Source organism: Xanthomonas albilineans (assembly GCF_002939705.1).
Classification (GTDB): domain Bacteria; phylum Pseudomonadota; class Gammaproteobacteria; order Xanthomonadales; family Xanthomonadaceae; genus Xanthomonas_A; species Xanthomonas_A albilineans.
On the sequence record NZ_MDCB01000009.1, the window covers coordinates 1 to 115,343 of the forward strand.

86 protein-coding genes, 2 other RNA genes and 2 pseudogenes (1 of these 90 running past the window's edge) are annotated in these 115,343 nt (G+C 63.8%); 39 read left to right on the top strand and 51 right to left on the bottom strand.

What is annotated here, in order from left to right; translation table 11 throughout:
- Nucleotides 1–414: 414 nt before the first annotated feature.
- On the top strand, nt 415–1,596 hold the full coding sequence (locus tag XalbCFBP2523_RS09395; protein ID WP_045766549.1) for a benzoate/H(+) symporter BenE family transporter: 1,182 nt from the start codon (nt 415–417) through the stop codon (nt 1,594–1,596).
- A gap of 21 nt (nt 1,597–1,617) precedes the next feature.
- Here XalbCFBP2523_RS09395 and bphP read toward each other — a convergent pair whose 3' ends face one another.
- The 4 genes and pseudogenes from bphP to XalbCFBP2523_RS09420 form a co-directional block, all read right to left on the bottom strand.
- Nucleotides 1,618–3,528, bottom strand: a complete 1,911-nt coding sequence (bphP, locus tag XalbCFBP2523_RS09400; RefSeq protein WP_012917591.1) for a bacteriophytochrome BphP — start codon at nt 3,526–3,528, stop codon at nt 1,618–1,620.
- Nucleotides 3,525–4,124, bottom strand: a complete 600-nt coding sequence (locus tag XalbCFBP2523_RS09405; protein ID WP_045758665.1) for a biliverdin-producing heme oxygenase — start codon at nt 4,122–4,124, stop codon at nt 3,525–3,527. Before XalbCFBP2523_RS09405 ends, bphP begins: the two co-directional genes overlap by 4 nt.
- A gap of 215 nt (nt 4,125–4,339) precedes the next feature.
- A pseudogene (locus tag XalbCFBP2523_RS17125) lies at nt 4,340–6,579 on the bottom strand (lytic murein transglycosylase).
- An 84-nt stretch (nt 6,580–6,663) separates the two neighbouring features.
- Nucleotides 6,664–7,056: a YchJ family metal-binding protein gene (locus XalbCFBP2523_RS09420; RefSeq protein WP_045766896.1), complete on the bottom strand. Its 393-nt coding sequence runs from the start codon at nt 7,054–7,056 to the stop codon at nt 6,664–6,666.
- A 98-nt stretch (nt 7,057–7,154) separates the two neighbouring features.
- Here XalbCFBP2523_RS09420 and XalbCFBP2523_RS09425 point away from each other — a divergent pair, with 98 nt between their 5' ends.
- Nucleotides 7,155–7,928, top strand: coding sequence for a sulfite exporter TauE/SafE family protein (locus XalbCFBP2523_RS09425; RefSeq protein ID WP_045757456.1), 774 nt, complete (start codon nt 7,155–7,157; stop codon nt 7,926–7,928).
- Nucleotides 7,929–7,932: 4 nt separating this feature from the next.
- Here XalbCFBP2523_RS09425 and XalbCFBP2523_RS09430 read toward each other — a convergent pair.
- The 7 genes from XalbCFBP2523_RS09430 to XalbCFBP2523_RS09460 form a co-directional block, all read right to left on the bottom strand.
- Nucleotides 7,933–8,008: non-coding RNA, sX9 sRNA (locus XalbCFBP2523_RS09430), on the bottom strand.
- 95 nt (nt 8,009–8,103) lie between these two features.
- Nucleotides 8,104–9,282 (bottom strand): Wadjet anti-phage system protein JetD domain-containing protein, encoded by a 1,179-nt coding sequence (locus XalbCFBP2523_RS09435; protein ID WP_045766551.1) that lies wholly within the window; start codon nt 9,280–9,282, stop codon nt 8,104–8,106.
- A 5-nt stretch (nt 9,283–9,287) separates the two neighbouring features.
- Nucleotides 9,288–12,737 carry an ATP-binding protein gene (locus XalbCFBP2523_RS09440; protein ID WP_080928168.1) on the bottom strand — a complete coding sequence of 1,150 codons (3,450 nt, stop codon included), beginning with the start codon at nt 12,735–12,737 and terminating at the stop codon, nt 9,288–9,290.
- 81 nt (nt 12,738–12,818) lie between these two features.
- Nucleotides 12,819–13,526 (bottom strand): DUF4194 domain-containing protein, encoded by a 708-nt coding sequence (locus tag XalbCFBP2523_RS09445; RefSeq protein WP_045766552.1) that lies wholly within the window; start codon nt 13,524–13,526, stop codon nt 12,819–12,821.
- A complete protein-coding gene (locus XalbCFBP2523_RS09450; RefSeq protein ID WP_045758668.1) occupies nt 13,513–14,982 on the bottom strand; it encodes a DUF3375 domain-containing protein in 1,470 nt (489 codons plus the stop codon). Before XalbCFBP2523_RS09450 ends, XalbCFBP2523_RS09445 begins: the two co-directional genes overlap by 14 nt.
- A gap of 77 nt (nt 14,983–15,059) precedes the next feature.
- Entirely contained in the window at nt 15,060–15,662 is a 603-nt protein-coding gene (gene folE / locus XalbCFBP2523_RS09455) for a GTP cyclohydrolase I FolE (RefSeq protein ID WP_012917601.1), read from the bottom strand.
- Between the two features lie 119 nt (nt 15,663–15,781).
- The gene (locus XalbCFBP2523_RS09460; RefSeq protein ID WP_012917602.1) at nt 15,782–17,158 is read right to left on the bottom strand and encodes an MFS transporter; all 1,377 of its coding nucleotides are present in this window, start codon (nt 17,156–17,158) and stop codon (nt 15,782–15,784) included.
- Between the two features lie 264 nt (nt 17,159–17,422).
- Between XalbCFBP2523_RS09460 and XalbCFBP2523_RS09465 the strand changes: the two genes are divergently transcribed.
- The 6 genes from XalbCFBP2523_RS09465 (at nt 17,423) to XalbCFBP2523_RS09490 (ending at nt 29,904) form a co-directional block, all read left to right on the top strand.
- The gene (locus XalbCFBP2523_RS09465) at nt 17,423–19,531 is read left to right on the top strand and encodes a methyl-accepting chemotaxis protein (protein WP_045758669.1); all 2,109 of its coding nucleotides are present in this window, start codon (nt 17,423–17,425) and stop codon (nt 19,529–19,531) included.
- Nucleotides 19,532–19,714: 183 nt separating this feature from the next.
- Nucleotides 19,715–20,623, top strand: a complete 909-nt coding sequence (locus tag XalbCFBP2523_RS09470) for a hypothetical protein (protein ID WP_045758670.1) — start codon at nt 19,715–19,717, stop codon at nt 20,621–20,623.
- Nucleotides 20,624–21,331: 708 nt separating this feature from the next.
- Nucleotides 21,332–22,597 carry a lipase family protein gene (locus XalbCFBP2523_RS09475; RefSeq protein WP_045766553.1) on the top strand — a complete coding sequence of 422 codons (1,266 nt, stop codon included), beginning with the start codon at nt 21,332–21,334 and terminating at the stop codon, nt 22,595–22,597.
- A gap of 832 nt (nt 22,598–23,429) precedes the next feature.
- Complete coding sequence (locus XalbCFBP2523_RS09480) at nt 23,430–24,080, top strand: YceH family protein (protein ID WP_045766554.1); 651 nt, start codon at nt 23,430–23,432, stop codon at nt 24,078–24,080.
- A gap of 200 nt (nt 24,081–24,280) precedes the next feature.
- Nucleotides 24,281–26,062, top strand: coding sequence for an autotransporter assembly complex protein TamA (locus tag XalbCFBP2523_RS09485; protein ID WP_045766898.1), 1,782 nt, complete (start codon nt 24,281–24,283; stop codon nt 26,060–26,062).
- Nucleotides 26,059–29,904, top strand: coding sequence for a translocation/assembly module TamB domain-containing protein (locus XalbCFBP2523_RS09490; protein ID WP_230599227.1), 3,846 nt, complete (start codon nt 26,059–26,061; stop codon nt 29,902–29,904). The genes XalbCFBP2523_RS09485 and XalbCFBP2523_RS09490 overlap by 4 nt, the downstream gene beginning before the upstream one ends.
- A gap of 373 nt (nt 29,905–30,277) precedes the next feature.
- Here XalbCFBP2523_RS09490 and XalbCFBP2523_RS09495 read toward each other — a convergent pair whose 3' ends face one another.
- Nucleotides 30,278–31,762 (bottom strand): NADP-dependent isocitrate dehydrogenase, encoded by a 1,485-nt coding sequence (locus XalbCFBP2523_RS09495; RefSeq protein WP_045761175.1) that lies wholly within the window; start codon nt 31,760–31,762, stop codon nt 30,278–30,280.
- Nucleotides 31,763–31,866: 104 nt separating this feature from the next.
- On the opposite strand from XalbCFBP2523_RS09495, the gene XalbCFBP2523_RS09500 reads away from it, so the two are divergent.
- Nucleotides 31,867–32,166, top strand: coding sequence for a winged helix-turn-helix domain-containing protein (locus XalbCFBP2523_RS09500; RefSeq protein WP_012917610.1), 300 nt, complete (start codon nt 31,867–31,869; stop codon nt 32,164–32,166).
- Between the two features lie 318 nt (nt 32,167–32,484).
- On the opposite strand, the gene XalbCFBP2523_RS17130 is transcribed toward XalbCFBP2523_RS09500, so the two are convergent.
- The 3 genes from XalbCFBP2523_RS17130 to XalbCFBP2523_RS09525 form a co-directional block, all read right to left on the bottom strand.
- On the bottom strand, nt 32,485–33,051 hold the full coding sequence (locus XalbCFBP2523_RS17130; RefSeq protein WP_012917611.1) for a hypothetical protein: 567 nt from the start codon (nt 33,049–33,051) through the stop codon (nt 32,485–32,487).
- A gap of 24 nt (nt 33,052–33,075) precedes the next feature.
- Nucleotides 33,076–34,116, bottom strand: a complete 1,041-nt coding sequence (locus tag XalbCFBP2523_RS17135; RefSeq protein WP_230599230.1) for a hypothetical protein — start codon at nt 34,114–34,116, stop codon at nt 33,076–33,078.
- Nucleotides 34,117–34,791: 675 nt separating this feature from the next.
- Nucleotides 34,792–35,823 (bottom strand): patatin-like phospholipase family protein, encoded by a 1,032-nt coding sequence (locus XalbCFBP2523_RS09525; RefSeq protein WP_045766555.1) that lies wholly within the window; start codon nt 35,821–35,823, stop codon nt 34,792–34,794.
- Nucleotides 35,824–36,090: 267 nt separating this feature from the next.
- Between XalbCFBP2523_RS09525 and XalbCFBP2523_RS09530 the strand changes: the two genes are divergently transcribed.
- On the top strand, nt 36,091–37,413 hold the full coding sequence (locus tag XalbCFBP2523_RS09530; protein ID WP_045766556.1) for an amidohydrolase: 1,323 nt from the start codon (nt 36,091–36,093) through the stop codon (nt 37,411–37,413).
- 48 nt (nt 37,414–37,461) lie between these two features.
- Here the strand turns inward: XalbCFBP2523_RS09530 and XalbCFBP2523_RS09535 are convergent, their stop codons facing one another.
- Nucleotides 37,462–38,469, bottom strand: coding sequence for a TIGR00266 family protein (locus XalbCFBP2523_RS09535; RefSeq protein WP_045766557.1), 1,008 nt, complete (start codon nt 38,467–38,469; stop codon nt 37,462–37,464).
- Nucleotides 38,470–38,523: 54 nt separating this feature from the next.
- Nucleotides 38,524–39,477 carry a TerC family protein gene (locus XalbCFBP2523_RS09540; protein ID WP_045766558.1) on the bottom strand — a complete coding sequence of 318 codons (954 nt, stop codon included), beginning with the start codon at nt 39,475–39,477 and terminating at the stop codon, nt 38,524–38,526.
- A gap of 257 nt (nt 39,478–39,734) precedes the next feature.
- On the opposite strand from XalbCFBP2523_RS09540, the gene XalbCFBP2523_RS09545 reads away from it, so the two are divergent.
- From XalbCFBP2523_RS09545 to XalbCFBP2523_RS09570, 5 genes are all read left to right on the top strand, one after another.
- Entirely contained in the window at nt 39,735–40,916 is a 1,182-nt protein-coding gene (locus tag XalbCFBP2523_RS09545; protein ID WP_045766901.1) for a class I SAM-dependent rRNA methyltransferase, read from the top strand.
- A gap of 567 nt (nt 40,917–41,483) precedes the next feature.
- Nucleotides 41,484–44,639, top strand: coding sequence for a TonB-dependent receptor (locus XalbCFBP2523_RS09555; RefSeq protein ID WP_045766560.1), 3,156 nt, complete (start codon nt 41,484–41,486; stop codon nt 44,637–44,639).
- Between the two features lie 37 nt (nt 44,640–44,676).
- The gene (locus tag XalbCFBP2523_RS09560; RefSeq protein WP_012917620.1) at nt 44,677–45,426 is read left to right on the top strand and encodes a SapC family protein; all 750 of its coding nucleotides are present in this window, start codon (nt 44,677–44,679) and stop codon (nt 45,424–45,426) included.
- Nucleotides 45,423–46,457 carry a cupin-like domain-containing protein gene (locus XalbCFBP2523_RS09565; RefSeq protein WP_045766561.1) on the top strand — a complete coding sequence of 345 codons (1,035 nt, stop codon included), beginning with the start codon at nt 45,423–45,425 and terminating at the stop codon, nt 46,455–46,457. The genes XalbCFBP2523_RS09560 and XalbCFBP2523_RS09565 overlap by 4 nt, the downstream gene beginning before the upstream one ends.
- Nucleotides 46,458–46,502: 45 nt before the next feature.
- Entirely contained in the window at nt 46,503–48,029 is a 1,527-nt protein-coding gene (locus XalbCFBP2523_RS09570) for a tryptophan halogenase family protein (protein ID WP_196297630.1), read from the top strand.
- A gap of 32 nt (nt 48,030–48,061) precedes the next feature.
- Here XalbCFBP2523_RS09570 and XalbCFBP2523_RS09575 read toward each other — a convergent pair whose 3' ends face one another.
- The 9 genes and pseudogenes from XalbCFBP2523_RS09575 to XalbCFBP2523_RS17140 all read right to left on the bottom strand — a co-directional run.
- Entirely contained in the window at nt 48,062–49,504 is a 1,443-nt protein-coding gene (locus tag XalbCFBP2523_RS09575; RefSeq protein WP_012917623.1) for an amino acid permease, read from the bottom strand.
- An 86-nt stretch (nt 49,505–49,590) separates the two neighbouring features.
- Entirely contained in the window at nt 49,591–50,211 is a 621-nt protein-coding gene (locus XalbCFBP2523_RS09580; protein ID WP_045766902.1) for a response regulator transcription factor, read from the bottom strand.
- Nucleotides 50,208–51,281, bottom strand: coding sequence for a sensor histidine kinase (locus XalbCFBP2523_RS09585; protein WP_045766563.1), 1,074 nt, complete (start codon nt 51,279–51,281; stop codon nt 50,208–50,210). Before XalbCFBP2523_RS09585 ends, XalbCFBP2523_RS09580 begins: the two co-directional genes overlap by 4 nt.
- 45 nt (nt 51,282–51,326) lie before the next feature.
- Nucleotides 51,327–52,055, bottom strand: a complete 729-nt coding sequence (locus tag XalbCFBP2523_RS09590) for an MgtC/SapB family protein (protein WP_045758679.1) — start codon at nt 52,053–52,055, stop codon at nt 51,327–51,329.
- 130 nt (nt 52,056–52,185) lie between these two features.
- The gene (locus XalbCFBP2523_RS09595) at nt 52,186–53,640 is read right to left on the bottom strand and encodes an efflux transporter outer membrane subunit (protein WP_045761179.1); all 1,455 of its coding nucleotides are present in this window, start codon (nt 53,638–53,640) and stop codon (nt 52,186–52,188) included.
- Nucleotides 53,637–56,741 carry an efflux RND transporter permease subunit gene (locus XalbCFBP2523_RS09600; RefSeq protein ID WP_045766903.1) on the bottom strand — a complete coding sequence of 1,035 codons (3,105 nt, stop codon included), beginning with the start codon at nt 56,739–56,741 and terminating at the stop codon, nt 53,637–53,639. The genes XalbCFBP2523_RS09595 and XalbCFBP2523_RS09600 overlap by 4 nt, the downstream gene beginning before the upstream one ends.
- The gene (locus XalbCFBP2523_RS09605; protein WP_045766564.1) at nt 56,734–57,843 is read right to left on the bottom strand and encodes an efflux RND transporter periplasmic adaptor subunit; all 1,110 of its coding nucleotides are present in this window, start codon (nt 57,841–57,843) and stop codon (nt 56,734–56,736) included. The genes XalbCFBP2523_RS09600 and XalbCFBP2523_RS09605 overlap by 8 nt, the downstream gene beginning before the upstream one ends.
- A gap of 91 nt (nt 57,844–57,934) precedes the next feature.
- Complete coding sequence (locus XalbCFBP2523_RS09610) at nt 57,935–58,270, bottom strand: hypothetical protein (RefSeq protein ID WP_012917630.1); 336 nt, start codon at nt 58,268–58,270, stop codon at nt 57,935–57,937.
- 562 nt (nt 58,271–58,832) lie between these two features.
- Nucleotides 58,833–59,058, bottom strand: a pseudogene (locus XalbCFBP2523_RS17140) (IS30 family transposase); the annotation flags it as partial.
- A 464-nt stretch (nt 59,059–59,522) separates the two neighbouring features.
- Between XalbCFBP2523_RS17140 and mutM the strand changes: the two are divergent.
- A complete protein-coding gene (gene mutM / locus XalbCFBP2523_RS09620) occupies nt 59,523–60,335 on the top strand; it encodes a bifunctional DNA-formamidopyrimidine glycosylase/DNA-(apurinic or apyrimidinic site) lyase (RefSeq protein WP_045766565.1) in 813 nt (270 codons plus the stop codon).
- Between the two features lie 202 nt (nt 60,336–60,537).
- Entirely contained in the window at nt 60,538–62,142 is a 1,605-nt protein-coding gene (locus tag XalbCFBP2523_RS09625; RefSeq protein WP_012917633.1) for an OpgD/OpgG family glucan biosynthesis protein, read from the top strand.
- A 170-nt stretch (nt 62,143–62,312) separates the two neighbouring features.
- Here XalbCFBP2523_RS09625 and XalbCFBP2523_RS09630 read toward each other — a convergent pair whose 3' ends face one another.
- Both XalbCFBP2523_RS09630 and XalbCFBP2523_RS09635 read right to left on the bottom strand, forming a co-directional pair.
- Entirely contained in the window at nt 62,313–63,062 is a 750-nt protein-coding gene (locus XalbCFBP2523_RS09630) for a Sel1 repeat protein (RefSeq protein ID WP_045766566.1), read from the bottom strand.
- 107 nt (nt 63,063–63,169) lie between these two features.
- The gene (locus XalbCFBP2523_RS09635) at nt 63,170–63,796 is read right to left on the bottom strand and encodes a thymidine kinase (RefSeq protein ID WP_045766567.1); all 627 of its coding nucleotides are present in this window, start codon (nt 63,794–63,796) and stop codon (nt 63,170–63,172) included.
- 133 nt (nt 63,797–63,929) lie between these two features.
- Between XalbCFBP2523_RS09635 and XalbCFBP2523_RS09640 the strand changes: the two genes are divergently transcribed.
- The gene (locus tag XalbCFBP2523_RS09640; protein ID WP_045766568.1) at nt 63,930–65,906 is read left to right on the top strand and encodes a UvrD-helicase domain-containing protein; all 1,977 of its coding nucleotides are present in this window, start codon (nt 63,930–63,932) and stop codon (nt 65,904–65,906) included.
- Between the two features lie 120 nt (nt 65,907–66,026).
- On the opposite strand, the gene XalbCFBP2523_RS09645 is transcribed toward XalbCFBP2523_RS09640, so the two are convergent.
- Nucleotides 66,027–66,425: an EF-hand domain-containing protein gene (locus XalbCFBP2523_RS09645; RefSeq protein WP_045766569.1), complete on the bottom strand. Its 399-nt coding sequence runs from the start codon at nt 66,423–66,425 to the stop codon at nt 66,027–66,029.
- Nucleotides 66,426–66,561: 136 nt separating this feature from the next.
- Between XalbCFBP2523_RS09645 and XalbCFBP2523_RS09650 the strand changes: the two genes are divergently transcribed.
- A complete protein-coding gene (locus XalbCFBP2523_RS09650; protein ID WP_045766570.1) occupies nt 66,562–67,404 on the top strand; it encodes an ABC transporter ATP-binding protein in 843 nt (280 codons plus the stop codon).
- Between the two features lie 70 nt (nt 67,405–67,474).
- On the opposite strand, the gene XalbCFBP2523_RS09655 is transcribed toward XalbCFBP2523_RS09650, so the two are convergent.
- The gene (locus tag XalbCFBP2523_RS09655) at nt 67,475–67,849 is read right to left on the bottom strand and encodes a winged helix-turn-helix transcriptional regulator (protein WP_407071015.1); all 375 of its coding nucleotides are present in this window, start codon (nt 67,847–67,849) and stop codon (nt 67,475–67,477) included.
- Between the two features lie 193 nt (nt 67,850–68,042).
- Here XalbCFBP2523_RS09655 and XalbCFBP2523_RS09660 point away from each other — a divergent pair, with 193 nt between their 5' ends.
- Entirely contained in the window at nt 68,043–68,951 is a 909-nt protein-coding gene (locus XalbCFBP2523_RS09660; RefSeq protein WP_045766571.1) for an SDR family oxidoreductase, read from the top strand.
- A gap of 51 nt (nt 68,952–69,002) precedes the next feature.
- Here the strand turns inward: XalbCFBP2523_RS09660 and XalbCFBP2523_RS09665 are convergent, their stop codons facing one another.
- The 5 genes from XalbCFBP2523_RS09665 to rpmH form a co-directional block, all read right to left on the bottom strand.
- A complete protein-coding gene (locus XalbCFBP2523_RS09665; protein WP_045764854.1) occupies nt 69,003–69,959 on the bottom strand; it encodes a COG2958 family protein in 957 nt (318 codons plus the stop codon).
- Nucleotides 69,960–70,103: 144 nt separating this feature from the next.
- On the bottom strand, nt 70,104–71,447 hold the full coding sequence (gene mnmE / locus XalbCFBP2523_RS09670; RefSeq protein WP_045766905.1) for a tRNA uridine-5-carboxymethylaminomethyl(34) synthesis GTPase MnmE: 1,344 nt from the start codon (nt 71,445–71,447) through the stop codon (nt 70,104–70,106).
- Between the two features lie 131 nt (nt 71,448–71,578).
- Nucleotides 71,579–73,306, bottom strand: coding sequence for a membrane protein insertase YidC (gene yidC, locus XalbCFBP2523_RS09675; RefSeq protein ID WP_045766572.1), 1,728 nt, complete (start codon nt 73,304–73,306; stop codon nt 71,579–71,581).
- Nucleotides 73,307–73,324: 18 nt separating this feature from the next.
- Nucleotides 73,325–73,762: a ribonuclease P protein component gene (gene rnpA, locus XalbCFBP2523_RS09680; protein WP_080928169.1), complete on the bottom strand. Its 438-nt coding sequence runs from the start codon at nt 73,760–73,762 to the stop codon at nt 73,325–73,327.
- 38 nt (nt 73,763–73,800) lie between these two features.
- Nucleotides 73,801–73,941 carry a 50S ribosomal protein L34 gene (gene rpmH, locus XalbCFBP2523_RS09685; protein ID WP_003469983.1) on the bottom strand — a complete coding sequence of 47 codons (141 nt, stop codon included), beginning with the start codon at nt 73,939–73,941 and terminating at the stop codon, nt 73,801–73,803.
- A 258-nt stretch (nt 73,942–74,199) separates the two neighbouring features.
- On the opposite strand from rpmH, the gene dnaA reads away from it, so the two are divergent.
- From dnaA to XalbCFBP2523_RS09740, 11 genes are all read left to right on the top strand, one after another.
- A complete protein-coding gene (gene dnaA, locus XalbCFBP2523_RS09690; protein WP_012914566.1) occupies nt 74,200–75,537 on the top strand; it encodes a chromosomal replication initiator protein DnaA in 1,338 nt (445 codons plus the stop codon).
- Nucleotides 75,538–75,800: 263 nt separating this feature from the next.
- The gene (dnaN, locus tag XalbCFBP2523_RS09695; RefSeq protein WP_045765009.1) at nt 75,801–76,901 is read left to right on the top strand and encodes a DNA polymerase III subunit beta; all 1,101 of its coding nucleotides are present in this window, start codon (nt 75,801–75,803) and stop codon (nt 76,899–76,901) included.
- A gap of 273 nt (nt 76,902–77,174) precedes the next feature.
- Nucleotides 77,175–78,275 carry a DNA replication/repair protein RecF gene (gene recF, locus XalbCFBP2523_RS09700; protein ID WP_045765010.1) on the top strand — a complete coding sequence of 367 codons (1,101 nt, stop codon included), beginning with the start codon at nt 77,175–77,177 and terminating at the stop codon, nt 78,273–78,275.
- Between the two features lie 113 nt (nt 78,276–78,388).
- On the top strand, nt 78,389–80,851 hold the full coding sequence (gene gyrB / locus XalbCFBP2523_RS09705) for a DNA topoisomerase (ATP-hydrolyzing) subunit B (RefSeq protein WP_012914569.1): 2,463 nt from the start codon (nt 78,389–78,391) through the stop codon (nt 80,849–80,851).
- Nucleotides 80,852–80,931: 80 nt separating this feature from the next.
- Nucleotides 80,932–81,780 (top strand): CPBP family intramembrane glutamic endopeptidase, encoded by an 849-nt coding sequence (locus XalbCFBP2523_RS09710; protein WP_045765011.1) that lies wholly within the window; start codon nt 80,932–80,934, stop codon nt 81,778–81,780.
- Nucleotides 81,781–81,847: 67 nt separating this feature from the next.
- On the top strand, nt 81,848–82,654 hold the full coding sequence (locus XalbCFBP2523_RS09715; RefSeq protein WP_012914571.1) for a M48 family metallopeptidase: 807 nt from the start codon (nt 81,848–81,850) through the stop codon (nt 82,652–82,654).
- A gap of 158 nt (nt 82,655–82,812) precedes the next feature.
- The gene (locus tag XalbCFBP2523_RS09720; RefSeq protein ID WP_045765012.1) at nt 82,813–84,006 is read left to right on the top strand and encodes a heme biosynthesis protein HemY; all 1,194 of its coding nucleotides are present in this window, start codon (nt 82,813–82,815) and stop codon (nt 84,004–84,006) included.
- Nucleotides 84,007–84,156: 150 nt separating this feature from the next.
- A complete protein-coding gene (locus tag XalbCFBP2523_RS09725; protein ID WP_012914573.1) occupies nt 84,157–84,831 on the top strand; it encodes an energy transducer TonB in 675 nt (224 codons plus the stop codon).
- 99 nt (nt 84,832–84,930) lie between these two features.
- Entirely contained in the window at nt 84,931–85,692 is a 762-nt protein-coding gene (gene exbB, locus XalbCFBP2523_RS09730) for a TonB-system energizer ExbB (protein ID WP_045765013.1), read from the top strand.
- Nucleotides 85,693–85,734: 42 nt separating this feature from the next.
- Nucleotides 85,735–86,160, top strand: a complete 426-nt coding sequence (locus XalbCFBP2523_RS09735; protein ID WP_012914575.1) for an ExbD/TolR family protein — start codon at nt 85,735–85,737, stop codon at nt 86,158–86,160.
- 3 nt (nt 86,161–86,163) lie between these two features.
- Nucleotides 86,164–86,577 carry an ExbD/TolR family protein gene (locus XalbCFBP2523_RS09740; RefSeq protein WP_012914576.1) on the top strand — a complete coding sequence of 138 codons (414 nt, stop codon included), beginning with the start codon at nt 86,164–86,166 and terminating at the stop codon, nt 86,575–86,577.
- A gap of 186 nt (nt 86,578–86,763) precedes the next feature.
- On the opposite strand, the gene XalbCFBP2523_RS09745 is transcribed toward XalbCFBP2523_RS09740, so the two are convergent.
- The 4 genes from XalbCFBP2523_RS09745 to cls all read right to left on the bottom strand — a co-directional run bounded on the left by XalbCFBP2523_RS09745 (nt 86,764) and on the right by cls (nt 89,986).
- On the bottom strand, nt 86,764–87,189 hold the full coding sequence (locus XalbCFBP2523_RS09745) for a response regulator (RefSeq protein ID WP_012914577.1): 426 nt from the start codon (nt 87,187–87,189) through the stop codon (nt 86,764–86,766).
- 152 nt (nt 87,190–87,341) lie between these two features.
- On the bottom strand, nt 87,342–88,109 hold the full coding sequence (locus XalbCFBP2523_RS09750) for a pyridoxine 5'-phosphate synthase (RefSeq protein WP_045765014.1): 768 nt from the start codon (nt 88,107–88,109) through the stop codon (nt 87,342–87,344).
- A gap of 13 nt (nt 88,110–88,122) precedes the next feature.
- On the bottom strand, nt 88,123–88,392 hold the full coding sequence (locus tag XalbCFBP2523_RS09755; RefSeq protein WP_045756635.1) for a hypothetical protein: 270 nt from the start codon (nt 88,390–88,392) through the stop codon (nt 88,123–88,125).
- Nucleotides 88,393–88,516: 124 nt separating this feature from the next.
- Complete coding sequence (gene cls, locus XalbCFBP2523_RS09760) at nt 88,517–89,986, bottom strand: cardiolipin synthase (protein ID WP_045771336.1); 1,470 nt, start codon at nt 89,984–89,986, stop codon at nt 88,517–88,519.
- Nucleotides 89,987–90,093: 107 nt separating this feature from the next.
- Here cls and XalbCFBP2523_RS09765 point away from each other — a divergent pair, with 107 nt between their 5' ends.
- A complete protein-coding gene (locus tag XalbCFBP2523_RS09765) occupies nt 90,094–91,179 on the top strand; it encodes a PA0069 family radical SAM protein (RefSeq protein WP_045765015.1) in 1,086 nt (361 codons plus the stop codon).
- A gap of 131 nt (nt 91,180–91,310) precedes the next feature.
- Here XalbCFBP2523_RS09765 and XalbCFBP2523_RS09770 read toward each other — a convergent pair whose 3' ends face one another.
- The 4 genes from XalbCFBP2523_RS09770 to XalbCFBP2523_RS09785 form a co-directional block, all read right to left on the bottom strand.
- Nucleotides 91,311–92,018 (bottom strand): 2OG-Fe(II) oxygenase, encoded by a 708-nt coding sequence (locus XalbCFBP2523_RS09770; RefSeq protein WP_045765016.1) that lies wholly within the window; start codon nt 92,016–92,018, stop codon nt 91,311–91,313.
- A 158-nt stretch (nt 92,019–92,176) separates the two neighbouring features.
- Nucleotides 92,177–93,379: an amino acid aminotransferase gene (locus tag XalbCFBP2523_RS09775; RefSeq protein ID WP_045760287.1), complete on the bottom strand. Its 1,203-nt coding sequence runs from the start codon at nt 93,377–93,379 to the stop codon at nt 92,177–92,179.
- Nucleotides 93,380–93,631: 252 nt separating this feature from the next.
- On the bottom strand, nt 93,632–94,792 hold the full coding sequence (gene lldD, locus XalbCFBP2523_RS09780) for an FMN-dependent L-lactate dehydrogenase LldD (protein WP_045766574.1): 1,161 nt from the start codon (nt 94,790–94,792) through the stop codon (nt 93,632–93,634).
- A 224-nt stretch (nt 94,793–95,016) separates the two neighbouring features.
- A complete protein-coding gene (locus XalbCFBP2523_RS09785; RefSeq protein ID WP_012914585.1) occupies nt 95,017–95,598 on the bottom strand; it encodes a methyltransferase family protein in 582 nt (193 codons plus the stop codon).
- A 249-nt stretch (nt 95,599–95,847) separates the two neighbouring features.
- Here XalbCFBP2523_RS09785 and fabV point away from each other — a divergent pair, with 249 nt between their 5' ends.
- Nucleotides 95,848–97,053, top strand: a complete 1,206-nt coding sequence (fabV, locus tag XalbCFBP2523_RS09790) for an enoyl-ACP reductase FabV (RefSeq protein WP_045765017.1) — start codon at nt 95,848–95,850, stop codon at nt 97,051–97,053.
- A gap of 119 nt (nt 97,054–97,172) precedes the next feature.
- Here the strand turns inward: fabV and XalbCFBP2523_RS09795 are convergent, their stop codons facing one another.
- The 5 genes from XalbCFBP2523_RS09795 to recC all read right to left on the bottom strand — a co-directional run bounded on the left by XalbCFBP2523_RS09795 (nt 97,173) and on the right by recC (nt 108,352).
- Nucleotides 97,173–98,195, bottom strand: a complete 1,023-nt coding sequence (locus tag XalbCFBP2523_RS09795) for a sugar kinase (RefSeq protein WP_045765018.1) — start codon at nt 98,193–98,195, stop codon at nt 97,173–97,175.
- A gap of 383 nt (nt 98,196–98,578) precedes the next feature.
- Nucleotides 98,579–99,247, bottom strand: coding sequence for a hypothetical protein (locus XalbCFBP2523_RS16360; RefSeq protein ID WP_146084068.1), 669 nt, complete (start codon nt 99,245–99,247; stop codon nt 98,579–98,581).
- Nucleotides 99,248–99,339: 92 nt separating this feature from the next.
- A complete protein-coding gene (gene recD / locus XalbCFBP2523_RS09805) occupies nt 99,340–101,280 on the bottom strand; it encodes an exodeoxyribonuclease V subunit alpha (protein ID WP_045765020.1) in 1,941 nt (646 codons plus the stop codon).
- Nucleotides 101,277–104,945 carry an exodeoxyribonuclease V subunit beta gene (recB, locus tag XalbCFBP2523_RS09810; protein WP_045765021.1) on the bottom strand — a complete coding sequence of 1,223 codons (3,669 nt, stop codon included), beginning with the start codon at nt 104,943–104,945 and terminating at the stop codon, nt 101,277–101,279. Before recB ends, recD begins: the two co-directional genes overlap by 4 nt.
- Nucleotides 104,942–108,352, bottom strand: coding sequence for an exodeoxyribonuclease V subunit gamma (recC, locus tag XalbCFBP2523_RS09815; protein WP_045765022.1), 3,411 nt, complete (start codon nt 108,350–108,352; stop codon nt 104,942–104,944). The genes recB and recC overlap by 4 nt, the downstream gene beginning before the upstream one ends.
- A 224-nt stretch (nt 108,353–108,576) precedes the next feature.
- Between recC and XalbCFBP2523_RS09820 the strand changes: the two genes are divergently transcribed.
- The 6 genes from XalbCFBP2523_RS09820 to XalbCFBP2523_RS09845 all read left to right on the top strand — a co-directional run bounded on the left by XalbCFBP2523_RS09820 (nt 108,577) and on the right by XalbCFBP2523_RS09845 (nt 112,760).
- The gene (locus XalbCFBP2523_RS09820; RefSeq protein ID WP_045765023.1) at nt 108,577–109,368 is read left to right on the top strand and encodes an ATP-binding cassette domain-containing protein; all 792 of its coding nucleotides are present in this window, start codon (nt 108,577–108,579) and stop codon (nt 109,366–109,368) included.
- Nucleotides 109,368–110,117 (top strand): MlaE family lipid ABC transporter permease subunit, encoded by a 750-nt coding sequence (locus XalbCFBP2523_RS09825; RefSeq protein ID WP_012914593.1) that lies wholly within the window; start codon nt 109,368–109,370, stop codon nt 110,115–110,117. The genes XalbCFBP2523_RS09820 and XalbCFBP2523_RS09825 overlap by 1 nt, the downstream gene beginning before the upstream one ends.
- A 69-nt stretch (nt 110,118–110,186) precedes the next feature.
- Entirely contained in the window at nt 110,187–110,729 is a 543-nt protein-coding gene (mlaD, locus tag XalbCFBP2523_RS09830) for an outer membrane lipid asymmetry maintenance protein MlaD (RefSeq protein WP_045765024.1), read from the top strand.
- On the top strand, nt 110,726–111,388 hold the full coding sequence (locus XalbCFBP2523_RS09835; protein WP_045765025.1) for an MlaC/ttg2D family ABC transporter substrate-binding protein: 663 nt from the start codon (nt 110,726–110,728) through the stop codon (nt 111,386–111,388). The genes mlaD and XalbCFBP2523_RS09835 overlap by 4 nt, the downstream gene beginning before the upstream one ends.
- Nucleotides 111,378–111,692 (top strand): STAS domain-containing protein, encoded by a 315-nt coding sequence (locus tag XalbCFBP2523_RS09840; RefSeq protein ID WP_045757529.1) that lies wholly within the window; start codon nt 111,378–111,380, stop codon nt 111,690–111,692. The genes XalbCFBP2523_RS09835 and XalbCFBP2523_RS09840 overlap by 11 nt, the downstream gene beginning before the upstream one ends.
- Before the next feature lie 3 nt (nt 111,693–111,695).
- Nucleotides 111,696–112,760, top strand: a complete 1,065-nt coding sequence (locus XalbCFBP2523_RS09845; protein ID WP_012914597.1) for an MlaA family lipoprotein — start codon at nt 111,696–111,698, stop codon at nt 112,758–112,760.
- Between the two features lie 248 nt (nt 112,761–113,008).
- On the opposite strand, the gene XalbCFBP2523_RS09850 is transcribed toward XalbCFBP2523_RS09845, so the two are convergent.
- The 3 genes from XalbCFBP2523_RS09850 to XalbCFBP2523_RS09860 all read right to left on the bottom strand — a co-directional run.
- On the bottom strand, nt 113,009–113,551 hold the full coding sequence (locus XalbCFBP2523_RS09850; RefSeq protein ID WP_045765026.1) for a glutathione peroxidase: 543 nt from the start codon (nt 113,549–113,551) through the stop codon (nt 113,009–113,011).
- Between the two features lie 128 nt (nt 113,552–113,679).
- A non-coding RNA gene (locus XalbCFBP2523_RS09855) (sX9 sRNA) lies at nt 113,680–113,757 on the bottom strand.
- A gap of 61 nt (nt 113,758–113,818) precedes the next feature.
- Nucleotides 113,819–115,343 carry the 3' portion of a DNA recombination protein RmuC gene (locus XalbCFBP2523_RS09860; RefSeq protein WP_045758691.1) on the bottom strand. It continues 65 nt past the right edge of the window, so the window shows 1,525 of its 1,590 coding nt (coding positions 66–1,590); the start codon falls outside the window, past its right edge — the gene reads right to left on this strand; it ends in the stop codon at nt 113,819–113,821.

Here is a 115,343-nt window from a genome sequence, read left to right on the forward strand (position 1 = left end):
TCCCTTTTTCGCCCCGACGTTTCCGTCGAAGTAAGCCGCCCATCATAGCGGACTTTTTCTTGCCGTCAACACCTCCGTTCGAGGTTGCTGACGCCGCTTCAGCCTAACCCCACGCAGGGCTTCCTCTGAAGCGAGCCGATCATCATAGCGGCTTTTTCCACACCGTCAATCCCTCTTAGTGAGGGTCCGACGTCACCCGCCTAGCTCTGCCACACCGAAGCCAGGCAGTTGCGAAGCGGGCCGCGCAGTCTAACGGGACGAGCAAAAAGGTCAACATTTTTCTGACAACCACGCACACACTGTATCCTGACGTTCAATCAATCCAATGCGCCATACCGACGACGCAAAGCGCTGCGCCTGTGGCACGCGATGCGGGCTTGGTGAAAGCGCTCATGCTCTTCCGCAAGGCCCCGCATGTCTGCTCCTGCCGTACGCGACGCTTGGCGCGACGCCTCTCTCTCCGCGCTGATCGCCGGCTTCGTCACGGTATTGGTCGGCTTTACCAGTTCAGCAGCGATCGTGTTCGAGGCCGCGCGTACTGTCGGCGCCTCGCAGGCGCAGATCGCCTCTTGGATGTTGGCGCTGGGGTTCGGCATTGCGGTGACCTGCATCGGGTTGTCGCTGCGCTACCGAATGCCGGTGGTGACCGCATGGTGTACGCCAGGCGCGGCGTTGCTCATTGGCAGCGGCGGCGGGTTGCCGTTGTCCGATGCGATTGGCGGCTTCGTGCTGGCAGCAGCACTGACGGCGGTGGCCGGATTTTCCGGATTGTTCGAACGGGCGCTGCGACGGATTCCACTGTCGCTGGCCTCGGCGATGTTGGCCGGCGTGCTGCTACGGTTCGGGCTGGATGTGTTCGTGGCCATGCAGCATCAACTCGGCATGGCGCTGACGATGTTCGCGGTATATCTGCTCGGACGCCGCGCGTTCCCACGCTATGCGGTGATCGCGACGCTGCTGGCCGGCATCGCGTTCGCCGCCGTTAATGGCGCACTGCACCTGGAGGCGGTGCAGTTGCGTCTGACGCGGCCGGCACTGGTGTGGCCGACGCTGTCCTGGCAGGCGCTGTTCGGTATCGCATTGCCGCTTTTCGTGGTGACGATGACCTCGCAGAACCTGCCGGGAGTGGCGGCGATTCGCGCATCCGGTTACGCCGTGCCGATCTCGCCGACGCTGGGCTGGATCGGCGTGATCAATGTACTGCTGGCGCCGTTCGGCGCCTTTGCGATGAATCTTGCGGCGATCACCGCGTCCATCTGTCTGGGCCGCGAGGCACAGGAGGATCCGCAGCGGCGCTACATGGCCGCCGTGGCCGCTGGGCTGTTCTATTTGCTGATCGGCGTCTTCGGCGCCACGGTCGCGGCGCTGTTCGCCGCGCTTCCCAGAGAGTTGGTCATGGCCATCGCCGGCATCGCGCTGCTGGGCACCATCGGCAATAGTCTGGCGTCGGCACTGAAGGAGGAGCGCGAACGCGAGCCAGCGCTGATCGCATTCCTGGTCACCGCATCCGGGCTGTCGTTATTCGGCATCGGCGCGGCGTTGTGGGGGCTGCTGGCCGGAGCAGGGTCAATGGCGCTGTGGCGACATAAGCGCTGAGCATGCGCCAACGCTTGCGACTCAGCGCGGGTCGCGCAGTTGCAGCAGCCAATGCGTGGGGATTCCGGAGGGATTGGGCAGCGGTTCGAAATCGAACTGGCGATGCACCGCGACGGCGCCATCCACGCGCAACGGCAAGGTGACATAGGCCGCACGTCCCTGCCGCAACAAGGTGGCGATGCGTTGCGTTTCCTCTGGCACGGCATCGCTGGCATAGAGCCGATCCAGCGCGCAGCCAATCAGTTCGGCGACCTCGCGCTGGTACAGCGAAGCGAAGGCATCGTTGACGAACACCAGACAACTGGGCTGTTGTTCGCTGCCACGTTCGACGATCGCCACCGGCTCGCGCAAGCGCGACAGCGAGGCTTCCAGCAACACGAAATCCTGCTGGAACCGCTTGCGCTCCATCAGTTCGATCAACACCCGCAAGCTGCGCGCCGATTCCAGGCTCAGTGGCGACCAGGGCTGTGCACGACCGCGCACGGTTTCCTGCCAGAGGTCGAAACTCTTGCGTGGCGACAGGCGCGAGTCGGGGATGTCCTGCAATTTGGCCAACTGGGGGTTACCGGCCCAGTTGACCGTGCGCACCTGCTCGCGGCGGGTCCATAGCAAGGCGCTGCGCGACTGCGGCATCAACGGCACGAAGATGAAACCGGCCGCGAGCGGGGCCAGATCAGCCAGCGCCGGAAAGGTCTGGCCGATCTGATCTGTGTGTAGCGCGCCGACGGCATCGTGGCGCAAGGCTTCATGGTGGGTATCCTCGATCTGTTCGCGGATGCGCGCCAGATCCTCGATCGCCGGCATCATGCCGTGGCGGGTAACGTGATCCCCGTGGAAAACCGCCACGCCATCGGCATCCACCACGTCGAGCAGGTCCGAGGCCATCTCATCGAGCATGCTGGCGGTCAGCATCTCGGCGTCGTTGAAGTTGGTAATCAGTTTTTCCCGCAAGGTCAGCAGCATCGACTCGGTGCGCGCACGCGCCACTGCGGTCAGCGCACCGATCCGACCGGCCAGCGCGCGGCTGACCGCATCGGCGACGTCGCGCATCTCGTGATTGCAGAAATACGGGCGATAGTGATGGCAAGCCACCAGCCCCCATAGCGCATCGTTGACCACGATCGAGGTGACCAAGGTGGCGGTGACGCCCATGTTGGCCAGGTATTCCAGATGCACCGGCGAGACACTGCGCAGGCTCACGTCGCTCAGGTCCAGCGGCGCGTGCAAACGCGGGTGCAAGGTAGGCTGGATCGGCGACGGCATATAGCCGACGTCGACGATCTGGCGCACGCGGTTGCGCAGATACAGCGCACGCGCCTGGGCTGGGATATCGGTGGCCGGGTAGTGCAGGCCGAGGTACGGCTCCAGCTCCGCCGCACGCGCCTCGGCAACGACATCGCCATTCCACTCTTCATCGAAGCGGTAGATCATCACCCTGTCGTAGCCGATCAGCGCACGCAGGCTCTTGGCGGCGCGCTGGCAGGCATCTTCGATGTTGGTGTCGGACTCGAGCCGCCGCAGCACCGGCAACGCCTCGCGCAAGGTGGCATCGGCCAGCGGCGCATCGCGCAGTTCCAGTTCCAGCAGCCATTGCTCTGGATACAGATGCCAGGCGCCAACCCAGCGTTGTGCCGACATCGCGGTGTCGTGCCGAAAGGCGATGTCGACATACGCGAGGTGACTGGGCTCGGTCGCGTCAGGCAGCAACCGCGTACGCGGATCCTCAACCGCGAGAATGCTGTCGTAGCGCTGCCTCAGTAGTTCCTCCAGCGGCTGGCCGAATAGATCGGCGGCAGTGGCGCTGGCCTGCACGATGCAACCATCGCTGGGTTCGATCACCAACAACACGCCATACGGCTGCACCGACCCGGGGATATGGATCGGCTCACGCGCACACGCGTCCATATCCAGAGGCGCGATGGAATCACTCATGCGGCAGTCTCCAGGGCAAGATGGGTATGGAAATGCGCGAACATGGTCCGCGCGCCGTCGATCGCGGCCTGTCGCCGTGCCGGGGTGGTCAGGGCCTGTTCGAGGCGCTGCTGAAAATGTCGCCAAGCATCCGGATCGGCGTTGCCCAGTTCGAAATAGCGCAACGCCGATGCGGATTCGGCCAGACGCGCGCGCAATTGCCGGGCAATCACTCGCCCCCCCAGCCGCGAGCCCTCGACGACATAAAGCATGCCCCAGCCGCTACCGGCAGCATGCGCGGGTGGTGCCGGCAGTAACGCCGGCGGTGGCACCTGCAATACAAGCAGATCCTGGACCAACAGTGGAATGCGCGGCTGGTAGCGCCATCGAGCATCGCCGCAATCGCGCAGCCAGGCCGCCTCGCGCTGCTCCCAACCGGCCAACACGGCATGGTGGCGACGCAACAGCTGCGCGTAATCGCACAACGACAAGGTGCCACTCATCAAAGCTCGCATCGTCGGCAAGCGTTCGACGGCCTCGTGCTGCGATGCGGTGGCCTCGCGCAGCAAACGCGATGCGGTAAACGGCAGGACGGTTCCATCGGGAGGCGGCATCATGGAGGCGGCTGGCAGCAGCAGCACGATTGGCCGCGATGAAGAGAACACACAGCGTAGCAACGCCGATGGCACGCTGCCAGACAGGCAAGGCGTGGCCGCCGACACAAGCTGAGCGGTTCATGCCATGCGCGATATGCGAACGGTTATAAGACCACTATAAGACCACCCACGGGCGGCGTAAGACACACCGCAGACACCGACCAGCACCCGCCGCCTCAGAGTGGCGCGACCGCGATTGTCTGCTGCAGCACGTGGCGGGCGCCCGGTGCCAGTTCGATCACCTCCGGTCCGGCGTTGGCCGGCTCCAGGCACACGAACTGGCGCCAGTGGGATCCCACGTCGACCATCGCGTGGGCCCCGGCTTCGCCCGGATTCCACGCCACCAGGGTGCGGCTGCCGCTGGTAGCGAGATGAATCCGACGCTGCAGGCCCGGATCGAGCAGGGTGTAGCGGCCGCCGGCATCGATGTAGATGCGGTCGCTACGGCCTGGATCGCGCGGATCCTGCAAGGTCCAATCGCCCTGCTGCCGATGCATGCTGGCGTAGCCGTCGAACTTGTCCAGGTAGTCGAGCCCGTCCAAGCCCTGCACTCGCACCTGGGTGGCGTCGGCGACCCGAAAATAATTGTGCAGGGCTTGGGTGATGCGTGCCGTGACACTGCCGATGTTGTCGGTAATGAGGTGCTGCTCCAACGTGGCGCCGATGCGCAGGTGCAGACGCAAGCGCAATGACAGCGCGTCGACGTCTAGCGGTACCAAGGTCAAGACCAGGCTACCGTCGACCTCTCGCTGCGCCTCCTGCCACTGCCACTGCACCGTGCGCACGACACCGTGCGCGGGTACGGCGTCGGTCTGACCTTGGCGACCGAAATACGGCCAGCACACCGGCGTGCCACCGCGGATCGGGGTCGGCGTCGGCTGCGCACTCGGCGACAACCACAGGACATCGGTGCCGCCCTTGGGTACGAACGAAAGAACCTGACCGCCGAACAGGCTGATCGCAGCGGTGGACTGCGCCGTGTCCACCAGCAACGAAGGATAGCCGTGGAAATCGCCTACGCTCAAACCGGGGACGTCGGACATGGGCTACATGCTCCGTGGCGCGCTGATGTGGACATAACCATGCTAGCGAACGGGCGACGGAGCGCCGTGGTCGCTTTGCCGACGGATGGCGATGACGCATGTGCGGGTGCGGGTGCGGGTGCGGAAGGCACTTTGGCAGGCGTCGCGGGTGCCTCACGGCGCAACGCGTCGAGGATGCGCTGCCCGGCGCGGCCATCGACCGGCTGCAAGCCCAACCGATGCTGCTCAGCCTGGATGGCACGGCGGGTGGCGGTGCCGATCATGCCATCGGCCTGGCCGATCGCATACCCGCGCGCCAATAGCAAGGTCTGTAGTTCGCGCCGCTCCGCGCGGCCCAGTCCGGGATCGTCGGTCGGCCAGGCGGCGACCAGCCCGGGCTTGCCGCGCAGGCGGTCGGACAACAACGCAATGGCCAGCGCATAACTTTCAGCGGCGTTGTAGGCATAGATGGCGTCGTAGTTACGGAACACCAGAAATGCGGGACCATCCACGCCGGCCGGCAGCAGCAGCGCGGCCGGGGTCTGCGTCGCCAGCGCAGGGAGGGCGCGGCCATCGGCGGCAGTCAGCCCGCGCGCGCGCCAGTCCGCCAGCGGCCGGCGTTGCGTGCGCCCGGCGAGTGCCGAATCGAAACCGTCCGGCAACTTCACCTCCAGCCCCCACGGCTGTCCGCTCTGCCAACCGGACAGCTTGAGGTAGTGCGCGGTCGAGGCCAGTGCGTCGGGAAGACTGGCGACCAGGTCGCGGCGACCATCGCCATCGCCGTCCACCGCGATACGCGCGTAGGTGCTGGGCATGAACTGGGTATGGCCGAAAGCGCCTGCCCAGGAGCCGGTCAGCCCTTCGGGCTTTAGATCGCCGGCTTGCAGCAGCTTCAACAACGCGAACAGTTCGCCGCGAAAGAACGGCTGACGGCGGCCGTTGCACGCCAAGGTCAACAGCGACACCAACAATGGACGTTTGCCCGTGCTGCAACCGTAATCGCTCTCCACGCCCCACACCGCGACCACCGTCTGCGCATCCACGCCGTATTGCTGCGCCACGTGCGCGAGCAGATCGCGGTGGGCGCTCAACATCCCACGACCATCGTCGATGCGTTGGGTATCGACCAAGCCGGCCAGATAATCCCAGATCGGCGTGGTGAACTCGGGTTGCGCATCAAGGAGCGGTAACACGCTCATGTCCGGTTGCAGGCCGGCGGTGAAGCGATCGAAAGCCGCTGCTGTCACCCCATTTTTGCCGGCGGCGGTGCGCAGGCCCGCGACGCAGGTGGCGAAGGTCGGGTCCACTGCCGATGCACTGGCGGACGCGGCGGACGGGGTTTGCGCGATGGCGCACGGCACCACGCACAGCAAGGCCCAAGCGAAACGCAGCATCGAAACTTCCTCGCCGACAACAGGCCGCACATCATAAACAACCGCATCGCACACGCCACTCACCCGGCGACGGCGACGCGACGCTCAATCCAGCGCATCAAGGTAGTACCAGCACCCGTCCTCGCGCACGAAGCGGCTGTGTTCGGTCATGCGCACCGCGCTGCCGCCGCCGATGCGATAGCGCGCCAGAAACGCGACCTCGGCACGCGCCTCGCCGGTGTTCACGACCCGCTGCACGGTAAGGCCGAGCCAAACGGTGCGCGGATCGATGTCCACCTGCGCCGGGCGCGTGGACGAATACCAACTGGCGCGCAGGTAATCGGCATCGCCGCGCACATACGCACTGTAGCGCGCGCGCATCAGCGACTCGGCATCCGGCGCGGCAGCACCCGCATGGTAGAGCCCGCAGCACTGCGCGTAATCGCGCGGGCGGCCGCAGGGACAGGGATCGGCAAGACGCGGGGCGGACCGGGACATCCGCAGATTGTGCCGGCTGCCGCGACGCGCTGCACGCGGCGAGCGCCATGGCGGCCGACCACGGCTATGCTGGCCGCCCCTTTGCACGGAGCCTTCGCGTGCTGGAATCGATTCCCACCGAACTACCGTGGCTGCTATGCATCGCTTTCAGCGCGGGACTGGTGGACGCGGCGGTGGGCGGTGGCGGCTTGATCCAGTTGCCGGGGCTGTTCGCGACCCTGCCACAGCAAGCCCCCGCCCTGCTGTTGGGGACCAACAAGTTCAGTTCGATGGCCGGCACCGGCGCGGCCACCTGGCGCTACACACGCCATGTGCGCTTGCCATGGCGACCAGTGCTGTATGCGACAGCGGCGGCGTTCGCGTTCTCTTTCCTCGGTGCCACTGCGGTCAGCCTGTTGCCGAAACAGGCCGTGCGACCGCTGATCCTGGTGCTGCTGATCGCGATGCTGGGATACACGCTGCTCAAGAAGGACTTCGGCGCCTTGCACCGGCCACGCCACATCGGTCGCCGCGAACTGGTGATCGCGCTGACGATGGGCGCGGCGATCGGTTTCTACGACGGTTTCTTCGGCCCGGGTACCGGCAGCTTCCTGATCTTCCTGTTCATCCGTTTCTTCGGCCTGGATTTCCTGCGCGCCTCGGCCGCAGCGAAGGTGGTCAATCTGGCGACCAACCTGGCCGCGCTGTGCTTCTTCTTACCCAGCGGGCAAGTGCTGCTGGCCGCGGCGCTACCGATGGCGGCGGCCAACGTGGCCGGCGCGATGACCGGCACGCGGCTGGCGCTGCGCGGCGGCACACCCCTGATCCGGCGATTGTTCCTGGTGTTGGTGGTGGTGCTGATCGGCAAGATGGGCTGGGATGTGCTGCACTAAGAGTGGCTAACAAAACGTCGCGAGTCTGTGTCGGATGGGCGTTGACAGCGCGCAGGAAACGCAATCTACAGGCAGTACATAAGGATTCCGAGCACTACCCGCGCCCGTCCGACAGAGACGCCGTAGTTTGGCCAGCTACTCTAAGGCACGCCGGTTCGGCGCACGCCTACGCGTTTTACTCGCCCAGCGCGGCACGGATGCGGGGCCACGCGTAGTTCCAGGCAATGCGCTCCTGCTCCAGGCGCGGCGCGGGACCGAAGCGACCGCTGCGCAGGCCGGTGTACAAGGTTTGCTCCGCCGCGCTCAGTGCGTCCAGCCGCTGCGCGCGATGCTGGCGGCGCTCGTGTCCCCACAGGTTGGACGGCGTATCACGCAACGTGGTTTCGTCCATCAGCAACGCGACCGTCTGCGGCGCGTGCCGGCGCAGGCGATGCAGGATCGCCAAGCCATGCGTGTCGATGTCGCCCCAGTAGTACAGCGGCAATGGTCGCAACCACTCGATGGCGCGCACGTAGTCCACGGCATAACCGCGCGCCATCAGCACCAGCGTGCCGGGCAGGTCCTCGCAAGCCAGGCCAGTCTCGCGGTTCTCCACGATCAACACCTGGCGTACCGGCAGTTGCAACGCGGCGACCTGGGCAATCGGCGCGTGCACGTCCTCCAGGCCGCCGAGCCGCGCGCGCAGTGCCGGATCGAGCAGGCGCAGGCGCACCCGGTCGGGTGCGCGGCGCAGTCCGGACAGACTGTCGAAGCTGCGCTGTTCGGCAATGCCACGCAGCCCGGCCAGCCAATCGGCGATAACTCCGCGGCGCGGCTCGATCCATTTACTGTCGATGCCGGCAATCGGCAACTGGCGCAGGAACAGGCCGTTGTCGGGATGTGCATGCAGCCAATCGACGACCGCGATCAAACGCGCGAAATCGCCCTCCGGCGCATCGGCGAGCAGATCGAACTGCCGGTGCACGCGCGCGGCAAGTCCCGTCGTCTGCGGCCAGCGTTGGGCCAGCACCGCGCAGCGCTGGCGCGCCTGCTGCCAACGCGCTCCTTCGCCGAGCGCGCTGGCGGCCTCGCTGGCATCGGCATGCCAAACCTGCGGCAAACGTTGCAGGCCCAGTTGCGACCATTTCACCTCGCCCCACTCCACCCGCCCCGGCAAGGCCGTGCCGCGCCATGCCTGCAGCCATTGCCCGAACGCGGCGAACCCAGCACTGGCCTGCGCCTGGGTCGGCACCCGTAACGCGATCGGCGCCGGGGTGGCGGCATCTATCAGCCAGGCACCACGGTGCAACCGCCACTGCGAGCGCAAGGCCGCCAGCGCGGCATCGGGAAGCAACATCGGCGCGGCGCGCGTCATCCGGATCAGGTCTTAGGTGATGCGTCAGCGGTGACGCGCCGGCGCGACGTGCTGCCCGTCGGCGCAGCGATTTCGACCAGCTCAGCCGCAGTCGGGTCTGCAGTGCGCGCACGTTCGGGCAGCTTCAATCGCTTGGCATCCTCGTCGTATTCGATCAGCAACACACCCGAATCATGACGGCCACTGATCTCCACGAAGCAGGCACCACCGATGAACGGTTCCAGCGTCATCACCGATTTCAACGGCGTGGCCACCACCATCTGGAAGCCGAAGTTCGCGAAGATATTCATCGCCAGCGCGGTGAATTCGTTGTCGGCCTTGTCGAACGCTTCGTCCAGCACCACTGCACAATAACGCGGCAGTTCGCCGTCCTCGCCGCCGAGCTGGTAGCGCAACGCCGCGGCCAAGCAGGTGGTGGCCAGCTTCTGCCGCTGGCCGCCGGATTTGCCGGCGCCGCTGCGATAAATCTCCACCTGCTGGCGGGTGGCGGCATCCAGTTCCACGCCGACGAACTCCACGTGCAGGCGCACGTCCAGCACCAGTTCCCGCCAGCGCTTGTCTTCGCCCTCCTGCGAACCGAGCCGGCGTACCAGCGCGCGCAGCACGGCGAACTGCTGCTCGGCCAGTGCGCGCTGTTCGGTCTGGTGATGACCGAGCACCTCGCGCAGGCATTGCTGGAATTCGATCACCTCGGGCAAACGGCGCTCGCTCAATTCGATGGTCAGCAAAGTGCCGCGATTGAACGGCACCTGTTCGAGACTGGCGTTGACTTCGTCCAGGCGCTGAGCGATAGACTTGCGCGCCTCGGCGGCATGCCGTTGCAACGCCAGCAAATTGTTTTTGCTTTGACTCTGCAACAGATCGAAGAAGCGCGCTTCGTGTTGCGGCAGACCATCGCGTTCCAGGCGCTGCAAGCGGGCGAGGAAGTCGTCGGCGCCGGAGAGGCTGACGCTGAAATCGCCACTGTCTTCCGGCCACTGCTGGCAGTAGCGGCGAAAGCAGCCTAGCAGCAACTGCTCCAACCGATGGTGTTCCTGCTGGCTGGTGCCGAGCTGGGCTTCGATACCGCGTTCCAGATTGCGGAACAGATCGGCCAGGTTGTCCAGGCTCAACGTGCCGAGCACCTCCAGGCGCTCGCCGAGGCCCTGGCGTTGCAGCGGCGTGAGGACGCGCGCGTCGGCATCGGCACATTCCAGGCGCTGCTTTTCCAGGCGCGCGCGCTCCTTGCCGAGCACCACCCGCTCGCTGCGGACATCTTGATAGGTGCGGTCGGCATGTTGGATGTCGGCGCGTGCGCGGTCGATCGCCTCGGCCAGGGCGCGCAGGTTGGCGTCGCCTTCGCGCAACTGGCGCAGCGCCTGCGCGATGTCGTCCAGTCGCTGCAAGGGCGCGGCCACATCGATCTCGTCCCAGCCCAGATTGGCCAGGGTGTGCTGCGCCAGACGCTGCATGCCCGCGCGTTCGCGGCGGGCGCGCAACGCCACCACGTCGACATCGCAGGCGGCGATGCGCGCGGCCAGTTCCTGGCCCTCGCGCTCGAACAAGGCCCGTTTGTCGCGGTTATCGAAGCCCAACAGCCAGCGCCGGCGGTCACCGATGGCATGGCGGTCGTCCTTTTCGTAACGCTCACCAGGATGTTTGATCTGGCCTTCGCGGGTCATGGCACGTTCGGCCTGCCGCAACGCCTTGGCGCTGTCCACGCAGTCGTAGTCAAAACGCTTGCCCAGTTCGCGGCGCAGCCAGCCAGCGAAAGCATGTTCGCGCAGTTCCAGCTTGTGCAGCAGCGACACCGACCCAGGCGCGCTGGCAGAGGACAGCGCCTGCGCGTTGTCGCGTACCCGGTAATAGACCAGGCGAATCCCCAAGTGCGTGCGGTTGACCCAATCGGCCACGTCCGCGTAGTGGCGCTCGTCCACCAACAACGATTGCGCGAAACCATGCAATACGCGCTCGATAGCACCGCGCCAGACGGCTTGGTCGGCACGTACCTGGATCAACTCGCCAACGAACGGCAGCGCCGCCTCCGGCACGCCGGTGTCGGCGCTCAGCCGCGCGCGCAGCGCCTGCATCGGTGCTGGAATGTTGGAGGGATTGCGCGTGAGCGTTTCGATTTCGGCGCGCACCTCGGCGAAGCGTTTTTCGTCCTCGGCCTTGCCGGCCATGCGCTGGAGGATCGCCTCGTCCAGTTCGGCGGCCGCACGCTGTCCATCCTCCAGCGCCGCGCGCGCCTGCGCGGCCTGCGCGGCGAAACCATGCGCACTGCCGGCCAACGCCTGCTCCAGCACACGACAGGCCTGTTCGGCGTGGGTCCGCTTGGCCGCGCGGCGGTCGCGCTCGGCCTCCACCTGGGCGTGTTCGCGCTCCAGCGCATCGATGCGTTCGCCACCTTGTGCGCGCCGCTGCGCTTCCAGATCGTCGAGGCGACGCTGGTGGTTCTCCAATGCGGCACGCCGCTGGCCTTCTTCGCCGGCCAGCCCACGATCCTGGGTGTCCAGCGCTTGCAACCGCGCATCCAGCAAGGCCAGGCGGCGCTGCTCGCGATAGGGATCCAAGCCGAGCTTGAGTTCCTCCAGCTCGCTGCGCTGACGGCGCAAGACCATCAACTCGGCATGATAGTCGCGCGCCGGGGCCAGGGTTTCGACTTGGCAGCGCGCGGTCACCACTGCCTGATGCGCGCCATCCAACTCGGCGAAATCGCCAAGCAGCCGTTCGGCGGCATCGAAGGTCTTGGGCTCTTCGAGCATGAAACCGCGCAGGAAGGCATTGAGATCGCCCAGGTTCTTCGCCGACTGGGTCTTGTGCAGCAAGCGCAGCGCCGTTTCGTTACCGATGCCAAGCTGGTGACGGAAACACTCGGCATAGCCGGCGAAGCTGTCGAAGTGATGCACGTCGGACAGGCGCTGCTTGAGCTTGCGCAGATCCAGGTCGAAGCCGGCCAGATCGGTGGCGATATCGAACGCGCGCTCGGCCACCATGTAGTGCTTGCGCACATCGCCGGCCGCAGCGCCGCTACCGGCGATCCAGAACAACCGCACCAGGCTGACCACGCGCTCTTCGCCGTCACGGTATTCCAGCACCAGCGCGGTCCAGGTGGCGCCCTTGCGTAGGTATTGGGTGGCGATTTCGCCGGAAGCGCTGTCTTGCTGGTCGGCCCAGGCACCGCGCACGTAGGACACCAGATTGCGGTCGCGGCCGCTGCGTTCGGCCTCGCGTGCGGCGGCGTTGAAATCGACGATGTTCGGCGGCGTCAGCAATGCCGACATCGCGTCCAGCAAGGTGGATTTACCAGAACCGGAACGGCCGACGAACAAGAAACCGCGCGCAGCGATCGGCACCTCGGTCAGGCCAGAAAACGTGCCCCAGTTATAGACCTGCAGGCGCCGCATACGGAACTGTTGCAGACGCGGATCGGGCAGATCGCCGGCAAACAAGCTGGAAGACGCGGAAGATTTCATCGGCACAGCCTAGAGCGTGTATGCACGTCGAATGGGTTGCGTTGGTGGTCAGCGGTGCGATGGTGGTGGTGCATGGTATCGCTAGCCGTCACCAGACACATCTGCGGCCGCATCATTGTTTTCCACGGATTCCGGCGCCTCACGTAGTTCGCGGTAGACCTGGGCCAATGCGGCCACATCCTCGGCGGAGAACAATAATTTGAGCGCTGGTGAGACTTCGCAACGCTCTTCTTCGCCACGCAAGCGGGTCAAGACGTGGTTGTCCTTCATTTTTTGCACAGCATTGCCGACACGACGCAGGAAACCGGCACGGTCGGTCGACAGGTTCTTTTCGTACACCGCCAACGCGTCGCTCAACTGTGCTTCCTCCACCACCGCGCGGACCCCGCGCGCATCGGCTTCGGCCAATTGTTGGCGCAGGTGCAGCAGCAACACCGAATCGATGAAGGTCAGCGGCGCCGAGCGCAGCAGCACCGGTGTTTCCAGTTCGCCGGTGTCGGCCTGACGGGTGAACGCGATACCGGCTTCGCGGTCCAGCACCAACTCCAGGAACAACTCCGACAGCACGCTGCGGATCGCCGCTTCGTTGCGCAACAACGCCGGCCATAGCTTGCTGTGCCGCTGCGCGTCCACGCTCGGGCCGCTGAGCAACTGGCACAGCGCACGACGCGCGTCCAGCGGCAAGCCACCACTGTCGCCTGCGAATAATCCGCTACCGGTATCTGCGGCGGTCGCGGTGTCGGTATCGCATGTCGGATCAGGCGCATCGGCATGATCATGCCAATTCATGGCGTTTCTCCTGAGTGAACCACACCAGCGGAATGCGCGCGCTGCGCCACTGGCCATCGCCGCCGCGCCAGTGCGCGCGTTCGTGCTGTTCGGCAAGGACAACGCCATGGCGCGTACCCAGCGACAAATAGCCGATCACGCTACCCAAGCCCTGGTTAGCCTCGCGCTGCGCCAGCACCTGAGCGATGGACAACTGCCGATGCACGGCAAGCAACTCGAACAAATCGCGGCGCAGACGGCGGAAATCGATCTCCGATTGCGCCACCAAGTCGCCAACGCTGTCTAAGGAGATCGCCGCCGCTTCGTTGCGCTGGATGCTGCCGTCGATCTGTTGCTGACGCGGATCGTGCAGGCGCCACTGCGCCAGCGAGCGCAAGCGGCTGCTGGTCAATTTCAGATCGCGACCGATGCTGCGCTGCGCGGGAATGCGATCGCGCAGGGCCAGCGCTTCGGCCTGCGCCTGCTTGAGCAACTGATTGAGCCGGCGTTGTTCGAGATAGCCACGGCTCTGCACGAAGCCGCGCAGACTGCGCGCGAAATGCTGCATCACATCGTGGATCTGACCGCCGCGCTCGAGCATGGTGGCGGTCAGCCCACGCAGGAAGCTGCGTTCACGCCGATCGAGTTTGCGCGCGAAACCACGCGACAGCACCGTCTCCAGTGCCGCATCCAGCTGCGCGCTCTGTTCGGCATCGTTGAGCAACGCCCAGAACGCCTGGAAGCTGCGACCGGCATCGCTGTCACCGATCACGTCCACGCCTTCGAACAGCTTGCCCAAAATCTCGCCGCGTTCGCCTTCATCGTCGATGATGCGTTCGCGGAAGCCGCGATTGAGTTGCTCGAAATCGTCGCGAACGCGGCGGAAATCCTCGGTCAACTCGTCGGCCAGGGCGATCACCTGGCGCGTCCGCTCCAGCGCGCGCTTGCCATCCAGCGAGGCGACCTTGCCTGCGGAAACTCGCGCGATTTCCGCATCGATCCGGTCGCGTTCGTTACGCAGCGCGGACAAACGTGCATCCGGATTGGTTTCGGTCAACGCCGCCAATTGCGCCAGCTGCTGCATCACCAACGCCAGACGGCTCTCGGTGGCGGCGCCACGCGCATGTTCCAGTCCATCGACGAAGCGGATCGCCTGCAAGGCCTGAGTCGACAACTCGTAGTCTTCCTGCTGCGCACCCTCCGGCAACCGACGCTCCAGCCAGCCCTGGGCCAACCAGTGCGCGACATAGGCCTGCGCGGTCCGCGGCAGGTCGCGCGCCAGCTGATCGGCGTTAAGATCGTCCAGCATGCGCTGCAGCCGTTCGTGCAGCACCGCCGTCGGCAAGCGGCGCTCGCTCTCCAACAGCAAGGTCTGCAGCAGGCCGATGATTTCCGGTGCCTGATCGGCCGCGAGCAGCTTCCACAACGGCTGCTCGCGCAGCGCACGATAACGGGCGATACGGGCGCGGTGTTTCATGGAGCGTGTACCGAGCGCAAGCAAGGACAACCTTGCAACGACTCGGCCATGCTAACCCGCCACCGCATGCGCCACGCTCAACGTGCGCCGCAATCGATGAAGCGCAAGAATTCGGCGCGCGTGCGCGCATCTTCGCGGAAAGTGCCGAGCATCTTCGAGGTGACCATGCTGACACCGCGCTTGTGCACGCCGCGGGTGGTCATGCATTCGTGCGAGCCCTCCACCACCACACCCACGCCCAACGGCTCCAGCGCATCCTGGATACATTCCGCGATCTGCGCGGTCATCTTTTCCTGTACCTGGAAGCGACGCGCATAGGCATCGACCACCCGCGCCAGCTTGCTGATGCCCACCACCTTGCCACGCGGCAGGTAACCGACATGCACCTTGCCGATGATCGGCGCCATATGGTGCTCGCAGTGGCTTTCGTAATCGATGTCGCGCAGCACGATCAGTTCATCGTAGCCAGCCACCTCTTCGAAAGTGCGCAACATATACTCGCGCGGATCCTCGCGGTAACCGCTGAACCAATCGCCGTAGGCCTCGACGACCCGCCGCGGAGTATCCAGTAAGCCTTCGCGGGTCGGGTCGTCGCCGGACCAGCGCAGCAGGGTACGCACCGCCTCTTCGGCCTGGGCCTGGGTCACGCAAGGGACAGGAGTGTGCTTGGAATCGGCCATCGGATGAAGAAACGCCGGTGAGAGGGGCTGCATGGTACCCGAGTCGCCGGGAAGACGCCGTTGCGGGGTGCACGCAAGCCGGCTGCGCGGTGACGCAGCCGATAGAAACGCGCGACGGCTCAGCCGCGCACATCCGGCATTGGCGGATACCGGCGTTGCTGCAACGCAGTCGCGTCGTCGAGCCAGTTGGCGCCCTTGTTGCTCAGGAAGCGCGCGTACACCACCAACGACACTGCGATCACCGCCGTGGCATACCAGACAAAGGTCGTCACATGGTCGGTCTTCAGCGAGGCTTGGTAGAGCAGCGGCGCGGTGCCGCCGAAGACCGAATTGGCCAAGGCATATCCCAGGCCGACACCGAGCGCGCGGATATGGGTGGGGAACAATTCGGCTTTCACCACCGCGTTGATTGAGGTGTAACCGGTGAGAATGACGAAACTCACAGCGAGGATCGCGAATGCGCCCAGCCAATCGTGCTGTTTCGGCAGTTCCAGCACGAGGAACCAGGTGTAAAGCACCCCGCCGATACCGAAGAACACCAACAGGCTCTTGCGCCCGACCAGATCCGATAGCCAACCGCCGATCGGTTGCATCAGCATCAGCACGGTCAACGCCACCAAATTGATGATCGTCCCGGCCATCACATCGTCGCCGGCGAACGCGCTCTGGATCATTTTCGGCCCGATGACCGAATACGTGTAGAAGGCGACCGTACCGCCCGCGGTCACCAGAAAACACACCAGCAGCGGTCGCCATTGATGCACGAACAACTCGTGCAACGCGCCGGCCGCGTGCGCACCACCCTTGCGCGCCTCGGCGATGGAGTCCGAACCCAACGACTCGTCCATACTCCGGCGCAACCAGAACACCACCAACGCACCGACACCCCCCAGGGCGAAGGCCACACGCCACCCCCACGCCGACATCTGCACGGGATCGAACACCTGCAACAGCACCAGCAGCACGGCCTGCGCGAGTACGTGGCCGCCAACCAGCGTCACGTAATGGAATGAGGACAGGAAGCCGCGTCGCCCCGGAATCGCCGCCTCCGACAGATACGTGGCACTGGTGCCGTACTCGCCACCGGTCGCGAAGCCTTGCACCAGACGTGCCAACAGCAGCAGCGCCGGCGCGGCGAAGCCGATGCTGGACATCGTCGGTGTGACCGCGATCAGGAACGCGCAAGCGGCCATCAGCGACACCGAGAGAATCAGCGCCAGGCGCCGGCCATAGCGATCGGCGACGCGACCGAAGTACCACGCGCCCAGGGGCCGCATCACGAAAGTGACCGCAAAGATCGCCCAAACATACAGCGTGGCGTTCTTGTCCTGCTTGGAAAAGAACTGGGACTCGAAGTAGCTGGCAAATACCGAGTAGACATAGACGTCGTACCACTCCACCAGATTGCCAGCCGAGCCCTTGAGCGTGTTGGACACCGAGCGACGGAGGCTGCCGGGCACAGCGATATGGGCAACGGAAGGTGAAGATGCGTGCATGCGATGGATCCTGTTATGAGGAACGCCAGCAAAGTATGACAAGCGCGAATTGGTTCATTAATGTGATCTTCATCACGTGAACTTACGCCCTGACCTCGATCATAGCCTTGTCATGCGCTAACGACGCACTTCAGTTCACCGGCAACACGCCGCTACCCATGTGCTAACCCGGCACAGCGCAATCGTGCGACCGTCAGCAACCCGTTCCTCCGCACCATGCCCGTTATCTCCGCTTCCCACTCCACGTCGGCGAACTCGACCTCCATGCACGTCTTCTCGAATCTGCGTATCGGCCAACGCCTGGCCCTGGGCTTCCTCTCGATCATCGTGCTGATGGTTCTGCTCACTGTCGTCGGCATCGAGCGCGTCCATAGCATCGACCAGCGCCTGACCGCCATCAACGCGGTCAATAGTGTCAAGCAGCGCTACGCGATCAATTTCCGCGGCAGCGTCCATGATCGCGCGATCGCACTGCGCGACGTGGTGCTGCTGGACGATCCGGCCAGCCGTCAAACCACCGAGGACTTGATCGACAAACTGGCCGCCGATTATGCGCGCTCGGCGCAGCCGCTCGACGCCCAACTGGCGGCCTCCAACGATCCCAAAGAACAGGCGATCCTGCAACGGATCAAGGCGGTCGAGCAGCGCACCATGCCGCTGATCGTGCAGGTGCGCAGCCTGCGCGACAGCGGCGACAAGGACCAGGCGAAAGCGCAGCTGTTGCAGCAGGCGCGTCCGGCCTTCGTCGACTGGTTAGCCAGCATCAACGCCTTCATCGACCTGCAGGAAGCCAAGAACCGCCAGGCCGCCAAGGAAGCAATGGCCACCGCGCGCGGTTTCGCCGTGCTGATGGTCGGCTGCACCGTGCTGGCCTTGTTGCTTGGCTCCGGCATCGCCTTTCTGCTCACCCGCCGGGTGGTACTGCCACTGCGGCAGTCGCTGCGACTGGCCGAACGCATCGGCGCCGGCGACCTGAGCAGTCCCGACACATCCACCAGCAACGACGAATCCGGACAATTGCTACGGGCGATGCAGCAAATGCAGCGGCGCCTGCACGAGGTCATCTCGGCGCAACGCGAAATGGCCACGCGACACGATGCCGGCGCGATCAGCTACCGCATGGATGCGCAACGCTTCCCCGGCGAATACGGGCAGATGGTCGCCGACACCAACGCCCTGGTCGATGCCCATGTGCAGACACAGTTGCGTATCACCGAGGTCATGGGCCGCTACGCTGTCGGCGACCTGCGCCAGGAGATTGCGGACTACCCCGGCGAGAAGGCGGCGATCACCGCCACGATGCGCCAGGTCAAACAAAACCTGCATGCGATCAACGTGCAAATCCAGACGCTGGCCGAAGCCGCCTGCGCCGGCGACTTCGCCCACCGTGGGCAGCCGGAGAAATTCGAACATGCCTTCCGTACCATGGTCGAGAATCTCAACACGATGATGGCGACGGCCGATGCCAACCTGGGCAAGTTCTCGACACTGTTGCGCGGCATCTCCGAGGGCGACCTCACCGTGCGCATGTCCGGCAACTTCCACGGCGTGTTCGCCACGATGCGCGACGACGCCAACAGCACCGTGCACCGCCTCACCGACATCGTCGCCCACATCCAACGCACCACCAACAATATCGGCTTCGCCGCCGAGGATATCGCCAGCGGCAATCAGGAGCTGGCCCAGCGCAGCGAACAGCAAGCATCCAACCTGGAAGAAACCGCCGCCGCAATGGAGGAGCTAACCTCCACGGTGAAGCAGAATGCCGAACACGCCCAGCGTGCCAACCAGCTGGCGCTGGGCGCGGCCAGCGTGGCGACGGACGGACGCAACGTGGTGAGTCAGGCGGTGGAAACCATGAGCGGCATCGAGGCAGCGTCCAAACGCATCGCCGCCATCATCTCGGTCATCGATGGAATCGCCTTCCAGACCAATATCCTGGCGCTCAACGCCGCGGTGGAAGCGGCGCGCGCTGGCGAGCAAGGCAAGGGTTTCGCGGTGGTCGCCGCGGAAGTCGGCACCCTCGCTCACCGCGCATCCAGCGCCGCGAAGGAAATCAAGACCCTGATCGACGACTCGGTACAGCGTGTGAGCCATGGCGCCGCGCTGGTCCACAAGGCCGGCACCACCATGGACCAGTTGGTCACCAGCGTGCAGCATGTCACCGACATCATGGGCCACATCTCGGCTGCCTCACGCGAGCAAGCACAGGGCATCGAGCAGGTGAACCAAACCATCGCCAAGATGGACGAAACCACCCAAAAGGACGTGGCCCTGGTAGAAGAGGCCAGCACCGCAGCGCGCTCGCTGGAGGAACAATCGGCGCAACTCACCCAGGCGGTGGAAGTGTTCAAGGTCGGCGCCTACGTCTGAGTGCAGCCGGCGTTGCCGCCTGGCCTCGGCGGCAACGGGTGAACGCAAGGTGTCGGCCGGTGAGCGCCGGCGCCCGCCTAGCCACGGCATACGCCCACGTACAGGTTAGGATGGCGCCCTCCCACGTTCACCCCTTGCGCAGACTCCCGTGAAGGCCCGCACCTCCGACGCAGCCACGATGGCATGAGCCGCGCGTCGAACCGCGAGCCTGCCAGGGCACAATCCCACAACGAACGCTGGCAGCACTGGATCGCCTTGCTGCTCAGCGCGTTGCTGCATGTCCTGATGGCAGTGCTGCTGCTGTATGCCGCCAAGCCGACCATGTCCACACCGCAAGGCGCGGCCGGAGGCAGCCGGATCAAAGTCGACTTCATCGGCCAGACCAAGCGCCCCGATCACCCGGTGCCGCCGCGACCGACCCCGCCCCGTGCGCAAGCGCCAGCCCACCGACGTGCGGCGCGAGCCGCCAGCCCGGTGCAGTCCACCCTGGTCGCACACGCGGACGACCCGGTACCGCCGACCGATACCGCCAACCAACCAACCGAAAACGCCCCGCCCCCCTCCTCCGAGAAGCCGACGGCCGTCGCGGCACCCGTCCCCTCCCCAGCCCAGGACGCGCCAACGCCGAGCCAGGCCCAGACCACCGCCAGCACGCCACCACCGCCAACCGAGCGCCACCCTCAGACCTGGACCGGACGCCCGCCAGGGGCGCTCGACACCGACACCGCCCCGGACAATAGCGGCCTGGCCAACGGCCCAGGCAACCACGGCAACCGGCACGACCTGGACGCCTCCCAGCCCAGCCTGGAAGTCGGCGGCTACCTCGTCTACTACGACCTGGGCAGCGAAACGCAGTTGCGCGCCTGGCAACGGCAGGGCATGAAGGAACTCTTCATCCTGCTGCCGGGGACCGAGTACCGCATGGTCTGTCCGCTGGAGATCGCGCTCACCCGTGGCTCCGGCAAGTGCCGCGCGCTGCCGCCGGACTCGCCCGAACTGAAGACGATCGGCGATGCACGCCAGGTCATCACCATGTTGCAGGTCTATCATCACGGCGAATTGGTCTGGCGCGGACCCGGCCCGTATCGCTGAGCGCGGATGCAAGATCGGCCTCCCGCGCCCTTAATACCTGCGTTGCCATCGCAACAGCCAGATGGCGAGAGTCGGCACGTGCCTCCTTAGCTAGCACCGCCAGCCATCACCGTGCGCGCCGGAAAAGTACGGTGTAGAAGCCAAGGGCGCGGAACGAAGACCGCGCAGCGTGTTGGCGTCCGAATCCACATCTGACCCTGCGGTGTTGTACAAGCACCACCGAGCCCCTGGCGCACACCGCCTGTGGTAACACCCGAGCAAACATTGCGCTTCTCTCACGACAGAGTGAAAAGCGATACAGCTCATAGAAATAGTGTGCACACGATACGTAACGGCCGCCGCCGCGATTATCTTAAAATCACAATTATTTAATGATGGAACATCCAAATCTGGGTTTGGCACGGCTGAAGCAGCATGACTGGACCATCACCCAGTTTTGACAAAGTAGGATAAAGTAAACACTAACCGTGCGGATTATCAACAAAATCTCACGCCGCCCTGGCAAACCATTGCCGTACTGTCAAGATACATTGATGCCTTTTCTTTTGTTGTTCTTCACTCGCCGCAGTCTATCGCCAAGTTGAATCGATACGGCAGATAAACATCTTAACTGCATTGTCTTAGAAATCATCGTATCGCCATAGTACCGTTTGACACCAGAACCACCCCACCAGACTGATTGGGATTTCAAACACGAGGATGTTTCCCATGGCTAAGCTACAAAACCGTCTTGCACTGAGTGCTCTTTCCGTCATGATCGCCGGAGCGCTGCTGCCCATGGCCGCGTCGGCATCGCCGGCGCGCGGTACCGTGCTCGAGAGCGCTGTCCTGGCCAATTACACCCGTAATGCGATCGCCACCCTGCTGGCCAACGGTCAAACCAACGACAAGGCCAAGTGCGATGTGCGCGTCGCCGAGTTCACCTATGCCACGATCGGCGTCAATGGCGAGCCCGCCACCGCTTCCGGGGTACTACTGATCCCCGGCGGCGAACAGTGCCACGGTCCTTTCCCGCTGGTGAGCTATGACCAGGGTACCGAGACGAAGCGCTCCGCCGAACAGGCCAAGGAAATTGTCGAAGAGGAGAAGGGCGACGACACCATGGTCACCCACCTAGCCACCCAAGGTTACGTGGTGGTAAGCAGCGATTACCTGGGCATCGGCCCCCGTTCCAACTATCCGTTCCACCCCTACCTGCACGCCGGCTCCGAAGCCAGCGCCACCATCGACGCGATGCGCGCGGCACGGCAGGTGTTGAAAAAGCTCAACACCCCGCTGTCGGGCAAGGTCATGCTGACCGGTTTCTCGCAGGGCGGCCATGCGGCCATGGCCACCCAGCGCGAGATCGAAGCACACCTGTCGAACGAGTTCAATTTGGTTGCCAGCGCCCCCATCTCCGGCCCATATGCACTCAGCCAGACCTTCCGCGACAGCTGGAGCGGTCGCAACGCCGTGGGCGAGAACACCTTCGGCATCCTGCTGGCCAGCTACGCCATCGTCGGCATGCAGCACACCTACCAGAACGTGTATCAGCACCCGTCGCAGGTGTTCCAGGATCCATGGGCCAACAAGGTCGAGGCGCTGTTCCCGGGCAAGTACGGCCTGATCGACCTGTTCGGCAGCGACATCCTGCCCGGTGTCGACAAAATCCACCGCTACTTCCAGCCGGGCTTCTACAACGACTTCGCCAAGAACATCAATAACCCGTTCCTGCGCGACTTGACCCGCAACAACGTGATCAACTGGGCACCGCGTACCCCGACCCTGCTGTGCGGCTCCGACAACGACGCCACCGTGCCGCTGAAGAACGCCAAGACGGCCATCGCCGCGTTCAAGGCCAACGGCAGCAACCAGGTGTCCGTGCTCGATCTGGGCTCCGGCAATCCCAAGGACAACAGCGCGCTCGAGCACCTGGTGACCGAAGACGAGTGCACCATCGCCGTGCGCGAGGGGTTCTTCGACAAGTTGCGCTGAGCCAGCGGCGAAAGATCGCAGGGGCGCCGCTTCGCCGCGTTCCTGCGATCACATCAGCAAGTGAACGCTGCCGCGCCCGATCGGCGCGGCAGCAAGTAAGAATGCCGACAATGCCAGTTACCCGCATCGGCATCAGGCGGTCAACCGTCACGAGGCGCGCATTCTGAAAGCCGACCGGCATGGTCAGGCAACTCGCCTGCCCGCCGAAACGCGCCGAATCCATTTCTAATTGCAACATCTCTCCACCAAGGTGAGGTGTCTGGATGTCGAGAAACGACTGTCATCCGAGTACTCGAAAGCGTCCCTTGATCCAAATCGAGAGTCGTCGCGAGTAACATGCGTGTTCGATATCTACGCGTCTGAACCGCTGTGACGCGACGCTGAGCCATGGGCATTCAGGTAAGACGACAGCATGTCCTCGATCACGACCACCGATGCGCCATGTGGGTCGCGTGCTCGTCTCCACGGGTGACCGTAAAGGTTGATCGAGGAAGGCAGACGACATCGACGTATCCGTGGTCGTCGTGTCATGTGGCGGGATCGCTTCAGCAGATTGATGCAAAGCATCATGCCGATGTATGCCAACGCCTTCCGCCCGCCCCGCGTGCGTGTGGGCTGTCGGGCGACGCGGCCTGACCAAGGGCACGACTCTCTCCGACATCAAGCAAACTTGACTCCATTACACTGCCCTTTTGATGAATCCTCGGCCCCGACAGCGCGTCCGTCGGGAGGACGCCCGACGAGGCGCGATGGAAAACACGATCACAGCCTTCAAATTGACTCTTGCATTTGAATCTTGAGAACGACCTTCGCCATATTGGAAACAGCCACAATGACCGACACGCCTACCGTCCCCGTTCTTTCCGCCATTGAGGCACGTGCACTGGGCTGTCTGATAGAGAAAGAGGCGACCACACCGGATGCGTATCCACTCACGGTCCATGCGACGGTGATGGCGGCCAATCAGAAGACCTCGCGTGAACCCGTAATGACGCTGAATTCAGGCGATGTGCAACATGCGCTACGCCAATTGGAAGCACGTGGCTTGGTCCGACAACAGTTCTCCTCGCGGGCGGAGCGCTACGAACATCGGGTGACCACAGCGCTGGATTTGACTCAGCAGCAGGTCGTGTTGCTCGGGTTATTGTTGCTGCGTGGTCCGCAGACGGTCAATGAGTTGCTGACGCGCGCCGAACGCATGGCGCGTTTTGCCGATGCCGAGGATGTCCGTCATTCATTGGAACGACTAGTGCAACGTCAGTTGGCAATACTGTTGCCACGTGCCAGCGGACAACGGGAGGATCGCTATATGCACCTGCTCTGCGGGCCAGTCGATGCGCAGATGCTGGCGGCGACGTTCAAATCCCGCCCGACAGTATCGGCACACGATGAATTGGAACGACGCGTGCAAGCACTGGAAGCCGAAGTGGCAGCGTTGCGCGAGAGCGTGGCGCAGTTACAGACACCACGGGCCATACCGTAGCGCTTCCAATGGTGAGCGTTACATGCACACGAGCGCGTCGCCAGATGGTAGTGCCGGTCCAGCCCTGCTACGCAGGCGTGTGGGCGATCTGTGCCTGGTTGTTTGGCGGTCATGGCATGCGCTGTGGAGACGACAGCGGCGCCCGGGTGCAATCCCAACTGGTTCACCGCTTCACGCAATGTATCGGTATTCTGCTACCCATGCGCGCCTTTTTCCGACTTGCCCTGCTTGTGTCCTTGCTCGTGCTGGCCGGCTTCGCCGAGGCCAATGGCACCATCGAGAAGGTGAAGATCCAGGGCCTGGATAAAAAAGATGACGCCGCGATGATCCAGAACATCCAAGTGTCGCTCTCGCTGTACGAGACGATCGGCAAGGTCCAGGGCGAGTCGCGCCTGGAGTACCTGCTGAGCCAGGCCCAGCGGCAGACCCGTGAGGCATTGGAACCGTTCGGCTACTTCACTCCGACCATCAGCGTCGATGCACCGCGTCAGGACGACAAGCTGACCGTGGTGATCCGCGTGGACAAGGGCGAGCCGGTGCGGGTACGTCACTTCGAGGTCGCCATCACCGGCCCGGCCGAGGACGATCACTACCTGGGCGAAGATCTGAAGAACTTTCGTCCGCAAGCGCACGACATCTTCGTCAGCAATGTCTACGAAACCAGCAAGGTCACCATCACCCGGCGTCTGGCCGAGCGCGGCTACTTCGATGCCGACTTCACCCAACGCAAGGTCGAGATCACCCGCGCCGACCACGCCGCCGACATCGATCTGCGCTGGGACAGCGGCCGCCGCTACAACATGGGGCCGATCCGCTTCCATCAGGACTACTTCAACCCGCACCTGCTCGACCAGCTTGTGTACTGGAAAGAAGGCAGCTATTACCACGAGGGCAAGCTCGATCGCCTGCGCGAGTCGCTGCTGAAACTCGACTATTTCAGCGCCATCGACATCCAGTCCAAACCAGAGGAAGCCGACGCCAAAGGCGACGTGCCGGTGGATGTCAAGCTCACCCTCGCCAAGCGCAGTATCTACACCAGCGGCCTCAGCTACGGGAGCGAGAGCGGCGCCGGTGTGCGCTTGGGCGTGGACCGTCGCTATGTCAACACGCGCGGGCACAAGCTCAGTGCACAGTTGGATTACGCGCAAAAGCGCAAAAGCTTCATCACCAGCTACCGAATTCCCGCATTTCGCTGGCTCGACGGTTGGTACACCGCCTCGTTTCGTGCCTACGACGAACAGACCGACTACATCGACCTGCGCAACGTCAAACTCACCGGCAGCCGCAGTGGCGAAATCAACGAGCACTGGATGGTGATCGCCTCGCTCAACGCGCTGCGCGAACGCTGGCGCTATGCCACCGACAAGGTATTCGATGGCGCGCTATACGAGACCTCGACACTGCTCTACCCGCAGATCGAGGCCAACTACGTGGGTGTGGACGACAAAGTGTTCCCGCGCAGCGGCTTCAGCGGTAACGTCAGCTTGCGCGGCGGCACCAAGGGGTTGGGCTCGGACGCCAGCTTCGCCCAAGCGCTGATGCGGGTGAACTGGTTCCATGGGTTTGGCGAGAACGATCGCCTGATCCTGCGCGGCGAAGCCGGTAGCACCTGGACCGATGCGCTGATGGCGATGCCACCGAGCCTGCGTTTCTTCGCTGGCGGCGACAACAGCATTCGCGGCTATGCGTTCCGCGAAGTCGGCCCGCGCACGCCGCGACCGGATCGCTTCGCGCTCGGCGCCAAATACGTCCTCACCAGCAGTGCCGAGTACGAGCACTACTTCAACGGCGGGCCGTGGGGTGGAGCGGTGTTCGTGGACAGCGGCAGTGCCTTCGATACGACTCCGGATTGGCACACTGGCGTGGGCGTGGGCCTGCGCTGGCGTTCGCCGATCGGTCCGGTGCGCGTGGATATCGCCCACGGCTTGAACCGGCCCGATTCGCAGTTCCAGCTCTATCTCAACATCGGAGCCAACCTGTGAGCGGGTCAGCCGGTCTGTCCACGTCCGCAACGCCGCCGCCACGGGGGCCGCGCTTCTACAGGCGTCAACGCTTCTGGTGGGGATCGGCACTGACCATCGCCGGCCTGGGCGTGCTGGTGGTGATCGCCTTGTACTGGTTGCTGCAGACCGTGGCCGGCCGCGACGTGCTGTTGGCGCAGCTGGTGGCACGGCTGCCGGCCGACTCGAGTCTGACCTGGGAACGCGCCGACGGCCCGCTGGCCGGACCGTTGACCCTGTACAACCTGGATTTTCGCTATCACGAAATTCACTTCACCGCAGAGCGTGTGTTTCTGGATCCGTATCTGCGCCCGCTGTTGGGGCGCAAGCTGCAATTGAATGCGCTGGAACTGCGCAACGCCACGCTCAACCTGGCCAAGAGCGATACCCCCTTCGAGCTGCCGCGCTGGCCGCAGTCGCTGCCGCAGATCGACATGCCGCTGGCATTACAGGCCGACCGCATCGCCATCGATGGCCTGCGCATCACCCAAGCCCAGCAACCGCTGATCGCGATCCAGCGGCTGCGTGGCGCGGTGGAAGTGGCCAACGGCGAATTTCGCGCCACCCAGGTGACGATGAACAGCGACCGTGGCGATTTCCGTGTCGACGGCCACTACGTGCCGGCGGACGACTACCAGACCGACCTCACCGCCAGTGCGGTGCTGCCGGCCGCGCGCGGGCGCACGCCGGCACGCCTGGGGCTGGTCGCGCGCGGCGACCTGGACAAGCTGACGGTGGCCATCGCCGGCAACGCACCGGCGCCATTGCGCGCCACGGTGGTATTGAGCGGTCGTCGCGATCCCAGCTGGACATTCGCCGCGCACAGCGCGTCCCTGGACCCCTCCTTGTTCCTGCCCGCGGACGCCGATGCCGGTGCCGCTGGCGTGCCGCTGGCGTTCGATCTGCGCGCGACGGGCAAGGGCGGCGACGCCACGCTGCAAGGCGAGGTGTCGCGCGATGGAAACAAGGTGGTGCTGGATCCATCCCGGTTACGCCTGGACAATCAGGTCCTCACCGTCACGCTCTTGCAACTGCACGCATTCGATGGACAAATGCGACTGCGGGGCAACGCCGATCTGCGCGATCCGGCCAACACGCACCTATTTTTCTCGGTCAACGCCAGCGGCATGCGCTTTACGCCCGCGCCGGATCCGTCCACGCCGCATGCGCCGGCGATCCCGATCACCCTGGTCGACGCCCACCTCGGCCTAGCGGGTAGCGTGCGGCAATGGGCCACCTACGGCGACGCCACCGTCGCGCGAGGCAAAGAAAGCGCCACGCTGCACCTGGATGTACGCGGTGACGATCAGCAGGCACAGTTGGCGCAGGTGCGGGCGCGCATGCCCAGCGGCACGCTCGACCTCGGCGGCCACGTCGCCTGGGCACCGGACGTGCACTGGGACGTCCACGGCACGCTGGCGGGATTCGATCCGGGTTATTTCGCACCCGGCTGGGACGGGGCGCTGTCCGGCACGTTCGCCTCCCAGGGCAAACAATTGCCGACGCACGCCGATGGCAGCGCTGCCGGCTACCAGGCCACACTGACCGTGCCGCGCCTGAGCGGGCGTCTACGCAGCCGCCCGCTCGATGCCAAAGCGGCGCTGGCGTTGCAGGGCAAACAGGGCGAAGGCAGGTTGCAGTTGCGCCTGGGCGATAGCCGGGTGCAGGCGCAGGGCAAGATCGGCGACCAACTCGATCTCGACGCGCAACTGCAACCCTTGCAACTGGCCGACCTGCTGCCTGGCGCGGCCGGCAGCCTGCACGGACGTGTGCAACTGAAAGGCCGTCCCGAGGCGCCCGACCTCAGCGCCGACCTCAGCGGCAGCGCGCTGAAATGGGACGGCAACAGCGCCGACAGCATCAGCCTGCGCGGACACCTCCCCTGGCGCGGCAGCGGTGGCGCATTGGCCTTGCGTGGCAGTGCGATCAACGCCGGCATGCTGCTGCAGACACTGCGTGTGGATGCGCGTGGCGCGGTGGAGAACCTGCAACTGGATGCGGACATCCACAATGACATGGGCGCACTGGCCCTGGCGGGACAGATCCGCCGCGACGGCGCGCGCTGGCAGGGTGCATTGAACACACTACGCATCGCGCCGGCCAAGGGCGAGCCCTGGCAATTGCAGCAAACGGCCAACGTTGCCGTGGCCGGCAGCGCCTTCACTTTGTCGCAGAGTTGCCTGGCGCCGCGCAGTGGCGGCGGCACGCTGTGCGTCTGGGCCGACTGGCCAAAGCAGGGGCTGACGCTGCACGGCGACGCCCTTCCGCTGGCATTGGTGCAACCATGGCTGCCGCCCAACAGCGGCCGCCAGATGTATCTGCGTGGCGATCTATCCATCGACGGCAATATCAAACCCGCCGGTCGCGCCTGGGAAGGCACACTGCGGCTGGCCTCGCGCGAAGGTGGCCTGCGCCTGGGCGACAAAGCGCATGACGAATTACTGCGCTACGACCAATTTAGTTTCGTCACCGATTTCGGCGCCCAGCACATCCATTCCAAGCTCGGCATCGGTTTCCAGGGCGATGGCTTCATCGATGCCACGGTCGACACCGGCTGGGAGGCATCCGCGCCGCTGATCGGCGAGATCTACATGAACATGTCGCGGCTGTACTGGATGGAGTTGTTCTCGCCCGATCTGGTCCAACCCAAGGGCCTGGTCGCAGGCCATGTGAGCCTGCGCGGCACCCGCGCACAACCAGCGATGGGCGGGCAGGCCACGCTCAGTAATTTCACTGGCGAACTGCCTGCGCTCGGCCTGACCCTGAGCGAAGGCCAAGGCCGCTTCGACGCACAGCCGGACGGTTCGGCGCGCATCGTCGCCTCGGTGAAATCCGGCCAGGGCACGCTCAACGTCGACGGCGGATTATCCTGGTACGGCGACAGCACACCGTTGCAATTGAATATCCACGGCAACAACGTGCTGGCCTCCAATACCGCCGAGTTGCGTGCCGTCATCAATCCCGACCTGCAATTCGGCATCGCCAATAAAACGATGCTGTTGAGCGGCCAGGTCACCGTGCCTTCGGCCGACATCAACCTGGAACGCCTGGATCGCGGCACGTCGCTCTCCGAGGACGTCGTGGTGCTGGATCCCGCCGATCCGCAAGCAACGGCGAGTTCACCGCTGGAAATGGACTTGCGGGTAACCCTCGGCGATCAGGTCAAGATGGCGGGCTTCGGCCTCAAGGGCGCACTGACTGGCACGATGCAAGTGCGCTCGCGCCCAGGCCGCGAGATGACTGCCACCGGCGGTCTGGATGTCAGCGGCAAGTACAAGGCCTACGGCCAGGATTTGACGATCACGCGCGGTCAATTGGCCTGGAGCAACAATATCGTGTCCGACCCGCGCATCAATATCCGCGCCGAGCGCCAGGTCGCCGACGTCACCGCCGGGATCGACGTGACGGGCCGCGCCACCGCACCGCGTGCGGAAGTGTGGTCGGACCCGTCGATGTCGCAATCCGAAGCGATGTCTTATTTGGTGCTTGGCCGCAGCCTCGGCAACACCAGCAGCGACGAAGCCAATCAAGTCACCGCCGCCGCGAGCGCGTTGTCGGCCGGCAGCGGCCTGCTCGCCTCGCAGCTCGGTGGCAGACTCGGCTTCGATGATGCGGGTGTGAGTCAATCGCGCGCACTCGGCGGTTCGGTGGTTGGGTTCGGCAAATATCTCTCGCCGAAACTTTATGTCAGTTATGGCGTGTCGTTAATCGGCAGTGGTTCGGTACTGACCCTGAAATATTTGCTCGGCCACGGCTTCGACGCAGAGGTGGAATCGACCACGGTGGAGAACCGTGGCTCGCTCAATTGGCGGAAGGAGCGGTAGTTCTGCGTGTAGTTACATCAAATGATAGATAGGCAACGGAATATCTACGGAACCCTGGGGGGATTCAGCCGCTTGGCGTCAGTGACACACAGCCGAGGGCACGCCGTTGCGGTCGATAATCAGAGATGCCGCTTGCTACCGTGTGTGCCGCGATCGGTCGGGTTCTGCTGTTAAAGGCCCCCGGGAGGGGGCACACTGGTGGCGTCCAGGCTTGCTCGGCTCAGATCTAGCTTCTCAGCCCGATGTAGAAGAGGTGGCAGTTCAAGGCTTTTCCCAAACGTGCGCCCAGTACGGCATCCTTGCCGTAATGCGTCAACACCGCCGCCGAGCGGCCAGCGTAGATCGAATCAGACGCATGCGCTGGGCCATACGCTTACTCGCCCTGCGCCTGCGAGTAACCCCTGACCCCGTCGAATGCGTAGAGGTTCTCGGTCTTGACGGTTTCAAAGCCCGCTTCGGACAGGCGCAGTAGCAGCGAACAAATGTGCGCAGGCTTCAGCGTGGTTCCGTCCGCCGCCAGGAACCGGCACCGCCAATGATCGGTACGCGTGGTCTGCTGCAAGCCGCTCGGGTACACCTTCACCCCACGATTGGTAATCAGGGCCAGCCGGAGATCCGGACCGGCCAATGCCTGCAATTGGTTGCCCAGCGTGTCGGCATCGCGTCCTGGCTGATCCCAATGCACGAAGACATCCACGCCTTCCAGGGTTTTGGCGACCTTCGCACGTGCCGATTCGATAACCGGAGCGGCTGACTGTTTGGGTTGCTCTGGGTAATCAACGGCTGCGATTTGCTGTGGCTTTTGGCCAAGACGCGCGATGACCGCGTCGGCAAATTCCTGCGTGCCGACTTGCCGCTGACTGTGAGAACCGAAAATATCGGCGGTATGAAGTCCCTCTTCGAGCGTGCGCAACCATGCATTGTGGATGGCGGTGGCCGCAGCCGGGCGTTGCAGATGGACGAGCATCATCACGGCGCTGAGCAGCAATCCGGATGGGTTAGCGAGATCGCGCCCGGCAATATCCGGCGCCGAGCCGTGGACGGCTTCGAACATCGCGCAATGGCGGCCGATATTGGACGAGGGGGCCAGACCAATGGATCCCGCCACCTCGGCCGCGACGTCCGAAAGAATATCGCCGTAGAGGTTTGGGGTGACCACCACGTCGAAGCGACGTGGATCCACCGCCATCTTCGCCGTTCCGATATCGATAATCATGTGGTCATTGGCGATCTCCGGATATTCCTTCGCGATTTCATCAAACACACGATGGAACAGGCCGTCGGTCAACTTCATGATGTTGTCTTTGGTCATGCAGGTGACCTTGCCACGACCATGTGCACGTGCATACTCGAAGGCGTAGCGCACGATCCGCTCGCAGCCTGGGCGGGACACCAGCTTCAGGCACTGCACGACTTCGTCGGTCTGCTGGTGTTCAATGCCGGCATAGGTGTCTTCCTCGTTCTCGCGCACGATGACCACGTCCATGCCCGGGTGATGCGTGGCGACGAAGGGGTGGTAGGCCACGCAGGGGCGCAGGTTGGCGTACAGACCGAAGGTCTTTCGCAGCGAGACATTCACGCTCTTGTAGCCGCCGCCCTGAGGCGTGGTGATCGGCCCCTTGAGCAGCACGCCGTGCTCGGTGACCGCATCGATGACACTGCGATCGAAGCCTGCCGCGTGCCCTGCCCGGTACGCCTCAAGCCCGACGGTGAGTGGCGTGAACGACAGCCCTGGGTCTGCTGCCGTCAGGATCTTCAGCACCGCACGGGTGATTTCCGGGCCGATGCCGTCCCCTTCGGCCACGGCAATGGTCCGGGCGGGCAGGCGAACGGCGGCTGGGTTGGGCAGTGCTGACATGCGATCTCCTATACACGATATGTGTGTCGTGCATTATAGATCGCGTTACATGGTTCGCGTCAATAGGCTAGGCTTTCGACCATAGTGTATCCGGGACGAACGGTATGGACCCCAGCGGCTGGACCTTCTTCAGCAATCACAGCCATGTGCTCTTTTGTCTAGCCGCGGACCCGCAGCAGACATTGCGGGAAGTGGCGACCAAGGTCGGCATTACCGAGCGGGCCGTCCAGCGCATCGTGGCCGAACTCGAAGCGGCCGGGGTACTACAGCGCCAGCGCGACGGGCGCCAAAACACCTACCGCATCGTTCGCGGGGTGCCGCTCAGGCACCCGCTGGAAGCGCATTGCCGCATCGGCGATCTGATCGACGTGGTGGTGGAGCGGCGTCCGCCCGATTCTGAGTAGCCCCCCTCCACCGCACTGCCCGCATCACAACGGCATGCTGGAACGAATGATACGTACCCTGAAGGAACAGGGCGTTCACCGGCACCGCTTCGAACGTCAGGTGCATGCCCTGCGGGTGATCGGCGATTGAATTGCCTTCTACAACCGCCAGCGCCCACACCCAAACCCAAACCCGCACCAAGCACTCAGGATGCAAACCCCAGATGCGGCCTGTGCCACTACATTAACCGCATGAGCTGTGCAGGAACCGGCGGGTTATTACAGGCGCACCGTCGTCTGGCGAGAGACGTGAATCGATCCGCATCCGCACATAAATCCTCATTGCAAGGGGCGCGGCTTGGCCTGCCGATACTGGTGCTTGCTGCCCGTCCGCTGCCCATTGGAATCGATATCGGCGCATATACGGCCACCGCAAATGACCGCATCGGATGCGGAATAGGCTTGGAGGATAGGGATCGCGTTTTCGTAGCGCTGGAGTTCTTCCCTAACAACCGAAAGTTCGCGGCGGTAATAACCTAATACAGCCCAACCGACGAGAAGAACGAGCAGCAGGATCACACCTGCGGCAACAAACCACAGCCACACGGTTTTGTTGGCTTTTTGCAACTGCGCAGACGTGGCCGATACGGCGCGGTCGTATCGTGCCGCAACCGGCGCGACCGCGTCCTTGGCTTCCTTGGCAATCTGAGAGCTTGCTCCAACCACAATGTTATCCACACGGCGATGTAACTGCGCGAGATCGCCTTGCAATGCCTGCATTTGTTGATCGAAGGTGGCCTGCATACGTGCCTCACGTTGCTCGAACTTGGCCATCAACGCCGATTGCAGCTTGAGCGTGCTTTGAAGCGATGTCAGTAGGCTGGGGAGTTCTTGCTCGCTGGACATGTGCGTTCCGATGCCGATGGGCTATCACATTTTCATGATGGGACCTTGGATCTGCCTGGCCGTTTCTTGCTGCTGGAGTTCTTCTCGCTGCTGTGCCGCAACCAGATCACGTCCCAATTGCGCGTAGGCTTGGACTTGAGGTGACTGTTCGATTTGTGCGGACACACGCGAAACCTCGGCATCATCGTTAGCCAACAACGAGGCAGCCAGTCGATCGAGATCGTGGTCGCCCGTACCGAAAGCTTGCCTTCCGTGTTGTCCCTCTTGCGGTGTATTGTCGAGGCTGCTATGCAAAGAACCTGATCGCGATTTCTTCTCGTCGTTTGGATCAAGCGGGACGGTAGGCTCGCCAGATTGCGGAGGCTTGATTTTACGATCGTCACCGTCGTACCACTGCTTGCCGTCGAACCAATAGCCACTCCGGCTGGACGCGAGCCCAACGTCTTGATACAAGTTCTCGCCGAAGTCAGGCGCATCTACTTTTTTACCGTCTTTGCCTAGCGGCAGTGACGGGGCAACATCGGCGGCCTTCAATAGCGTGCTGGCGACACCGTTGCTATTGTTGTACAGCGGTGAATATTCAAGCTTTGCATCGTTGATCTGTTTTCCTGCCGCAAGCGCCGAATGCAGCTTCCGCTCAAGTTCCTGATCGGTTCCTCGCCACACGACCAAGCGTTCGTGCTTTTCCCCCGGGAGCGGCCAATCTGGCGCGACTTCCTGTTGCACAACGACGTTTCCTTGCGCATCTCGAAACAGGGCTGGGTCATCGGGCTTGGCTTGATCGACCGGTATTGGGCGAATGGACCCATCGGTTTGCCTCTGGTACACGGCGTTGTATGGCGGAACATAGGGCGCGGTATCAACGCGGATGTTGCCAAATTTGTCGGAACCTAGCAGCGTACTTTCTACGAGATTGGTTAGATCGTTACCTTCTGTACGCGCATCCGGGCCACCGCGGACGACCGTTTGACTACCATCGGATCGTTGGAAAATGAGATATGCGTGCCGTCGGTCAGCGGCAACGGGGCTTGTCCCCACGATAATTTTTGCTTCATCTCCTGGCATTGCTAGCCCCCAATTTCTCTCGGTGTGCGTGCCACCTCAAAGTCGGTGACCAATGCGCCATCTTTGGAATTCAGTGTGACGAACCAATTGATCGGGGTGGCTGGAGCCGTTATACGCTGGTGCGGTGGTGGAGATGCCGGTGTCGAGCGAAGGCACAGGACCGACGATTGGAATTTTCCCGACACTGGCTCAGCGGGCTTGCAAGAGAAGCCTCGCGCGCCAAGGGCTAGCATGGCATCCGCAAGCGTCATCTCGGGAACGATCCAGTGCCCGATCTGGGTCTTGGCCTCTGTCGTGGATTGCTGATCTCGAAATGGTTCGGTCGATGCCGATGTGTCCGCATTGCTCATGGCAGTGCATCCTGTCGCAGCTGAGATGGAGACTAAAAAAAGCAGGATGGGGCGTAAAAGGCGCGAGGCAGATCCGCGCCAGGCATTCTTCTGACAAGCAGTGTCGCATGTCCGATGATGACGAGTCATTGCAATGGGGCCTTGCTATTACCCTGTCTTAAAATGCAGTCTAGCCTAATAATCCAACCCGCTCATTTCCAATTTCTACAGTGCTGGTAGGTACGGTTCAATCATAGAAGCCAGTTGCGAACCACCAGACTAGTGTCCATGGTGCAGCGCGATCCAATGGAGGACGTTGACCGCCCCGACGGCGGCTCGACGCAGCTCAGTCCTGACGCTTGCAAGGTGCATCGCGCCCAAACAAACGACCCAGGCGCGAGCGTGGTGGGCACGGTGGCGGGGCTGCCGTTTGCGTCGCCTTCGCCGCGGCCGCCGCCGCCGCCGCGCGTTGCTGCTGCAATTGCGCCAGCATGGCTTTGATCTGCGGCATCGCCGCTAATGCGGCTTTCTCGCCTTCCAGAATCGCCGCGTTGCGCTGCGCGAAATCCGCCGCGCCAATCTCGTTGACCTTGGGCCGGATCACAATGTCTGCGCGCGCAAGTTCCTGCTGACCCAAGCGCTGCCCCATGATCGCAATCGTTTGGTTGACGATGCCGAACATGCCGCTTGGATTCTTGCCGCTGGCCTTGCTGGAAATGTCCACGGCAATCACCACGTCGGCGCCGAGTTGGCGCGCGGCGTCCACCGGCACGGGGCTGACCACGCCGCCATCGACATAGTGGTACTTGCCGATGGCGACCGGCTCGAACACGCCGGGAATACTGCTGGAAGCACGCACCGCCTGACCGGCGTTGCCACGCACGAACACGGTGCGCTCGCCGTCCTCCAAACGCGTGGCCACCGCAGCGAACGGTCGTGCGAGTTTCTCGATCGGTGTGTACTTGAGTTGCGTGTTGACGTAGTCCTGCAGCGCCTGGCCCTGCATCAGTCCGCCGGAGAACAGGCGCATATCGCGGATGCTGCGTTCGTCCAGCGCCTCCGCCGCCTGCTGTAACTGGAACGCGTCCATGCCACTGGCGTACAGCGCGCCGACCACGCTGCCGGCGCTGGTGCCGGAGACCACCGCCGGTTCCAGGCCGTTGGCCTGCAGCATTTTGATGACACCGATGTGGGCGAACCCCTTGGCCGCGCCACCACCGAGGGCGATACCGATCCGCAACGGTTTGGTTGCAGGCGCCGGTACAAGATCGCGGACCACCGGCGCAGGCGCGGCGGGCTTGGGCTCGCCGCCGCAGGCGCCGAGCAGGCAGACCAGGGACACAGACAGCAGGAAACGCGAGCGACGAAAGGCGGTCATGGCGGAGGTCGTGCTGAAGTGTGATGTGGGTGAGCGGAGGAGCATACACGCGGTGACCTTGCCCGCCGGTAAGCCGCTCGGTGGGCCGACGGCGACAGCGGCGATGGACGGCAGATCGTCCAATGAGTCGAACTGCGCGTTGCCGCACGCGCTATGCGCTATGAAATTCGTTGTCCGCCTACACCCCGATTGGTATCTTGCCGCCATGCATTCGACACAACAGACACCTTGCGGTGAGACCTCGTCCCGATCATTGGATCACCTGCCATGAGACGCCCACCATTGCGGTGCCTGTCGATGTTCCTGCTGTGCGCAGCGTTTCCCTGCCACGCGCTGGATGCCGTGGCGGTGAAGCAGGACGTGGACGGCGTCCTCGAACAGCACTATCCGCAGCTTGAGGCGCTGTACAAGAGCGTGCACCAGCATCCCGAGCTCGGTTTCGAGGAAACCGCGACCGCGCAACGGCTTGCAAAGGAAATGCGCGCGCTGGGCTTCCAGGTCAACGAGGGCATCGGCAAGACCGGACTGGTGGCGATCTATCGCAACGGTCCCGGGCCGACGGTCATGGTGCGCACCGAACTGGACGCGCTGCCGATGCGCGAAACCACCGGCTTAGCGTACGCCAGCACCGTGCATCTGCACTCCAAGGATCGGGACACCTACGTGGCGCACAGTTGCGGCCACGACATTCACATGGCGATCTGGGTCGGCACGGCCACGGCGTTGCTGCAGTTGCGCACGCAGTGGCACGGCACGCTGATGTTCATCGCCCAGCCGGCGGAGGAAAAGGGTCGCGGCGCGCAGGCGATGCTCGACGACGGCCTGTTCGCCCGGTTCGGCAAGCCGGACTATGGCTTTGCGCTGCATGTCGGCCCGGGTCCGTATGGCCATGTCTACTACAAGCCCGGCGCGATGACCTCCAACTCCGACTCGCTGGAGGTGGTGTTCGAAGGCAAGGGTGGGCACGCGGCGATACCGGCGGCGACGATCGACCCGATTCTCATCGCCGCGCGCTTCGTGGTCGACGTGCAGAGCGTGATCAGCCGCGAAAAGGACCCGGCGGCGTTCGGTGTGGTCAGCATCGGAACATTCAACGCGGGCGATGCCGGCAACGTCATCCCCGAGCACGCGCAGCTGCGCGGCACCATTCGCAGTTACGATCCGCAGGTCCGCGACAAGTTGCTCGATGGCGTACGCCGCACCGCGCTTGCCAGCGCCCAGATGGCCGGCGCGCCCGTGCCGCAGATTGCGTTGGGTGCGCACGGTTCCAAGGCGGTGATCAACGATACGGCGCTGGCCGAGCGCACCGGCACGGTGTTCGCGCAGGCGTTCGGGAGCGATGCCGAACGCCAGAGCGAACCGAGCGCGGCCAGCGAAGACTACTCGGCCTTCATCGCAGCCGGCGTGCCATCGTTGTACTTCAGTATCGGCGGACTCGACCCGCAGTGGCTGCAACAGGCCAAACAAAAAGGCGAACGCATTCCGGTCAACCATTCGCCGGATTTCGCGCCGGTCCCGCAGCCCAGCATCCGCACCGGCGTGGAAGCGATGACGCTGGCGGTCATGAACGCGATGCCGCCAGCACCCTGAGCGGCGCGGCGCCGGGCGTACAGCCGGGGCGCCGCGCGCGGTGGCACTTCAAAAGTTATTGTCGCCGTCCAGCATGCGGCCGAAGTTGCCCAGCACCGAGCCTTCGTCGCGGTTCTGCCTGCCGCCCTGCGGCGCGGCGGCGAACATCCGCGCGGCCAGGCGCGAGAACGGTAGCGATTGCAGCCACACCTTGCCGGGACCGGTCAGCGTGGCGAGGAACATGCCTTCGCCACCGAAGAGCATGCTCTTGATCCCGCTGACCGCGCGCACGTCCATGTCCACCGTAGCGTGGAAGGCGACCACGCAGCCGGTGTCCACGTCCACGCGCTCGCCGGCCGCCAATTCGCGTTCGACCACGCAACCGCCGGCATGCACGAAGACCCAACCATCGCCCTCCAGCTTCTGCATGACGAATCCTTCGCCGCCGAACAGGCCGGTCATGATCTTGCGCTGGAAGTGGATCCCCAGCGACACCCCGCGCGCGCCGGCCAGGAAGCTGTCCTTTTGGCAGATCAGGCAACCGCCATGTTGGTCCAGCTTCATCGCCAATACCGTGCCGGGATACGGGGCGGCGAAGGCCACCTTGGCCTTGCCCTGGCCCTGATGGGTGAACACGGTGGTGAACAAGGTCGCGCCGGTCACCAGACGCTTGCCCGCCGAGAGTAGCTTGCCCATCAGCCCGCCTTGATTGGCAGAGCCGTCGCCGAACACGGTGTCCATCTGCACCGCGGTGTCCTTGAACATCAGCGCGCCGGCTTCGGCCACCGCGCTTTCGCCAGGGTCCAGTTCGATCTCCACGAATTGCATCTCGTGCCCGACGATGCGGTAGTCGATGGCGTCGGATCTACCCGCGGGCGGTGGTGGCAGATCCGGGGGCATGCCGCCGATGCCGCTGTCGCGCAGGGCGTCGATCTGAGCGACTGGTTGCCAATTACTCTGGCCCTGGCACCAGGCCAGGGCGTTGGGGTGGTTGCGCGCGAATGCGATCGCGGCGGCGGTGTCGAACGGCCCGGAGCGGGTCTGTTCGCTGCCGGTGAGAAAGTACCACTGAGGCATGTCTGCAGGTCCTTGGCGGAAGTCGGCGACGAGTCTAGCCTGCCGCGCGCAGACTCAGTGCGCCGATTTGGCCGGGCGCAACAGACTCAACACCACGGTGGCCCCGATCACCGCCACCACCGCGCTCAACGACACCCATACCGGAATTTTGTACAGCTCGATGATCAGCATCTTGATGCCAATGAACACCAGCACGATTGCCAGGCCATAAGGCAGCAGGTGGAAGCGCTCGGCCATGCCCGCCAGCAGGAAGAACATCGCACGCAGGCCCAACACCGCGAACACGTTGGAGGTCAGCACGATGAACGGGTCGGTGGTGATCGCGAAGATCGCCGGGATGCTGTCCACCGCGAAGATCACATCAGTGATGGCGATCAGTATCAGCACCGCGAACAGCGGGGTGAACCAGCGCTTGCCTTCCTGGGTCAGGCTCAGCGCGTTGCCGTGGTACTGCGCGGTCAGACGCAGGTGTTTGCGCATGAAGCGTAGCACCGGGTTGGCCTCCAGGTCCGGTTGCTTGCCCGCCGAATACCACATCTTGATGCCGGTCAGCAGCAGGAACGCGCCGAACAGGTATAGCAGCCAGTGGAACTTACTCAGCAACACCGCGCCAGCGAAGATCATCACCGCGCGCAACACGATCGCGCCGAGCACGCCGATGACCAGCACGCGCTGGCGCTGCTCCTCCGGCACCGCGAAGTAGCCCATGAGCATCAGGAACACGAAGATGTTGTCGACCGCCAGCGATTTTTCGACCAGGTAGCCGGTCAGAAACTCCAGTGCGTAACGATTGCCGGTGGCCGTGTCGATGGCCTCGCGCAGGTACCACCACAGTCCGGCATTGAACGCCAGCGCCAGCGCGATCCAACCCAGGCTCCACCACAGCGCTTCCTTGAAGGTGACCTTGTGCGGGCCGCCGTGGCGCATCAGCACCAGGTCCACCAGCAGCGCCACGACCACCACGATCGCGAAACCGCTCCACAACCACACGTTGCCTATCGTTTGCATTGGGAATTTTCCGTCAGTGAACAGGGAAACTCGGGGCCGTAGTGGCGGCGGCGTTCCGGACGGAGACGACGATGTCGTCCAGGGAATGCCTTCGCCACTGCGGCGAAGGTCTCGCTCGCAGCCGGCTAACCGGCTGCCGTTGCACCGGAGCCCGCAGGCTCGAATTGACGGCGACAACGTCGGGAGCTACTCCCCTTCTGCCTGCATTCTTACCACGACCAGCAGTGACGTCAATCCGGGCGGCTACAATGTCGTTCATGAATACGTCTCTACCCGTCGTCCGCCTCAAGAACGCCTGGCGCTCCAGTCATCCGTGGATCTTCCAGAAACTGGTCGAAAAACCCGCCGCCAAACCCAAGCCGGGCGCACTGGTGGACGTGGTCGGGGTGGACGGCGTGTGGATCGGGCGCGGTTTCTACAATGGGCATTCGCGCATCGCCGTGCGCATTCTCGAGACCGATCCCGACATCGCCATCGACGAACACTGGTTCGGGCGCAAGATCGCCGGGGCGGTGGCGCTGCGCCGCGAGGTGCTCAAGCTTGACGCGGTCAGCGACGCCTGGCGGGTGGTGCACGCCGAGGGCGACGGCTTGTCCGGGCTGGTGGTGGACCGCTATGGCGATCTGCTCGTGGTGGAGTTCTTCAGTGCCGGCATGTTCCGCCACCGCGAGTGGATCTATGCCGCGCTACGTGCGCAGTTTCCCGGCGCGCGGTTTTACAGTTTCGCCGAGGAGCATGTGCAGAAGCAGGAGAGCTTCGATTATCGCCCGGTCTCCAGCAGCGGCGAGCGCCCGGAACCGGCGATCATCAGCGAGTACGGCGTGCGCTTCCGCGCCGATCCGGCTGGCGCGCACAAGACCGGTTTCTTCGCCGACCAACGCGAGAACCGGCAATGGCTGAGCCAGCAAGTGCGAGGCAAGCGCGTGCTCGATCTGTGCTGCAACACCGGCGGCTTCGCGGTGTACGCCCAGGTGCGCGGCGCGGCCGAAGTGGTCGGCGTGGATATCGACCAAGATGTCATCGAGATCGCCAAGGGCAATGCGCGGCTCAACGAGGTGCGTCCCAAGTTCGTGCAGGCCGACATCTTCCCGTACCTGCGCGACGCCGCCGCGCGCGGCGACCAATACGATGTGGTGATCCTGGACCCGGCCAAGATGACACGCGACCGCGACCAGGTGATCCCGGCGCTGAAGAAATATCTGGACATGAACAAGCTGGCCCTGGGTGTGGTCGCCCCGGGCGGTTTGTTCGCCACGTTCTCTTGCACCGGCCTGGTCGCCGAACACGAGTTCTTGGACATGCTGCGCCGCGCCGCTTATTTCTCCGGGCGCACCCTGCAGATCCTGAAGGTCGCCGGCGCTGGCGCCGACCATCCGTTCATGGCCCACGTGCAGGAATCGCGCTACCTCAAGGCGGTGTTCTGCCGGGTGCTGGACTGATCCAGCAGATCGGTCTGATCGGTGAGCGGCGACATTCGATGAGTCGCTCACCGCAGAAGATGGCCGCCATGGCCAACCAGAGCAGCGCGCGCAGATGCGCGCCGAATCGCTCCCCCCCATGGCCGCGACAGCAATCGGGGCCGACGTCCGAGCGCATGCCATTGCGATGGTCCGCACGTGGAGCCACCGTGCCCAGAGGCTGATAACGCTTACAACGTGGCCTGCATCCCAGCTAGCGCATGACATTGCGTGCTTTGTTGCGACGCAGAGTGACAAGCATTGAGATGAAAGATTAAGTTTGGTGCATCCGTTGATAGCGCTATCACCATCGGCTGCGTGCCGATGGATACGTTGCCATCGACAGGAGCGGGCGGCTCGCACAGCCAGCCGTCCGCGTTGTAAGCGTGCGCGTGATGCGCACGGTGCGCTTCGGGGGAACGATGAATAGTGAGGGGATGCACACGCAGGCATGTCGGGCAATGCGCGTCGCGTACCAGTGACAGCCGCAATACGGGCCATCGTCGCACTTGGCGTTGCCCGTTCGACATCAGCACCGAGGACATTCAAATGCGTCAGCCGTTGAAGAAGTTCCGCTCCAGGGCCATGTTCACTTTCATCGGCGGTGTGCTGGTGATCAATCCGGCATTCGCGCAGCAGGCCGCGCAGACACCGGCCGCGGAAACCACGCCACCCGCCAATGCCACCACGCTCGATACGGTCAGCGTCACCGGCATGCGTAACAGTCTGAATCAGTCGATGGGGATCAAGCGCGACAACGTCGGCGTGGTCGATGCGATCAGCGCCGAAGACATCGGCAAGTTTCCCGACACCAACCTGGCCGAATCGCTGCAGCGCATCACCGGCATCTCGATCGAGCGCCGCGATGGCGAAGGCGCCCAGGTCACCGCGCGCGGTTTCGGGCCGCAGTTCAATCTCGTGACTCTCAACGGACGTCAGATTCCCGGTGCCGATGCGTTCGGCGCCCCCGGCGCAGCGCCGATCGGTGGCGTGGATGGCGGCACCCGCGCGTTCAATTTCGCTCAACTGGCTTCCGAGGCGATCAGCGGCCTGGAGGTCTACAAGACCAGCCGCGCCAACGCGCCGAGCGGCGGTATCGGCGCCACCATCAACATTCTCACCGACCGGCCATTCAACCATCAGGGCATCGTCGCCAGCGCCGGCGCCAAGGCCGCCTACGACACCTCGCAGCCGTTCACCCACAAGCTCACTCCGGAGTTGTCCGGCATCTTCAGCTACACCAATCCGGACAAGACCTGGGGAATCGGCCTGAGCGGCAGCTACCAGAAGCGGCAAGGCGGGTCGGTGCAGTCGACCGAGAATGCCTGGAACATCCAACGCTGGACCGGCAACGAACCGGCCCTGCGGCCGGGCGCAAACGTGCAGAACGTGCCGCAGATCGGCCAGCTCTACGGCATGCCCAACGACGTGCGCTATGCGTTCGCCGATTTCGAGCGCGAACGCCTCAACGGCCAGGCCGTGCTGCAGTTCGCGCCGACCGATAGCCTGACCCTGACCCTGGACTACACCTATTCGACCAACAAGATCACCGAGAACCGCGGCGAACAGGGCATGTGGCTGCAACGTGCCAACAGCTTCACCGATCTGACCTTCGACACCGGACAGGCGGTGGCCACGCCGGTGTATCTGCGCGACGTGCCCGACGGTGTAAAGGACTTCGGCATGGAGCAGCAGCGCAGCATGCAGAAGTACAAACTTGGCTCGCTCGGCTTCAACGCCGATTGGCAGGCCGCCGACCGCCTGCGCCTGACCTTCGATGCACACGACTCCAAAAGCCAGAGCCTGCCCAACGACCCACTCACCGGCGGCAGCGCCACCTACTTCAGCTTCGCCGGCACCAACAATTGCAGCAACGGCCCGCAATGCGGCGGGCAATGGGCGCAGGAACTGCGCTTCAACAACGGCCTGCCGATCGGAACCCGCACCTGGTACCCGAGCGCAGCCGATTCGCTGGCCGGCACCAACGGCGTGGTCAACCAGCCGTTCACGCCGGCAGAACTCGGCTCGCAGGTGCTGCGCATCTATTACCAGAGCCAAGTGACCGAGGTGAAGGAAGGACGCGCCGATGGTCAGTGGGACTTCGACAACGGCCGTTTCCAGTTCGGCGTGGACGACGCCAAGACCACCACGCATCGACGGATCAGCGACAATTACGCAGGCTTGGGCGATTGGAGCGTATCCAACGCCGGCAACGAACCCGGCATGGTGGCGTTGCTGCGGCCGGTCAGCATCACCGGCCTGTTCAACGATTTCAATACCGCCGGCATTGCCTCCAGCGCTTGGCGCGGCAACGCCGACCAATTGGCACAGTGGGGCGCCAATGCCTACGGCGTGGGCACGCGCTACAACAACCACTTCAGCAGCGACAACCAGGTCGCCGAGAAAACCCGTGCCGCGTACATGCAGCTGGAATTGGACGGCCAGCTCGGCAACATGACCACCAATACCCGCATCGGCGTGCGTTACGAAAAGACCAATGTGGTCGCCACGGCCCTGGTGGCCACGCCCGTGGCGCTGGAGTGGCAGTCCAACAACGATTTCCAGTTGCTGCGCTCCACCGACGTGCAACCCTTCAGCGAAAAACACAGCTACAGCTACGTACTGCCGAATCTGGATTTCAGCATCAACCTCACCGAAGCGCTGAAGGCGCGCGCGTCGTTCGGCCAGAGCATCGCGCGCGCGCCATACAACAACCTGGTTCCCGGGCCGACGCCCGGCACCCCCAGCGGCTCGATCCTCATCAATCCTTCCACGCGCGCCGCCGGCAGCGCGCAGAATCCCAGTCTGGACCCGTTGAAATCCAACAATCTCGATTTGGCGTTGGAGTGGTATTTCGCCGATACCAGCTATGTCTCGATGACGTTCTGGGACAAGCGCGTGTCCAACTTCATCGGCACCAGTGTCAGCCGGGAACCCTTGTACGGGCTGCGCGATCCCACCTCCGGCCCGGACGCGCAGACTGCGCTGGCGTTCCTGCGTAGCGGCGCGTGCGCCGCACAAGTCGCCGCTGCCGGTGGCGACGCCACTTCGGCGTGTTCGGCCAACGACACCTCGCTGTTCTCCACCGTGGCGTTGTTGCGCAATGCGGCCAAGACAGGCGGATTGGCCGCCTACAACGGCAGTTCCGCGCAAAGCCTGGCGCTGGAGAACGCCTACGATCTGGTCGGCCAGGCCAACGATCCGTTGTACGAATTCGACGTCTCGCGCCCGGTCAACCAGAACAAGGCGCATATCCACGGCTGGGAGCTCGGCGGGCAGTACTTCTTCGGCGACACCGGCTTCGGCGTCTACGCCAACTACACCATCGTCAAGGGCGATGTCGGTTTCAACGATACGGTCCTGGACCGCGACCAATTCGCGTTGCTTGGTCTCAGCAATACCGCCAATGCCATGCTGATCTACGAAAAACACCGGTGGAGTGCGCGCCTGGCCTGGAACTGGCGCGACAAGTACCTGATCGCCGCCAACCAGGACGGCTCCAACCGCAACCCGTATTACGTCGAGCCATACAAACAACTGGACTTGAGCGTGAGTTACGCGATCACCGACAAGCTGTCCATCGGCTTCGAAGGGATCAACCTCACCAGCGAGGATGTTCGCTGGCACGGGCGTTCGCAAAAGCAGATCATCAAGCTCATCGACCAAAGCCCACGCTACACGGTGGGTGTACGTTATACCTTCTGAACGTCAGCGGCAGGTTTAACGCCAAGCTAGAACATCGATGGCCCGATTCGAACTGCTCAACAATGTGACCCATCATGACCTGCGCGTGATCCTACGCTTTGGCGCCGCATTCGGCGACGCCATCGGGATGGTGCAGGCATTCCCGACCGAGTTCGCCGACCTGCAACGCGAATATCCGATTTTCCTGCGCAAGAACACCATCGGCAGCGGTTTCCACGCGGTGGCGCTGCTGGGTTTCGAACCGCAGGAAAACCTGTTCCTGCAAGGCGAACGCTGGAATGCGGCGTATCTGCCCGGGGCTATCGCCAAGGGTCCGTTCCTGATCGGCTTTCAGGAACGGCACGAAGACGGCATCGCGCGGCGCGAGCCAGTGATCCATGTCGATCTGGAACACCCGCGGATCAGCCGCAGCGAAGGCGAGCCCATCTTCCTGCCGCAGGGCGGGCATAGCACCTATCTGGAACACATCATCACCGTGCTGCGCGGCATCCGCGATGGCGTGGAAGGCGGCGATGCGATGTTCGCCGCTTTCGATGCACTGGGCCTGATCCAGCCGTTGCATGTCGACGTACAGCTCGACAGCGCACACGCGGTGAACCTGGCCGGCCTGTACTGCATCGACCGCGAACGCCTGGCCGCGTTGGACGCGACGGCATTGCACGGCCTGCATCACGCCGGCTATTTGGAAGGCGCCTACCTGATCCTGGCATCGATGCAGGCCATGCGCTGGTTGATGGCCGAGAAACAGCGTCGCTTACAGCAAGGCGACGCCATGGTCGCAGCATGAGCGCGTTGCCGCAGCGCGTGCTGACGGCAATCGCCGAACGTGCCGATTGCCGTGCCGACGCGCTGCCGCTAGAGGCGTTGTACGATGCCGGCGAACCGGTGGTGCTGCGCGGTCTGGTAAGCGATTGGAGCTTGGTCCAGGCCGGTCTGCACGGTCCGCAGGCAGCGATGGCGTTGCTGCGCGCGCATGCCACACAACAGGTGCTGGCGTATTCCTACGGTGCGCCGCAGATCGGTGGCCGACCGTTCTACAACGCCGATTTCACCGCGTTGAACTTCGAGGTCAGGCACGACGACCTGCATGGGCTGCTGGAAGCCATCGCCACCCATCTGGACGTAGTGCAGTCACCGGCCTACTACCTGGCCTCGCTCCCGATGGACACGCACCTGCCGGGGTTGCGCGCCGACAACGCGGTGGACTTCGCCGCGCATGGCATCGCCGCGCAACCGAATATCTGGATCGGCAACCGGATCACCGCCAGCTGCCACTACGACGTGCCGCACAACCTGGCCTGTTGCGCGGTTGGACGGCGCCGTTTCACGGTGTTTGCGCCGGAGCAGATCGAGAACCTGTACCCGGGGCCGCTGGAGCTCAATCCCGGTGGCCAGGCGGTCAGCGTGGTCGACTTCGACGCACCGGATTTCGTTCGTTATCCGCGTTTCCGCGAGGCATTGATGCATGGCCGCAGCGCGGTGCTGGAACCTGGCGATGCGCTGTTCCTGCCAGCGCTGTGGTGGCACCATGTGCAAGCACTGGAATCATTCAACGTGCTCGTCAACTATTGGTGGAGCCAAGCACCGGCGCAGCTGCCGGCACCGATGCCGGCGCTGCAACATGCGCTGTGGGCGCTGCGCGACCGACCACCGCCGGAGAAGGCAGCCTGGCGCGCGTTGTTCGACTACTACGTGTTCGGCGCGGCCGAGCGGGCCGGCGCACATCTGCCGGCGCAGGCACGGCAGCTACTCGGGCCGATCGACGAGACGCAGGCGCGGCAATTGCGCGCCATGTTGCTATCCCGGCTCAACCGCTGACGTCCAACGCCCCTGGTCAGCGCACTTCACGATGGCAGAAGAGAGATCGCAATGACCCAAATACGCAAGGTGGTGATCGCAGGCGGCGGCACCGCGGGATGGATCGCCGGCTGCGCACTGGCGCATCAGTTCCGTGATCTGCTCGAGATCACCCTGATCGAATCCGAACAGATCGGCACGATCGGCGTCGGCGAAGCCACGCTGCCACCGTTGCGTCAATTCCACCGCTTCGTGCAGATCGACGAGCAGGAATTCCTACGCGCGGTCGCCGGCACCTTCAAGCTGTCGATTTCCTTCGAGCACTGGGGGCAAGCGGGCGAGCGCTACATGCATCCGTTCGGGATCACCGGGCAGAGCACCCTGGTCTGCGCCTTCCACCACTTCTGGCTGGAGGCGCAGCGGCGCGGACTGCATTCGGAACTGGGCGATTACTGCCTGGAGAGCGTAGCCGCACGCGCGGATCGCTTCGCACGCGAAGCGCCATCGCCGCTCAATTACGCCTATCACCTCGATGCCGGCCTGTATGCACGCCTGTTGCGCGCACACGCAGAGCGACACGGGCTACGCCGCGTGGAGGGCAAGATCTGCCAGGTGCGGCAGCATCCGGAGAACGGTGCGATTACCGCGTTGCAACTGGAGGATGGACAACTGATCGACGGCGATCTGTTCATCGACTGCACGGGCTTTCGCGGCCTGCTGATCGAGCAAACCCTGCACAGCGGATACGAAGACTGGAGCCACTGGTTGCCCTGCGACCGCGCGGTGGCGGTGCAGGCCGAGGCGGTGGCGCCACCGGTGCCGTATACCCGCACCATCGCCCACGCCGCCGGTTGGCGTTGGCAGATTCCGCTGCAGCATCGCGTCGGTTGCGGGCTGGTGTATTCCAGCGCGCATCTGTCCGACGAGGCGGCGCGTGCGCAGTTGCTGCGCGAGGTCGCCGCACCGACGTTGAAAGAGCCATCGCTGGTGCCGTTCCGCACGGGTCGCCGGCGCAAGACCTGGAACAAGAACGTGATCGCGCTGGGCCTGGCCAGCGGCTTCATCGAGCCGCTGGAATCGACCAGCATCCATCTGACCATCACCGCGGTGATGCGTCTGCTGGCGCTGTTTCCCAGCGACGGCATTGCCCCGTCGCTGGAGGCGCTGTACAACGCGGCCAGCCGCGCCGAGATGGAGCACGTGCGCGATTTCGTGATCCTGCATTACCACGCGACCCGGCGCGAAGAACCGATGTGGCGCGCGTGTCGGGAGATGCCATTGCCGGCGTCGTTGCAGCAACGCCTGGACGCCTGGCGCGCACGTGCGCATGTCTGGCAGGACACCGACGCACTGTTTCGGGGGGATTCGTGGGCCTACGTGCTGCTCGGTCAGGGCGTGATGCCCAACGCACATCATCCGCTGGCGCACGCATTGCCGGACCAGGAATTGCAACGCTTCCTCGCCGCGATCCGTGCGCCGATCGAACGCAGCGTGGCGCAAATGCCATCGCAAGCGCAGTTCATCGCCCAATACTGCAAGGCGCCGCCGCAGGTGTGGGCGGGTTCGCCGATGACGGCGCTGGCGAACGCCTGAACAACGCAGCGAACACGACCATCGGACTGCGGTTACGAGCGCATCTGCGCGCGCTGCAACTGGCTGTTACGGTAGCCATACAGCAGGTAGGCGACCAGACCCAGCGCATTCCAGCACATGAACCAGAACTGCGTGGTCTGCGGCAAACTACAGAACAAATACACACAGCCGCCAATCGCCAGCGGCCCGACCACCCATGCCAGCGGCGTGCGGAAGCTGCGGACACGCGCAGGTTCGCGCACGCGCAGCACCAGCATGCACGCGGCCACGGCGATGAACGCGGCCAGGGTGCCGGCATTGGCCAACGCGGCGATTTCGTCCAGCCTCGCAACGCCGGCCAGCGCCGCGACCAGCACCGCCGTGAATAGCGTCGTCGCCACCGGCGTGCCGGTCCGCGGATGGACCTTGGACAAACCGCGCGGCAGCAGGCCATCGCGCGACATCACGAAGAAGATCCGGCTCTGTCCGTACAGGAACGCCAGCAGCACCGTCGGCAGCGCGATCACCGCGACCACGCCGATGGCCGCCGCCGCCTTGGCCTGACCCAGCTCGCGCAAGATCAGCGCCAATGGCTCGGCGCTGGCGCCGAACACGCTGTAACGCATCGCGCCAATCGCCGCCAACGCCACCAGCATGTAGATCAGAGTACAACCGATCATCGAACCGACGATGCCGATCGCCAGGTCGCGCTTGGGATTCTTGGTTTCCTCGGCGGCGGTGGAGATCGCATCGAACCCATAGAAGGCGAAGAAAATGATCGCCGCCGCCGCCATCACCCCATGCGCAACACCATCGGCCCCGACCGTTTTGGGAAAGCCGTAGGGCATGAACGGTTGCAGATTGCTGCGATGGAATGCAGGCAGCGCCGTCGCCACGAAGATACCCAGGGCGATCAGCTTCAGCGTCACCAGCACCGCGTTGAGCGTCGCACTTTCCTTGGTGCCGGCCATCAGCAGGCCAGCCACCGCGAAGGTGATCAATACCGCCGGCAGGTTGACGATGCCGCCAGCGTGCGGACCGGCAACCAACGCCGCCGGCAACGTCAAGTCGACGCCCCACTGCGCGTTGGCCCAGTGCAGAAAGCCGACGAAATAGCCGGACCAGCCAACCGCCACCGTGCTGACCACCAGCGAATATTCCAGAATCAGGCTCCACCCCACCACCCAGGCGATGCTCTCGCCAAGCGCAACGTAGCTATAGGTGTAGGCACTGCCGGCGGCCGGCATCAGCGTGGCCATCTCCGCATAAGCCAACGCGGCGCAGGCGCAGATCGCACCGGCCACCGCGAACGACACCAGCACCGCCGGCCCTGCCAATTGCGCGCCGACCCCGATCAAGGTGTAGATGCCGGTGCCGACGATCGCGCCAATACCAAGCGCCACCAAATGCGGCCAGCGTAGCGTGGGCACTAGTCGACGTCCGGCTTCGTGGACGGTGACCAGATCGAACGATTTGCGCCGGAACAGGAACGACATGTGAACCTCGGGAGCGACGGAACAGGGGGAAGTATCAGCGAACGCAGTGCAGCAAAGCTATGCCCGCATGCGCTGCGTACCGTCGCCTACAACCCCAGGCGCTCGGCCAGCCGTACCAGTTCCGCCAGCGAGCCGACCTGCAATTTGCGCATGGCATGGCCACGCCGCACTTTCACGGTGATTTCGCTGAGCTGCAACCGCGATGCCACCTGCTTGTTCAACAATCCCTGCACTACGAGTTCCACCACGTCCTGTTCGCCCGGAGTCAGCCGTGCCCAGCGCGCACGCAATTGGGCCTGCGCGGCTTCGGCTTCGCGCCGCGCACGGTCGCGGGCGATGCCATGTTCGATCGCATCGAGCAGATCCTGGTCGCGGAACGGCTTGGTCAGGAATTCGATCGCGCCGTTTTTCATCGCCTCCACGCTCATCGGGATGTCGCCATGGCCGGTGATGAAGATCGTCGGCAATGCCAGTCCCGCCTCGCGCATGTGCCGATGAAACTCCATGCCGCTCTGTCCGGGCATGCGAATATCCAGTACCAGGCAGGCCGGTGCATCGGCCTGCGGATGCGCCAGAAAATCGCGCGTGGACGCGAACGCATGCACCTGCAGGTCCACCGAGGCGAACAGATCTTCCAGGGCGGCGCGGATCGACGCATCGTCGTCGATCAGGTACACCACCGGACGCGGTGGGGTGGCGGCGCTCATGATCGCGTTCCGCTCGCAGCGGCGGGCAGGCACACGCAGAACACCGCGCCATGCGGGCGGCCAGGCTCGGCCCAGATGCGCCCGCCACCGGCTTCGACGATGCTGCGGCTGATACTCAAGCCGATACCGATGCCGTCTTGTTTGGTGGTCCAGAACGCATCGAACAGATGCGCCTGCGCTTGCGCCGACAAGCCTTCGCCGGCATCGGCCACGCTCAGCCGCAGCGTGCGCGCATCTTCGCGTTCGGTGACGATGCGCAGCGTGCGCTGTGCCGGTGGCGTGGCCGCCATCGCCTCGACTGCGTTGAGCAGCAGGTTGCCGATCACCTGCTGGATTTGCACCGGGTCGGCCGAGACCTGCGGCAGCGCCGTGGCCAACTCGGTTTGCACCGTCACCGCATTGCGCTCCAGTTCGCCGTGCGACATCGCCAGTACCTCGGCGACCGCGGCGTTGAGGTCGAAAGCGCGCTTCTGCGGCGCCTCGCCCTTGGTCAGGCGCCGCACGCGCGCGATCACTTCGCCGGCACGCTCGGCATCGGCGAGGATCCGCGCCAGCGCCGCGCGGGCCTTGTCCAGATTCGGCGGCTGCTGATCGAGCCAGCGCTGGCAAGCGTGACCGCTAGTGACGATCGCCGCCAGCGGCTGGTTGACCTCGTGCGCGATCGACGCGGTCAGATTGCCCAGGCTGCGCACGCGCGCCAACCGCAGCAACTGCGCCTGCGCCGCATGCGTGGCGGCCTTGGCGCGTTCCATCTGCATTGCGATGGAGGCGGTCACCGCCACCACCACGATGCTGATGGCCGAATTGATGACACCGACGTGGTAGGCGCCGGCATGGCTCAAATGGAAGCTGAGCACAATCAGCATCACGCAGATGCCGGCCAGCAGTGCCAGCCCGGCCGGCGCCAGCAACCGCGCCGCGCCGAGGATCGCCACGGTGTAGAACAGCGGCGCGGCCACCGCGTAATCGGTGAGCGTGTCGGCAACGAAGATCGCCGCCAACACCACGCACAGCGCGGCCAGACCGAGCAGGCGCCGGTGCGGCGGCAATGGCTTGAAACACGCGATCATCGGCGGCACGGCAACGGTGAAGGGACGGATACGGGCACGGCCAGCTCAGCCTTCGGCGCCGGCGTTCCAGAACGCCTGTTGGACACCGCGCTCGCCCTCCAGGCGCTGGACCACCGCATCCAGTTCCTCGGCGCGCACCGCGGTGGCGTACAGGGTCGCGGCAATCTCCACATCCTCGTGTCCGAACGAATGCTGTTCCACTTCGCGCGCCGGGTAGTGTGCCTCTTCCAGCAGTTCGATCAAGCGTTCGCGGATCGTGCCGTGCACCTCGCGCGCGCAGATCGCATAGAACATGTAAGTGGCTTCGACCGAGGATTCCTTCAACGGATGCCGGTTGATCCGGTTCACCATCGGTCGCAGCAGGGTATTGCTGAGCAGCACGAAGGCCGCCGCCAGCACCGCTTCGGCAATCAGTCCGGCACCGGCGCAGGCACCGACCGCTCCCGAGCCCCACAAGGTGGCCGCGGTGTTGAGCCCGGTGACGTTGGCGCCCTCTTTCATGATCGCACCGGCACCGAGAAAGCCGATCCCCGAGACCACGTACGCCACCACTTGCACCGCGCCCTGGGAACCGCCGTGGATCTCGAACAGGCGGTTGCCGAGCGAGACGAAGATCGCCGCGCCGACCGCGACCAGAGTATTGGTGCGCAGCCCAGCGGTGCGCTGGCGCACTTGGCGTTCGAAGCCGATGATCGCGCCGAGCACGAAGGCGGCCGACAGGCTCACCAGGGTGTCGAGCAGCGAGCCGGGATTGAACAGACGCAGCGCTTCCATCAAGACACATTCCGGAGGATGAAGGGACCGAGCATGACGGCTCCGGGATAAGAAATGGGCGGTTCCGGGATGCCTATGATGCCGGGTTAGTGTGGCATCTGGCAGCTGAGGCGGCGCGAGCGCGCGCAGTTCAGCGCACGGCGGTCTGCGGCGCCGGGTCGTCGGCCGCAGGCGGCGCGCCGCCCAGGGCCTGGAACAGGGCCACGGTATCGGCATAGCGCTGCGTTTGCGCCTGCACCAGCGCGATCACCGCTTGTTGCTCGACCTGTTCGGCTTGCAACAACTGCAAGCCGCTGCCGGCACCCAGCGCGTGCTGACGCTGCGCCAACGCCAGGCTGCGCGCGGCGGCGGTGCGCGCGGCGACCGCGGCCTGCAACGTCTGCGCATCGCTGAGCAACGCCTGCAACGTATTGGCGGTGTCCTGCAACGCCGCCAGCACCACGCTGCGGTACTGGGCCTGCGCCTGATCGTAGGCGGCCACGGCGGCGCGCTGCTGGTGGCGCAGGCTACCGCCATGGAACAGCGGCGCGATCAACTCGCCGCCGAGCAGCCACTGCGCGCTGGTGCGCTCGAACAGCTGTCGCACCTGGGCGGCGGAACTGCCGATGTTGCCGCTCAGCGACAGACTGGGTAAGCGCGCCGCTGTGGCGACACCGATCTGCGCGCAGGCCGCATGCAATTGCGCTTGCGCCGCCGCGACGTCGGCGCGGCGCGCCAGCACCTGTGCCGGTAGGCTCAACGGCAGCACGGTCGGCAAGCGCAATGATCCCAGCGCGAAGCGTTGCGCGATGTCCTCACTGGGTGGTCGTCCTGCCAGAACCGCGAGCCGGGCACGCTGCTGCGCCAATTGCTGCTGCAGCGGCGGCAGGACGGCATGGGCTTGGGCCAGCGCCGCGTCCTGCGCGGCCAGATCGACACCGCTGGCCTGGCCGGCGGCGTACTGACGCTCAAGCAGTGTGCGCAGACGCTGCGCCAGCGCGATTTGCGCCTGCGCCGCATCGATCTGCGCGCGCAACCCGGCCTCCTGGATCGCACTGGCGACGACATTGCTGGTCAAGCTCATGTACGCGGCCTGGCGCTGGAAACGCTGCACCTCGGCCTGCGCCGCCAGTACCTCGTGTTGCCGCCGATTGCCGCCGAACACGTCCAGCACGTAACTCACGTTCACCTGCGCGGTATGCAGCGTGTACGGACTGCCACCCGCCTGCCGCTGCCGTTGCGGGCTGACTTGCAGATCGACCGCCGGCGCCAGACTGCCAAGCTGCGCTGCCGCAGTTTCGTTCGCCGCGCGCAACGCGGCGTCGGCCGCCTGCAGATCCGGATTGGCCTGCAGTGCCGCGTCCACCAGCATATCCAGCGCCGGCGAGGCGAACGCGCTCCACCAACGCGCCGGCACCGCTTCCCCTGGCAACAGGTGTTGCGCCGCGCCGGCCGGGTCCGCCGCACCAGCAGTCTGCGGTGGCAGCGGCGCGGCGGTGTAGCGGTCCACGGCCGGAACCGGCGGACGCACGAAATCCGGACCCACCCGACAACCGCCGAGCAGGGCCAGCGATAGCAAAGCGGATGCGATGCGGCGGGTGCTCATGCGACATCTCCTGCGCTCGCCGCGGCGCGCTGTGCGCGGGCGGCGGCCATGGTTTCGATCAGGTGATACAGCGACGGCAGCAACAGCAGGGTCAGCACGGTGGCGGTGACCAGTCCGCCGACCACCACCGTCGCCAAGGGACGCTGCACGTCGCTGCCCAGGCCGGTGGCCAGCATCGCCGGGGTCAGCCCCAGCGCGGCCACGGTGGCGGTGGTCAGCACGGGCCGCATGCGGCTGCGCGCGCCTTCGATCACCGCCTCGCGCAGCGGCTTGCCTTCCTCGTTGCGCAGACGGTTGATCTGCGCCAGCAGCAGCACCGCATTGAGCACGGCCACGCCGAACAAGGCGATGAAACCGACCGCGCTGGACACGTTCAAGGTCATCCCGCGCAGGTGCAACGCGGCCAGCCCACCGAGCATCGCCAACGGTACTGCGGCCAGCACCAGCAGCGGCTGGCGCAAGTTGCCGAAGCTGGCGAACAACAGCAGGAACATGATGCCCAGGGTCATCGGTGCGATCACCAGCAGGCGTGCCTGGGCGCGTTCCAGATTTTCGAACTGGCCGCCCCACACCACTTGGAAGCGCTGGTGGTCGAACCGCACCTGCTGTGCGATCGCGCCGCGCGCTTCGTGCAAAAATCCGGACAGATCGCGACCGCGCACGTTCAACCGCACCACGATGTTGCGGCGGGCCATTTCGCGCACGATCACGCTCTCGCCCGACACCGTGCGCAGGTGCGCCACCGCCGACAGCGGCAGCTTGGCGCCGCTGGGCGTGGTCAGCATCAACGCGCCGATCGTCTGCAAGGTGTCGCGCGTCCCAGGCGCAAAGCGCACGGTCATCGCGTAGCTGCGTTCGCCGACATAGAGTTGGCCGATCGGGCTGCCGCCGATGCCGGTGGCGATCAGATCAGCGATGTCGGCGGCATTGATGCCGTAGCGCGCGGCGGCAGCACGATCGATTTCGATCTTCAGGTTCGGCAGCGGCGGCTCCACATCCACTGTCACATCCGCCGCGCCCGGCACCGTGCGCAGGGTGGCCGCGATCCGGTCGGCGATCTGCCGCGCCTGGCTCACGTCGTCGCCGAACACCTTCACCGTCAAGTCGCCGTGCGCGCCGGACAGTTTGTCCTGGACGCCGTCGATCATCGGCTGCATGAAGCCAATGCTGTAACCGGGCATGCGCGCGTAACGCGCGGCGAGCGCGGCGATCAGCCCCTGCTTGTCCAGCCCGGGCCGCCACTGCGCATACGGGCGCAGGCCGACGCTGGCCTCGATATGCGACGGCGTCCAGTAGTCGGTGCCGTCATCGTTGCGGCCGGTCTGGGTCACGATGTAGCTGACTTCCGGAAACGCCAGCGTGGCACGCCGCAAGGCATTGGCCATCGCCGCGGCTTTGTCCAGGGTGATCCCTGGCGGCATCTGCACCTGCAGCCACAGCGAACCTTCGTCCAGATACGGCAGGAAATCACGGCCAATGCTGCCGCCCAGCAGGCCCAACGCCAACAGCGCACCCGCGCAACTGAACAGCAGCCAGCGCCTGCCGCCGACGCTGCGCGCCAGCAAACGTCCATAAGCAGCGGTCAGCGCCTGCAACACGCGGTTGTGCACCACCGGACGCGGACGGCGGAAAGCGAGCCAAGCCAGCGCCGGGATCAACGTCAGCGCCACGACCAATGCACCGATCAACGCCGCGCCGACTGCATAGGCCATCGGCGAAAACAGCTTGTATTCGATGCGTTGCAGCGCGAACAGGGGCAGGTAGGCACAGATGATGACCCCCATGCCGAAGAAAATCGGCCGCGCCACCTGCAGGGTCGCCGCGATGGCGTCCTGCGGCCGCAATGGCCGCGACGGATCGGCCTCGCGTTGGCGCAGGATATTCTCCACCAACACCACCGCGCCATCGACCAGGATGCCGAAATCGATCGCGCCCAGCGACAGCAGGTTGGCCGGAATTTTCAGGTGATGCATGAACACGAAGGCGATCAGCAAGGCCAACGGCACGGTCAAGGCCACGATGGCGGCCGCGCGCGGACTGCCGAGAAACAGCAACAGCACCAGACTGACCAACAGCATGCCTTCGAACAGGGTCGAGCCGACCGTGTGCAGCGTGGCATCGATCAGGGCGGTGCGGTCCAGGTAGGCGACCACTTTCACGTCCTTCGGCAACAACCCACCATTGAGTTCAGCGACCGCCGCATGCACGCCATGCAGGACCGCGGAAGGATTGGTGTCCTTGAGCAACAACACGATGCCTTCGATGGTGTCGGGATTGCCGTCCTTGCCCAGGATGCCGCGGCGCTCGACGTTGCCGTAGCGCAACGTGCCCAGTTGCCGCACCAGCACCGGCACGCCGTTGTGCGTCGTCACCGCTACCGCGCCCATGTCCTCGAGCGAATGCAGCAGGCCGACGCCGCGCACCACATAGCTTTGCTCGCCGCGATCGATCACGCTGCCACCGCCGTTGGCGTTGTTGGCGTTGATCGCATCCTTGACCTGCTGCAGGCTCAAACCGTATTGGGTGAGCCGTTGCGGATCCAGCTCCAGCATGAATTGCGTGGTGAGGCCGCCGAAGTTGCTCACATCGACCACGCCAGGCACTTTTTTCAATCGCGGGATCACCGTCCAGGTCTGCAATTCGGATAGCTCGCGCAGGCTGCGCGTCTTCGACTCCAGCGTGTAGCGGTAGATCTCGCCGGTCGGCGAGGTGTAGGCGTCCAAGCCAGGCGCGGCGTTATAAGGCAGGGTCACTTCGTTGAGCCGTTCCTGCAGGCGTTGCCGGGCGAAGTAACCATCGGTGCCATCGGCGAACACCACCGTGATCAGCGACAGGCCGAACACGCTGCGCGAGCGCAGCACCTCCATGCCGGGCGTGCCCAACAACGCGCGCTCCAGCGGCACGGTGATCTGCTGCTCCACCTCCTCGGCCGCCAGTCCCGGAACTTGCGTGACCACTTGCGAAGTGACGTCGGCGATGTCCGGATACGCTTCCAAAGACAATTGCGTCCAGCTCCACGCCCCATACAGTGCGACCGCCAGAAACACCAACCAGACGATGCCGCGACGCCGAAAACAGACGCTGACGATGGACTCAATCATCGAGCAGCGCTCCATTGCCGACCACCACGCGCTCGCCCGGGGCCAAGCCGGCGGTGATCTCGGTGTCGCTGCCCAGCGTTGCGCCGGTGGCCACCACACGCGAGACGTAGACGAACGGGGCCATCTCCACGTACACCCGCGTGCTCAACCCACTCTGGAGCAAGGCGGTCGTCGGCACCAGCAGCGCCGACCGCGACCGCGCCGCCAACCCGACGCGCGCAAACATGCCTGGCTTGAGGCGACCGTCGCGGTTGTCGATGGCGATACGCACGGTCAATGTGCGTGTGTCGGTATCGAGCAGATCGGCGATGTGCTGGACAGTGCCCTCGAATGACGCATCCGGGTAGGCATCGACATGGATCTGCGCATGCTGGCCGACGAACACCTGCCCGATATCGCGCTCGGCGACCTGGGCATTCACCCAGACCTTGGAGATGTCGGCGACCGTCATCGCCGTGGCGGTGGTGTCGTTCCAGTATCCACCCAGCGACGCGGCGATGTCGCTGATACGACCATCGATCGGCGAACGCATCGCATAGCGTCGGTGCGAGGCGGCCATCGGATCGGCACCAAGCTGGGCCAGGCGTTCGCGTGCGGCGCGCGCCTGATCCTGCGCCTGAGCCAGATCCAGTTGCGCCGCCTCGGCGTCCTTCTTGGTGGCGACATCGCCACTCAGCAGGGCTTGTTGCCGCTGCGCCTCGCGCTGCGCTTGACGCAACGCCGACTGCGCCTTGCCATCGTCGGCATAGGCGTTGGCCAGATCGACCGAGTCGATCACGAACAACGTCTCGCCGGCCTTCACCGGATCGCCGAGTCCATGCGCCAGGCTGACGATACGTCCACTGACCGGCGCCACCAGTTTCACTAGCCGTTCCGGCAGCGCTTCCACCACCCCGGGCGTCTCGATGGTCAGCGTGATCGGGCGCCGCACCACGGTGCCGATGGGTAGCGCGCCGCGCAACGGCGATTGTGGTGGAACGCGCAGTTGCGTACCACGACGCAGCACGGCAGACGCATTTTCAACAGCCTGCGGATGTGCGTGGCAGGCCGCGAGCAGCGGGACCGTGCACACGATGAGGAACAAAACACGAGAGCGATGCATTGAAACGGCACTCACCATGGCAAGAGCCAGCGCCACATGGCAGTCTGGCGTGGGAAGGGGAGATGGGAGCGAGCTATTTTCGGTGCGAGATTCAGTCGCGACGCAGTAACGATGCATCGAGCCACCAAGCCAGCACCGCGTGGCTCCTGTTCAATGTCGAAGCGGGCATACCGGCCGCATGCAAGCGCCGTTGCGCCGCGTGCGACAGTCGCGCACGGACGCGGATGCGGTCATCGACCGGCAGCAGCGACAATGCATCGGCCAGCACCCGCGGGGACTGTGCGGACACGGCCTTGGCGAAGGCGCGCGCGCCATGTGCGGCCAGCAGATAGCGCAGCGCTTCAGCGCGGTGCATGGCGACTGCGGCACGCAGGGCGCGCTGCAATCGGCGTTGCAGGCGGAAACGACGGAAAAAGAACAAGAACATGACGACCTCCTTGCGGCGCATCGCCGGCAAGGACACCGCCACCACTACGGCGACGGGCGTCTTCCGGGTCAGCGCAAGGCTATTACCAGGCGAAAAGAATGGGCGCGGAGTGCGGCGATGGCGCCGCGTCGATACGGGTCGGGATCCATGGCGATCTCCAGTGAGATGAAAGAAAGTGGCCGCGACAGCGACTGTGTCAAGTGACGCCGTGCCGGTGAATGCGGGCTTGCGACCTGTCGCTGACGGCCCGCGTCACGCCGCGTTGCGAGATGGAAAGTCTGGCATGCACGCCCGCGGTGCGCCAGCACGCGTGAGGCATCTACGCATGAACATCGGCATGCCTGCGCTATACCAAAGTATCGTGTTGGCGGGTGTCGGTCTTACAGAGACTCGGACTCCTCAAAGATTTCGTGTTTTTCGTGCAAATCACTTCGCAGCTTCCATCCGCATGGTCGCTGCCCGCCCCATCTCCCTCAGCTCCCGATTTTCAGACAGATCCTAGACATCTCCGTGCCATAGAAAATGGCAAGTTCAAATGTGTGCATGCGCAGTAAGGGCATTCTCAACTTGCAAGCGCAACACCTACGTTGAATTGAGCGCTCTCTTTTTCCAACGCCTGATTGATTTGGCGTCTTCCAGCCGAGCGTACGACGTGATCGAGCGTTCATCAGGTCTGCGACATTGTTGAGATATTCCTGGCTTGCCTTGGAAAGGTCCGGCCCCTTGGGCATGAACTGGTGCAGCAGTGCGTTGGTATTCTCACTGCTCACGCGTTGCCAAGGCGTATAGCGCACTGGCCTCAACAATTCTGCGCTTACGAACGCAGGCTTTACGACGCTGCCGATAGTGCTTGGCCGCGAGATTGGCAGCCTACACAGACGCGTTTTGACGTATCACTTCACGCGACAACGCAGACGCACTTCGTCCGATTCGACGCGCGATGGAGCGGAGCTGGCACCGTGGCTGAGCTCGATCTGCAGCAACGCGTGTTCTTCGCAGCTCAAACGGATGTATTGCCTTTCCATGCCAATCCCTTACGTGATTGAGGGGTGTTGTACTTGGAAGTTGAGTCCAAGACCTTGACAAGCGTTGGCTTCAACTGTAGCCGACTATCCGGGATTACGATCGCAATATGCAACCCATAGGAAATCGATAATACATCTTATGATCGTGCGGCTACTGTCGCCACGACTGCGATGCTACAGTCCCGCGCTGAGGTTTCTTCAACGACTCTCTGCCAACATGCACGCTCATGCCTGAACTTCCCGAAGTCGAAACCACTCGACGCGGCCTGGAACCGCATCTGGCCGGGCGTCGCATCCACGGCGTGATTCTGCGGCGACCGAACCTGCGTTGGCCGATTCCGCTGGAGGTCACGCAGCAGTTGCCGGGGCAACGCATCGCCGGTATCCACCGCCGCGCCAAATATTTGTTGCTGGAAACCGCAGCAGGCAGCGCACTCTTGCACCTGGGCATGTCCGGGAGCCTGCGCGTGCTGCCCGGCGATACGCCACCGCGCACGCACGATCATGTGGATATCAGCCTGGAGGATGGCCGTGTGCTGCGCTTCAACGATCCGCGTCGGTTCGGCTGTTTGCTGTGGCAAGCACCTGGTACGTTGCATCCACTGCTCGCCGAACTGGGGCCGGAACCGCTGTCGGATGCGTTCGATGGCGATTATCTCTTCCAGCTCAGTCGCGGCCGCAAGGCGCCGGTCAAGACGTTCTTGATGGATCAACGCATCGTGGTCGGCGTCGGCAATATCTATGCCGCCGAAAGCTTGTTTCAAGCGGGGATCAGTCCGCTGCGCGCCGCCGGGGAGGTATCGCGCGCACGCTACGCGCGTTTGGCCGAGGCGGCCAAGGCGATTCTCGGTTATGCGATCCAGCGCGGCGGGACGACGCTACGCGATTTCATCAGTCCCGATGGCGCGCCCGGTTATTTCGAACAGGAGTTGTCGGTCTACGGCCGCGAAGGCGAAGCCTGCAAGCGCTGCGGACGTCTTCTGCGACATGCCAGCATCGGCCAGCGCGCCAGCGTCTGGTGCGGGCATTGCCAGCGCTGACGTTGGTACTGACGGTCACGGTCACACACCAAGCTGGCGAAGCAGCACTGGCAGTGCCGATCCCCAAGCCAAGCTTGCTGCGCGTGCGCAGCCTGCGGTGGCAGATGCGCCGCATCTGCATTTCCCGGTTACGGGGCGATGACATGCCGCGGAGACGATGATCGTATGATGGGCATCCTTCCTTGGCTTCTCGATCAGGCTCATGCAACGACGCAATTTTCTCAAAAACGCCGCCGCCGCCTTCGCCGCCATGGGCTTGCCCGCGATGCCGATGCTGGGTCAGGCCGCTGATGCGGTCGGCCTGCGCCGTCTGGGCAAGCCGCAACCGTTCGACTACGCCTGGCTCAAGGGCCATGCCCAAGCCATGGCCAAAGCGCCATACCAGAGCCATCAGCGGGTGCTACCAGCGCCAATGGCGGGGTTGAGCTGGGACCAGTACCAATCGATTCGCTACCGCCAGGATCACGCGCTGTGGGCAGCCGAACAAGGTCCAAAATTCCAGGTGAAGTTTTTCCATCTGGGCCTGTACTTCAAGACCCCGGTGCAGATGTTCGACCTGGTCGATGGACAGGCGCAGCAACTGGCCTACGATAGCGCGGCGTTCGATTACGGTAGCAGTGGCCTGAAAGGCAAGCCGTTGCCGAAGGACCTGGGTTTCGCCGGTTTCCGCCTCAACACCAAGCAGGACACCGAGCGCGATTTCGCCGCGTTCCTCGGCGCCAGTTATTTCCGCGCAGTGGGCAAGGAAGGCCAGTACGGTCAGTCCGCACGTGGTCTGGCGATCGATACCGGGACCGGCGCGCCGGAGGAATTTCCCGACTTCATCGCTTATTGGCTGGAACAACCCAAGGCCGATTCGAATACGGTGGTGGTGTACGCGCTGCTGGATTCGCCCAGCGTGGCCGGTGCTTATCGTTTCGCGATCACCAACGGCGATGTGTTGTTGATGGACATCGACACCGCGTTGTATCCGCGCAAGCGCATCGAACGGATGGGTGTGGGGCCTTGCACCAGCATGTACCAGACCGGCGAGAACGATCGTCGCATGGACTGGGATTGGCGACCGGAGATCCACGACACCGACGGTCTGGCAATGTGGACCGGTGCGGGCGAGTGGATCTGGCGGCCGTTGTGCAATCCACCGCACCTGCGCTTCAACATGTTCGTGGACGAGAACCCGCGCGGCTTCGGCCTGCTTCAGCGCGACCGCAATTTCGATCACTACCAGGACGATGGGGTTTTTTACGAGAAACGTCCATGCCTGTGGGTGGAACCGAAGCACGGCTGGGGCAAGGGCTCCGTGCAACTGGTGGAAATCCCGACGGTCGATGAGACCTTCGATAACATCGTCGCGTTCTGGAATCCGCAGGACAAACCTCAGCCAGGCCAGGAACTGCTGTTCGGCTACCGTCTGTACTGGGGGGCACAACCGCCGGCATCCTCGTCGCTGGCGCACTGCGTCGCCAGCCGTACCGGCCTGGGTGGGATCACGGGGCAGAAGCGCAAGTATTTTTCCTGGCGTTTTGCCGTGGATTTCGCCGGTGGCGAACTGGCCAGGCTCAGCAAAGAGAAGGACGCCAAGGTCGAGGCCGTGTTGCAGCTCAGCCGTGGTCGCAGCGAAATCGTGTCGGCCAGACCACTGCATGAGATCGCCGGTTATCGCGCGATGTTCGATGTCGTGCCGCCGGATGACGGCACCGAACAGATCGATATTCGCTTGTTCCTGCGCAGTGGCGACCGTTCGCTGACCGAAACCTGGTTGTATCAATGGACACCGCCACCGGCTGCCGAGCGCAAACTGTATTGATCTGGCGCGAGCCAAGGCATCACGCAAAACAGCGTGCGGATCCTCCTTTCCGGTCCCGCGCTGGTAGTCGCGGCTGAAGTCGCCCTCCTACCGCAGCAGGAGGGCGAAGCAACGTGGGAGGCCCCGGTGCCACGCGCGCAAACACGCGGCCAATGGCGATAGCAGCCGCTTCAGGATTTGGTCGGTGGCGGTGGCGCCGCGCTTTTCTGGCCGATGTCTTCGACATCGCCAATATCCACCCGACCTGGCGTACGCCCATCCCAAACTCGATCCTGTAGTTTCCAGTAGGCCGACGGCTCCCAGAACTGTTTGGCGTAGAACACTTCCGGATCAATGCTGCCGCCGCCTGGGCGATTGATCGACAAGGCGCCGGCGCCGGAATAGCCAAGCAGACTGCCAGTGCTGCTCATTGCTTCGCGGCGCATGACAGCCTCCTGGCGCGGCTTGGCCATCTGGTCGCCATATTCGGCGATCATCTGCTTGTCGAGGGCGATCGCGCGCTTGCGCTCTTCCGGTGTGAGCTGGTTCCAGTATTCCATTTTGCGCCTGCTGAAAGCCTCGTAACCGCGTTCGGAGGCCAGCGCCATCCACAGGAATCCCATCGCATGATCGGGCGCCACGCCCTGGCCTTGCCAATACATCTCACCCAACCGCGCCTGCGACGGCTTGTCGGCATAGCGGGCGGCCAACTGATACTGTTTCTTGGCCTGCGCATAGTCGCCTTTCTTGTCGGCACGGATACCTGCGCGGCGATAGAACAGATCCAGATGCGCCTCAAGGAAGCCATCGGTCAGTATCTGTGCCGGGATATCGTCGAATGTGCGTTCAGCCGTGACCGCAGCGACTTGGCCGGGCAGAGCGAGCAGAAGTGTGCAGACCAAGGTCACGCCGCTACGAACCATTCCTTTGAATCGTTGCATTTCTCTATTCCATGAGTGTGATGGGGAAGATTCTACACAGATGTCACCCCTGCGCTGCAATAGGCAGGATGCATTTCTATACCTTTGTCACAGATGACCGCCTGCGATCAGGAGGATCGCGATGGGGCGATCTGCAGCGGATCAATGCGGCCTTCGCCGCGCATGATCTTTTTGAACTCGGCACGGCTCACCGACACGTAGCGTTCGTTGCCGCCGATTTCAACCTGCGGACCATCCTGTACCGCGCGGCCGTTCTCGTCCACCCGCACGGTCATGGTTGCCTTGCTACCGCTGTGGCAGATGGTCTTGATTTCCTGCAGCTCGTCCGCCCAGGCCAGCAAGGACTGGCTGCCTTCGAACAGTTCGCCACGGAAATCCGTCCGCAGGCCATAACACAGCACGGGGATTCGCAGCCGGTCCACTACCTCGCTGAGTTGCCAGACCTGGGCGCGGTTGAGGAACTGGGCTTCGTCCACCAGTACGCAATGCAGCGTGCCATGGCTGGCGATGTCGGTTTCGATCAAGGCCAGCAGGTCGGTCTCGGCCGCGAAGCCTTTGCCATCGGCGCGCAGGCCGATGCGCGAGGCAACCACGCCACTGCCGGCGCGATGGTCCAGCCTTGGGGTGAGAATAACCGTGCGCATACCGCGCTCGCGGTAGTTGTGCGCCGACTGCAGCAGCGTCGTGGTCTTTCCGGCATTCATCGCCGAATAGTAGAAATACAGTTTCGCCATGCGTTGGATTCTAGCGCGGACGCGGCGCATTTCATGCACCGGCTAGGGCCGAAAACCGGTTCAGCCAAGGCGCGGCGACGCATGCGGTGACGCAGCCGGTGCCCGTTACAATACGCGCTCAAGGGAAATTTCTATGCACGGTCTCAACCCCCCCCAACGCGCCGCGGTCCTGCATGACGAAGGTCCGCTGTTGGTGCTGGCTGGCGCCGGCAGCGGCAAGACCCGCGTGATCGTGGAAAAGATCGCGCACCTGATCGCCAGCGGACGCTACCCGGCCAAGCGCATCGCCGCGATCACCTTCACCAACAAATCGGCCAAGGAGATGCGCGAACGCGTGGCCAAGCGCATCCGCAACGAAGCGGCCGATGGCCTGACCATCTGTACCTTTCATGCGTTGGGGTTGAAGTTCCTCCAGATCGAACATGCCGCGGTGGGCTTGAAACGCGGTTTCTCGATCTTCGATGCCGACGATGCCGCCGCGCAGATCAAGGACTTGATGCCCGGCGCCAAGCCCGATGCCGTCGACGACGCCAAGAACCTGATCTCGCGTGCCAAAAACGCCGGGCTATCGCCGGAACAGGCGATGGCCGCGGCGCGCAGCAACCGCGAGCAGGACGCGGCCGGCCTGTACGCGCGCTATCAGGCACGGCTGAGTACGTTCAACGCGGTGGACTTCGACGATTTGATCCGGCTGCCGGTGCAGGTGCTGGAAGGCAACGAAGACATCGTGATGGCCTGGCGCGAGCGCATCGGCTATCTGCTGGTGGACGAGAGTCAGGACACCAACGATGCGCAATACCGGTTGCTGAAGATGTTGGCCGGTCCGCGTGGCAACTTCACCTGCGTGGGCGACGATGACCAGAGTATTTACGCCTGGCGCGGCGCCAATCCGGAAAATTTGATGCAGATGGGCCGCGATTACCCGACGCTGCAGATCATCAAGCTGGAACAGAACTACCGCTGTTCCAACCGCGTGCTACGCGCGGCAAATGCGCTGATCGCCCACAACCCGCACGAACATCTGAAAACCTTATGGAGCGACCAAGCCGACGGCGAGCGTATCCGTGTCTGGGAGTGTCGCGACAGCGACCACGAGGCGGAGAAGGTCGCCGCCGAAATCGCTTATCTGGGCACCGCCAAGCAAGTGCCTTGGAGCGATTTCTGCATCCTGTTCCGCGGCAACTTCCAGTCGCGGCCGCTGGAGAAGGCGTTGCAGATGGCCGCCGTGCCGTATCACATCACCGGCGGCACCGCGTTTTTGGAACGGCAGGAAGTCAAAGATGTGCTGGCGTGGTTGCGGCTGTTGGTCAATCCCGATGACGATGCGGCGTTCCTGCGTGCAGTGCAGGCGCCCAAGCGCGAGGTCGGCGCGACTTCGCTGGCCAAATTGGCAGAACTGGCGGCAGCAAAGCACCTACCGATGTCGCGTGCCGCCGCGTCGGTCGGCGCGTTGCAGCAGCTGCCGCCACGTGCGGCCAACGGACTGAGCGATTTCGTCGACATTTTGCACGAGCTGCGCGCGGCTTCGGCCACCGTGTCCTCGGCCGACGTGGTACGCCAGCTCGCTGAGCAATCCGGCTTGATCCGCGAACTACGCAACCAGTGCAAGGACGAGGCCAGCTTCCAGCGTCGCCGTGGCAATCTGGAGGAACTCGCCAAGTGGTTCGAAAGCGGCCCGCGCGGCGCCAGCGTCGGCGACCTGGCCGCACAGTTGGCATTGCTATCGCGCAACGACAAGGACGACGGCGGCAATCAGGTGCGGATGATGACCATGCATGCCTCCAAGGGCCTGGAGTTCCGCTACGTGTTCATCGTCGGCTGCGAAGACGGCGTGCTGCCGCACGAGGTCAGCCTGGAAGAAGGCAATTTGCAGGAGGAACGCCGCCTGCTGTACGTCGGCATCACCCGCGCCAAGGAGCAACTGTGGATGAGCTACAGCATGCTGACCCGCAAATTCGGCGAGCATATCCGGCTCAAGCCCAGCCGCTTCTTCGACGAGATTCCGGCCGAGGAGATGCAACGCGATGGTGCAGACCCCGTGGCAGATGCCGCACGCAAAAAAGAGCGCGCCAATGCGGGCCTGGCAGCGATCCAGGCATTGTTCGACTGAGGTTTTTTCGAAGGCTCGATCAGATCGCGTGGCATGCACATCTTTCCACGCGCATGCCACGATCGTCGCGCTGCATCGGACATTACGACACAGCGACGGCCAACGTTGAATCGACCGCCCTCACTGCGGCGGCGCCACCAGTTCCCTGGTGCTGAGGTAGCCGTCGCCGTTGCTGTCCTGCTTGTGGAAGCGGGTCGTCAGCGTCGCCAAGTGTTGCGCACGGGTGATCGGTGGCCCATGGCCACCGGGCAATTCGGCGGGACTGAGTACGCCATCGTGGTCAAGATCGCGAGCATCGAAGGCGTAGCTCATCCAGTCTAGATATTCGTCCAGGCTGACCCGGCCGTCGCCGTCGCGGTCCATGCGTTGCAGGTAGCTGACGGTGTCGCTGACCTGGGCGGCGGCGTTGCCACCGAATGCGACCAGCAGCCCCAGTAAAACCACGGACGAAGAACGCCGCACGCGACGGCCTTCGCCGAGCAAGCCGCGACCAATGACATCAAAATTTGTATTGGACATCACCAAAACTCCGGAACGCGGGACAGCCTGATACAGGAATAAGCGACAGCATGAGGCTGAAACCACATATTGATCCAGCCCTCGCGTATGGTATGTGTGTGCGGAGCGTTTCCGATCATCCAACGGTCCCAATTCCATGTCTGCCTCTCCTTCCGAAGCAACCTCAGTACCAGTGGACGCACCGTTGATCGAGCTGGACCGCGCCAGCGTCGTGCGCGGCCAGGTCCGCGTGCTGCATGCGTTGAGCCTGCGCATCGCGCTCGGCCAGCACACCGCCCTGCTTGGCCCGAACGGCTGCGGCAAATCGACTCTCATCAAACTCATCACCCGCGAACTCTATCCGTTGGCGCGTATCGGCGAGGAGCCGGCTGTGCGGGTGCTGGGGCAGAGCCGCTGGCAGGTGGACCGGCTGCGCAACCAATTGGGGATCGTCACCGGCGACCTGAGCGGCCACCTGCTCGCAATGCCCGGCCTGGACGTGGAGAGTGCGGTGTTGTCGGGGTTCTTCGCCAGCCACGTAGTGCCGTCGCACCGGGAGGTGACCGCCGCGATGCGGGAACGCGCGCGCGAAGCGCTGCAGGCCGCACAGGCGCTGCCCTTGCTGCAACGACCATACGCGGAACTGTCGGCGGGCGAGACCCGCCGCGTGCTGATCGCGCGTGCTCTGGTCAATCGGCCACAAGCCTTGCTACTGGACGAGCCCAGTACCGGACTGGATCTGGTCGCGCGCCAAGCCCTACTGACGACAATGCGCGCACTCGCCGCTCAGGGCATCACGCTGGTGCTGGTGACCCATCACATCGAAGAGATCGTGCCGGAAATCGAGCGGGTAATCCTACTCCGCCAAGGCCAGGTGTATGCCGACGGCACACCCGATGCCGTGCTTGCCGACGAGCCGTTATCGGCGGTGTTCGGCACGCCAATACGGGTGCGCCACGATGGCATCAGTTACTGCGCGAGCATCGCGAAAGACGATTGAACAGGCTGCGCAGGTCATTCTTACGCGCCGCCGGTACTACCGCTCCTTTCGACACTTTGCGCACATCGGTTCAAGTGCGCGACATGCTAGCAGCACGCGCGACAGCCGCGTTGTCGAACGCCGCACGCGCGGCGCGCACGTCCGCATGGTACGTCTTGGCCCAGTGCACCAGCGGCAGCAGCACTTCGTTCAACGACTGACCGAGCGGTGTCAGTTGGTATCGCACCCCCGGTACGACGGTCGGCAAGACCTCGCGCGCGACCAGACCTTCGCGCTGCAAGTCACGCAGGGTCTGGGTCAACATGCGCTGGGAGATGTCGGGCACCGCACGACGCAGTTCGCCGAAACGATGCGGACGCTCGGCCAGCAGCATCACGAACAAGGTGCTCCATTTGTCGCCGATCTGCGCGAGCACGTCGCGTACCGGACACTGGCCGATGGCCATACCCTGGCCACGATAGTCGTCCAGTTGCTGGCTCAGCGGCGGCTCCAGCGTGCCATCGGCCTGCATCGCAGCAATGTCCATGGTGCTCACCTCAAGGTAATCAGGGGCGAAAAAAGTGCCGTCTTTACAACACCGCACTGGTCTCTACGATAGATCAAGTTCCTTTTCCAGACCATTGCACGGGAGACCCGTCATGTCCGTATCGTCCGATTCTCTGCTCGTCACCGGCGCTGGTGGCCAGTTCGGCCAGCGCGTGCTGGCGCACCTGCTCGATACACTGCACATCGCGCCATCGCGCGTGGTGGCGACGACGCGCCGGCCAGAGCGCCTGGCCGCGTGGGCGTCGCGCGGCGTCGCGGTGCACCAGGCTGATTTCGACACACCCGCCTCACTGGACGCCGCGTTTCGCAATGTCAGCCGGGTGCTGTTGATCAGCACCGATGCGCTGGACCGCCCCGGCCAGCGTCTGCAACAGCACCTCGCCGCGATCGCCGCCGCCGAACGTGGTGGCGTGGAGCATCTGATCTACACCTCCTGCCCGGAACCGCACAACTCCCCGCTCCTGCTCGCCCCCGACCACGCCGGGACCGAAGACGCGCTCACCGCCAGCGCCCTACCCGGCTGGACCGTGTTGCGCAACCATTGGTACTTCGAGAACCTGTTGATGAGCCTGCCATCGGTGCTGGCATCGGGCCAATGGTACAGCGCAGCCGGCGATGGCGGCATCGCGCACATCGCCCGCGACGATCTAACCCGTGCGGCGGCGGTGGCCCTGGCCAGCCGCAACACCGACAAGCGCACGCTGACTTTGAGCGGCGCCCGCGCCTACACCACCGCCGAGATCGCCGCGCTGGTCAGCGACACGCTGGGCGTGCCGATCCAGGTGGTACCGGTACCCGTCGAAGGGTTGGTGCAAGGCATGGTAAGCGCCGGCATGCCCAAGGCGGTCGCGCGCATCTACGCTTCGTTCGACAGCAATACCGCCGCTGGCCGCGTTGCCACCGTCACGGGCGATTACCAGACGCTCACCGGGCAGGCACCGCAAGCATTCGAACAATGGCTAGGGGTTAATCAAGCGCAATTGGCGAAGCTCGGACACTGAATTGCGATAGGCGAGGCCCAGATATTGTAAGTTGGTCATGTGCTCATCTCATTACTGGCTTGAGTCCTTTTCTTCGGGCACATCCCAGTCCTTCGAACGTACCTCTCCAGTCTGGTAAAACTGCTTGACCAACTTGATATAGTCCAGAAAATCTCGATTCTCCGTGGCCAACCGGTTAGCCATGTCCCAATCAATTTCATCGCGTTCACGCGCGGGAATCAGCACTTGGCTGTCAGCCGGGTTGTCTACATCCAACTGGATGAAACCAATACCATGCGGCGCGAATAGCATACGTAACTCTTTCAGCGTGTCCTGCCCACTGATTTCCGCCGCGACCAAGTAGCCGAAGTTACCCCACGACGAATTCGATACCGCTTGGAAAAAGCACTCACGCACATTCGAGCGGTTGATCAGCAGCTTGACCTCAAACGACCAAAGTTTGGTGCGCTTGTCGGAATACTGCTTGACGCAGTCCCGCACCTCCTGGTGCCATTCCACACCTAAGTCTTCCATGCCGACCACGTCCGGGTACAGCCATCGATTTCCATTCGGCCCTCGCTTGTTCGATGAGCGCTTCTCGTCGATGCGTTTGGAAAAGACACCGAACTCTTCCAAGATATAATGTGAAAGCAGTGGGTACAGTGCGTGTTCATCCAGCCTCGAAGTACCCGCATCTCCTGCTACCAAAGCCCCCTCACTCTCGGCAGCGGCCACTTCGGCACTGTCTGATTTCTCCGAGTAGTAATACTTACGCGGTCGTCCTTCGGTAGTTTTCAACGCTGGATGCTTCATTTGCATGCGCGGTCGTTGCGAGCTGATTTCGGCAACAAGCTGCTGCACCAAATTCGCATCCGACTTGATGTAGTCGCCTCGACTATTAGCGCGTTTTTCCTGGCACTCCACAGGGAAGGTAGCGAACACCCACTCGGCGATCTGCCTGGCAGTGAATTTTTCTTCGGGCCGCGCCTGTAAATAGTTCACTACTACTTTCGAAAGATTCAACGCCACGTTATTTCTCCATTCTTTCCTGTCATGATGTTACCCGTGAAGATTCACATTGACATGGACGACATAGACCTTTGTCCAAACTTCGGCAAAATTCAAAATTTGTCGCTAATCGATATCTAATCTTGACAGCCCCTGGACCCCATCTCACTTCCCGATGCAGAAACTGGAGAAAATTCGACCGAGCAGATCGTCGGCGCTGAAGGTACCGACGATTTCGCCAAGTGCATTATGCGTCAGGCGTAATTCCTCGGCGGCCAGCTCCAGGCGTTCATGCTCCAGTTCGGCCATCGCCGTCGCGACGTGCAGGCTGGCCCGCTGTAATGCCTCAACGTGGCGCGCACGCGCGGAAAATTCGCCCTCGCTCCCCTCGCCCACTGTGGCGCCGGCGATGGCGCGCAGGTGCCGGTGCAATTGTTCCAGTCCGCTGCCCGTCACGGCAGAGATGTAGACAGTGTCCGCGCACGCCTCAGGCGCCTTGGTCAGCAGATCGCACTTGTTGTGGATCCATAAGCGTTGCGGGACATCGGCAATGGCTTCGGCAACCGCCGCACGGCCAACTGCCACATCTCGCGCATCGAGTACGACCAGGGCCAGATCGGCGCGTTGCAGTTCCAGTCGAGCGCGACGCATGCCTTCGCGTTCGATCGCATCGCCGCCGTCGCGCAGGCCCGCGGTGTCCACCAGGGTCAATTCCAGCCCGTCCACGCGCACGGTCTCATGCAAGGTGTCGCGAGTCGTGCCGGCGATATCGGTGACGATGGCGCGGGCGCTGCCAGCCAAGGCGTTGAGCAAGGAACTCTTGCCGGCATTCGGCGGCCCCACCAGCACCGCGTGCAGGCCGTCGCGCAAGCGGCGGCCACGTTCTGCCTCCAAGTGCAGTTGCGCCAGGTCCACACGTACTTGCTGCAGATCGGTGCGAACCTGCGCGCCACCGAGAGTCTCCAGTGCTTCGTCGGCGAAGTCGATCGCTGCTTCGATATGCAGGCGCAGACGGATCACCTGCTCGGCCAGGTCTTCGACCCGACGCGAAAACACACCGTCCAACGATCTGCGCGCCGCGCGGGCCGCACGCAGGTCGCCGGCGGCGATCAGGTCGGCGATGGCCTCGGCCTGGGCCAGGTCCAGCTTGCGATTGAGGAAGGCGCGTTCGCTGAACTCACCCGGACGAGCCGGGCGCGCGCCAAGTTCGCAACAACGCGCAACCAGCTGCCGCAGCAACACCGGGCTGCCGTGCGCCTGTAATTCCAGCACGTCCTCGCCGGTGAAACTGCGTGGTGCCGGGAACCACAGCGCGATGCCATCGTCGAGTGTGTCGCCCTGCGCATCGCGAAAGTGCGCATAACGCGCGCTACGCGGCAGTAGCGCGCCAAGCCCGAGTCCGTCGGCAATGCGGCCAGCGGCCGGCCCGGACACGCGCACCATCCCGACACCGCCTGCTCCCGGTGCAGTAGCAATCGCAGCGATGGTGTCGTTGGCAGAGCTCGACATGGCAAATTTTTTGTCTCCGTGCGGCGAAAGGCGCGGGGCCTGCCGCTGGATGCACATATCGGCCACCGACACAAAAACCAACTGCAATTGCAGACATGCCCACTGCCCGCCTGACGTTGGGCGTTGCGAACTTACTTCTTGGCTTTGGCGGGAGGCTTGACGCTAACGCTCGCCGCGGCTTCGCCATGACGCTTGTTCATCCACCACTGCTGCAGCAAGCCTAGCGAACCGTTGGTGACCCAGTACAAGACCAAACCCGAAGGTACGAATGCCATCATCACACCAAACACCAATGGCATGAATTGCATCATCTTGGCCTGCGCCGGGTCCATGCCCGGTGTGGGAGTCAGCTTCTGCGTCAACAGCATCACCGCTGCGTTGATCACTGGCAGGATGAAATACGGATCGCGCGCGGTCAGATCCTGGATCCAAGCAAACCAGGGTGCCTGACGCAATTCCACCGACTCCACCAACACCCAGTACAGCGCGAAGAAGATCGGCATCTGGATCAACACAGGCAGACAACCGCCCATCGGGTTGATCTTCTCTTTCTTGTACAACTCCATCATAGCGGTCTGGAGTTTCTGCTTGTCGTCACCGTAGCGCTCCTTGAGCTGCTGCATGCGCGGCTGGAACTTGCGTAACTTTGCAGAAGACTTGTATTGAGCCGAGGACAGCGGGTACAGCAGCAGCTTTAGCAGCAGCACCAAACCGACGATCGACCAACCCCAGTTGCCGAGCAGGGCGTGGAGATGGCTGAGGATCCAGAACAGGCCCTGTCCCAGCAGCGCCATCAGCGAGAAGCGGCTGTAATCGACCACACGGTCCAGCCCCTTCACCTGCTCTTTGGCGATCTGGTTGACCAGCTTCGGACCCACCCACAACCGTGCCTCGGTGCTGGCGTGCGCACCAGGCGCCACGACGAAAGCGGGGCCGCGCGCCTCGATCACATGCAGCGGGCCTTCGTTGGAAAGCAGGTACACCGATTGCTGATCGGCTTGCGGAATCCAACTGGTGAAGAAGTGATGCTGCAACACCGCGATCCAGCCACCGGAGATCGTCTGGTTGAGCGGACCGTCTGCCAGGTAGTCCTTGAACGCCCGGCGCTGGTAGCCATCCTGCGGGCTGAACCAGGTCGCGCCATTGAAGCTGAAGGAATCCGGATTGGTCATGCCACGGCTGACGATGGTGGGTACCCGGCTCAACTTGCGGAACACATAGCCCTGCCACGGTTTGCTGCCATGGTTAACGATCTCGTCGCGCACCTGCACGGCGTAGTGACCACGCTGCAAGGTATAGACTCGACGGATGCTGATCCCGGATGGTCCATTCCACACGAACGGCACTTCCAGGCTGTCCTGACCCTTGGCCAGCACATACTCCTTGCCCGGCTGTTCGGGACGGAAGCCGCCAAGGCTAGGCGATGGCGAATTGCGTTCGCCGATCCAACCACTGATGGCGTTGTACGGGTGCAGTGCATCCTCGGTCAGCAACTGCACCGGAGGACTACTCGGCTGCTGGGTTTGCGGATACATCAGCAGGTCCGCATCGAGCACGCTGGAACCATCCATGCTCAGGCGCAGTACGTCGGTAGTGACCGTGACCCGTGTTGCGCCAGCCGCTGGCGCTGCCGTCTCGGCAGTAGTGCCTGCGCCAGAGCCGGCACCGGGGACGTTAGCGCGCGGTATCGGCGGCATACCGGCAGTGCCAGCGCTGGTAGCAGACGCTGACGGCAGCGCAGTGGTCGCGGCACTGCTGGTCGCGCTGGCGGCAGGCGAGTGTTCTTTGCTCCACTCCATCCACAACAGGGCCGCGACCATCAGCCAGGCGAAGATCAAGAAAAGACGGGTCTGGTTCATCGGACAGGCAAACTCGGCTCAGCCGTCAGTGGTTTCTGACGTGGAAGTGGGGGACGAAGGACGATCAGGCGGCGGCATTGTGCCGTCCGCCGTCGGGGTCGGCAATGCACCAGCGCGACGCAACAGACGCAGATAGGCTTGACACAGTTGTTGGCCGCTGGCCTGCGCGGCGGCACTGCGCGCCACCACGACGTAATCGCCTGGCGCCAGCCATGGCAGCAGTTGCCGCGTGGCTTCGCGCAACACGCGTTTGATCCGGTTACGCACGACAGCACGCTTGTCGACTTTGCGCGAGACAGCCAGACCAAGCCGCGGCGGATGTGCGACGCTGCGCCAGTGCAAGCTCATCAACGGCTCGGAGCAGCGGCGCGCGGTATCGAACACGACGCGGTATTCCGCAGACGTGCGAACCCGCGCAGCGCGAGGGAATCGCCTACGCGGGTCGAGAGAATTCACCGTGCGGATTGCAGGCGCCGCCTGGGGCGGCGAAGCAATCAAGCGCTCAGGCGCTTGCGGCCCTTGGCGCGACGACGGGCCAGGATCTTGCGGCCATCGGCGGTCGCCATACGGGCACGGAAGCCATGGTCGCGCTTGCGCTTGAGGTTGCTGGGCTGGAATGTGCGCTTGGTGGCCATCGGGGCGCTCTGATTTGAATAGGGCGGGAAAGAACCGGAAATTCTATAGGCACACCTATACCGCGGTCAACTCTCCCATCGCCGGATCCACGAGTGAACGGCGCAGGGTGTGGATGAATCTGTGAATAGATGCAGGAAAACCATTCCCGCTCCTGCGCACGAATGGTAGTCTGAGCCACCGCTTTCCTCCCCGACTGGCCGAATGTGCAGCGCCCGTGCGCAGCCTTATGGTCGGTCTTTTCGACGAATTTAGATCTGATGGATGCTTGGCCCCGTTGCCTGGAACGTCTGGAAGCCGAATTTCCAGCCGAGGACGTTCACACTTGGTTGAAACCGCTGCAAGCCGAGCAGCGCCATGACAACAGCATGGTGCTCTATGCGCCGAATGCCTTCATCGTGGAACAGGTGCATGCGCGCTACCTGTCGCGAATCCGCGAATTGCTGAATTACTTTGCTGGCAGCGAAGATGTGCTGTTACAGGTCGGTTCGCGCCCACGCGCGCCGGAACCCATGGCCGCCGCGAGCGATAGCACGACCGCGCGCACGCCTAGCCCACAGTTGTTGGAACCTTTCGCTGGCAACCTCGATTCGCACTACACCTTCGCCAACTTCGTCGAGGGCCGCAGCAACCAACTCGGCCTGGCCGCAGCGGTGCAAGCCGCGCAGAAACCCGGCGATCGTGCGCACAACCCGCTGCTGCTTTACGGCAGCACAGGTCTAGGCAAGACCCACCTGATGTTCGCTGCCGGCAATGCAATGCGCGAACAGAATCCGAACGCACGGGTGATGTACCTACGCTCTGAGCAGTTCTTCAGTGCCATGATCCGCGCCCTGCAAGAGAAGACCATGGACCAGTTCAAGCGCCAGTTCCAGCAGGTGGACGCGCTGCTGATCGACGATATCCAATTCTTCGCCGGCAAGGACCGCACCCAGGAAGAGTTCTTCCACACCTTCAATGCGCTGTTCGACGGCCGTCAGCAGATCATCCTGACCTGCGACCGCTATCCGCGCGAGGTCGAGGGCCTAGAGCCCCGACTGAAATCGCGCTTGGCCTGGGGCCTGTCGGTGGCGATCGACCCACCCGACTTCGAGACGCGCGCGGCAATCGTGCTGGCCAAGGCGCGCGAACGCGGCGCCGAGATCCCGGACGAGGTGGCGTTCCTGATCGCCAAGAAAATGCGCTCCAATGTGCGGGACCTGGAAGGTGCGCTCAACACGCTGGCCGCCCGCGCCAACTTCACCGGCCGTGCGATCACCACTGAATTCGCCCAGGAAACCTTACGCGACCTGTTACGCGCGCAGCAGCAGGCGATCGGCATTCCCAACATCCAGAAGACCGTCGCCGACTACTATGGCCTGCAAATCAAGGATCTGCTGTCGAAACGGCGCACGCGCTCATTGGCACGCCCGCGGCAGATGGCGATGGCGCTGACCAAGGAATTGACCGAACACAGCTTGCCGGAAATCGGCGACGCCTTCGCCGGACGCGACCACACCACCGTGTTGCATGCCTGCCGGCAGATCAAACACCTGATGGAGACCGACGGCAAGCTACGCGAGGACTGGGACAAGCTGATCCGCAAGCTCAGCGAATAGCGGTACGGGCAAGGTGATAAATCAGTGCATGACTTCGCGACAAATCCGGGAGAAACTGTGGATAAAGCACGACGCAGCGGCGGCGGCAAAACGATCCACAGGTTTCCCCACCTGTTCCGGGGGAGTAATACATGGGATTGAAAGCAGAAAATATCATTTAATTTCAATGGTTTGAGTTACATTTACACCGAATTTCGCTCTACCATCACCACCACGCTTTTGATTTATTCCACATCTTTTAAAGCATAGGGGCACGGAACCAAATGCGTTTCACATTGCAGCGCGAAGCCTTCCTGAAGCCATTGGCGCAAGTCGTCAATGTGGTCGAACGTCGTCAGACCTTGCCGGTGCTGGCCAATTTCCTGGTCCAGGTCCACGGCGGTCAACTTTCGTTGACGGGTACCGACCTGGAAGTGGAAATGGTTTCGCGCATCGGGGTCGATGATGCCCAGGATGGTGAAACCACGATTCCTGCGCGCAAACTTTTCGAAATCGTCCGTGCTCTGCCAGACGGCAGCAAAGTGACTGTCTCTCTTTCGGGCGACAAGATCACGGTGCAAACCGGACGCAGCCGCTTTACCTTGGCGACCCTCCCCGCCAATGATTTCCCATCAGTGGATGAAGTGGAAACCACCGAGCGCGTGGTGGTGCAGGAAGCTGCACTGAAGGAGTTGATCGAGCGGACCGCGTTCGCGATGGCGCAACAGGATGTCCGTTATTACCTCAACGGCCTATTGTTCGATCTGCACGACAAGACATTACGCTGCGTTGCCACCGACGGTCATCGGTTGGCGTTGTGCGAGACAGAACTGGAAAATGCTGGCGGCGCCAAGCGCCAGATCATCGTGCCGCGGAAAGGCGTGACGGAGTTGCAACGGCTGTTGGAAGGCGGTGATCGCGAAGTGGAGCTGGAAGTTGGCCGGAGTCATGTGCGGGTCAAGCGTAACGATGTCACCTTCACCTCGAAGTTGATCGATGGTCGTTTCCCCGATTACGAAACGGTGATCCCCATTGGGGCTGACCGCGAGGTCAAATTGGATCGGGAAATCCTGCGTGCAGCACTGCAACGCGCGGCAATCCTATCCAATGAGAAATATCGCGGTGTGCGCGTGGAAGTGTCCCCAGGACAGTTGAAAATCAGCGCACATAACCCTGAGCAGGAAGAGGCACAGGAAGAAGTTGAAGCCGATACCAAAGTCAGCGATCTGGCGATTGGCTTCAATGTGAACTATTTGCTGGATGCCCTGTCCGCGTTGCGGGAGGAGTTCGTGGTGATCCAACTGCGCGATGCCAATTCCTCTGCATTGGTCCGTGAGGCCAGCAGTGCCCGATCACGCCACGTGGTCATGCCACTGCGTCTCTGACTTCCAGGGCCCTTTAGTGTTCCACGTGGAACAAGTACAAAGGAACGACCCGGCCTCCCGCCGGGTTTTCTTTTATCTCACTGTGAAACACCGGACCCCGCAGTTTTCTGTCCGAGGCTGCTACGACGACACAAACGTCCTGTTGTGACCACACCGTATCCACGCGTAGGGAAACCGGCTCGATCAAACGTTTGCTGCATGTTTGGGTATGCTGGCAATCTGCCCTTCGACGATCCGAGTGCGCCTGGCGCAAGCGCTTGCCCCTGATTCCGCATGCACCTTTTCCGTCTCGATTTCCATCATCTGCGTCGTTTCCCATCGATTGAATTGACACCGGCGCCAGGCATGAATCTCATCACCGGCGACAACGGCGCCGGTAAGACCACGATTCTAGAAGCCATGCACCTGATGGCGTATGGCCGCAGCTTTCGTTGCCGCGTTCGCGATGGCTTGATCCGTCAGGGTCAGGCTGGGCTGGATGTATTCGTGGAATGGCATGAACAGGCCGCGGATACGGGGCAGACCCGCCGTCGGCGGGCTGGACTCCAGCACAGCGGGCAGGATTGGCGCGGTCGTCTGGATGGTCAGGACGTTCCTTATCTGGGTACCTTGTGCGCGGCTCTGGCGGTGGTCACCTTCGAACCAGGGAGCCATGTCCTGGTCAGCGGTGGTGGCGAAGCGCGTCGGCGTTTCGTCGACTGGGGTTTGTTCCACGTGGAACCAGATTTCCTGTCGCTCTGGCGGCGCTATGCCAGGGCACTCAAACAGCGCAATGCACTGTTGAAGAGTGGAGGTGCCGGTGCGGCGTTGGATGCCTGGGACCACGAACTGGCCGAGGCTGGCGAGCCGTTGACATCGCGTCGTCAGCATTATTTGGACCGACTCTTGCGACGACTGCTGATCCTCGCCCCGGAGTTGGCGCCAGCGCTGGGGATCGAACAGTTGCAATTTTCACCAGGGTGGCGGCGCCATGAGATTTCGCTGGCCGACGCGTTGTTGCTCAATCGCGACCGCGACCGTCAACTTGGTTACACCACCGTTGGCCCGCATCGTGCGGACTGGAGCCTGAGTTTTGCCGCGATCCCAGGCCGCGACGCCTTGTCGCGAGGACAGGCCAAGCTCACCGCGCTCGCCTGTCTATTAGCCCAGGCCGAAGACTATGCCGAGCAGCGCGGCGAATGGCCGGTGATCGCGCTGGATGATCTGGCCTCGGAACTCGATCAGCATCATCAAGTTCGGGTGTTGCAATGTCTGCGCGCCGGGCCGGCACAGGTCTTCCTGACCGCGACCGAGACGCCGCAGGCACTGAGCGATGCAGGTCTGCCAATCGCGCGGTTCCACGTGGAACATGGACAAATTCTGTCATCTTCCTAGCGCGCATCGGGTCGACCGTCTAGGACTGCTATAATTCCGCCTAATCCCCTATCCAGCGGTGCGAGCAGGCTCCCGCCTGTCCTCGCCGCCTCGTGGAGCCTACGGCGCGCGCAATGACCGACGAACAGAACACCCACGCAAACAACGGCAATTACGACGCGAATAGCATCACCGCCCTGGAAGGGCTGGAAGCGGTCCGCAAGCGTCCAGGGATGTACATCGGTGACGTCCATGACGGCACTGGCCTGCATCACATGGTGTTCGAGGTTGTCGATAACTCCATCGACGAGGCGCTGGCCGGTCATGCGGACCATGTCGCGGTTACGATCCATGCTGATGGTTCGGTGTCGGTATCGGATAACGGACGTGGCATTCCGGTCGGCAAGCATGCGCAGATGAGCAAGAAGCTCGATCGCGAGGTCTCGGCGGCCGAAGTCGTGATGACCGTCCTGCATGCAGGCGGTAAGTTCGACGACAACAGCTACAAGGTCTCTGGTGGCCTGCATGGCGTTGGTGTCAGTGTGGTCAACGCGCTGTCGGAAAAGCTGCTGCTGGATATTTTCCAGGGCGGCTTCCATTACCAGCAGGAATATAGCCACGGCGCCGCCTTGGCGCCGCTGAAGCAGCTGGAAACCAGCGCCAAGCGTGGTACCACGTTACGCTTCTGGCCGTCGGTGAAGGCGTTCAATAACAACGTCGAGTTCCACTACGACATCCTGGCCCGCCGCCTGCGTGAGCTGTCCTTCCTCAACTCCGGGGTCAAGATCGTCCTAGCCGACGAACGTGGGGAAGGCCGTCGCGACGATTTCCACTACGAAGGCGGCATCCGCAGCTTCGTCGAGCACTTGGCGCACCTGAAAACCCCACTGCATCCGAACGTGATTTCGGTGAGCGGCGAACATAACGGCATCACCGTGGAAGTGGCGCTGCAGTGGACCGACTCCTATCAGGAGACGATGTACTGTTTCACCAACAATATCCCGCAAAAAGACGGTGGTACCCACCTGGCAGGTTTCCGCGGTGCCCTGACCCGCGTGCTCAACAACTACATCGAGCAGAATGGCATTGCCAAGCAGGCCAAGATCAACCTGACCGGCGATGACATGCGCGAAGGCATGATTGCGGTGCTCTCGGTGAAGGTGCCTGACCCGAGTTTTTCCAGCCAGACCAAGGAAAAGCTGGTCAGTTCCGACGTGCGCCCGGCGGTGGAAAATGCGTTCGGTGCCCGTCTGGAAGAGTTCCTGCAGGAGAACCCCAATGAGGCCAAGGCCATCGCCGGCAAGATCGTCGATGCCGCGCGCGCACGCGAGGCCGCGCGCAAGGCGCGCGACCTGACCCGCCGCAAGGGCGCCTTGGATATCGCGGGCCTGCCGGGCAAGCTCGCCGACTGCCAGGAAAAAGATCCAGCACTATCTGAATTGTTCATTGTTGAGGGTGATTCAGCGGGCGGCTCGGCCAAGCAGGGCCGGAATCGCAGGAATCAGGCGGTACTGCCCTTGCGCGGCAAGATCCTCAACGTCGAGCGTGCCCGTTTCGATCGCATGCTGGCCTCCGACCAGGTCGGGACGCTGATCACCGCATTGGGTACCGGCATCGGTCGCGACGAGTACAACCCGGACAAACTGCGTTACCACCGCATCATCATCATGACCGACGCCGACGTCGACGGCGCCCACATCCGCACCTTGCTGCTGACCTTCTTCTACCGGCAGATGCCTGAGCTGATCGAACGCGGCTACGTCTACATCGGCTTGCCCCCGCTCTACCGGCTCAAGCAAGGTAAGCAGGAGCTTTACCTGAAGGACGACAACGCGCTCAACGTCTATCTGGCCAGCAGCGCGGTCGAGGGTGCGGCGTTGATCCCGGCGAGCGGCGAGCCGCCGATCACCGGCGCGGCACTGGAGAAGTTGTTGCTGCTGTTCGCCAGCGCCAATGAAACCGTGGTACGCAACGCCCATCGCTACGATCCTGCACTGCTGACCGCATTGATCGACTTGCCGCCACTGGACGTGGCCCAGCTCGAAGCGGAGGGCGAACGGCATCCAAGCCTGGATGCGCTGCAAATGGTTCTCAATCGCGGTAACCTCGGTTCGGCCCGCTACACCTTGCGCTTTCAGCCCGCCAACGAGCAGCGTTCGGCCACCTTGCTGTTGGTGCGTCGCCACATGGGCGAGGAAATGACCCAGGTGGTGCCGATGGCGGTGTTCGAAAGCGGCGAACTGCGGGCGTTGCGCGAGGTCGCGCTGGCGCTGCACGGTCTGGTCCGCGAGGGCGCGCAGATCGTGCGCGGCAACAAGACCCAAGCCATCTCCAGCTTTGCCCAGGCGCATGCCTGGCTGTTCGAAGAAGCCAAAAAGGGCCGTCAGATCCAGCGCTTCAAGGGTCTGGGCGAAATGAATGCCGAACAGCTGTGGGAAACCACGGTCAACCCCGACACCCGCCGCTTGTTGCAGGTGCGCATCGAGGACGCCGTGGCAGCCGATCAGATTTTCAGCACCTTGATGGGCGATGTGGTCGAGCCGCGTCGTGATTTCATCGAGGAAAACGCGCTAAAGGTCGCCAACCTCGACATTTGACCGCGGCTGTCCCCCGCTCCTGGCCTATGCCGGGACGGAGGTCTTGCCATGTCTTTCGCCCGCTTTTGTCCAGGATTGCGATGACTGCGTTGCCATCCCCCGCCGTGCCGCCGCTGCCTCTGCCTCTGCCTGTCAGACCTCGCCAACGTTGGCCGGTTCTGGGTTTTTTCCTGGATGTCATGCTGGGAGCGGTCGTGCTGGTGACGGTGAGCGTGTTGTCCGGCTTGGTTTGGGGCGTATGGCGTGGTTTTCAGCTTGCCATGGACCTCAGAGCCCAAGGCGTCGCCAGTGACCGACTGGGTGCGTTGGTCACGCACCGGATCGGCCAGCCAGGCGCACTGGCGCAAATGTTGATCGCCTTGGTCAGTACATTGTCCGCCGCGCTGTTGCTTTACTTCCTGCGGCGTCCGGCCAGCGTCGCCGAACGTCGCGCCTCCTGGCAGGCGGCACGCACATCTTCGACCTGGGTTTGGGTGGTACTGGTGGTTGTCGGAGTGTTCTTGGGTACCAGCGCGATCTCCGCGCTGGCCACCCAGACCGCCATCAATGCTGTGCCGAGCAACCTATCGCTGATGCAGGGGGCAATGGCGCATGCGCCGGTTTTCCTGTGCGTGTTTGCGGTGCTGATCGCGCCGGCCTACGAGGAACTGTTGTTCCGTCGCGTGCTGTTCGGGCGTCTATGGGATGCGGGCAAGCCGCGATTGGGGATGCTGCTCAGCGGCGCTGCCTTTGCGTTGTCGCATGAAGTGCCGGGTACCAGCGGCAATGGATTGGCCGCGACTACGCAGTTATGGCTGGTATACGCGGGCATGGGCATTGCGTTCGCTTGGTTGTACAAGCGCACCGGCACCCTGTGGGCGTCGATCGCCGCGCATGGTCTCAACAACGCAATCGCTGTCGCCAGCCTGTACTGGTTTGGCATAACTTGAAGGTTAGTTTGACGAAAAGTTAAGACGCTTCCGACGAAACTGTGGAGCGTGTCAAGAGGGGACCTGTATGAAACAAGTTGTACTCGGCGCGTCGATCGCGATGCTCCTCGCTGCATGCGCGACCACCACGTCGCCAACCGGGCGCACCCAAGTGGTGGGCGGTATCTCGCAGCAACAACTCGATCAGATGGGTGTGCAGGCTTTCGCTCAGGCCAAGGCCAAAGAGACCCTCGATGCCGATCCCAAACACAACGCTTACGTGCGTTGTGTGGTCAATACGCTGGTTGCGCAGTTGCCCGACCATTGGCGCAACACACCGTGGGAGACCGCGCTGTTCAATGACAAGGAGGCGAACGCGTTCGCCTTGCCAGGAGGCAAGGTTGGGGTGAACAACGGCATTTTCGCCGTCGCAAAAAATCAGGATCAGTTGGCGGCTGTGCTTGGCCATGAGATCGGCCATGTGATTTCGCGCCATCATGAGGAACGCATTACCCGCCAACTCGGCGCTCAGGCAGGCGTGAGCGTGATCGGTGCGCTGGCTGGCGCGCGTTATGGCCAAGGTGCTGCTGACACGGTCAATCAGTTCGGTGGCATGACCGCTCAGACCTTGTTCCTGCTCCCTGGTTCGCGCGAACAGGAAACCGAGGCGGACGTGGTCGGCCAACGGCTGATGGCGCAGGCTGGTTTCGATCCGGCGCAGGCGGTGGATTTGTGGAAAAACATGATGGCCGCTGGCAGCCAGCATCCACCACAATGGCTATCCACTCACCCCGACCCAAGCGCTCGTATCAGCGAATTACAGCGCGATGTCCCCGGGCTCGAGCCGGTGTATGCGCAAGCGCGCAGTAGTGGGCGGACCCCCCAATGCGGTTGAGGTCTGTTGTAGTCGCTGTGCTTGACATCCGCATCGGCACAAAAACGCATCTAAAAACGTTTTCACGACGTACAGCTTTCTGATAGGTTTGCCGGCCCGGCCGTGACTGGCCGCTTCGTCTTCCGTGCCGCTCAGGGCGGTTTCCACCGAGGTGACTCATGAAATCCCGTAATCGCAAGCAAGCGCTGTTGTCCCTGCTGATCGCTGCTGCCCTTGGTGGTGTGATGGTGAACGACGCCGTCGCGCAGAGCGATCATTCCGAACAGCGCTCTTCACACAAATCCAAAAACGACAAGGCGACGGTGATGTTCCCCAACGCCGAGCGCAAGGAGCCGGCTGGCAAGCCTTCTTCCAAGCTCGGCAGCAAGTTGCAGAAGCTGATCGACATCTACAACAAGGGCGAAGACTACGCCGCGGTGCGCACACAGGCCGACGAGATCCTGGCCAACAGCGCTGCCAATGACTACGACAAGTCGCTTGCCGCACAGCTTGCCGCACAAGCGGCCTATAACCTCAACGACACCAAGGCTGCCAAGCAATACCTGCAGCAGGCGATCCAATTCAATGGCCTGGACAACAACGGTCATTTTCAGTCGATGCTGATGCTGGCCCAGTTGCAACTGCAGGACGAACAGACAGCCGAAGGCCTGGCCACACTGGACAAATATTTTGCCGAGTCCAAGTCGAACCGTCCGGAAGACCTGATTCTCAAAGGCCAGGCGCTGTACCAGACGCAGCATTATCAGGAAGCGATCCCGGTATTGAAGCAGGCCATCGCCGCTTCGCCCGAACCCAAGGACAGCTGGAACCAGTTACTGATGGCCTGCTACGCCGAAGCGGGTCAGACCGGCGAAGCGATCAAGGCCGCCGAAGCGTTGGCGGCAAAATCACCCAACGACAAGAAGGCCCAGCTCAACCTGGCCAGCATGTACATGCAGGCCGATCAGATGGACAAAGCCGCTGCGGTCATGGACAAGCTGCGTGCGGCCGGACAGCTGACCGACGAGAAGGAATACAAACAGCTGTACTCGATCTACGCCAACACCGAGCACAAGGAAAAGGACGTCATCGCGGTCATCAACGAGGGTGTACAGAAGGGCATCCTCAAGCCCGACTATCAGACCTATCTCGCGCTGGCGCAGTCCTACTACTACACCGATCAGGTGCCGAAGGCGATCGAGAACTGGCAGAAGGCCGCGCCACTGTCCAAGGATGGCGAGACCTATCTCAACCTGGCCAAGGTGCTGCATTCGGAAGGCCGTATCGCCGAAGCCAAACAGGCAGCGCAGCAGGCGTTGGCCAAGGGCGTCAAGAAGCCCGAAGAAGCGAAGAAAATCATCAACCTGAAGTAACACAAACAAAAGCCCCCGAAGACCAGTGCTGAAAGATAGTGCAGGTAACAGGGATTGGTATAAGCTTGGAGGTTCGTGCGGTCTGAGTGCCGCATGAACAAAGATGACGCATCATTGCGAAATCCGCCCCCCTAATTGAGTCATTGGCGCATGACGGAACAACTGGTCATTCATCGGCATTACGACAAAGATGACGCCTCCGGCCTCAGCTGGCCGCGCATCATTGGTATTGCCTTCGTAATCGCCCTGCATCTTGCAGCGTTGATGTTGCTGCTCATCCCCGCCGTGGCGCCCAAGGCCCCTGCGGAAAAGGAGCGCAACATCGTTGTCACCATGGTGGATGTTCCCCCGCCGCCTCCCCCGCCGCCGCCGCCGCCGCCTAAGCAGGAGAAGCCGCCACCGCCGGTCAAGAACCTGGCACCGCCGAAGCCGACTCCGGTGCCGCCGCCGCCGCAAGCCCCGGTGGTGGACGTACCTGAGCCGCGCCCGGACGACATCGCCACGCCGCCGTCGCCGCCAGCGCCACCGGCTCCGCCGTCCGAAATCAGCGCCAGCGTCGACATCTCGTCGAAGAACATGAACCCGCCCAAGTACCCGCCGGCCGCATTCCGCGCAGGTGCCCAAGGCGAGGTGATCCTAATCATCGATGTCGATGCAAGCGGTAATGTCACGAACGTTTCTGTCGAAAAATCCAGCCGCAATCGTGACTTGGACCGTGCTGCAATGGACGCGGCGCGTAAGTGGCGGTTCAATGCCGCTGTCGTCAATGGACAGAAGAGCGCCGGTCGCGTCCGTGTCCCGGTCAACTTCGCCCTGAACAACTGATACAACGGTCTAAGAACTGGCGCTGTGTCGGTTCGCAAACTCTGTCTACTCTTTGCACCATCCTCACCACCACCACCACACACAACAAAGGTAAGCGTCATGCTGCAGGAAATTTTCATCGCCGCTGCTGCGGGGGGCAACAATGCATCGAACGCCTTGTCGCAGATGGGCTTCGAGCACCTGATCACCGAAATGACTTCCAAGCCGGGCGACTTCGCCGTCTCCTGGGTGGTGCTTGTCACCCTGATCACCATGTCCGCCTCGTCTTGGTACTGGACGGTCATCAACATCTTCCGTGCCACCCGCCTGAAGAGTCAGGCCGACCGCGTCATCAGCCTGTTTTGGGACACCCCGAATGCGCAGGACGCCATCCGTGCGATGGAAGAGCAACCGGCCAGCGAGCCGTTCTCGAAGATCGCACTGGATGCCGCCCAGGCCGCTGCGCACCACCAGCGTTCGGAAGGCACCGGTGCCGGTTTGGGTGAGACCCTGAGCCGTTCAGAATTCGTCGACCGCGCCCTGCGTCAGGCGGTGACCCGCGAAAGCACCAAGCTGCAGTCGGGCATGGCCCTGTTGGCCACGGCCAGTGCGTGCGCGCCGTTCGTCGGTCTGTTGGGCACGGTGTGGGGTATTTACGGCGCGTTGATCAAGATTGGTGCCACCGGCTCTGCCTCGATCGACGCCGTTGCTGGCCCGGTGGGTGAAGCGCTGATCATGACCGCGATCGGTCTGTTCGTCGCCATCCCGGCCGTGTTCGCCTTCAACTTCTTCAGCAAGGTCAACAGCTCGGTGATCGCCAAGTTCGACACCTTCGCTCACGACCTGCACGACTTCTTCGCCACCGGTTCGCGCGTTCGCTGATCCCTGGTCAAGTCGTCCACGCAATGACTAACGGAGCGCGTTATGGCTTTCAGTAGTGGTAACAGCGGCGGCCCCATGGCCGACATCAACGTCACGCCCCTCGTGGACGTGATGCTGGTGCTGCTGATCATCTTCATCATCACGGCACCGCTGATGTCCCACAAGGTCAAGGTGGAACTGCCCAAAGCCAACTTGAACCAGGATCCGGACAAGGACGACAAACGTCCGAATCCGATCACGGTGTCGGTCAAGGAAGACGGCTCGCTGTATTGGAACGACGAACCGATCACCAAGGAAGCCTTGGAATCGCACTTCTCCACTGCAGCCCAGCAGACCCCGCAGCCGCCGCTCAACCTGCGTGGCGACCGCACCACCAAGATGCGCACGATCAACGAGATCACCAAGATCGCGCAGGGTCAGGGCATGCTGGATGTCGGTTTCATCGCGACCAAAGACAAGGGGAACTGAGCCATGGCATTCAGCTCGGGAAATAGCCGTGGCCCGATGGCCGACATCAACGTCACGCCGCTGGTCGACGTGATGCTGGTGCTGTTGATCATCTTCATCGTGACCGCGCCGATCATGACCTATCCGATCGACGTGGATCTGCCGCAGAAGGTCATCAACCCTCCCCCGCAGTTGCGCGATCCACCGCCGCCGATCGATTTGCGGATCGATGCGTCGAACCAGATCTTCTGGAACGACGGCCCAGTGGCGGTGAGTGCGCTTCCGCAGATGATGGAAAACGAAGTACAGCGCGATCCGACGAATCAGCCGGAACTGCGTATCGATGCCAATCCGGATTCCGAATACGAAGTGATGGCCAAGGTACTGGCCGCCGCGAAAAACTCGGGCATGAAAAAGATCGGCTTCGTGCAGCAATAAGTTTCATCGCAACGCCTCAGTCATGACGCGACTGTAAACGCCACCGGCAACGGTGGCGTTTTTCTTAAGTGTTGCGACGCTACATGCTTTTCGCCGCGCTTCAATGCAGAAAACGCGCAGCCAAGCCAAAGTGATGCGGTCCAGTGCACATGTTCCCGGGAACATGGCTGGATAGCGGCAGCTAGGTTAGGCCATAGAGATAGCGGGGGACGTGACCAAGGAGGCGTCGTCAGCGTGGTGGAAGCACAGCCGGATTGCATCCAAAAGTTGGCTCATATCGTATGGCTTGGGCAAGAAGTGGATGCCCTCGCGCAGCCGCGACAGCACCGCGTGCTCGTCCATGCCGGAGGTCACCAGAATCGGCAGCTGTGGCTGCCAGTCACGTACATGGTTGGCCGCGGCGATGCCATCCAGGCCCTCTAGGTGCACGTCGGTGAATAACAGGTCGAAACATCTGCCGGCATCGAGCAGCGCCAACGCCGCTTCTGCAGTCTCCACGGCGACGACATCACACGCCTGACTCTCCAGCGTCAAGCGGCTGAGTTCCTTGATGTCTTCGGCATCCTCGATCATTAGGACGCGCGGTTCAACATGGCGCTTGGACAACAGCATAACGCGGTGACTCCGGACAACAGGCGGCAAAAAACGCATAAGTATCGTCAATCCGGAGGTGAAGTCCGCGTGTAGAGAGGGATGACGGTCCCGAGTACCAGCAGCTTGCCCGGCGCTCTGGAGTAGGCTGCGCGCCTAGCGTGAAGCCTGAGCTAGCGCCGGGAACGGCCGGCGAGAACAGCCAAATAAGCTTTCACCGTCGCGTCGAGCCCGGCGTATAGCGCTTCGCCGATCAGTGCGTGGCCGATCGATACCTCCAGCACCTGTGGCACCTGCGCCAGGAACATGTCCAGATTGGCTTGGCTGAGATCGTGGCCGGCGTTGACACCAAGCCCCAAGGTCTGCGCGCGACGTGCGGCGGCAGCGAACCTAGCCGCCACCGTGGCCGCCGCTCCATCGCCCCGCTCGAACGCGGCAGCATAAGGACCCGTGTACAGCTCGATCCGGTCGGCTCCCAATTCGGCTGCGATGGCCAGATCGGGATTGTCGGCATCCACGAACAAGCTGACCCTGCAACCCAGTGCCTTCAGTTCGGCGATCAGCGGCCGTAGCCGGTCACTGTCGCGGCTGAAATCGAAGCCGTGGTCCGAAGTGAGTTGGCTGTCGCCATCCGGTACCAGGGTTGCCTGCGTTGGCCGCGCCTGTGTGCATAGTGCGATCAGGCCCGGGTAACCGGGGCGCAGCGGTGCGAAGGGATTGCCTTCGATGTTGAATTCGACGCCGTGTGCCTGGGTCAACTCCGCCAGTGCCAGCGCATCCTCGGCATGGATGTGGCGCCGATCTGGGCGCGGATGCACGGTAATGCCATGCGCGCCGGCATCCAAACAGGCACGGGCGGCGTCCAACACGCTGGGCAGCTCGCCCCCGCGGGAATTACGCAACACCGCGATTTTGTTCACGTTGACGCTGAGCTTGGTCATCCCGATCGATGAATCAGGGTGTACTGGTATCGTTGCTGGCGGCCGCCGCCGCCGCGCGGCGCGCTTCGGCTTGCTCGCGTAGACGGCGCAATTCGACTGGATCGATCATGGGTATCGCATCGCGCTGGTTGGCATCCCCGATCTTGGTCACGTACCAGCCTCGTGCCCAGGCGAGCATGAGGCCGAGCGCCGCGAGCAGGCTCAGGACCAGCAACCAGATGTGCGGCGTCGAAAACGCCAAAACGAAAGCACCTAATGCAAGCGGCAGAAAGAGCCAATACATGACAACCTCCCCAAGGATAGCGGCAGTGTAGCGCCGCAAGGTGGTTCGGTTCCACGTCCCATGCCGGGGAGTTGCGCCGCGGTTGCAGGATGTGGACACCTGCTCGGTATCCTGCTGGTTCGCTCTATAACAGCGGGGAGGTCAGTCGTGCGATGGCTTCGGGCAGCCGGTGGCGCCACAGCGAGCGTTTGCGGTCTTCGCGCACGCGTACGGCCACCGCGATCTCGCCGCCGATCAGTTCGGCCAACTGCTCGGTGAGCGAACGATCGCGCAAGAGCATGGCCACCTCGAAATTGAGCCGGAAACTGCGGTTGTCGAAATTGGCGCTGCCGACAAGGCATAGATCCTCGTCGGCAATCAGTGCCTTGGTGTGCAGCATGCGCGGGCCGTACTCGTAGACTTTCACCCCGGCCAGCAACAACTCGTCGAAATACGAGCGCGCCGCCAGCGTGACCAATCGCGAATCGCTGCGCTTGGGCACCAGCAAGCGCACGTCCAATCCACCCAGTGCGGCCGAGGTCAATGCCATGCGTGCGGCCTCGCCAGGGACGAAGTACGGCGTCACCAACCACACCCGCCGTTGTGCCTCGTGGATCGCCGCGACTTGCAGGCGGTGAATGCTTTCCCACGATGAATCCGGCCCGGAGACCAGCAACTGGGCCTGGATCGTGCCAGCGTCGCGGCTGGGCATGTCGTTGGGCCAGATCCGCGCCATGTTGAAAGCATCCCGGCTTTGCTCGGTGGCGTACAGCCAGTCTTCCATAAACACCAGTTGCAGGCTGCGCACGACATGCCCTTCGCAGCGCAGGTGCAAGTCGCGGTAGGCGTCGGCACGCAACGCCTCGTTCTCCTCGTCGGTGATGTTGATGCCGCCAGTGAAGGCGATGCGACCATCGATCACCACGATCTTGCGGTGAGTGCGCAGGTTGACCCAGGGCCGCTTGAACTTGAACGGATCCAACAACCGGTTGGGATGGAACCAGGCCACTTCGCCACCAGCGTCCAGGAGCGGCCGCAGAAAGCGCTTGCCCACTTGCGATGAGCCGACCGCATCCAACAGCAGGCGCACGCGCACGCCAGCATGCGCGCGCTCAATCAGTGCATCGCGGATGCGCGCACCGGTGTGGTCGGGGTTGAAGATGAAGTACTCCAGATGCACATGGTGCTGCGCGGCGCCGATGTCGCGCACGATCGCGTCATAGGTTGCCGCGCCATCCACCAGCCACTGCACCGCGGTTGCCGAGCTCGGCGCCAGACCGGTCGTGGCCTGGGCGATCTTGGCCAGTTCGGTGCAGTGAATATCCGCCGGGTACACGCGGTGCTCGTACTCTATGCCCGAGCGTGCGCGACCGCGGCGCAGGCGCTGCCGCTTCACTTTCTGTGGTCCGAGCAGGTAATAGATGACGAAGCCCAGATAGGGCAACGCCGCCAGCGATAGCACCCAGCTCAACGTCGCCGCAGGCTCGCGTTTTTGCAGCACGATCCAGCCGCTCAGCCACAGGATGTAAAGCAGATAGGCTGCCGTGCTGTAGGCGCCGATGTGCGGGATGCCGGTCAGGCGGCCCCAAGCGTTGTGTAATGTCGTGACGAGCATCGGGGGATTCTACGGCCCGGCGTGTGATGCGGTGACAGGGCTGAAAGATCCGGCACGGCGCGCAGACTGTCGCAATGCTCGAGACGGCGAACGCATAGGCTGTGTCGATGAACACTCCCATCAAGGGCCGTGGTGCAGGCAGCCACCTGCCCGGCCGCTTCGAACGTACCGTCAGCCAAGCCGAGGACGACGGCTGGCCGCTCGACGATAGCGTGGAATTTGCCGCGCCACGGTTGCGCACTCGGGTGAGCGAAGAGACCGCGCGCAGCATCATCAGCCGGAATCAATCGCCGGATGTCGGCTTCGCGCAGTCGGTCAATCCCTATCGCGGTTGCGAGCACGGTTGCAGTTATTGTTTCGCCCGTCCCAGTCACGCCTACCTGAACTTGTCCCCTGGGCTGGATTTCGAGACTCGCCTGTTCGCCAAGACCAATGCGCCTGAACTGCTACGCCGCGAACTGGGAAAGCCCGGTTATGTCCCCAGCCCGATCGCTTTGGGCATCAACACCGACGCCTATCAGCCGATCGAGCGCAGGTTGCGGCTCACCCGGCGGCTGATCGAAGTGCTGTGGGAGGCCCGACATCCGTTTTCGTTGATCACCAAGAATGCGTTGGTCGAACGCGATCTGGATTTGTTGGTGCCGTTGGCGCGCGAGAATCTGGTCAGCGTGTACTTCTCGGTGACGTCATTGGATCGGCGGCTGTCGGCGCGGCTGGAGCCGCGGGCATCGGCGCCACACGCCAGATTGCGCGCGATGCGGATCTTGCATGAGGCCGGTGTGCTGGTCGGTGTGATGGTCGCGCCGGTGATCCCGTGGATCAACGACCACGCCTTGGAAGCGGTGCTGGAGGCGGCGCGCGATGCCGGTGCCGAGTCCGCTGGTTATGTGCTGCTGCGTCTGCCCCATGAAGTGTCGCCATTGTTCCGCGACTGGCTGCAGATGCACTACCCAGACCGCGCTGCGCACGTGATGAGCAGCGTACAGCAGTTGCATGGCGGCAAGGATTACGACAGCGTGTTCGGTAAGCGCATGTGTGGCGAAGGGATTTACGCCGAGTTACTTGCGCGGCGCTTTGCGCTGGCGCACAAACGCCTGGGCTACGCTGTCGCGCCATGGCCAAAGCTGGATTGCAGCCGTTTCGTCAAGCCCAGCCTGCCGTGTGCGCCATCGCCGCAGGGCGAATTGTTCTGAAGCGATGTTCTCCGGGAAGATGGTGTTCATACGGTCGATCTGGCGGCAAACCGCGGAGCCTGATGCTTGCATGACGGTGAACATGCCGGTTCCCAGACAAGGCATCACGCGTCTTGATGAACCTGCCAGGCTTATTCCTGACGGTACAGCGTCTGCGCCGATTGGAACAGGATCCAGCTGGTGGCGATGAACTGATCGCCGCCGCGCGGACGGTTGCCGCGATGGGTGTGGGTGAATGCGGTCGGGGCGATCAGCAGACTCCCAGCGCGCGGCGCGATCTTACGTCGCTGGAACAGGAACTCGGTTTCCCCATCCTGGAAATCGTCGTTGAGATACAGAGTCCACAACAAATGCCGGTGCAACGTTTCGGCATTGGGATCGCACGGTGATAGCTCGCAGTGCCAGTACGGATATCCCCCCACGCCTGCCGCGTACCACTGTAAGGTGATCGTCCCTGGGCGTAGACAGGTGCGTGCCAGATTGGACAAAGCAGTGTCGTCCAGCAGCGCGAAATCTTCGGCCTTGAGCCAGTGCGCTTGGCCATCGGCACCGGGTACCTGCAGTATCAGCGGCGAGATCAGTGTCTGCGGATACTTGCGCAAATAACCGAGCAGCCCGGCCAACACGACCTGTTGTAGCCGCTGTTCCACCTCGCGCCACGGTTCCAGGCCACTGATGCGTAGGTCCTGGCTATGTTTGAGTTCCGGGAATACGCTGCCGTCGATCTCGCCGGGCCGCAACGGTGTGCTGGCGCGCAGACGGCGCAGGATCGTGGCGCAGTCCTCGCGGGACATGGCGCCATCGAATACTTCGATGAAATCGGCAGACAGATCGGACATGACGCGACCTTAGCAGCGATTCCGCACAACCGCAGCGAGAGCCAAGCCGATTCGCACAGCGCGTGTGCTGCTCTTCCGGCCCGCACGCGAAATAAAAACCCCCGGCATCGTCACGATACCGGGGGGGGGCATTCAATGCTTGCGCGTCGCGTGGTGGTTCAGCCCTTGGCGACGGTTGCAACCGCGTTCGTCACATAGTCCAGGTTGCTCTGGCTCAGTGCAGCCACGCAGATACGGCCGGTGCCGACGGCGTAGATGCCGAACTCCTCGCGCAGCCGATCCACTTGCGTTTTGCTCAGCCCCGAGTAGGAGAACATGCCGGCCTGTTGTTGGATGAAACCGAATTCCGGCGCACCCAGAGCCGCCAGTTTCTGCACCATGCCGGCGCGCAGGGCGTGAATGCGCTCGCGCATCTCGGTCAGTTCCTGCTCCCACATCGCGCGCAATTCGGGGCTGTTGAGTACCCCGGCGACCAAGGCCGCGCCATGCGTGGACGGGCTGGAATAGATCGTGCGGATGATGCGCTTGACCTGCGACTGCACCGCCTTGCTTTGCGCGGCAGTGGCCGACACCACCGACAGCGCGCCGACGCGCTCGCCATACAGCGAGAACGATTTGGAGTACGAGCTGGCGACCACATAGGTGTCGATGCCGGCTTCGGCCAGCAGGCGCACCGCATAGGCGTCTTCCTCGATCCCCTTGTCGAAGCCTTGATAGGCGATATCCACAAACGGGAACAGGCCACGCTCCTTCAACAGCGCGGCCACACTGCGCCACTGCGCATGGCTCAGGTCGGCGCCGGTCGGGTTGTGGCAGCAGGCGTGCAACAGCACGACGCTGCCGGGCGCGAGTTTTTGCAGGTCGGCGAGCATGCCATCGAAATCCAGGCCGTGCGTGGCCGGATCGAAATAGGTGTAATCGACGACGTCGAAACCAGCGGCGGTGAACACCGCACGGTGGTTCTCCCAACTCGGGTGACTGATGGCGATGGTCGAGGTGGATAGCAGTTTTTTCAGCAGGTCCGCGCCCACGCGCAGCGCGCCGCTGCCGCCGACGGTCTGCGAGGTGGCGACGCGGCCAGCGGCCAGCAGCGGCGACTCGGCGCCGAACAGAAGTTTTTGCGTCGCCAGGTCGTAGGCGGGCAATCCGTCGATCGGCAGATAGCCGCGCGGCTTGGCCTCCTGCGCCAATTGCTGTTCGATCTGGCGCACGGCGCGCAGCAGCGGGATGCGACCGCTTTCGTCGTAATAGATGCCCACGCCCAGATTGACCTTGGTCGGGCGGGAGTCGGCGTTGTAAGCCTCGGTCAGGCCCAGGATCGGGTCGCCTGGAACCTGTTCCACGTTTGCAAAGAAGGACACGGCGTTACTCGTTCGGTGGCGAAGTGATGATGGTGCCGGGAGAAACCGGAGCCGGCGCGGTCAAACGCCCCATCCTAACAAACGCAGACGTGGTATGGCTTGGCTTGACGCGGTGGCGTACGCCTCAGGACGCCGCGCGATCATGGCGCATCCGGCTCCACGGCGCCGCCGTGTTCGCCAGGAGTGCGAGCGTCGGCGTCATGTCGCCCTTGTTTGCCGATCATGCGCTTTCAGGCGAAGCGTGCTGCTGCGTTACCCCGTGCCCGTCGTCGCATCGGCGACCTGCGCGAGAGAATCGCGGTTGATCGCGTCGATGGATTTGGCGCCGGTCAGGGTCATCGCCACCCGCATCTCTTTCTCGATCAGCGATAGCAGATTCTCCACCCCTGCCTGGCCGCCGGCGGCTAGCGCATACACGAAGGCGCGACCGAGCAGGACCGCATCGGCGCCGAGCGCGAGCATGCGCACGACGTCCAATCCGCTACGGATGCCGGAATCGGCCAGGATCTTCAACTTGCCTTTGACGGCATCGGCAATGGCCGGCAATGCACGTGCGCTGGACAGCACGCCGTCGAGCTGACGCCCGCCATGGTTGGACACGACGATGCCGTCGGCGCCGAAGCGCACGGCGTCGCGGGCATCGTCCGGGTCGAGGATGCCTTTGATGACCATCGGCCCGGTCCAGAATTCGCGGATCCATTCCAGGTCCTTCCACGAAATCGACGGATCGAAATTAGCGCCCAGCCAGCCGATGTAATCGGCCAATCCGGTCGGGTGACCGCGATAGGCGGAGATATTGCCCAGATCGTGTGGTTTCCCGCACACGCCCACGTCCCACGCCCAACGCGGATGCGCAACCGCTTGCAGCATGCGCCGCAGTGCGGCGTTCGGACCGCTCATGCCCGAATGTGCGTCGCGATAGCGCGCGCCGGGAGTGGGCATGTCCACGGTAAACACCAAGGTGGTGACGCCGACAGCCTTCGCCCGCTCCAGCGCGTTGCGCATGAAGCCGCGGTCCTTGAGCACATAGAGCTGGAACCACATTGGCCGGTCGATGGCCGGTGCGACTTCCTCGATCGGGCAGACCGACACTGTGGACAAGGTGAACGGCACGCCTTTGGCCGCCGCCGCGCGCGCCGCCTGGACTTCGCCACGGCGCGCGTACATCCCGGTCAGGCCGACCGGCGCCAATGCCACCGGCAGTGCCAGACGTTCGCCGAACAGTTCGGTGTGCAGGTCCAGCGCAGACATGTCGCGCAGCACCCGCTGACGCAGCGCAATGTCCGCCAGGTCGGCGACATTGCGCCGCAGCGTGTGCTCGGCATAGGCGCCACCATCGATGTAATGAAACAGGAACGGCGGCAGCCGGCGCTGCGCGGCAGCACGGTAATCGGTGGCGGCGGAGATGATCATGGGCAGTGTGTCGGCTGGCGGAAGGGAGGCGTGAGGCGCGCGCATCGGGCGTCGTCTTCGTCGCATGTCACCACGCAATGGTCGCACCAGAACCACATCGGTGCGAGCGAATGTCGCCGATTAAACCGCTGGCGTTGTGCGCGGTGGCAGATGCTGATTTCGTTCTACCCAAAGCACGATGTCGTTCGGTTGCCCCACGAGTATTCCCCTGTGGTCCCGCTGCCTCACCAGACCCACGGCAACAGCCGCCAGCGATGCGCGGCATACGCCGGATAGTCCAGGGGAAACGCCTCGGTCAGCATGGTTTCCTCGATACGGATGCGGTGCACGAACACCCAAGTCACCGGCAGCACGATGGCCAGCAGCGACAGCACATTGCCCATTCCGACCGCCAACCCGTAGAAGGCCAACAGGGCACCGGTATACGAGGGATGGCGCAGATAACGGTACGGCCCATGGCCGACCAGGCGTTGGCCGTGCTGAATGGTGAGATCCACGGTGAACCAGCGCGCCAGCACCCGGATCGCCCACAGCCGCAGCGCCAGACCGCCGATCAACAGCGCGCAGCCCAGCCAGCGTGCAGGCGCACGGAGCGCCGGTGCATCGCGCCACACATTCAACATCGACAACAGGACCGCCACCGTGACTGCGGCGTACAGCACGCGCCACAGCAGCCGTAGCGTGCCCTGATCGTGGGTGCCGCCGTCGGCGGCGCGGCGGCGATGGCCGAGCAGCAGTTCGCAGCCGCACCAGCACAGTCCCAGTATCAGGAACAAAAGATCGGGAGGTTGTAGCGTTGTGAGCATGACCGTGTTCTGGTGGAAAGTGCGGAGATGACGCCATGGTGATCGCGCCGTTGGCCAATCGCTTGCGACCTGGCGTGGTGCGCCTGGATCGTCTGCCATCCAGTGAGCATGACGCAAGTATGCTGGCGCCGCACCCGCGCTAGGCGCGCGATCGCAAACCATACGATGCCGTGTGCTGGCGCCGGGACTTCTGCGCGCCAGCCACACACATTAAGATGCTCCGCGCATTTTGCCGACGAGGAATTCACCGTGATCATCCATCCGAAAGTCCGTGGTTTCATCTGTATCACTGCGCATCCGCTCGGCTGCGAGCGCAATGTGCTCGAACAGATCGAAGCCACGCGCGCGCGCGGCGTGCGTCACGATGGCCCGAAGAACGTGCTGGTGATCGGTGCTTCCACCGGCTATGGCCTGGCCTCGCGCATCACCGCCGCGTTCGGCTTCGGCGCGGCCACGCTGGGTGTGTTCTTCGAAAAGCCCAGCAGCGACAAGAAGCTCGGCAGCGCCGGCTGGTACAACAGCGCCGCATTCGATAAACATGCCAAGGCCGCCGGTTTGTACAGCAAGTCGATCAACGGCGATGCGTTCTCCGACGCAACGCGCGCGCAGGTCATCGAACGGATCAAGACCGAGATGGGCGGGCAGATCGATCTGGTGGTTTATTCGCTTGCCTCCCCGGCGCGCAAGCTGCCCGGCACCGACGAAGTGAAGCGTTCGGCGCTCAAGCCGATCGGCAAGACCTACACCGCCACCGCGATCGATACCAACAGGGACGCCATCATCGAGGCGTCGGTCGAACCGGCGACCGAGCAGGAGATCGAAGACACCGTCACCGTGATGGGCGGCCAGGATTGGGAACTGTGGATCCAGGCGCTGGACGCCGCCGGCGTGCTTGCCCCAGGCGCACGCACCGTGGCGTTCAGCTACATCGGCACCGAGATCACCTGGCCGATCTACTGGCATGGCACCTTGGGCAAGGCCAAGGTCGATTTGGACCAGACCGCGCAGCGTTTGCATGCACGCTTGCAGCGTCACGGCGGCGCGGCGAACGTGGCGGTGCTCAAATCGGTGGTCACCCAGGCCAGCGCGGCGATCCCGGTGATGCCGCTGTACATCTCCATTGTCTACAAGATCATGAAGGAGAAAGGCCTGCACGAAGGCACCATCGCTCAGGCCGACCGCCTGTTCCGCGAGCGCCTGTATCGTCAGGACGGCGAACCGGCGGCGACCGACGCCGAGCATCGCCTGCGTCTGGACGATTGGGAACTGCGCGACGACGTGCAGAATGCCTGCAAGGCGCTGTGGCCGCAGGTCACCACCGAGAATCTGTCCCAGCTCACCGACTACGCCGGCTACAAGCACGAGTTCCTCAAACTGTTCGGCTTCGACCGCAAGGACATCGATTACGATGCCGAGGTCGATCCGAACGTGACCTTCGATTGCATCGAACTGTAGCGCATCCGTCGCGATCGCAGCCATGGCGGGCCCGCCTCGGCCCGCCTCGCAAGCGACATGGTGCCCGCGGCATGTCCAGCGTTGCGCCAGCGTGTGCAGGTGGCGCAACGGTCATCTCCTCACCGCTTCACATCGAAGCGCGTCGCACCCACGCTGGCCTGTACCTCGGCCTCGCTCAGCGTCAGCATATCGCCCGGCACCGAATGCTTGAGGCAACCGGCGGCCAGGCCGAAACGGACCGTCGCGGTATCGTCCCAGCCGCGGCACAGGCCGTGCAGCACGCCAGCGGCGAACGCGTCGCCGCCGCCGATGCGGTCGACGATACCGGTCAACTCTTCGGCGGGTGCCTGCGCCACGCTGCCATCGCGTCGCAGCAACATCGCGCCCAGGCTGTGCCACTCCGCGCTGTGCGCCACGCGCTGCGTACAGGCCATGAGCTGTAGCTGCGGGAACGCGGCGAACGCATCGCGTGCACCGGCTTCCACGCGTGCCTGGGCGCTGTCCTGCGGATAGCGGTGACCGAGCACCACTTCCAGATCGCGGTAGTCGGCGAAGAGCACATCGGCCTGCGCCATCAGCGGACGCAGAATGCTTGGCGCGTCGCCATCCCATGCCTCCCACAACGATGGCCGGTAATTGCCGTCGAAGGACACCCGTATTCCAGCGGCACGTGCGGCCTGCGCTGCCGCCAACGCCGCCGCGGCGCCGCGTTCGCCAAGCGCCGGCGTCACCCCGGACAGGTGCAACCACTGCGCACCCTGCAGCAACGCCGGCCAGTCGTAGGTCTCCGGCGCGACTGTGGCGAAGGTCGAGCCGGCGCGGTCGTAGGTGATCGCGCTGGGTAGGTGTCCAGCACCGGTGCTGAGGAAATACAGGCCCATGCGCCCGGGGGCGAAACGGATGCGGCCGGTGTCCACGCCGTGGCGGCGTAATTCCCCGGCGGCGGCGGCGCCGAGCGGATTGTCCGGCAACACGCTCACCATCGTCACCGCATGGCCGAAATGCGCCAGCGCCACGCCGACATTGGCCTCGGCTCCACCCACTTTTACCTCCAGCCGCGGCGTTTGCAGCAGGCGTTCGTGCCCAGGCGCGGCCAAGCGCAGCAACAATTCGCCGAAGCAGACGATACGGGAAATGGTCATGGCGGGCGGATCCTGAACAGTCGAGGGAATGCCAAGCATGCCGAGGAATCGCCATGGCGGCCAGAGAGCGTGAGGGCATGGCAACGCGAAAACCGCACGATCGATATGGCGATGCGGGTCCGCCGTTGAAGATGTCTACGTAAAACCTATTTATGCCGGCTGCAATCGCGCCAAACGCGGCGGGGCGTTGACCGGCACCTTAGGGTACGTTAGGAAACTTGATCTCGTTACGATCACTGCAACCGCTTAAAGTTTATGACACGCTCTAATCGACTCGGGGAGATCATCCGCGATGGTATCGTTGCCGCATGCATCGTACATGCGACGGCAACATCGACAACGCGGCGGCCATGGAAAATGGTCCGCCGCGTAGAGATCAACCGTTATTCAAGGACTTTGAAGGTAATGTTGGCCGCGTTGACATCGATTTCTAACTCTCTAACATCTTGAGGGTCACTTGGATGGCCCATTTTGAATAGGTTAAACATCCCGGACATCCCGGTACCTTTAAGGCAGTTAGGCGTTGACATTGCGACCACGCTGTACCAAGTGTCGCTGTTGACGTCCGGACCGTTTGCGTAGCCACCTTGATATGTCGGGGTTACTATACCCGAACACACAGTGCTCCCATCCGTACCGTTTGTTAGCAGGATGGCCTTGGCGCTGTAGTTAGAGTTTTTTACGAAGATGGCCACATCGTTGAATCCCGCGTGCGCCGATGTGGTGGCACCGATCGCCAGCGCGAACATGGCACATAGGGCGGTTTTGCGGAAACGACACAATTTCAGATCAGTGATGGCCATGATGATTTTCCTGCGATGAAGTGGTGGGATGGTGGGATTCATTTTCGTTAAATGTTCGTGAAACTGTCCACAGTGGAGATGCAATTTCCAAAATAAAATTTGTGATTTTTCGCACGCAAATGGATTTTGTCTCGGAAAATCCAGCGCAGCTGAAATATTTAAAAATAAACCAAATATTTCGGGTGCAACAGTAATGAAGTGAATACGATGATCGTGCCTTGCGTCGCTGCGTCGGGCGGCGGCTTCCAATCACGCGGCTGGCGGGGCCGCATGCGCATGATGTTGCCCGCGGAACATAGCGCGACGACCATGTCGGTTATTTCGATCGTTTAGCGGTCCGCTTAGAACAGTCCGCGCTGCACCGGTGAAGCCATTTCGACCAGCGATTCAGGACGTGCTGGCAATGCCGGTTTCCCACCCAGCCGCCATGCCAATCCCGAAATCCGCGCGGCATGCCGCGCCAGCGCGGTGCGTAGCAGTGGTTCGCTGACGGCCAGATGCAACGCGCGACGGGCGCGGGTAAGGCCGGTGTAGACCAGCTCGCGGCTGAGTACGCGCGCGTCGCGGCTGGGCAGTTGCAACCATACGGTGTCGAATTCGCTGCCCTGTGCCTTATGCACGGTCATGGCGAAGGCGCTCTCGTGCGCGGGCAAGGCGGCGGGGTGGAAGCCGCGCACGTCGCCATCGCCGGCGCCGTCGAACCAGGCCACCAGGATGCCCTGCGCGTCGCGTAAGCAAATCCCGACATCGCCGTTGAATAGGCCGTGGCGGTAGCTGTTTTCGACGATCAACAGCAGACGCCCATGGAACCAAGGCGTGGCGCTCCCCAGGCGGCGGTGGCCGGCGATGGGGTCGGCGAGCAGCTGTTCGATGCGTGCGTTGAGCGTGCGTGCGCCCTGCGGGCCGGCGCGCACGGCGGTGAGCAGGCGCAGGCGCGCGGCGGCGCGCAGCGCCTCGGCGGGGTCGTCGGCCTCGCCCAGCGCGCGCCAGTGTGCGAGCAGGGCGTCGCCGCCGGCGACAAGCGGGTCTTCGACACCGTCGTGAAAATGCACGCCGGCCAACTCGCCCTTGCGCAGCAACTGCATGGTGGTGTCGGCGTCGCCCGTGCGCACGGCCTCGGCCAGCGGGGCCAGAGTAAAGTCCTGCGCCTGGCGGTAGCCGCGCAGCAGATGCACGCGATGTCCGACCAATCCCCCACCCTGCGCCGCGACCGGACTGTCGCCGAGCAGCGGTCGCAACGCGTGCGCGTCGATGGGCTGCAAGGCATCGCCGGGGCCGGCGGCTTGCAAGATGGCGGCGAGTACGTCGCCGGCTTCCACCGACGGTAACTGGTCGGCGTCGCCGAGCAGGATCAGTTGCGCGCCATCGGCGACGGCCTCGACCAGTTTGCACATCAATGGCAGATCGACCATCGAGGCTTCGTCCACCACGATCACGTCGAACGGCAATGGGTTGTCCGGGTCATGACGGAAGCGCGGCGATTCGGGGATGACGCCGAGCAGGCGATGCAGGGTGCGCGCCTTGGCCGGCAGCGCTTCGGCCAGGGCCGGATCGACGCCATCGGCGCACATGCGCGCCACGGCGGTACGCAGGCTTGCGGCCATGCGCTCAGCGGCCCGGCCAGTGGGCGCGGCCAGGGCGATGCGTGGTGCGGGCATGGACAGGGTGTGCGACTGGGCGATGCGCAGCAGCAGCAGGCGGGCGATGGTGGTGGTCTTGCCGGTCCCGGGGCCGCCGGTGACCAGCAGTAGCGCGCGGCGCAGGGCGAGCGCGGCGGCCTGGGCCTGGCGGTCGGGAAAGGGGTCGACGGTTGCCTGCCGCCCCGTGCGGGGAAACAACTGCGCGAACAGCGGCGCCAGTGTGGCCAGGTCGCCCTGGGGCGGCGATGGCGCGGCGAGGCGGCGCAGGCCCAGCGCCAGACGTCGTTCGTACTCGCGGTAGCGGCGCAGGTACAGCAGGCCGCGTTCGAGCACCAGTGGGCAATCGGCGGCGGCCGCGTCCTCGGCCGCCGGCTGGGTAACCCAGCGCGAGGCGGCCAATGCGCGCATCCAGTCGTCCGTCGTGGGCAGCGGCGGCGCGGTGCCATCGCGGCTGTCGAGCAACGCGTTGGCGTGGGCCGGGTCCAACCCGGCATGACCGCTGGCCACCGCCAACGAGGCCATCGCGGCAGCGGCCAGCACCGCTGGCGCGGTGGTCGGGTCCAGCCGCTGCAGACTCTGCGCGAAGGCCAGGTCGAGGGTGCGCAGCGTGCCGCCACGTTGCAGGGCATCGAAAAGGTTCATCGTGGGTTCTCCACCGCATCAATGCCGGCGAACAACGCATCCACGCCTTCGACCAGTGCCGGGTCGAAGCGCCAAGCATGCACCCCCGGCGATGGATCGCGCGTGGCGTCCAGGCCGCGACAGAACAGGTAGCGCACGCCGCCGAAATCGCGCGCATAGGCGTAGCTGGCGCCGAGGCGGAAACGTAGCCAGCGGTGCAGTGCGACGGTATAGATCAGAGCTTGCAGGGTGTATTCGCTGTGCGCCATCGCCGTTGCCAGCGCGTCGGGGTCGTAGCTTGGCAGGCGGTTGGATTTGTAATCGAGCACGTACCAGCGCCCAGCGTGGTGGTAGGTGAGGTCGATCAGCCCGGTCATCAGCCCTTCCAGCCGTTGTCGTGCGCCGAACGCCTGGCGCTCGCCGGCCACGCCGAAGCGATGCAACAGCGTCAGCAGCGCATCGACCCGGGTCGGACGCATGGCGAAGTGGAATTCCATTTCGTTGCGTCGCTGCGTCTGCGGCAACGCGGCCAGACAGATGCCTTCAGGTAGCGGCACGGTCAGCGTATGGCCGACCAGGCTGGTAAGGACCGCGCTGCCGTCGGTCAGTTCGTCCTCGGCATAGCCACCGCGTTGCAGTGCTTCGACGATGGCGTTGTGCTGCCCGACCGGAGTGGGTTGCCCTGGTCGCCAATCGCGCCAGGCGGCGAAATCGCAGCGTTCGAACACCTCGTGCATGGCGACGCCGAAGCGATTGCCGACGAAGCGCCGGTCGATGATCTCCACCTCTGCCGCTGCGTTGACCGTGTCGGCGGCGGTAGGTTCGTCGCGACCGCCACGGCTGGCGACAGTGGTGCTTGCCATTGGATCGGTCCCGGCGTCGGCATTGGCCAATTGGGTGAAGCTGTAGACCCACCACTCCGCCACGAGCTTGCGCATTGGCGTGCGTGCCGGCGGCACGTGCAGTGCTTCGGCCGGTGGCAGGCGCGGCGGATGCGGCGGTGGCGGGCGGGTATCGCACACGACGATCTCGCTGCTGATGCGCGATTGCAACGTGTCGATGTCGCTGAGCATCGGCGCCAGTGCGGTCGTGTCGTGCCGGAAGAATGGGCCGGTGGCGATCCACAGTGCGTGTTCGGCACGGGTCAGGCCGACGTAAAGCAGACGCGCGTCTTCGGCACGTTGTGCATGTTCCCATGCGCGTTTGCTGGCTTCCCATTCCACTGCATCGACGTGTAAGGGCCAATGCAGGCAGCGTTTGCCCTGGCGATGCACGATGACCCGTTCGCCCGGTTTTTGCGTCAATGGCTTTTGGCCGATGCCGACGTAAGGCAGAAATACCAGGGGATATTCCAACCCCTTGGATTTGTGCAAGGTGATGATCTGCACACGCCGCGCATCCGATTCCAGTCGCAGCAGTTGGGTGTCGTCATTGGCATTGGACGCGGCGATCCGGCGCGCGAGCCAGTCGACCAAACCGTGTGGGCCGAGTGCATGGGTGTGCGCTTCTTGCAGCAGTTCGGCGAGTTGCAGATAGTTGCTCAGACGGCGCTCGCCATCGACCAGGGCCAACAGGCGCTGCGCGTTGGTGGACCCGAGATGTTCGATCAGCGCCAGCGGGCCACCGCGTTGCCAGCGCTCGCGCCAGTCCAATGCTTGCTGTTGCCAACGGCGATGCCGTTCGCCGTCGTGGTCGAGCGCGGCGATTGCCGCCGCATCCTCGCCGATCAGCACAGTGGCGAGTGCGGCGCGCAGGCGGCTGTCGTCGCCTGGGTCGAGCAGGCTGTGCAGCAGTGCCATCAGCTCCAATGCTTCTTCGCTCGCAAACAGGCTCTGTTTTCCTGCCGCGACCGCGGGAATGCCGACCGCCGCGAGTGCCTGTTGGATGCGGGTGGCATCGCTGTGGCTGCGGACCAGCACGGCGATGTCGCCGGGCTGCACCGCACGGCCATCCACCAGCGCGTTGCCGGCACGACCGGCGCCGAGCCAATCGCCAATCGCCGCGACGCAGGCCGCAGTACACAGCTCGCGCGCACGGCCCGCACTCCAGGGGCGCGGTTTGCCTTTGGCGGGCAAAGGCGGATCCGGTGCACGCCAGAGGGTGAGTGCCGGCGCGCAACGGCCATCGCGTTGCAGGTCGGTATCGGCACGTCGTCCACCCGCCTGCACGGGGTGAAAATCGATGCCATCGATGAAGAATGCCTGCGTGTAACCTGCCTGCGCGTAGAGTGCGTCGATTGCCGTCAGCAGCGCTGGGCGCGAGCGGAAGTTGTGATCCAGTGGTGGTGCCCGCTCGGCGTTGGTGACCGCAGACAGATACGTGTGTACGTCGCCGCCACGAAAGCCATAGATGGCCTGCTTGGGGTCGCCGATCAGGAATAACCCCGGTTCGAACCCGATGCCGTGTGTGAGGTCGCTGATGCCGAAGAGCGTGGAAAAGATCGCCCATTGGCGCGCGTCGGTATCTTGGAATTCGTCCACCAGCGCGACGGCGTACTGCGCGCGCAAGCCACGCGCCAACGCCTCTGCATGCGGACCGCGCAACGCTTGTGCAACAGCATCGATGAAATCGTCGTAGGTCTGCACGCGCCGCTGCCGCTTGATCGCCGCGATGCGTGCGATGGCGGCCTCGCGCAGCGTGTGCAGGAATCGGATGCGCCGCTCGGTCTGCCATTGCCGTACCTGCGCATCGGCCTGTTGCCATGCATCGAATGCATCGAAGAGTGGAGAACGCGGGACGCGATCGCGCGCGTCTTCCCGACAGAATGTGCTCAACCGCGCGGGCAGCAGTTTGTCGAGATGGCTGCCTGGGGCATCGAGTGTCCATTGGGCGTCTGCCCTACCCTGCCACAATTGCTCGAATGCCTTATCGAAGCTTGGCCGTTTGACCAATTTACCGTTGAAAACTTTATTGTCGAATGCCGCGATGATCGCGGCATAAGCGTCGTCGGCATGCGTTTGCATCGCGGCGATCAGTACCTGCGCCGCCTGCGCGCGCGTTGCGGATGGATCTGCCGATGCCTGCGCAGATGGCAATGGCAATAGATGCGGAATGTGGATCAATGCGTGCAGATCGGCAGCGAGCTCGTGCGGGCCACCTTTCCACAGCGCTTCCAGATCCTCGGCGACGCTGGCATCGACGGCGTGCGCGCGCCACAGGTCGGCGGCCACATCGCGCAGGAGTTCGCGCTCGTCTGTCAACAACTGTGGCGTGGCGAAGGTCTGGCCGCTTTCCAGTGCGTACTCGCGCAGCGCCCGCGCGCAGAAGCCGTGGATGGTGAAGATCGCGGCCAGATCGATGTCCTCGGCCGCTTGCTGCAAGCGCCGGCGTAATGCGGTGGGCGTTTCCTGCGCGGTGGCGAGGTGCGCCTGGAGCAATTGCCGGGTGAGGCTCAGGTCAGGCGATTCTGCTGAGGCTGGCATCTGCCACGCCGCCGCGTCGGTCTCCGGCACCAATGTGGCGGCGAGCGTGAGGCGCTCGCGGATGCGCCGGCGCAATTCCTGGGTGGCGGCTTCGGTGAAGGTGACGGCGAGGATCTGGCCCAGGCGCAGGCCGCGTTCGACCACCAAGCGGGTGAACAACGTCGCCAGGGTGAAGGTCTTGCCGGTGCCGGCGCTGGCCTCGATCAGGCGCACACCGTGCAGCGGCAGATGCAGATAAGGATCGCGATCGGACGCGGCGCTCATTCGGCATCCTCCTGCGTACCGTGCCAGCGCTGCCAGCTTTCGAGCAGATGCTCGGGGTCGAGCATCGGGCCGGGATCACCGCGTTCGAGCAGACCGAAGACGCGCTGGCTGGTGGCGGCGAAAGCGGCGAAGCGGTGCGGATCGGCGAATGGATCGCGGCCACGACCGATCAGACGCAGTTGCGGGCGATCCGCTTCCCTCCAGCTGAAACCGGTCTGCCATTGCGCTGCGGCGTTCTTGATCGCCGTGTCCAGATCGCCGCCGCGTGCGGCCTGGTAATACGCCCAACTGCTGTAAGGCGCGAACGCCAGCGGTGTCTGGTGGCCTTGGCGATACAGTCGCAGCAAGTCGGCCAGCGCCTGTTGCGCCTGCGTTGCCGATAGCGGTTTGGGGTCCAGCGGATGTGGGCCGAGACCGTCCTGGTGCTCGAAGAAACGCACGAATGGCGCGCCTTCGCCGGCGGCACGCAGCAACAGCCACTCCAGGCCGTGGCGGATCGCGCTGCGCCCGCTCAATGCGCCGATCTTGACCCGCCCGACCCCCGACGCGTACCAACCCGAGAGCCGACCATGCAGTTCGGTGCCGTCGATGTGGACGTACAGACGCGCCGCTGGCGGTGCCGGTGTCGCGCCGCACCAGTGTCCGAACGCGTCCGCATAGGGACGCAACTGGCGTAGGTGCTGATCGAGCTGACGTCGCCCCAGTGGCCCGGATGGCAGCAGCGCGCGGGCACGCAAGCGTTCGTACAAGCCGTCGGTTTCTTCGCGCAGTAGCGCCTCGAACACCTGTTGCTGCAAACCATATTTGTCCAGCCCGCGGGTGGGAGCCATCAGCGGCTCCAGGTCGCTGTCGGCCTGTGCCGGATCGGGCAGGCGCAGGCCCAGGCGCTGGTGCAGGAACTGTTCGGCGGGATCGAGCAAGAAACGCCGCAGCTCGTCGATGGACAGTGACGTTGGCAGCGCGTCATCGGCCATGGCGGGCAGTGTTTCGGGAATCCACGGCGGCAGCGGCTGGCGCTGCCCGATCAGGCTGTCCACCGCTGGTCGCCATTGCCGGCGATAGCTGAAACGGCGTGGGTCGGCCGCTTCCGCACCGATGGCGCCGAAGGCGGCCGCGGCGAAGGGTTGCAGTGGATGGCGCACCACCAGCGCTGTGGCCGCTGCGGGCTCGGCGTGGTACTGCGCTGCGCAGGCCAGCAGTTCGCCGACCAGCGGCGAAGGTTCACGGACGCTGCCATCGCGCGCATCGGCACCGAGATAGCTCAGATAGAACACGTCCTGCGCCGAGGCGAACAATTGCAGGAACAGGAAACGGTCGTCTTCGCGGGTGGAGCGGTCGCCGTGGCGGCGGCGTGCGGTTCCCAGTTCGGCGGTGAGCCGGTTGAGCCCGGCGGCTGGATCGCGGCGCGGGAAATCGCCGTCGTTCATGCCGAGCAGGCAGATCGCGCGGAACGGCAGCAATCGCATCGGCACCATACGCCCGAAGCTGATGCCGCCAGTGAGCAACGGTGCGCGGGTGTCCGATTCACTCAACACCGCGGCGAAATGCGCGCGCACCACCTCGGCTGGCACTGCGGCGGCGTACTCGGCGCGCGCGGCGTCGCGCGCAAACTGGTCGATCAGCGTGCGCAGCCGTTCCAGTGCGCGTTGCGCGCCTGGTGCCGATGGTGTCTGTGGCAGTACGGCATCGAGCAGGGCCAGCAAGCATTCGCGCCATTGTGCCGGCGGCATCGGCTCGGCCAGCGCGGCTTGGTGGCGGTCGAGGACGCGCAGCAGGCGCAGCAGTGTGTCCAGCGCTGCGAGTGCGCTGCCTTCCAACTGTGGCCATGGGGCGACGCCGCCGATGTCGTCCTCGGCGCCGCTGGCGTGGCCGAGCAGCAGCCGGTCCAGGGCGAAGCGCCAGGTGTAGGCGTCGTCGGCCGGCGCCTGGTGCTGGCGCCGGTGTGCCGCGTCCAGGCCCCAACGCGCGCCGGCCGCGTGCAGCCAGCCGCGCAGGCGGTCCAATCCGGCGGTGTCCAGCCCGGCGGCTTCGGCGATCGGCGCGCTGGCGATCAGGTCGAGGATTTCGTGCAGGCCGAAGCGCGCGATTGGCAAGCCAAGCAAGGCCAGGAATACCTCGGCCAGCGGCTCGCTGGCCAGCGGGCTGGCGTCGGCCAGGGCGTAGGGCAAGGCGTCGTCGTTGCCGTGGCTGCCGAACACCGCGTCCAGGTACGGCACGTATGGGTCGATGTCCGGGGAGAGCACCGCGATCTCGCGCGGCTGCAGTGGGGGATCCAAGCGCGGGTCGTCCAGCAATGCGCGCAGCTGGTCGTGCAGCACCTGCAGTTCGCGCAGACGGGTATGGCAGGCGTGCACCTGTAGGCTGGGATCGTGTTTGTTCACCGTCGGCAACGCGGCCGGTGATCTCGGTGCGCGGCGCTGGAACAGGTCGCTTTGCATCCGCCGCAGCAGGCTGTCGCCGAGTCCGCCGTTGGCGAGCGGACGCTGGCCCGATTCGAGCGGATCGGCGTAGACCGCGATCTCGGCCAGCGGATGCACCACCTCGTAGTCGCCGATCAAGGCCATGAAGTCGCGCCCGGCCGCACCCCAGGCTTGCAGTAGCGGATTTTCCTGTATTTGTTCGGCGAACAGGTCTACCGCGGCGCCGGCGCGGCGGCGCTGCCAGAGGGTTTGCAGGTCGCCCCAATAACCCTGCGTCGGTGTCGGCAGATAGAAGTGCAGCGTGCCGACCCGAGCCTGGGTGGCCAGCACGCGCAGCACGTCGGGAGAGATATTGAGCACGGCGAAGGCGAACAGCCGTGGTGGCAAACCCTGCGGCAGCGGACCGTCGGGCCGTGCGTAGCGGTCCAGATAGTGGCCGATACGCCGTGCGCGGTAGGCGCGGCCGCTGGCGATGCGGCGCCACAGTCGTGCCTGTACGTCGTCCGGATCGGCACCGGCTTCCCAGCGCAGCAGCCAGTCGCGGCGCCAAGCCTGGTATTTCTCGAACACGTTGCCCAGTTCGCCGGCCAGGGTCCATGGTTTGAGCGGATCGTCGTCGGCCAGGTAAGCGGCCAGCGGTGCCAGCGTCGGCTCGGCGCCGAGATCGCTGCGCAGCGCCGCATACAGGCGCCAGTGCAGGCTGGTCATGTCCAGGTCGTCGTCTGCGGCGCCGAGATTGCGCTCCAGCGCGTGCGCGACGAACTCGCCGGGAGTCAGGAACTGCAGATTCGCCGCGACCCCGTGCGTGGCGGCCAGCGTGGACTGCAGCCAACGCCGCATCGCCACCTGCGGGATCAACACCACTTCAGGCGCCAGCAGCGGTTGCTCCGGCAGTGGCCGACGCAGCTCTTCGGCGAGCAGAGCGGCCAGGGTATCCAGCGCGTTGGAGGGATACAGCCGGAAATCGGGCGCGGACGTCACGTGCATGTTCCCGAGCATTGTGCCGGATGCGTTGCGGCAACGCCCCGCGCGACCGCAGCGGTGGCGACAGATCCATCGCGGTCAGGTGGGCCGATCCCTGCTGCCGCATGTACAGGGCTGCCGCGCCGCGCCGAGACGGGTGCGCGCGATGCCACAATACTGCACGCGCCAGTCCGGTTAAGTTCAGCCGAGCGGATCAATCCTACGTTGTATTTTCGTTAAAGGTCGCGATGGCGTCTTCCGAACCCAATCTGGTGCAGTTGTCGGGCGTGCGGATCGACCGCGGTGGTCGGGCGATCCTGCGCGACGTATCGCTGACGGTGCCGCAGGGCAGCATCACCGCCGTGCTGGGCCCGTCGGGCAGCGGCAAGTCGACCCTGCTGGCGGCGCTGACCGGTGAATTGGTGCTGGTGGCCGGGACGCTCCAGGTATTCGGTCGCCCCTTGCCGCGCGGCAGCCGCGCGCTGCGCGAAACGCGAAAAAGCATCGGCGTGCTGCTCCAGGGCAACGGCCTGCTGACCGACCTCAGCGTGGCCGAGAACGTGGCGCTGCCGTTGCGCGCCCACACCCGCCTGCCCGAGCCGGTCCTGCAACGCCTAGTGGCATTGAAGCTGCATGCGGTGGGCCTGCGTGCCGCCGCCGAGGCGTGGCCGCGCGAGTTGTCCGGGGGCATGGCGCGACGCGTGGCGTTGGCGCGGGCGCTGGCGCTGGACCCGCCGCTGATGATCTACGACGAACCACTGACCGGGCTGGACCCGATCGCCTCCGGTGTCATCATGAGCCTGATCCAGCGGCTCAATGCCACGCTCGGCCTGACCAGCATTATCGTCAGCCATCACGTCCACGAGACCCTGCCGATCTGCGACCAGGCGGTGGCCATCGCCAATGGCGGCGTGGTCTTCGCCGGCACGCCACAGGCGTTGCAGGCCAGCGCCGATCCGCTGTTGCAACAGTTCCTGCACGGTCGCCCCGATGGCCCGATCCCGTTCGATGCGCCGCAGCGTGCGCGGAGTGCCGCCTGATGGCCATGGCCGCCTCGATCCGCGCCCTGGGCCGTGCCGGGCTGTTCTTCCTGACCGTGCTGCGCGGCTCGCTGCCGAGCCGCGATCTGCTCGCCGAGTTGATTCGCGAAATCTACAAGGTCGGCGCGCGCTCGTTGCCGATCATCGCCGTCGGCGGTGCCTTCGTCGGCTTGGTGCTGACGCTGCAGGGTTACCGCACCCTGACCACCTATGGCGCCTCCGATGCCTTGTCCACCTTGCTCGGGCTGTCGCTCTACCGCGAACTGGCGCCGGTGCTCACCGCGCTGCTGTTCATCGGCCGTGCCGGCAGTTCGATTGCCGCGGAATTGGGGCTGATGCGCGCCACCGACCAGATCAAGGCGCTGGAGCTGATGGCGATCGACCCGGTGGCCAAGGCGGTGGCACCGCGCTTCTGGGCGGCGGTGCTGACGGTACCGCTGCTGACCGGCATCTTCTGCTCGCTGGCGATCAGCGCCAGCTACTTCGAGGCGATCGGGGCGCTCGGGCTGGATCGCGGCACGTTCTGGTCGGCGCTGTCGAGCAGTGTGGATTTCTGGGCCGACTTCGGCGTGGCGATGCTCAAGTCGGCGGTATTCGGCGGCACGGCGGCGCTGGTGGCGGCCTACGTGGGGTTCCATGCGGAGCCGACCATCGAGGGCACCTCGGTCGCCACCACCCGTGCGGTGGTCAATGCCTCGTTATTGGTGTTGATGTTCAATTTCGTCATGTCGGCGCTGCTGTTCCGTTAGGCGGCGCGGCAGTCCACCGGTCGCGGCACTGTCGTCGCGGTCAGATCGAATCAATGAGGTAGATACGTTATGGCTCTGCGTGGTCCCCGTCTCGAGTTCGCCGTCGGCGCCTTCCTGCTGCTGGGCCTGGCCTCGCTGCTGGTGCTGGCGATCGCCTCCACCAACCGGCAATGGGGGTTCGGCGGCGACCGCTATGCGCTGATCGCCCGCTTCTCCCAGATCGGCCAACTGCGCGCGCAGGCGCCAGTGAAGATCGGTGGTGTCATCATCGGTCAGGTCGCCAAGATCGATCTGGACCCGACCAAGTTCGACTCGGTGGTGACCCTGTCCATCGACGGCAAGTACAAGGATCTGCCCGCCGATACCTCCGCCGCCATTCTCACCAGCGGCCTGCTGGGCGAGAGCTACGTCGGCTTGCAACCCGGTGGCGACCCGGACACGCTCAAGCCTGGCCAGGAAATCGCCTTCACCCAGCCGGCGGTGGACTTGATCCAATTGGTGGGTAAATACATGTTCGGTGGCGGCAGTGGCGGAGACAAGACCGTGACGCCCGCTGCCGCATCCTCCGCTGCCGGCCCCGTCCCGCCCTCTAAGGAACCAAACAAGCCATGACGATCAAACTGCTTCCCGTCGCTCTCGCCACCGCGCTTGCCCTGGCCGTGCCGACCGCCGTGCTGGCCCAGACAGCCGGTGCCACCGCCCCGAGTGCCTCGACCGCCAGCAAGGTCGTGCTCGAGAACAGCACTCGCATCCTGAGTACGCTGGAACAGCGCCGTGCCGAGTTCAAGAGCAACAGCAGCGCGCTGCGCCAGTTCATCGACAGCGAATTGAACAAGTCCTTCGATCGCGATTACGCCGCACGCCTGGTGTTGGGCGTGCATGGCCGCGGCGCCTCCGATGCCGACGTCAAGCTGTTCGCCGATGCGATGGCCGACAACCTGATGCAGCGCTACGGTAGCGCGTTGTTGACCTTCGAAGGCAAACCGCAGGTGCAGGTCAAGTCCGAAGCGCCGCTGCCGGGTGGTCGTGGCGTCAAAGTCTCCACCGAACTGGTGCGCAGCAGCGGCGATCCGGTGCCGGTGGACTATCTGATGCGCAATACGGGCGGCACTTGGAAGATCTTCGATGTGATGGTGGAAGGCGTGTCCTACGTGCAAACCTTCCGCAACCAATTCGATACTCCGCTGAGTAACAAGTCGATCGCCGAAGTCGCGGCCGAACTGCGCAACGGCACGCTGCAGGCGGCCCCGGCGAGCAGCAGTGGCAAGTGAGCCGCAACTGCGGCGCGACGGCGATACGCTCGCGTTGAGCGGCGTGCTCGACCGCGCCGCGGCCACCACGCTGTGGCCGGCCGCGTTGCGCCAGCTCGCTGGCGTGCGTGCGCTGGATCTGCGCGCTGTGTCGCGGGTGGATAGCGCCGGCCTGGCGCTGTTGGCCGAACTCGCCGCGCGCATCCGCACCCAAGGTCAGGCCGAGGTCGCCATCCACGGCGACCCTGCCGGCCTGACCGAACTAAGCGCGGCCTACCGGCTGGCTTCGACCCTGGATTTCCATTCACCACCGGCTGCAAGCTGACACATGAACGTGCTGCGTATCCTCACTTCTTTGATACTGACCCTGGTTGTTGCGCTCAGTGCCTACGCCAGCACTCCCAAGCCCCCGGCGACGCCACCGGTCGCCGCATCGCCGGACCCATCCACGCCCCCCATGGCCACGGATAGCAGCACTGCGGCGTCCACCATGCCAGCGGCGCCGGATAGCACGGCAGCAGCCCGTCCCGGGGCCGTTGCCAGCGGTGGTGTTTCGACGGGCACGCAGAGGAGTGCGCCCACGTCCGCCGAGGACGACTACGCTGCGTTGTATGCCAGCGATCCCAACAATCTGGGAGCCGACGCGACCCTGCCCGCTGGCGTATCCGTGCCGCAAAGCTACGATCCGTGGGAAAAGTTCAACCGCAAGGTGCATGCGTTCAACAACGTGGTGGACCACGCGCTGGCGCGGCCGCTGGCGCGGACATACGTGAATGTGGTGCCACGCCCGGCGCGCTTGGGCGTGACCAACTTCTTCAACAACCTTGGCTCGCCGCTGACCATGGTCAACCAGGTGCTACAAGGACATCCGCTACAAGCTGGGCAGACCCTGAGCCGGTTCGTCATCAACAGCACGTTGGGTATCGGCGGCGTTCTCGATCCGGCCACCGACGCCAAGTTGCCGCGCCGTACCGAGGATTTCGGCAAGACGCTTGGCGTCTGGGGCTGGCGCCGTTCGCGTTACGTAGAGTTGCCCTTTTTCGGCCCGCGCACGGTGCGCGACGTCCTCGGCCTGGCTGCTGACACGTCGCTGTCGCCATTGCAGCAGATCGAAGACGATCGCGTGCGGATCGGATTGCAGGGTCTGCAACTGGTTGACATCCGGGCGCAATTGCTGCCGTTCGACAGCATGCGCGATCAGGCTCCGGACGAGTATCAGCTCACCCGCGACGCCTGGTTGCAGCGCCGCAACTATCAGATCGAAAACAACCTGCGTCGTGGTCACCAGGGCGAGGACAAGGATCTGCCCAACTACCTGCGCGAGGAAGACGCGAATCCGACGGTGCCGGCGGATGCGATGCCGATGTTGCAATGGCGCGGCGGCACCCGCTGACTTCAGCGCAAGTGCGCCAGCATAAAACCCCAGGTTCGCCTGGGGTTTTATGCATGCAATAGAACGGTTTTCCCGCGCCGATGGGGTGCTTGCCAAATCGGCAGGGGTGCGATCCGTGGACCTGCTTGGGCGTCGTGTTCAATCCCGCTGCGTAGTGGTTGCAATCGTTCCGGATATTGCCGCACTCACCTTCCGACTACCCGACGCGCTCGTCTCCCCTGCCCTGATTCGAGGCAGCACGCGCCGGACTATGACAATGCCGCGTCGATCGCCGCACGCAGGCGTGGAGCGTCGGCGGTTACATCGGGGGCGAAACGCGCGCAGACCTGACCATCACGCCCGACCAGGAATTTTTCAAAGTTCCACAGCACGCCCGGCACCGGATTCGGTTCGATGCCGTAGCCTGCGAGTTTCTCGCGCATCGGACCTTCGCCTTCGGCCTGCGGCTGCGCCTGGATCAACGCGCGATACAACGGATGGGTCGCCTCGCCGGTGACGGCGATCTTGGCGAACATCGGAAAGGTGACATCGTAAGTGAGCTGGCAGAACTGCTGGATCTGCGCTTCATCGCCCGGTTCCTGGCCCTTGAAGTCATTGGCCGGGAAGCCGAGGACTTCAAGGCCGGCGGCGCGCTTGTCGCGGTACAGCGCTTCCAGGCCGGCGTACTGCGGGGTCAACCCGCATTTGGAAGCGACGTTGACGATCAGCAGCACCTTGCCGCGATGCTCGGCGAGCGTGGTGGGTTGGCCATCGATGCGGATCAGCGGGATGTCGTAGAGCGAGAAAGACATGGGAACGCCTCGGGCGATAGGGAGCGCCAGCATAGTCGCTGCCAGTGGCGGGCGTGTCGGGTCGCTCCTACCGATCTGGCGGCAACCCTTGCATCCGATCCGGGCAAACTGCGGCGGTGGCTTAGAGTGGCCAACAAAACGTCGCCAGTCGCTGTCGGGCGGGCGCGGACACCGCGCAGGAACCGCAGTGTACAGAGCGGGTAAATGAGGATTCCGAGCGCTGCCCGCGCCCGTCCGACGGCGATGCAGTTGTTTTGTTAGCGACTCTTACTCCGGCGCGTCGGGTGCGGCCTCCTCCGCATCGGCCTCGTCCAGCGGCAGGGACAGCTCCAGCAGCGACGTGGCTTGCGTGTCGCTCAGCGTCTCCACACCGCGCAGACGGCGCTCGATGGTGCGGGTCTTGCGGCTGGCTTCGCCCAGGCTCTTGCCGACGGTGTTGATCTGCTTCTCGGCTTTTTCCAGGATGCCGGCGAACTTCCCGAACTCGCTCTTGACCGCCGCCAGCACTCCCCAGACTTCGCTGGAGCGCTTTTCGATGGCCAAGGTGCGAAAGCCCATCTGCAGGCTGTTGAGCAGTGCGGTCACCGTGGTCGGACCGGCGATGACGATGCGGTGCTCGCGCTGTAACGCATCGGCTAGCCCGGGCCGGCGCAGGGTTTCCGCATACAGGCCCTCGGTCGGCAGGAACATCACCGCGAAATCGGTGGTATGTGGCGGCGCGATGTACTTGTCGCCGATTGACTTGGCCTGCACCCGGATCGCGCGTTCCAGTTGCGCGCCCATCAGTTGCGCCTGTTCCGCGTCGCCGCGTTCTTGCGCATCGAGCAGCCGCTCATAGTCCTCGCGCGGAAACTTCGCGTCCATCGGTAACCACACCGGCGTGTCCTCGTGCCCACGGCCGGGCAGGCGCACGGCGAAGTCCACCGCTTCGTTGCGCTCGGGCCGGATCCGCACGTTGCGCGCGTATTGCTCCTGGGTCAGGGTTTGCTCGAGGATGTTGTCCAGTTGCACCTCGCCCCAGCCGCCACGGTCTTTGACGTTGCTCAGCACGCGTTTGAGGTCGCCGACGCCGGTGGCCAATTGTTGCATCTCGCCGAGCCCGCGCTGGACCTGCTCCAGCCGCTCGGAAACCAGCTTGAACGAGGCATCCAGGCGGGTGTTGAGAGTGGTCTGCAGTTTCTCGTCGACGGTGCCGCGCATCTGCTCCAGCTTGAGGGCGTTATCGGCCTGCAATTCCTTCAGTCGTTCCTCCAGGGTGCCGCGCATCTCGCCCAGGCGTTGCTCGTTGCGTTGGACCAGTTCGCCCAGGCGCAGGCCCAGTGCGTCGGCAAAACGTTGCTGTGCATCCGCGCCCTCCTGGCGGCCCTTGCGTGCCTCATCGATCAGGGTCTCGCGCAGCGCGGTCAGGTGCGTGTCGATGCGGGCGATCAGCTCGGCTTGCTGCTGGCCGAACTGTTGCATGCGCACATCCTGCTGTTGGCCGAATCCATCGAGCTGGCTGCGCATCTCCATCAGACGCTGGTTGAGCGACTCTGCCAGGCGCTGCTGCGCTTCGCCCGCCTCGACGCGGCCACGCCGCGCCTCTTCGGTCAGGGTTTCGCGCAGCAGGTCCAGGCGCTGGTCGGTGCGGGTGGAAAGCTCGGCCAGATGACGCGCGAAGCCCTCGCTGCGTGCGTCCTGCTGCCGCGCCAGGCTGTCGAGTTGCTCGCGCAGTTCGCTGCGACCGTTGCGCTGTTCTTCGCGCAGGGTTGCTTCCAGTCCGGTATGCGTGCTCCGGCGCAACAACGCAACC

Coding starts and splice junctions, on each gene's coding strand:
- XalbCFBP2523_RS09395 (WP_045766549.1), top strand. CDS start 415: ATGTCTGCTCCTGCCGTACGCGACGCTTGGCGCGACGCCTCTCTCTCC.
- bphP (WP_012917591.1), bottom strand. CDS start 3,528: ATGAGTGATTCCATCGCGCCTCTGGATATGGACGCGTGTGCGCGTGAG.
- XalbCFBP2523_RS09405 (WP_045758665.1), bottom strand. CDS start 4,124: ATGATGCCGCCTCCCGATGGAACCGTCCTGCCGTTTACCGCATCGCGT.
- XalbCFBP2523_RS09420 (WP_045766896.1), bottom strand. CDS start 7,056: ATGTCCCGGTCCGCCCCGCGTCTTGCCGATCCCTGTCCCTGCGGCCGC.
- XalbCFBP2523_RS09435 (WP_045766551.1), bottom strand. CDS start 9,282: ATGACGCGCGCCGCGCCGATGTTGCTTCCCGATGCCGCGCTGGCGGCC.
- XalbCFBP2523_RS09440 (WP_080928168.1), bottom strand. CDS start 12,737: ATGAAATCTTCCGCGTCTTCCAGCTTGTTTGCCGGCGATCTGCCCGAT.
- XalbCFBP2523_RS09445 (WP_045766552.1), bottom strand. CDS start 13,526: ATGAATTGGCATGATCATGCCGATGCGCCTGATCCGACATGCGATACC.
- XalbCFBP2523_RS09450 (WP_045758668.1), bottom strand. CDS start 14,982: ATGAAACACCGCGCCCGTATCGCCCGTTATCGTGCGCTGCGCGAGCAG.
- folE (WP_012917601.1), bottom strand. CDS start 15,662: ATGGCCGATTCCAAGCACACTCCTGTCCCTTGCGTGACCCAGGCCCAG.
- XalbCFBP2523_RS09460 (WP_012917602.1), bottom strand. CDS start 17,158: ATGCACGCATCTTCACCTTCCGTTGCCCATATCGCTGTGCCCGGCAGC.
- XalbCFBP2523_RS09465 (WP_045758669.1), top strand. CDS start 17,423: ATGCACGTCTTCTCGAATCTGCGTATCGGCCAACGCCTGGCCCTGGGC.
- XalbCFBP2523_RS09470 (WP_045758670.1), top strand. CDS start 19,715: ATGAGCCGCGCGTCGAACCGCGAGCCTGCCAGGGCACAATCCCACAAC.
- XalbCFBP2523_RS09475 (WP_045766553.1), top strand. CDS start 21,332: ATGGCTAAGCTACAAAACCGTCTTGCACTGAGTGCTCTTTCCGTCATG.
- XalbCFBP2523_RS09480 (WP_045766554.1), top strand. CDS start 23,430: ATGACCGACACGCCTACCGTCCCCGTTCTTTCCGCCATTGAGGCACGT.
- XalbCFBP2523_RS09485 (WP_045766898.1), top strand. CDS start 24,281: ATGCGCGCCTTTTTCCGACTTGCCCTGCTTGTGTCCTTGCTCGTGCTG.
- XalbCFBP2523_RS09495 (WP_045761175.1), bottom strand. CDS start 31,762: ATGTCAGCACTGCCCAACCCAGCCGCCGTTCGCCTGCCCGCCCGGACC.
- XalbCFBP2523_RS09500 (WP_012917610.1), top strand. CDS start 31,867: ATGGACCCCAGCGGCTGGACCTTCTTCAGCAATCACAGCCATGTGCTC.
- XalbCFBP2523_RS17130 (WP_012917611.1), bottom strand. CDS start 33,051: ATGTCCAGCGAGCAAGAACTCCCCAGCCTACTGACATCGCTTCAAAGC.
- XalbCFBP2523_RS17135 (WP_230599230.1), bottom strand. CDS start 34,116: ATGCCAGGAGATGAAGCAAAAATTATCGTGGGGACAAGCCCCGTTGCC.
- XalbCFBP2523_RS09525 (WP_045766555.1), bottom strand. CDS start 35,823: ATGACCGCCTTTCGTCGCTCGCGTTTCCTGCTGTCTGTGTCCCTGGTC.
- XalbCFBP2523_RS09530 (WP_045766556.1), top strand. CDS start 36,091: ATGAGACGCCCACCATTGCGGTGCCTGTCGATGTTCCTGCTGTGCGCA.
- XalbCFBP2523_RS09535 (WP_045766557.1), bottom strand. CDS start 38,469: ATGCCTCAGTGGTACTTTCTCACCGGCAGCGAACAGACCCGCTCCGGG.
- XalbCFBP2523_RS09540 (WP_045766558.1), bottom strand. CDS start 39,477: ATGCAAACGATAGGCAACGTGTGGTTGTGGAGCGGTTTCGCGATCGTG.
- XalbCFBP2523_RS09545 (WP_045766901.1), top strand. CDS start 39,735: ATGAATACGTCTCTACCCGTCGTCCGCCTCAAGAACGCCTGGCGCTCC.
- XalbCFBP2523_RS09555 (WP_045766560.1), top strand. CDS start 41,484: ATGCGTCAGCCGTTGAAGAAGTTCCGCTCCAGGGCCATGTTCACTTTC.
- XalbCFBP2523_RS09560 (WP_012917620.1), top strand. CDS start 44,677: ATGGCCCGATTCGAACTGCTCAACAATGTGACCCATCATGACCTGCGC.
- XalbCFBP2523_RS09565 (WP_045766561.1), top strand. CDS start 45,423: ATGAGCGCGTTGCCGCAGCGCGTGCTGACGGCAATCGCCGAACGTGCC.
- XalbCFBP2523_RS09575 (WP_012917623.1), bottom strand. CDS start 49,504: ATGTCGTTCCTGTTCCGGCGCAAATCGTTCGATCTGGTCACCGTCCAC.
- XalbCFBP2523_RS09580 (WP_045766902.1), bottom strand. CDS start 50,211: ATGAGCGCCGCCACCCCACCGCGTCCGGTGGTGTACCTGATCGACGAC.
- XalbCFBP2523_RS09585 (WP_045766563.1), bottom strand. CDS start 51,281: ATGATCGCGTGTTTCAAGCCATTGCCGCCGCACCGGCGCCTGCTCGGT.
- XalbCFBP2523_RS09590 (WP_045758679.1), bottom strand. CDS start 52,055: ATGGAAGCGCTGCGTCTGTTCAATCCCGGCTCGCTGCTCGACACCCTG.
- XalbCFBP2523_RS09595 (WP_045761179.1), bottom strand. CDS start 53,640: ATGAGCACCCGCCGCATCGCATCCGCTTTGCTATCGCTGGCCCTGCTC.
- XalbCFBP2523_RS09600 (WP_045766903.1), bottom strand. CDS start 56,741: ATGATTGAGTCCATCGTCAGCGTCTGTTTTCGGCGTCGCGGCATCGTC.
- XalbCFBP2523_RS09605 (WP_045766564.1), bottom strand. CDS start 57,843: ATGCATCGCTCTCGTGTTTTGTTCCTCATCGTGTGCACGGTCCCGCTG.
- XalbCFBP2523_RS09610 (WP_012917630.1), bottom strand. CDS start 58,270: ATGTTCTTGTTCTTTTTCCGTCGTTTCCGCCTGCAACGCCGATTGCAG.
- mutM (WP_045766565.1), top strand. CDS start 59,523: ATGCCTGAACTTCCCGAAGTCGAAACCACTCGACGCGGCCTGGAACCG.
- XalbCFBP2523_RS09625 (WP_012917633.1), top strand. CDS start 60,538: ATGCAACGACGCAATTTTCTCAAAAACGCCGCCGCCGCCTTCGCCGCC.
- XalbCFBP2523_RS09630 (WP_045766566.1), bottom strand. CDS start 63,062: ATGCAACGATTCAAAGGAATGGTTCGTAGCGGCGTGACCTTGGTCTGC.
- XalbCFBP2523_RS09635 (WP_045766567.1), bottom strand. CDS start 63,796: ATGGCGAAACTGTATTTCTACTATTCGGCGATGAATGCCGGAAAGACC.
- XalbCFBP2523_RS09640 (WP_045766568.1), top strand. CDS start 63,930: ATGCACGGTCTCAACCCCCCCCAACGCGCCGCGGTCCTGCATGACGAA.
- XalbCFBP2523_RS09645 (WP_045766569.1), bottom strand. CDS start 66,425: ATGTCCAATACAAATTTTGATGTCATTGGTCGCGGCTTGCTCGGCGAA.
- XalbCFBP2523_RS09650 (WP_045766570.1), top strand. CDS start 66,562: ATGTCTGCCTCTCCTTCCGAAGCAACCTCAGTACCAGTGGACGCACCG.
- XalbCFBP2523_RS09655 (WP_407071015.1), bottom strand. CDS start 67,849: ATGGCCATCGGCCAGTGTCCGGTACGCGACGTGCTCGCGCAGATCGGC.
- XalbCFBP2523_RS09660 (WP_045766571.1), top strand. CDS start 68,043: ATGTCCGTATCGTCCGATTCTCTGCTCGTCACCGGCGCTGGTGGCCAG.
- mnmE (WP_045766905.1), bottom strand. CDS start 71,447: ATGTCGAGCTCTGCCAACGACACCATCGCTGCGATTGCTACTGCACCG.
- yidC (WP_045766572.1), bottom strand. CDS start 73,306: ATGAACCAGACCCGTCTTTTCTTGATCTTCGCCTGGCTGATGGTCGCG.
- rpmH (WP_003469983.1), bottom strand. CDS start 73,941: ATGGCCACCAAGCGCACATTCCAGCCCAGCAACCTCAAGCGCAAGCGC.
- dnaA (WP_012914566.1), top strand. CDS start 74,200: ATGGATGCTTGGCCCCGTTGCCTGGAACGTCTGGAAGCCGAATTTCCA.
- dnaN (WP_045765009.1), top strand. CDS start 75,801: ATGCGTTTCACATTGCAGCGCGAAGCCTTCCTGAAGCCATTGGCGCAA.
- recF (WP_045765010.1), top strand. CDS start 77,175: ATGCACCTTTTCCGTCTCGATTTCCATCATCTGCGTCGTTTCCCATCG.
- gyrB (WP_012914569.1), top strand. CDS start 78,389: ATGACCGACGAACAGAACACCCACGCAAACAACGGCAATTACGACGCG.
- XalbCFBP2523_RS09710 (WP_045765011.1), top strand. CDS start 80,932: ATGACTGCGTTGCCATCCCCCGCCGTGCCGCCGCTGCCTCTGCCTCTG.
- XalbCFBP2523_RS09715 (WP_012914571.1), top strand. CDS start 81,848: ATGAAACAAGTTGTACTCGGCGCGTCGATCGCGATGCTCCTCGCTGCA.
- XalbCFBP2523_RS09720 (WP_045765012.1), top strand. CDS start 82,813: ATGAAATCCCGTAATCGCAAGCAAGCGCTGTTGTCCCTGCTGATCGCT.
- XalbCFBP2523_RS09725 (WP_012914573.1), top strand. CDS start 84,157: ATGACGGAACAACTGGTCATTCATCGGCATTACGACAAAGATGACGCC.
- exbB (WP_045765013.1), top strand. CDS start 84,931: ATGCTGCAGGAAATTTTCATCGCCGCTGCTGCGGGGGGCAACAATGCA.
- XalbCFBP2523_RS09735 (WP_012914575.1), top strand. CDS start 85,735: ATGGCTTTCAGTAGTGGTAACAGCGGCGGCCCCATGGCCGACATCAAC.
- XalbCFBP2523_RS09740 (WP_012914576.1), top strand. CDS start 86,164: ATGGCATTCAGCTCGGGAAATAGCCGTGGCCCGATGGCCGACATCAAC.
- XalbCFBP2523_RS09745 (WP_012914577.1), bottom strand. CDS start 87,189: ATGCTGTTGTCCAAGCGCCATGTTGAACCGCGCGTCCTAATGATCGAG.
- XalbCFBP2523_RS09750 (WP_045765014.1), bottom strand. CDS start 88,109: ATGACCAAGCTCAGCGTCAACGTGAACAAAATCGCGGTGTTGCGTAAT.
- XalbCFBP2523_RS09755 (WP_045756635.1), bottom strand. CDS start 88,392: ATGTATTGGCTCTTTCTGCCGCTTGCATTAGGTGCTTTCGTTTTGGCG.
- cls (WP_045771336.1), bottom strand. CDS start 89,986: ATGCTCGTCACGACATTACACAACGCTTGGGGCCGCCTGACCGGCATC.
- XalbCFBP2523_RS09765 (WP_045765015.1), top strand. CDS start 90,094: ATGAACACTCCCATCAAGGGCCGTGGTGCAGGCAGCCACCTGCCCGGC.
- XalbCFBP2523_RS09770 (WP_045765016.1), bottom strand. CDS start 92,018: ATGTCCGATCTGTCTGCCGATTTCATCGAAGTATTCGATGGCGCCATG.
- lldD (WP_045766574.1), bottom strand. CDS start 94,792: ATGATCATCTCCGCCGCCACCGATTACCGTGCTGCCGCGCAGCGCCGG.
- XalbCFBP2523_RS09785 (WP_012914585.1), bottom strand. CDS start 95,598: ATGCTCACAACGCTACAACCTCCCGATCTTTTGTTCCTGATACTGGGA.
- XalbCFBP2523_RS09795 (WP_045765018.1), bottom strand. CDS start 98,195: ATGACCATTTCCCGTATCGTCTGCTTCGGCGAATTGTTGCTGCGCTTG.
- recD (WP_045765020.1), bottom strand. CDS start 101,280: ATGAACCTTTTCGATGCCCTGCAACGTGGCGGCACGCTGCGCACCCTC.
- recB (WP_045765021.1), bottom strand. CDS start 104,945: ATGAGCGCCGCGTCCGATCGCGATCCTTATCTGCATCTGCCGCTGCAC.
- recC (WP_045765022.1), bottom strand. CDS start 108,352: ATGCACGTGACGTCCGCGCCCGATTTCCGGCTGTATCCCTCCAACGCG.
- XalbCFBP2523_RS09820 (WP_045765023.1), top strand. CDS start 108,577: ATGGCGTCTTCCGAACCCAATCTGGTGCAGTTGTCGGGCGTGCGGATC.
- XalbCFBP2523_RS09825 (WP_012914593.1), top strand. CDS start 109,368: ATGGCCATGGCCGCCTCGATCCGCGCCCTGGGCCGTGCCGGGCTGTTC.
- mlaD (WP_045765024.1), top strand. CDS start 110,187: ATGGCTCTGCGTGGTCCCCGTCTCGAGTTCGCCGTCGGCGCCTTCCTG.
- XalbCFBP2523_RS09835 (WP_045765025.1), top strand. CDS start 110,726: ATGACGATCAAACTGCTTCCCGTCGCTCTCGCCACCGCGCTTGCCCTG.
- XalbCFBP2523_RS09845 (WP_012914597.1), top strand. CDS start 111,696: ATGAACGTGCTGCGTATCCTCACTTCTTTGATACTGACCCTGGTTGTT.
- XalbCFBP2523_RS09850 (WP_045765026.1), bottom strand. CDS start 113,551: ATGTCTTTCTCGCTCTACGACATCCCGCTGATCCGCATCGATGGCCAA.